General features: G+C 45.9%; 87 protein-coding genes and 2 pseudogenes. 39 read left to right on the top strand and 50 right to left on the bottom strand.

What is annotated here, in order from left to right; translation table 11 throughout:
• Positions 1-43 precede the first annotated feature (43 nt).
• From QUA10_RS08685 to QUA10_RS08655, 7 genes and pseudogenes are all read right to left on the bottom strand, one after another.
• Complete coding sequence (locus QUA10_RS08685) at positions 44-1444, bottom strand: reverse transcriptase domain-containing protein (RefSeq protein WP_333086221.1); 1401 nt, start codon at positions 1442-1444, stop codon at positions 44-46.
• 546 nt (positions 1445-1990) lie between these two features.
• Positions 1991-2383, bottom strand: a complete 393-nt coding sequence (locus QUA10_RS08680) for a tetratricopeptide repeat protein (protein ID WP_333081484.1) — start codon at positions 2381-2383, stop codon at positions 1991-1993.
• 210 nt (positions 2384-2593) lie between these two features.
• Positions 2594-2746 carry a hypothetical protein gene (locus QUA10_RS08675; RefSeq protein WP_333081485.1) on the bottom strand — a complete coding sequence of 51 codons (153 nt, stop codon included), beginning with the start codon at positions 2744-2746 and terminating at the stop codon, positions 2594-2596.
• A 115-nt stretch (positions 2747-2861) separates the two neighbouring features.
• Positions 2862-3638, bottom strand: a pseudogene (locus tag QUA10_RS08670) (Uma2 family endonuclease).
• A gap of 182 nt (positions 3639-3820) precedes the next feature.
• A complete protein-coding gene (locus tag QUA10_RS08665; protein ID WP_333081486.1) occupies positions 3821-5311 on the bottom strand; it encodes an MlaD family protein in 1491 nt (496 codons plus the stop codon).
• Between the two features lie 90 nt (positions 5312-5401).
• Positions 5402-5770, bottom strand: a pseudogene (locus tag QUA10_RS08660) (four helix bundle protein); the annotation flags it as partial.
• 133 nt (positions 5771-5903) lie between these two features.
• Positions 5904-6686: an ATP-binding cassette domain-containing protein gene (locus tag QUA10_RS08655; protein WP_333081487.1), complete on the bottom strand. Its 783-nt coding sequence runs from the start codon at positions 6684-6686 to the stop codon at positions 5904-5906.
• A 170-nt stretch (positions 6687-6856) separates the two neighbouring features.
• Here QUA10_RS08655 and QUA10_RS08650 point away from each other — a divergent pair, with 170 nt between their 5' ends.
• Entirely contained in the window at positions 6857-8257 is a 1401-nt protein-coding gene (locus QUA10_RS08650) for a gluconeogenesis factor YvcK family protein (protein ID WP_333081488.1), read from the top strand.
• Between the two features lie 120 nt (positions 8258-8377).
• Entirely contained in the window at positions 8378-8827 is a 450-nt protein-coding gene (tsaE, locus tag QUA10_RS08645) for a tRNA (adenosine(37)-N6)-threonylcarbamoyltransferase complex ATPase subunit type 1 TsaE (protein WP_333081489.1), read from the top strand.
• A 187-nt stretch (positions 8828-9014) separates the two neighbouring features.
• Here tsaE and QUA10_RS29080 read toward each other — a convergent pair whose 3' ends face one another.
• The 3 genes from QUA10_RS29080 to QUA10_RS08630 all read right to left on the bottom strand — a co-directional run bounded on the left by QUA10_RS29080 (position 9015) and on the right by QUA10_RS08630 (position 10908).
• Complete coding sequence (locus QUA10_RS29080; protein ID WP_445243557.1) at positions 9015-9179, bottom strand: DUF5615 family PIN-like protein; 165 nt, start codon at positions 9177-9179, stop codon at positions 9015-9017.
• Between the two features lie 3 nt (positions 9180-9182).
• On the bottom strand, positions 9183-9494 hold the full coding sequence (locus tag QUA10_RS08635; protein ID WP_333081567.1) for a DUF433 domain-containing protein: 312 nt from the start codon (positions 9492-9494) through the stop codon (positions 9183-9185).
• A gap of 91 nt (positions 9495-9585) precedes the next feature.
• Positions 9586-10908 carry a dihydroorotase gene (locus QUA10_RS08630; RefSeq protein WP_333081490.1) on the bottom strand — a complete coding sequence of 441 codons (1323 nt, stop codon included), beginning with the start codon at positions 10906-10908 and terminating at the stop codon, positions 9586-9588.
• A gap of 89 nt (positions 10909-10997) precedes the next feature.
• Here QUA10_RS08630 and lepB point away from each other — a divergent pair, with 89 nt between their 5' ends.
• A complete protein-coding gene (gene lepB, locus QUA10_RS08625; protein WP_333081491.1) occupies positions 10998-11606 on the top strand; it encodes a signal peptidase I in 609 nt (202 codons plus the stop codon).
• A gap of 186 nt (positions 11607-11792) precedes the next feature.
• Here lepB and QUA10_RS08620 read toward each other — a convergent pair whose 3' ends face one another.
• On the bottom strand, positions 11793-13328 hold the full coding sequence (locus QUA10_RS08620; protein ID WP_333081492.1) for a peptide ligase PGM1-related protein: 1536 nt from the start codon (positions 13326-13328) through the stop codon (positions 11793-11795).
• A gap of 451 nt (positions 13329-13779) precedes the next feature.
• Positions 13780-15396, bottom strand: coding sequence for a glycosyltransferase family 39 protein (locus tag QUA10_RS08615; RefSeq protein ID WP_333081493.1), 1617 nt, complete (start codon positions 15394-15396; stop codon positions 13780-13782).
• Positions 15397-15712: 316 nt separating this feature from the next.
• On the opposite strand from QUA10_RS08615, the gene recA reads away from it, so the two are divergent.
• The 3 genes from recA to QUA10_RS08600 all read left to right on the top strand — a co-directional run bounded on the left by recA (position 15713) and on the right by QUA10_RS08600 (position 17627).
• Positions 15713-16852, top strand: coding sequence for a recombinase RecA (gene recA, locus QUA10_RS08610; protein ID WP_333081494.1), 1140 nt, complete (start codon positions 15713-15715; stop codon positions 16850-16852).
• A 261-nt stretch (positions 16853-17113) separates the two neighbouring features.
• Entirely contained in the window at positions 17114-17368 is a 255-nt protein-coding gene (locus QUA10_RS08605) for a type II toxin-antitoxin system prevent-host-death family antitoxin (RefSeq protein WP_333081495.1), read from the top strand.
• Entirely contained in the window at positions 17361-17627 is a 267-nt protein-coding gene (locus QUA10_RS08600; protein WP_333081496.1) for a Txe/YoeB family addiction module toxin, read from the top strand. Before QUA10_RS08605 ends, QUA10_RS08600 begins: the two co-directional genes overlap by 8 nt.
• Before the next feature lie 546 nt (positions 17628-18173).
• On the opposite strand, the gene QUA10_RS08595 is transcribed toward QUA10_RS08600, so the two are convergent.
• On the bottom strand, positions 18174-18893 hold the full coding sequence (locus QUA10_RS08595; protein ID WP_333081497.1) for a hypothetical protein: 720 nt from the start codon (positions 18891-18893) through the stop codon (positions 18174-18176).
• Between the two features lie 568 nt (positions 18894-19461).
• On the opposite strand from QUA10_RS08595, the gene QUA10_RS08590 reads away from it, so the two are divergent.
• The 3 genes from QUA10_RS08590 to QUA10_RS08580 all read left to right on the top strand — a co-directional run bounded on the left by QUA10_RS08590 (position 19462) and on the right by QUA10_RS08580 (position 20189).
• Positions 19462-19671, top strand: a complete 210-nt coding sequence (locus QUA10_RS08590) for a hypothetical protein (RefSeq protein ID WP_333081498.1) — start codon at positions 19462-19464, stop codon at positions 19669-19671.
• Between the two features lie 96 nt (positions 19672-19767).
• Positions 19768-19935, top strand: a complete 168-nt coding sequence (locus QUA10_RS08585) for a hypothetical protein (RefSeq protein WP_333081499.1) — start codon at positions 19768-19770, stop codon at positions 19933-19935.
• A gap of 29 nt (positions 19936-19964) precedes the next feature.
• Positions 19965-20189 (top strand): helix-turn-helix transcriptional regulator, encoded by a 225-nt coding sequence (locus tag QUA10_RS08580; RefSeq protein ID WP_333036912.1) that lies wholly within the window; start codon positions 19965-19967, stop codon positions 20187-20189.
• Between the two features lie 149 nt (positions 20190-20338).
• Here the strand turns inward: QUA10_RS08580 and QUA10_RS08575 are convergent, their stop codons facing one another.
• The 3 genes from QUA10_RS08575 to QUA10_RS08565 all read right to left on the bottom strand — a co-directional run bounded on the left by QUA10_RS08575 (position 20339) and on the right by QUA10_RS08565 (position 23303).
• Complete coding sequence (locus tag QUA10_RS08575; RefSeq protein ID WP_333066601.1) at positions 20339-21235, bottom strand: alpha/beta hydrolase; 897 nt, start codon at positions 21233-21235, stop codon at positions 20339-20341.
• A 217-nt stretch (positions 21236-21452) separates the two neighbouring features.
• Positions 21453-22895: a D-alanyl-D-alanine carboxypeptidase/D-alanyl-D-alanine endopeptidase gene (gene dacB, locus QUA10_RS08570; protein WP_445243558.1), complete on the bottom strand. Its 1443-nt coding sequence runs from the start codon at positions 22893-22895 to the stop codon at positions 21453-21455.
• An 81-nt stretch (positions 22896-22976) separates the two neighbouring features.
• Positions 22977-23303 (bottom strand): (2Fe-2S) ferredoxin domain-containing protein, encoded by a 327-nt coding sequence (locus QUA10_RS08565; RefSeq protein ID WP_333081501.1) that lies wholly within the window; start codon positions 23301-23303, stop codon positions 22977-22979.
• A gap of 244 nt (positions 23304-23547) precedes the next feature.
• Here QUA10_RS08565 and QUA10_RS08560 point away from each other — a divergent pair, with 244 nt between their 5' ends.
• From QUA10_RS08560 to QUA10_RS08540, 5 genes are all read left to right on the top strand, one after another.
• Complete coding sequence (locus tag QUA10_RS08560) at positions 23548-24009, top strand: CBS domain-containing protein (RefSeq protein ID WP_333081502.1); 462 nt, start codon at positions 23548-23550, stop codon at positions 24007-24009.
• Between the two features lie 121 nt (positions 24010-24130).
• Positions 24131-24805, top strand: a complete 675-nt coding sequence (gene nblB, locus QUA10_RS08555) for a phycobilisome degradation protein NblB (protein ID WP_333081503.1) — start codon at positions 24131-24133, stop codon at positions 24803-24805.
• Between the two features lie 262 nt (positions 24806-25067).
• A complete protein-coding gene (locus QUA10_RS08550; RefSeq protein ID WP_333086220.1) occupies positions 25068-25259 on the top strand; it encodes a hypothetical protein in 192 nt (63 codons plus the stop codon).
• A gap of 53 nt (positions 25260-25312) precedes the next feature.
• The gene (locus tag QUA10_RS08545) at positions 25313-26608 is read left to right on the top strand and encodes a CAP domain-containing protein (RefSeq protein WP_333081504.1); all 1296 of its coding nucleotides are present in this window, start codon (positions 25313-25315) and stop codon (positions 26606-26608) included.
• A 171-nt stretch (positions 26609-26779) separates the two neighbouring features.
• Positions 26780-27310, top strand: a complete 531-nt coding sequence (locus QUA10_RS08540; protein WP_333081506.1) for an adenylate kinase — start codon at positions 26780-26782, stop codon at positions 27308-27310.
• Between the two features lie 63 nt (positions 27311-27373).
• Here the strand turns inward: QUA10_RS08540 and murQ are convergent, their stop codons facing one another.
• A complete protein-coding gene (murQ, locus tag QUA10_RS08535) occupies positions 27374-28306 on the bottom strand; it encodes an N-acetylmuramic acid 6-phosphate etherase (RefSeq protein WP_333081507.1) in 933 nt (310 codons plus the stop codon).
• A 189-nt stretch (positions 28307-28495) separates the two neighbouring features.
• The gene (locus QUA10_RS08530; RefSeq protein ID WP_333081508.1) at positions 28496-28870 is read right to left on the bottom strand and encodes a DUF3110 domain-containing protein; all 375 of its coding nucleotides are present in this window, start codon (positions 28868-28870) and stop codon (positions 28496-28498) included.
• Between the two features lie 458 nt (positions 28871-29328).
• Here QUA10_RS08530 and QUA10_RS08525 point away from each other — a divergent pair, with 458 nt between their 5' ends.
• The 4 genes from QUA10_RS08525 to QUA10_RS08510 all read left to right on the top strand — a co-directional run bounded on the left by QUA10_RS08525 (position 29329) and on the right by QUA10_RS08510 (position 38894).
• Positions 29329-36003 carry a translocation/assembly module TamB domain-containing protein gene (locus QUA10_RS08525; RefSeq protein WP_333081509.1) on the top strand — a complete coding sequence of 2225 codons (6675 nt, stop codon included), beginning with the start codon at positions 29329-29331 and terminating at the stop codon, positions 36001-36003.
• A 56-nt stretch (positions 36004-36059) separates the two neighbouring features.
• Positions 36060-37292 (top strand): clostripain-related cysteine peptidase, encoded by a 1233-nt coding sequence (locus QUA10_RS08520; protein WP_333081510.1) that lies wholly within the window; start codon positions 36060-36062, stop codon positions 37290-37292.
• Between the two features lie 165 nt (positions 37293-37457).
• Positions 37458-37820: a hypothetical protein gene (locus QUA10_RS08515; protein WP_333076565.1), complete on the top strand. Its 363-nt coding sequence runs from the start codon at positions 37458-37460 to the stop codon at positions 37818-37820.
• 111 nt (positions 37821-37931) lie between these two features.
• Positions 37932-38894 carry an Rpn family recombination-promoting nuclease/putative transposase gene (locus QUA10_RS08510; RefSeq protein ID WP_333081512.1) on the top strand — a complete coding sequence of 321 codons (963 nt, stop codon included), beginning with the start codon at positions 37932-37934 and terminating at the stop codon, positions 38892-38894.
• Positions 38895-39022: 128 nt separating this feature from the next.
• Here QUA10_RS08510 and QUA10_RS08505 read toward each other — a convergent pair whose 3' ends face one another.
• The 4 genes from QUA10_RS08505 to QUA10_RS08490 form a co-directional block, all read right to left on the bottom strand.
• On the bottom strand, positions 39023-39574 hold the full coding sequence (locus QUA10_RS08505) for a Uma2 family endonuclease (RefSeq protein WP_333081513.1): 552 nt from the start codon (positions 39572-39574) through the stop codon (positions 39023-39025).
• A gap of 241 nt (positions 39575-39815) precedes the next feature.
• The gene (locus tag QUA10_RS08500) at positions 39816-40040 is read right to left on the bottom strand and encodes a hypothetical protein (protein ID WP_333081514.1); all 225 of its coding nucleotides are present in this window, start codon (positions 40038-40040) and stop codon (positions 39816-39818) included.
• Positions 40041-40143: 103 nt separating this feature from the next.
• Complete coding sequence (locus tag QUA10_RS08495; protein WP_333081515.1) at positions 40144-40323, bottom strand: hypothetical protein; 180 nt, start codon at positions 40321-40323, stop codon at positions 40144-40146.
• Positions 40324-40339: 16 nt separating this feature from the next.
• Positions 40340-40582: a YgiT-type zinc finger protein gene (locus QUA10_RS08490; protein WP_333081516.1), complete on the bottom strand. Its 243-nt coding sequence runs from the start codon at positions 40580-40582 to the stop codon at positions 40340-40342.
• A 282-nt stretch (positions 40583-40864) separates the two neighbouring features.
• Between QUA10_RS08490 and QUA10_RS08485 the strand changes: the two genes are divergently transcribed.
• On the top strand, positions 40865-41095 hold the full coding sequence (locus tag QUA10_RS08485) for a prevent-host-death protein (protein ID WP_333081517.1): 231 nt from the start codon (positions 40865-40867) through the stop codon (positions 41093-41095).
• A complete protein-coding gene (locus QUA10_RS08480) occupies positions 41092-41484 on the top strand; it encodes a type II toxin-antitoxin system VapC family toxin (RefSeq protein ID WP_333081518.1) in 393 nt (130 codons plus the stop codon). The genes QUA10_RS08485 and QUA10_RS08480 overlap by 4 nt, the downstream gene beginning before the upstream one ends.
• Before the next feature lie 103 nt (positions 41485-41587).
• Here the strand turns inward: QUA10_RS08480 and QUA10_RS08475 are convergent, their stop codons facing one another.
• Positions 41588-42943: a serine/threonine-protein kinase gene (locus tag QUA10_RS08475; RefSeq protein ID WP_333081519.1), complete on the bottom strand. Its 1356-nt coding sequence runs from the start codon at positions 42941-42943 to the stop codon at positions 41588-41590.
• Positions 42944-43237: 294 nt separating this feature from the next.
• On the opposite strand from QUA10_RS08475, the gene ispG reads away from it, so the two are divergent.
• Together ispG and ctpC are read left to right on the top strand one after the other, a co-directional pair.
• On the top strand, positions 43238-44461 hold the full coding sequence (gene ispG, locus QUA10_RS08470; RefSeq protein WP_333081521.1) for a (E)-4-hydroxy-3-methylbut-2-enyl-diphosphate synthase: 1224 nt from the start codon (positions 43238-43240) through the stop codon (positions 44459-44461).
• 317 nt (positions 44462-44778) lie between these two features.
• Positions 44779-46134 (top strand): carboxyl-terminal processing protease CtpC, encoded by a 1356-nt coding sequence (ctpC, locus tag QUA10_RS08465; RefSeq protein WP_333081522.1) that lies wholly within the window; start codon positions 44779-44781, stop codon positions 46132-46134.
• A gap of 315 nt (positions 46135-46449) precedes the next feature.
• On the opposite strand, the gene QUA10_RS08460 is transcribed toward ctpC, so the two are convergent.
• On the bottom strand, positions 46450-46635 hold the full coding sequence (locus tag QUA10_RS08460; protein WP_333081523.1) for a DDE transposase family protein: 186 nt from the start codon (positions 46633-46635) through the stop codon (positions 46450-46452).
• Positions 46636-46936: 301 nt separating this feature from the next.
• Between QUA10_RS08460 and QUA10_RS08455 the strand changes: the two genes are divergently transcribed.
• On the top strand, positions 46937-49507 hold the full coding sequence (locus QUA10_RS08455; RefSeq protein WP_333081524.1) for a heavy metal translocating P-type ATPase: 2571 nt from the start codon (positions 46937-46939) through the stop codon (positions 49505-49507).
• 198 nt (positions 49508-49705) lie between these two features.
• Here the strand turns inward: QUA10_RS08455 and QUA10_RS08450 are convergent, their stop codons facing one another.
• A complete protein-coding gene (locus QUA10_RS08450; RefSeq protein ID WP_190659999.1) occupies positions 49706-50053 on the bottom strand; it encodes a hypothetical protein in 348 nt (115 codons plus the stop codon).
• A 105-nt stretch (positions 50054-50158) separates the two neighbouring features.
• Between QUA10_RS08450 and tmk the strand changes: the two genes are divergently transcribed.
• The 4 genes from tmk to QUA10_RS08430 all read left to right on the top strand — a co-directional run bounded on the left by tmk (position 50159) and on the right by QUA10_RS08430 (position 53962).
• On the top strand, positions 50159-50827 hold the full coding sequence (gene tmk / locus QUA10_RS08445; protein ID WP_333081525.1) for a dTMP kinase: 669 nt from the start codon (positions 50159-50161) through the stop codon (positions 50825-50827).
• Between the two features lie 267 nt (positions 50828-51094).
• On the top strand, positions 51095-52057 hold the full coding sequence (locus tag QUA10_RS08440; protein WP_333081526.1) for a DNA polymerase III subunit delta': 963 nt from the start codon (positions 51095-51097) through the stop codon (positions 52055-52057).
• 27 nt (positions 52058-52084) lie between these two features.
• Positions 52085-52570, top strand: coding sequence for a peptide-methionine (S)-S-oxide reductase MsrA (msrA, locus tag QUA10_RS08435; RefSeq protein ID WP_445304823.1), 486 nt, complete (start codon positions 52085-52087; stop codon positions 52568-52570).
• A 555-nt stretch (positions 52571-53125) separates the two neighbouring features.
• Positions 53126-53962 (top strand): metallophosphoesterase, encoded by an 837-nt coding sequence (locus tag QUA10_RS08430; RefSeq protein ID WP_333081528.1) that lies wholly within the window; start codon positions 53126-53128, stop codon positions 53960-53962.
• Positions 53963-54165: 203 nt separating this feature from the next.
• On the opposite strand, the gene rppA is transcribed toward QUA10_RS08430, so the two are convergent.
• From rppA to QUA10_RS08415, 3 genes are all read right to left on the bottom strand, one after another.
• Positions 54166-54852, bottom strand: coding sequence for a two-component system response regulator RppA (gene rppA, locus QUA10_RS08425; RefSeq protein WP_333081529.1), 687 nt, complete (start codon positions 54850-54852; stop codon positions 54166-54168).
• Positions 54853-54909: 57 nt separating this feature from the next.
• Entirely contained in the window at positions 54910-55560 is a 651-nt protein-coding gene (locus QUA10_RS08420) for a glutathione S-transferase family protein (protein WP_333081530.1), read from the bottom strand.
• A gap of 132 nt (positions 55561-55692) precedes the next feature.
• On the bottom strand, positions 55693-55962 hold the full coding sequence (locus tag QUA10_RS08415; RefSeq protein WP_333081531.1) for a hypothetical protein: 270 nt from the start codon (positions 55960-55962) through the stop codon (positions 55693-55695).
• A gap of 198 nt (positions 55963-56160) precedes the next feature.
• Here QUA10_RS08415 and hisG point away from each other — a divergent pair, with 198 nt between their 5' ends.
• Positions 56161-56805, top strand: coding sequence for an ATP phosphoribosyltransferase (gene hisG / locus QUA10_RS08410; RefSeq protein WP_333081532.1), 645 nt, complete (start codon positions 56161-56163; stop codon positions 56803-56805).
• Positions 56806-57292: 487 nt separating this feature from the next.
• Here hisG and QUA10_RS08405 read toward each other — a convergent pair whose 3' ends face one another.
• The 3 genes from QUA10_RS08405 to QUA10_RS08395 all read right to left on the bottom strand — a co-directional run bounded on the left by QUA10_RS08405 (position 57293) and on the right by QUA10_RS08395 (position 62755).
• Positions 57293-58759, bottom strand: a complete 1467-nt coding sequence (locus tag QUA10_RS08405; RefSeq protein ID WP_333081533.1) for a response regulator — start codon at positions 58757-58759, stop codon at positions 57293-57295.
• A 226-nt stretch (positions 58760-58985) separates the two neighbouring features.
• Entirely contained in the window at positions 58986-61199 is a 2214-nt protein-coding gene (locus QUA10_RS08400; protein ID WP_333081534.1) for an ATP-binding protein, read from the bottom strand.
• Between the two features lie 842 nt (positions 61200-62041).
• Positions 62042-62755: a DUF1997 domain-containing protein gene (locus QUA10_RS08395; protein WP_333081535.1), complete on the bottom strand. Its 714-nt coding sequence runs from the start codon at positions 62753-62755 to the stop codon at positions 62042-62044.
• Positions 62756-62876: 121 nt separating this feature from the next.
• Here QUA10_RS08395 and QUA10_RS08390 point away from each other — a divergent pair, with 121 nt between their 5' ends.
• Complete coding sequence (locus tag QUA10_RS08390) at positions 62877-63536, top strand: NAD(P)H-binding protein (protein WP_333081536.1); 660 nt, start codon at positions 62877-62879, stop codon at positions 63534-63536.
• Positions 63537-63969: 433 nt separating this feature from the next.
• Positions 63970-65262 (top strand): glycoside hydrolase family protein, encoded by a 1293-nt coding sequence (locus QUA10_RS08385; protein WP_333081537.1) that lies wholly within the window; start codon positions 63970-63972, stop codon positions 65260-65262.
• A 229-nt stretch (positions 65263-65491) separates the two neighbouring features.
• On the opposite strand, the gene QUA10_RS08380 is transcribed toward QUA10_RS08385, so the two are convergent.
• Entirely contained in the window at positions 65492-65884 is a 393-nt protein-coding gene (locus QUA10_RS08380) for a hypothetical protein (protein WP_333081538.1), read from the bottom strand.
• A gap of 265 nt (positions 65885-66149) precedes the next feature.
• On the opposite strand from QUA10_RS08380, the gene QUA10_RS08375 reads away from it, so the two are divergent.
• Complete coding sequence (locus QUA10_RS08375; protein ID WP_333081539.1) at positions 66150-66350, top strand: hypothetical protein; 201 nt, start codon at positions 66150-66152, stop codon at positions 66348-66350.
• A 254-nt stretch (positions 66351-66604) separates the two neighbouring features.
• On the opposite strand, the gene QUA10_RS08370 is transcribed toward QUA10_RS08375, so the two are convergent.
• Together QUA10_RS08370 and QUA10_RS08365 are read right to left on the bottom strand one after the other, a co-directional pair.
• Positions 66605-66853 carry a hypothetical protein gene (locus tag QUA10_RS08370; protein ID WP_333081540.1) on the bottom strand — a complete coding sequence of 83 codons (249 nt, stop codon included), beginning with the start codon at positions 66851-66853 and terminating at the stop codon, positions 66605-66607.
• 171 nt (positions 66854-67024) lie between these two features.
• Complete coding sequence (locus tag QUA10_RS08365) at positions 67025-67369, bottom strand: hypothetical protein (RefSeq protein WP_015174589.1); 345 nt, start codon at positions 67367-67369, stop codon at positions 67025-67027.
• A 208-nt stretch (positions 67370-67577) separates the two neighbouring features.
• Here QUA10_RS08365 and QUA10_RS08360 point away from each other — a divergent pair, with 208 nt between their 5' ends.
• Positions 67578-69083 (top strand): SGNH/GDSL hydrolase family protein, encoded by a 1506-nt coding sequence (locus QUA10_RS08360; protein ID WP_333081542.1) that lies wholly within the window; start codon positions 67578-67580, stop codon positions 69081-69083.
• A gap of 306 nt (positions 69084-69389) precedes the next feature.
• Here the strand turns inward: QUA10_RS08360 and QUA10_RS08355 are convergent, their stop codons facing one another.
• The 5 genes from QUA10_RS08355 to QUA10_RS08335 form a co-directional block, all read right to left on the bottom strand.
• Positions 69390-70202, bottom strand: a complete 813-nt coding sequence (locus QUA10_RS08355) for an MlaE family lipid ABC transporter permease subunit (protein WP_333081543.1) — start codon at positions 70200-70202, stop codon at positions 69390-69392.
• A gap of 219 nt (positions 70203-70421) precedes the next feature.
• Positions 70422-71462, bottom strand: coding sequence for a patatin-like phospholipase family protein (locus QUA10_RS08350; protein ID WP_333081544.1), 1041 nt, complete (start codon positions 71460-71462; stop codon positions 70422-70424).
• Between the two features lie 72 nt (positions 71463-71534).
• Positions 71535-72176 carry a methylthioribulose 1-phosphate dehydratase gene (gene mtnB, locus QUA10_RS08345; protein ID WP_333081545.1) on the bottom strand — a complete coding sequence of 214 codons (642 nt, stop codon included), beginning with the start codon at positions 72174-72176 and terminating at the stop codon, positions 71535-71537.
• A 248-nt stretch (positions 72177-72424) separates the two neighbouring features.
• Positions 72425-73093, bottom strand: coding sequence for an HAD-IB family phosphatase (locus QUA10_RS08340; RefSeq protein WP_333081546.1), 669 nt, complete (start codon positions 73091-73093; stop codon positions 72425-72427).
• Between the two features lie 124 nt (positions 73094-73217).
• Positions 73218-74057: a Crp/Fnr family transcriptional regulator gene (locus QUA10_RS08335; protein WP_445243556.1), complete on the bottom strand. Its 840-nt coding sequence runs from the start codon at positions 74055-74057 to the stop codon at positions 73218-73220.
• Positions 74058-74420: 363 nt separating this feature from the next.
• Here QUA10_RS08335 and QUA10_RS08330 point away from each other — a divergent pair, with 363 nt between their 5' ends.
• Complete coding sequence (locus QUA10_RS08330) at positions 74421-75401, top strand: DALR anticodon-binding domain-containing protein (protein WP_333081547.1); 981 nt, start codon at positions 74421-74423, stop codon at positions 75399-75401.
• 372 nt (positions 75402-75773) lie between these two features.
• Positions 75774-77303: an MFS transporter gene (locus QUA10_RS08325; protein WP_333081548.1), complete on the top strand. Its 1530-nt coding sequence runs from the start codon at positions 75774-75776 to the stop codon at positions 77301-77303.
• A gap of 405 nt (positions 77304-77708) precedes the next feature.
• On the opposite strand, the gene QUA10_RS08320 is transcribed toward QUA10_RS08325, so the two are convergent.
• The 3 genes from QUA10_RS08320 to QUA10_RS08310 form a co-directional block, all read right to left on the bottom strand.
• A complete protein-coding gene (locus QUA10_RS08320) occupies positions 77709-78869 on the bottom strand; it encodes an ATP-binding protein (protein WP_333081549.1) in 1161 nt (386 codons plus the stop codon).
• Positions 78866-79237: a response regulator gene (locus QUA10_RS08315; protein WP_333081550.1), complete on the bottom strand. Its 372-nt coding sequence runs from the start codon at positions 79235-79237 to the stop codon at positions 78866-78868. Before QUA10_RS08315 ends, QUA10_RS08320 begins: the two co-directional genes overlap by 4 nt.
• Before the next feature lie 428 nt (positions 79238-79665).
• Complete coding sequence (locus QUA10_RS08310) at positions 79666-81129, bottom strand: ATPase domain-containing protein (protein WP_333081552.1); 1464 nt, start codon at positions 81127-81129, stop codon at positions 79666-79668.
• 97 nt (positions 81130-81226) lie between these two features.
• On the opposite strand from QUA10_RS08310, the gene QUA10_RS08305 reads away from it, so the two are divergent.
• From QUA10_RS08305 to QUA10_RS08295, 3 genes are all read left to right on the top strand, one after another.
• Positions 81227-82663 carry an FAD-binding oxidoreductase gene (locus QUA10_RS08305; protein ID WP_333081553.1) on the top strand — a complete coding sequence of 479 codons (1437 nt, stop codon included), beginning with the start codon at positions 81227-81229 and terminating at the stop codon, positions 82661-82663.
• 334 nt (positions 82664-82997) lie between these two features.
• Complete coding sequence (locus tag QUA10_RS08300) at positions 82998-84407, top strand: heterodisulfide reductase-related iron-sulfur binding cluster (RefSeq protein ID WP_333081554.1); 1410 nt, start codon at positions 82998-83000, stop codon at positions 84405-84407.
• A 46-nt stretch (positions 84408-84453) separates the two neighbouring features.
• Positions 84454-84684, top strand: a complete 231-nt coding sequence (locus QUA10_RS08295; RefSeq protein WP_333081556.1) for a hypothetical protein — start codon at positions 84454-84456, stop codon at positions 84682-84684.
• An 85-nt stretch (positions 84685-84769) separates the two neighbouring features.
• Here the strand turns inward: QUA10_RS08295 and QUA10_RS08290 are convergent, their stop codons facing one another.
• The gene (locus tag QUA10_RS08290) at positions 84770-87010 is read right to left on the bottom strand and encodes a beta-propeller domain-containing protein (RefSeq protein ID WP_333081568.1); all 2241 of its coding nucleotides are present in this window, start codon (positions 87008-87010) and stop codon (positions 84770-84772) included.
• An 832-nt stretch (positions 87011-87842) separates the two neighbouring features.
• Here QUA10_RS08290 and QUA10_RS08285 point away from each other — a divergent pair.
• The gene (locus tag QUA10_RS08285) at positions 87843-88358 is read left to right on the top strand and encodes a phycobiliprotein lyase (RefSeq protein WP_333081569.1); all 516 of its coding nucleotides are present in this window, start codon (positions 87843-87845) and stop codon (positions 88356-88358) included.
• 171 nt (positions 88359-88529) lie between these two features.
• Here QUA10_RS08285 and QUA10_RS08280 read toward each other — a convergent pair whose 3' ends face one another.
• From QUA10_RS08280 to QUA10_RS08265, 4 genes are all read right to left on the bottom strand, one after another.
• Positions 88530-89201: a hypothetical protein gene (locus QUA10_RS08280; protein WP_333081557.1), complete on the bottom strand. Its 672-nt coding sequence runs from the start codon at positions 89199-89201 to the stop codon at positions 88530-88532.
• Between the two features lie 118 nt (positions 89202-89319).
• A complete protein-coding gene (locus QUA10_RS08275) occupies positions 89320-91851 on the bottom strand; it encodes a DUF3769 domain-containing protein (RefSeq protein WP_333081558.1) in 2532 nt (843 codons plus the stop codon).
• A gap of 292 nt (positions 91852-92143) precedes the next feature.
• The gene (locus tag QUA10_RS08270) at positions 92144-92260 is read right to left on the bottom strand and encodes a photosystem II reaction center protein I (RefSeq protein WP_106151135.1); all 117 of its coding nucleotides are present in this window, start codon (positions 92258-92260) and stop codon (positions 92144-92146) included.
• Between the two features lie 78 nt (positions 92261-92338).
• Entirely contained in the window at positions 92339-94303 is a 1965-nt protein-coding gene (locus QUA10_RS08265; protein ID WP_333081559.1) for a hypothetical protein, read from the bottom strand.
• A gap of 182 nt (positions 94304-94485) precedes the next feature.
• On the opposite strand from QUA10_RS08265, the gene QUA10_RS08260 reads away from it, so the two are divergent.
• Positions 94486-98163, top strand: a complete 3678-nt coding sequence (locus tag QUA10_RS08260; RefSeq protein WP_333081560.1) for an alpha-mannosidase — start codon at positions 94486-94488, stop codon at positions 98161-98163.
• 110 nt (positions 98164-98273) lie between these two features.
• Here the strand turns inward: QUA10_RS08260 and QUA10_RS08255 are convergent, their stop codons facing one another.
• From QUA10_RS08255 to QUA10_RS08245, 3 genes are all read right to left on the bottom strand, one after another.
• Positions 98274-99065: a phosphoribosyltransferase gene (locus QUA10_RS08255; RefSeq protein WP_333086219.1), complete on the bottom strand. Its 792-nt coding sequence runs from the start codon at positions 99063-99065 to the stop codon at positions 98274-98276.
• A 268-nt stretch (positions 99066-99333) separates the two neighbouring features.
• Positions 99334-100332, bottom strand: coding sequence for an anion transporter (locus QUA10_RS08250; protein ID WP_333081564.1), 999 nt, complete (start codon positions 100330-100332; stop codon positions 99334-99336).
• A complete protein-coding gene (locus QUA10_RS08245; RefSeq protein WP_333081565.1) occupies positions 100319-100525 on the bottom strand; it encodes a hypothetical protein in 207 nt (68 codons plus the stop codon). The genes QUA10_RS08250 and QUA10_RS08245 overlap by 14 nt, the downstream gene beginning before the upstream one ends.
• Positions 100526-100834: the final 309 nt, after the last annotated feature.

The following is a 100834-nucleotide window of genomic DNA, read 5'->3' as shown; positions in this document are numbered from 1 at the left end:
ACGGGACAATTCGGCATAGTTCACAAAAAACTTATCAAGGCTACTATCTTACCATCATTACTTCTTGGCCACTACCCCCATATTTATGGTTTTGCTGTTTTAGGGCTTTAGAGGTTTCGCCGTTATAGAGCTTGCTGTTACGTTCACTCCAATAGGCTATATCTCCGTCGTAAGGTGATTTATTCCCTTTGACATTGATGTGTTTATTTTCGGAGTAAGGAACTGATGGGAATGCTTTATCAAGCAGTGACTTGCTAGTGTAGCGAGTCTGTTTTGATTCCTTGCTAAATACCTTGTAGGCTCTTGACTTGATGAATTTCAGGGAATTATGTGACCCATTCATCTTGCAAAAGCGGTGGTAATTCCTCCAACCTCTAACTACAGGGGCTAATTTCTCAACTTTGACCGTAGCACCAAAATTCGAGTTTTTAACGATGTTTTTTACCTTCTGACGGAACGCTTTAAAATTGTCCACCGATGGAACGCATCTAAATTTCCCGTTGTTTTGCACTTTGAAATGCCAACCGAGGAAGTCAAATCCATCTGTCGTAGCTGTTAGCTTAGTTTTCTTTTCACTAACCTTCATGCCTCGTTCTGCCAGAAATTCGCTGACTTTATCAAATATTGTCTCCGCATCATCTTTAGGTTTCAGAATTATTACCATGTCATCCGCGTAACGGACTGATTGGTGTAGTTCCTCAATCCCATTGAGTACAATATTGGCTAGTAATGGACTTACCACGCCCCCTTGTGGGGTTCCTTGTTCGGGAAATTCTGGATTGACTCCTGATTTTAGACAGCGGAATATTCCAGTCTTGATGCCTTTTGGGGCGATGAGTCGTTCCATTATACTGGTGTGGCTTATCCTGTCGAAGCATTTTTCGAGGTCGAGTTCCATAACTCGTTTTTCTATTCCGTTCACATAGGAGCGTAGTTTGAGAAACAGAATCTTTTGTGCGTCGTGCGCCGACCTTCCTGTTCTAAATCCGTAACTCATAGCGTAGAAAGTTCCTTCATGTGCTGGCTGTAGCGCGTATTTTGCGAGGCATTGCCACACTCTATCGGCGATAGTCGGTATCATGAGGAGGCGGGTACTCCCATCCTTTTTAGGGATTGGTATTGAGCATAACTTCTGGTGTTTCCAGTTGCTACTTGTGGCTCTGAGTTCTTCACTCAGAGAGAACCTTTCTTCAAATGTGAGTAAGGCTTTTCCATCGATTCCCGCAGTCTTTTTGCCAGCATTTAGTTGAGTTACTTGACGTATCGCCAGCATTCTTGCAGCCCGAGATTTCAGAATTAGCTTTTGAAGGGACTTCGCTTTTGGCTTGTCTCCAACCTGAATCGCTTTAAACACTCGTTTTTGTAGGCGAAATAAGTCCCTGCAGAATTTCTTCCAAGGTAACGTCTTCCAAGATTCACTAACATTGCTGTTGTGTCCAATCATGCGCTGCTCTAACTTGTGTTTTCTGAACACCGAGCGACCAATTACGGTCTGTCCTACCCGAACTAAGGGGGTTCCGCTGCTCGTCTAGCCTACTCGGGGTTCGACTTCCCCTTGACCCTTAGTTCGTTTTTCTTCGTTCCCTCGGTTAGATTGATTGTTCCTTTAGGTGGAGCCAATTTAACTACTGGATTCCCTGGACTCTTGCCGATATTGAGACAGGTGATTCGGCGGGAATGAACTCCAGTGGAGTCGGGAGTTTTAGTCTGTGTCCCGCTCTAGAATATGTTACTTTTCTAGGCTCTGTTTCACCATTGGAACCCCCCATTAGCGCCAGTGTCGTCCCACATTGGATGTCTGATTGCGCCCTGTTCCCAGCTTCACTCTCCAAGAATCGAGCTTGGTCGGTGTGGGCAGATAGGGAGTCATACCTGAGTCTGGCAGAAGGGACTTGCACTTTTATCAGACCGAGAGTTCAGCCTGTGGCTGGAAACGCTATGTACGGGCTTTCACCGTGATTCACGTTTCAACGAATCGCACTGCCTCCTACTACTTCCCTTTCACCTGCCCCAACAATACCTTATAATCAGCCCGATCGGGATTTAGCTTCACTAACTTCTCCAAAGGCTCGATCGCCCCCACCTTATTATTCATCTGCAACCGCACATTTGCCAACCCCTCCAGAGCCGTCTGATTCTGCGGTTCCCGCTGCAAAACCCCCACGTATCCCCGTTCCTGCGCCGCCAGCAAAGACTCCTGAGAAACAGCCACAGGCGTCGGTTTTTGTTGGTGCTGGTTGCTCAAACCGCTGCTGAACAGACTGAAAATACCAAAAATTGCAGAACCACCAAACGAAACCATTGATACTAACGCAAAAATCTGCTTAGTTCGCTCGCCATTATTAACTTGACGAGGGCTAGATTTTTTCTGTGTGCTTTCCATTGCTAACTCTTGGCCTCGCTGTTTTCCAGGCACTCAAGAAGCGCCTATATCTAGATTGCCCAAGTTCGATCGCAAAACGATCGCCCTTTGCGATTTAAAATTTGGAACCAATTCTAGCCCTGCACAAAATCTCATATTTGTCAAGGACATTTAGGTGACAATAACACGCGGACGATCGAGATTGATGAAGCGCGATCGCACCCTTACTTTTTAGCCGTTACTCTCTGACATTTCGCCAAACCGAGATCGGTAACGCGGTAGCAAAGATGTGAGTTCAGGAGCACGCTGGCGTTCCGCTTCTAGTGCTGAGGCTAATTCCTCAGAAAGCCGATATAATTTTTCTTCTAATTTTGTTGCAGTCATGCCGATCGCTCCTTAATTATGGTTATTTTTAATCTAAAACGCCCTTGCTGACTGGATTGTGCAATCAAAATGGGATTGGATTAAGGGCCGAAAAGCCGATCGACCTTTCACACCTTCAAATGCCATCAGGATCGATGCCTTGGCTTCTCAAGTATGCCATTAGTCGATCGGCTCTCTGGCGTTCCTCTTCGGCCCTCTGGCGTTCATCTTCGGCGCGCTGGCGTTCCTGTTCCACCCGTTCCGCACCCCACAGCAGCAAATTGCCATTTTCATCCCACCAGCGCAACCAATAACCCCTTCTCTGAGATTTTTCACCTTCCCAAACCCCCAGAAATAAACCCATTGATTCTATCCAGAATCGCTGATTAGCATCTGGTTATTGCAATTCGTATTCTCCCGAATTCGAGAGTCTGTACACTTCCAACACTCCCGATTTTTGTTCAAAAATTACATAAATCGGTACTTGCAAAATTCGCTCATAAAACCGCCATTTTCCGTAAGGATATGTCGGTTTATTTGAATATTCACTGCCGTCAGTATCTGATAAAAACTCCATCACTACAGCAGGTACTTCTCCCTCAGCATTGCGCGTATAACTGCGGCGAACTTCTCCTGGTTCTGCTGGCAATACCGAGGGAACGTACACCCAATCCGGGGCTTTTACTACTGTTTTGTCGTTAACTTTGGCACACAGTCCAAAATTGGAAGATATTAGCATTGAAGCTAGGATAAATCCTGCGAGATCCAAGGCTTCTCGGAGGGCGGCGGCTAAAAGTGGTTGGTCGATGTTTTCCACAGGCTCGTCGGGTAATTTAAAGTCGTCTGGCAATTTTTCCCAAGTCACAATATACTGAATTCTGGTTGCGTTCGGTTTCGATAAAGTTTGCGTCATTGGTTTTCCTTGTTTCGAGTGAAAGAGTTTTTTGTTAATAGGATTTGAACAATAATTTTAATGCTTGGTGCGAAAGGCGCACCTTATTAACTAGCTGTAATCTGGGTGCGTATTGCGCTGGTTATTAACTAGAGTAGCTCGCGCATCTTGCAATAATTGCAGTTATTCAATGATACCCTGTTTTAAGGATTATTTTCTGGAGCCAATGGTTCTGCTGACCTTGCAGTTTGAGAAGGTATAACAGGCAATTTGGGCTGTTTTTGCAAGCTGGGAAATCCAGGCTCTACTGATTGATTTCTGGCAGGCGTACTCGCATTTACTTTCTCAGAAAGGGGAGCTAATGTTTGAGTGACTTTAACTTGCTGTCGCAGTTGTTCTGTCGAGCCTAACAAGCCTCCTAATCCGTTGAACAACCTGCGAATATTGTTGCGGAAAGCCGGATCTCCCGTCAAATCATCCACGTCGGAAGTAATTTTTTGCACGTTCTGAAATGTAGCTCGTGCAGAATCTAGAGTTTGCTGCAATAATAGCAAAGTGGCGGGATTGTTTACCTGGCTGGATAAATCTCGCAAATTACCAGAAGCTTGGGCAGCATTCGCTGATAAAACTTCTAAATTGTTCAGCAATTGTCCTTGGTTGATGCGATTAATTGTCGGACTCAAACTGCTAACAGCTACGCGCAGTTCCTGACTGCTTTGATTGATGTTATTCAGAGTTGAGACTAAACTGGCGCGGTTGGTTGTTACTAAAGCATTGAGTTGGTTGGCTGTTAATGTAACTTGATTGGCTGCTTGACTTACTGAATTAGCAGAATTTATCGCAGCGGCAGATACGGCTTTTGTGGAAGTGTCCGCCGTAGCTGCTACTTTAGACACATCAGCGGCGACTGCTGATATTTCTGTCTTGAGCGATTGATTTAAGGTGTTTGCTTCTCCCTTTAATGATTGATTTAAGGTGCTTGCTTCTCCCTTTAATGATTGATTTAAACTTGCTATTTCGGTTTTAACAGATTGATTTAAGCTCCCAATATCTCCCCTTACTGATTGATTTAAAGTTTTTATTTCCGCTTGGGCAGTTTTAGTTAAAGTCGATAAATCTTGAGTAAGTTTAGCTGCACCTTTAGCTGTGTTGGCTGTATTCTCGGCCAGAGATTTAATATTGTTGAACAGCGCGGGGTCGGTGTAGAAATTAGCTAGGCGGACTGTGGATTTAATTAGTTCGTCGATAGTGACTCCAGCTTGACCTTTTAAGCGCGAATTTTGGCAGATAATCTCCGAGGGACAGTCGGCACTAACGGGATTGGCGGTAAGTAATGATTCTGGCAAAATCGAGTTGGGGGTAATGTCGATCGACGATTCGCCAATTAAACCCGATTTATTCGCTTCGATCGTAACATCCCTGGGAATCACTAAAGTACCGGGGGAAATCTCCAGCGTCACGTCTACGCCGTTGGAACCCGGTTTGAGGGCGGTAATTTTACCGACTGCCACCCCGCGATACCTGATGGGCGTGCCGATTTGCATTCCTTGGGCGCTGCCAAATTCTACGGCGAATTTGTAGCTGCGGTTCCCTACCTGCACGCCCCGCAGCCAGAGTACTAAGCCACCAAATAAACCGATTCCTACTAAAATTAAGAACCCGACAGAACCTTCTCTTACAGTTCGCGATCGCATATTACCTCCTTTGGCAGTTGTTAGTTGGCAGTTGTTAGTTGGCAGTTGTTAGTTGGCAGTTGTTAGTTGGCAGTTGGCAGTTGGCAGTTGTTAGTTGGCAGTTGGCAGTTGGCAGTTGGCAGTTGTTAATTGGCAGTTGTTAGTTTTTTCTGATGTGTTGCCTATAGATTTCAGATAGGCGTTTAGCCTTGGCGACAGTTCATCAATAATTAGCTTGAGTGATTCTACTTGTGCACTTGTTAGTAGTTGCCTAGTATAAGCTCGTCTCAACCAGTGCTTTGTTTCATATAAAGAACCTCTGGCAATCTTGATGAAGCGTCGATTATCCTGATAGCTACCTCGACCATCTCCTTCAGCAATATTAGCACCAATACTATCAGCAGAGCGAATAATTTGCTTACCCACCGTATCTTTTGCTAGTGCGTCCCATTTTATAACAATATGCCAAATTTCATCAGCTAATTTTTCTGCTCATTTATAAACATCTAACCTCTGAAAATTTGTTTGTGACATATCCCATCTGCCAATAATACAAACAATTAATCACGACCAACTGCCAACTGCCCACTGACAACTGACCACTGACAATTGACTATCCAAGCGCTTGAATTGGCCCAGTAACACTGCCACTAAAAAATTGTCTGATCAGCAAATTATCTGTCGCTGCAATGTCATTGACAGTTCCCTCCCATTGCACTTTGCCTCGATAGAGAAACACGATGCGATCGGCGGTGCGGCGGATGGTACTGTCTTGGTGAGTGACTATCGCATAAGTGCTGCAAACACCTTGGGCCGCCTGCAAGTCCCTGATTAAATCTTCAATTACCGTCGAAGCGATCGGATCTAAACCCGCCGTCGGTTCGTCGTACAGCAAAACCTCTGGATTATCCCTGTCATTATCAGGATTCGCCATGATCGCGCGGGCAAAACTTACCCGTTTCCTCATTCCCCCAGACAACTGCGCTGGATAGCGTTCGCCAATTCGCGGCAAACCCACCATCTCCAACTTTTCCTCCACCAATTCCCGAATGCGGCGGCGCGGCAGCTTAGAATGCTGGTAAAGTAAAAAACCGACATTCTCCTCCACCGTCAGCGAATCAAACAAAGCCGCTTGCTGAAACACCATCCCAATTCCGATCGGATCTGCCACGTCGTCCACCCATCCGACCCTGCGCTGTCCCTGAACAAAAACCTCACCGGCATCCGGGGCCAACAAACCCGCAATTATCCGCAGAATCGTAGATTTCCCCGTCCCGGAAGGGCCAATAATTGCCAGGGCCTCTCCCCGATAAATCCTCAGATCGACTCGATCGAGGATCGGGTTCTGGCCGAAGGACTTACTTACCCCCTTGAGTTCGATTAGTGGCTCAGCCATAAAATGTTATCAATAAGTTATCAGTCCTCAGTCCTCAGTCTACCTAATGACTAATGACTCCTGACTAATGATTAATGACTAATAACTAAAATTGACTGGCAAATCAAAACTCTCTTGTATTGTAAATTTGTCAGATCGAGCTGTTCCAATACCATTAAGACTAATTAACCATGTCAATTAGTTCACTTCCTAAAGCTCTCCGTGTCTTGGCTAAAGCCAAGCAGGTTTTTGCCCAATCCAGAAATCCTTACCCCCCTTCTTTGCGGAACGGCCGAGTTCACCAGTGGTTTAAGTGGTTAGCCCCCGGGCTGTTAGTGAAACGGTGGCTGCTGATCAGTGCCAGCGGCGTGGTACTTGCCACTTTGGGTTTAGCAATTTGGACTGGGATGACTCCCATTTTCTTCTTATTGCAATTGTTGAGAAATTTTTTGGCGTGGATTGCGGAAGTTATTCCCAATTACGTGTCGGGGCCGATCATCATTGCTGGCGGGATTTTGTTAATTCTGTGGGGGCAAACTCGCAGTTTGAACTCTATTACTCAAGTGCTGATGCCCGAAGGGAATGAGGAATTGGTCGATCGACTTCTCAACCACCGCCGCTTGCACCGCGGCCCGAAAATTGTGGCAATTGGGGGCGGTACGGGCCTTTCTAATTTGCTCAGGGGATTGAAGGATTACAGTGCCAAAATCACTGCTATTGTCACGGTGGCGGATGATGGGGGGTCTTCCGGGCGGCTGCGGCGGGAAATAGGGGTATTGCCGCCCGGAGACATTCGCAATTGTTTGGCGGCTTTGGCAGATGAGGAAAAGTTATTGACTGAGTTATTTCAATATCGCTTTCAGGCCGGTGACGGTTTGATGGGTCACAGTTTTGGGAATTTGTTTTTGACGGCGATGAGCGATATTGCTGGAGATTTGGAACAGGCGATCGCTGCGAGTTCTAAAGTTTTAGCAGTGAGGGGAGAGGTGCTGCCGGCTACTCTGAGCGACGTTTCTTTGTGGGCAGAACTGGCTGACGGCCGCAGGATTGAGGGGGAGTCCAGCATTACAAAAGCTAACGGAAAAATCCTCAGAATAGGCTGCACTCCTGCTAATCCTCCGGCGTTACCGAAGGTGGCCCAAGCACTTCGGGAAGCGGACTTTATCATTATTGGGCCGGGGAGTCTTTATACGAGTGTTATTCCGAATTTGTTGGTGCCGGAAATTGCTGATGCGATCGCCAACAGCGAAGTTCCGCGCATTTATGTGTGCAATATTATGACTCAGCCGGGGGAAACCGACGGATACAGTGTTGCAGACCACATTCGGGCGATCGATCGCGCTTGCGGCCGGCCCCTGTTCGATGCTGTAGTAGTTCAAGGCAAAGTCCCTTCTGCAAAGGCTTTGATCCGCTATTCTCAGGAGAATTCTTATCCGGTTGTGCTCGATCGAGAAGCCGTAACGCAATTGGGGCGGCGAATTGTCATCGCAAATGTGATGGATGAAGATAAAAATACGGGTTTAATTCGCCACAATTCTCAAAGGTTGGCGGGTATGTTGCTGCGTTGGTACGGCCGCGCACACAACATTTAAGCTGCTGACTGTTGACTGTTGACTAATATTATTGGTTATTGGTTATTGGCAGCCGCCAGCGAGTAACAAATAACAAATAACACATAACAAATAATAAATGACTAATGACTAACTATTGAAATGAAAACTTTGCTTCCCGATTCTGAGGCTACGCGCAAGTTTGGTGTTGCGTTAGGTCGATCGCTCCCCGCCGGCACTCTAATCTTATTACAAGGAGATTTAGGTGCGGGCAAAACTACTTTGGTTCAAGGCATTGCTGAAGGTTTAGGAATATCAGACTCGGTTGAGAGTCCTACTTTTACGCTGATTAACGAGTATTTTGAAGGGCGAGTTCCGCTCTATCATCTAGATTTATATCGACTAGAACCCGCAGAAGTGGAGGCTTTGCACTTAGAAAGTTATTGGGACGGGTTAGAAATGGATTTGGGAATTGTGGCGATCGAATGGGCGGAAAGATTGCAGTACAAGCCAGAAAATTATTTGCAAATTTCTTTGAGTTATCTAGATAACTGGCGGCAAGCTGAAGTAATTGGTAATGGCGACTTATTGGATTGGCAATTGGAAGTTTGAGAAAAGGCGATCGAACTTACTGCGTCGGACGGTTGACTCGAATCAATTTCCCCCTCAAAGTTTCCTCACCAGCAATAGCATCATTGATGCCTGTTGCCAACCTTTCTAGATTTTTATCGTGTGTACACACGATAATAGCAGCATGATTTGGTTCTTGAGTATGCAAGGGAATGAAATGCCGACGATTTTACGTCATAACCGCCCGATCGTTATTCACAGCAAAGGCTAATACTTCGGGGTCATCATCTCCTGCATTTCCTGCCTCTTGAATAGTCAGGGCATCGTGACCAAAATTTCGCAGCAATGCCACAACAGGAAACGGGAACTGTTCATCTGCATAGAAACGTGCTATAAATTATACTTCCTGCATCATTGCTGCTGCTTCTTCTCGGAGTGCTGTTTCAATTTCTTCTGAGTTAGCCTCAGCATAAGTCCAGACATTTACTAAGTTTGCAGCATTCAACTGGGGATAAAATTCTAGAAGTTCAGCATCGCTTGAACCTTGACGACGTAAACTCACGAACAGCCAAACGGGAAGTCTAGTTTTGGCAATGCAAGCATCGCCACCACACACGTCGGGAGTTTTGGTAATTCCAGGCCAGCTATTGTTTAAACTTTGAGTTAAAAGCCGGATGGCTTCAGCTTTCTCAGTCGGAGTTAAGGCCAGGAGTTGTGTTTTTAGTTATTGGAGAAGCATGACTAAAATCGCCTTTGCGATGCAGGAATACCCAATTATAACACTTGAGTTAAATCCATGCTTAATCAGCGTCAAATGTCAAGGCTTCTCCCCTCACATTTGTATCCAATTTACCATTCTCAAACACAACTTTTCCTCCCACAACAGTCACAACGGGCCATCCAGTCAAACTCCAACCTTCAAAGGAACTCCAGCCACACTTGCTCGCCATCTCTGCTCCGATCACCGGGCGGTAGTTCTCCAAATCAACTAAGACTAAATCGGCGTCAAAACCCGGAGCAATCGCCCCTTTGTTCGGAATCTTATAAGCCTTAGCAACAGCCGCCGACATCCAATTAGCAACTTGAGCAACTGTACATCTTCCCTCTACTGCTTGCGTCAGCATCAAAGGCAAAGAAGTTTCGACTCCGGGCATTCCCGACGGCGTATTTGGATATTCTTGAGCTTTTTCTGCTAATGTATGCGGCGCGTGGTCGGTGGCGATAAAATCAATTACCCCGTCGAGTAAAGCTTGCCAAAGTATTTCGTTATCGCGGGGCTCGCGCAAAGGCGGATTCATCTGAGCTAAACTGCCAATTTTTTGATAGGCGCTGGTATTTAACAACAAATGCTGGGGCGTAACTTCGGCTGTCACCCAACTCGGTTTTTCCTGGCGTAAAAACTCAGCTTCATCCCCCGTTGAAAGGTGCAGAATGTGCAGTCGCCGCTGATATTTATTAGAAAGTTTTACTGCTAGTTGAGTTGCCAATAAAGCTGCTTGATTGTCTTGAATTTGCGAGTGCACGGCAACATCGGAAATCCCGGCAAATTCCTGACGCCTCTGGTTGATTCTAGCTTGGTCTTCTGCGTGTACCGCAATTAGTCGATCGCCTGCAGCAAAAATCGCCTCTAAAGTTGCTTCTCCATCGACCAAAAGCTGACCGTGCATCGAACCCATAAACACCTTAATTCCGGGAGTTGGATTCGCAGTCAACAAATCCGGCAAATTCTCTGGCGTTGCACCAATAAAAAAGCCGTAATTCACCAAACACTTCTCGGCAGCGCGACTTAGTTTATCATCTAAGGCAGCTTGGGTGGTGGTCAGCGGTCGCGTATTCGGCATTTCCAGAAACGATGTCACGCCGCCTTTAGCGCAAGCACAGCTAGCGGTAAATAAGTCTTCCTTGTGTTCTAAACCCGGTTCGCGGAAGTGTACCTGGGGATCAATTACTCCGGGTAACAGAGTTAAGCCTTTCGCATCTATTTCTCGATCGCCAGATTCGACAATTTCCGCAGCAACCTTGACAATTTTGCGATCGCAGATTTGCACATCTCCTACCAAAAACTCACCGTTGGGCAAAAGAATGCGAGCGCGACGGATTAACAAACTTGATTCGGGAGTCATAAGATATCATTAATTGAGTAAACAGCGTGCTAGCATGGAAGCATTATTAAGTTTATAATTCGTATCCAGCTCAGTCACTACAATACACTATGACTCGTCTAGACAAGTCAGCCGACGAAAAACCTCCGCAAGACACCGAAAATCCTTGGATCGAAGGAATTAAGACGATCGGCTTAGCAGCATTTTTAGCCTTTGGTATCCGCACCCTGGTTGCCGAAGCACGCTACATTCCCACCGGCTCGATGCTCCCAACCTTACAAATTAACGATCGATTAATTATAGATAAGGTGAGCTATCGATTCCAAGAGCCCCAGCGAGGAGATATTATTGTATTTATGCCTCCCGATCCGGCTAGTTTGTGCACGGGACAGCCGCCACCGATCAAAGATGCCTATATCAAGCGAGTGATCGGACTGCCGGGGGACAGTGTGGAAGTCAGAGAAGGAAAAGTTTTTATTAACAAGCAGCCGCTACAGGAAAAATATATTGAAGAAATTCCGCAGTATCCCTACGGGCCTGTAGTTGTAGCTCCAAATTCTTACTTGGTACTCGGGGACAACCGCAACGCAAGCTGTGACAGTCATTATTGGGGCTTTGTACCCAAGCAAAATATCATCGGTAGGGCAATTGTGCGTTTTTGGCCACTCAACCGCACAGGTTCGATCGACCCCACGCCCCTTTATCCCGCTAAAAATTAGCTCTAACGGAAGGAAGAAGGAAGAAGCAAAAAAGCCCATTCAATAATAGCAATGATTTGGGTGATTAAGAACATCCTAATCGTCTTATCGTTTGCTATACAAAACGCTAAGGATATTAGAGCCCCGACTTCTTGAAGAAGTCGGGGCTCTAAGCTGACTGGCTGGATCAATTCTAAAATCTAAAATCTAATATTTAAAATCGCCTGGCGTTTCGCGATCGAGAACTTTCACAACTTTGTTATACATCTCCTCAGCTTGTTGCGGCGAATTGCCTATACTCGTCACTCCCAATTTGCCAAACTCCGACAAACAACCCATTAAATGAAACACACTGCCCGTCTCTGTACCGCTGTCAAAGTGCAGTTGATTGTCAGCAATAATATCCATCAAATCGTTCGGTAATAATCCCCGATAGCGCTCTTTTTTCAAATTGTCCGAAGCGACATAATATTTCGGACGGCCCTGCTGGCTGTAAAATAATCCGGTAGTACGCTCGTAACGACCGTTTGTTAACAGCTTCAAAGCCATAAACGGATGAGTTGTGCCTCCTTTACGTAAGTTAATTTCTATTGCTTGAAGATCCCATTTCCCGTCGGATTGCTTTACAGCGAGAAAATCTACTCCAAATCTTTCTAAAGCGCCTTTTTTAGCTAAGTTTTGCCCGACTTTCCATCCCAATTCTTGCAACGCCAGCCGGTAAGATTCGTCCGCCGGAAATCGGCAACCCAAGAAAATTTGGCCGTCTGGGCCTCCTAAAATCTGGTCGTGAGTGGAGAGGATTTCTACTTCGCTGCTGGGAATAATTCTGCCTTGAACGCTGGGGGAGAACTTTTCTTCTCCTTCGATAAATGCTTCGGCAATTGCCCCTAATTCGGGAATGCGGCTGCTAAAGTTGTCCCAGGTTTCGCCTTTGGATTGAAAGCGTAAATTATGGAAGTGCTCGCCAATTGCCTTTGCTCTTTCTGTAGGCGCTTTACCTGCGAGGGACTTCAGGTCTAAAATTGCATTCCCTTCCCCCGAAAAACCTTCATTTAACTTAATTACGATCCGCTGCAAATGTGGCTGCCGTTCCCACAATTGAGCGGCAGCTTCTGCTAAATCTTCCGCATTCCAAACCAACTCGGAACCGTCAGGATAAGGCACGCCACATTCTTGGAAAATTTGCCTGCTACCGCTTTTTGTTCCCCAGTATAACAGATCGGGATCGCTGGCCCACAAAGGAATCCCCAATTGAACAGATAACTCGCGTTCTAAGGGCGTCGAGTTATAACAAACCATATAAGATTTTTTCGGCCGTACTGCTTGACGAATGCGCTCCATCAAGCGGGGGCGCTCTAAAATTTTCTGGGTGAGGGATTTGGCAGAAGCATCGTAAGCACTGAACAGCAAAAGCCGATCGCGCGCGTGAGAAAACGGAATTCCCGGCAGCAATTGCAGGTAATAATCCACAATCATCGGGTGCAATGGCTCCGAGGTAATGTAAATTAAGCGCGTGTGGGGATTTCGCAGGCGAATCAATGAAAATAAATGTCGCTCTTCGTAGTGGTAAGCACCCTCAATTTTCCGCATTTCTTGCTGATCTAAGCTGACAGAAGGAATGATAATAATGTCACAATCTCCGCTGTCGAATTCTTCTATCGCTCGCCAACGCTCGCGTAATTCTGTCTGAAGATTGCGAAACTTCTGCGCGGATTCGGAAGATGATTTATTTAACTCTTGCATTGCTTTTTATCCTAAGTATTCAAATAATTATTGCTGATGATGATGTCGGGTGTGTCAGCCCCAATACTTGAGACAACTGACAGAGTTTTTTTGTCTGACTACAATTCTAAATCTTATACCAATTATTAAAACGAACAGTAGGGACTTAGGCCTTGCCATGTCCCGAATCCCGGCGCCGGAGACGGCAATGCCCATAGGTGTCAACTTAAGCTTGAAAGCCTTGATAAATCTCGTTTTTACCTGAGTCCAGATCCCCCTAAATCCCCCTTAAGAAGGGGGACTTAAAGAGGCTTCCTCTCCCCCCTTCGTAGGGGCGGTGCCCCCGTGCCCGCCCGCTCGCTAGGGGGGATCTGGCCTTAATAGTCAAACAGCCGTCTCTAACTAGGTTTGACGTTAAGTTGACACGCCTTGGGCTCTTGGAGTGTCCCTACAGCTACTTTTCAGAATTGCTCTAAGAAGCTCGCCACGCTCGAAAAAGTCGGGCATACTGCAATATTGGCTCTAAGCGGCGTTGATTTTGCTTGAGAGCCGATCGCAATTTTTCCGAAGGGCGGAACACTAGGGGAGCCGAATATTTGTTCAGCATCTCCATATCTGGCGACTGGCTCAGCAGCATCAGCCGCACGTCTTTGTCGAGCAAATAACTTAGAGACAGCAAATCTCCCATGTTAGTAAAATCGTTGCCACGATCACTAATTACAATTGTATCTTTAATCGATCGATTAGCTATCGCCTCTTTGTTAATAATTTTCGCAACTTCAGCATTAAAATAGCTCAAGTCTTTGCTCCACCAAGTATCAGAAAAAGCGCTAACTGTACAAGAGGCTATACTTGCTGTAAATACCAAGCCTAAAATGACTTGCCAAAACCGCTGCTGAGTTTTCACGTTACTGGCGAGCAAGTAAGCAACTGCTAGCTGCACTGCCGGAAAGCACGAAATCAGATAACGGCTGACTGCCGAACGTTTGCCACCTAGGATCAGATCCGGTAAAGCCAGGAGCAAAAAAGGTACAAAAATTGATGTTACAATAAACACCCAAGTTGAACTGCTAGTGCGGCGGCAGATTGTGTAAAGGGCTGCCGCAAATAACAGCAAAAATGGCAATCTCAGCAGATAAGTCCAAATATTATCAAACCCGAAGTCGAAGTCAAAAAATAAAGCTGTAAAGCTGAGTGTCCACAATTTGACAAGATACAGCCAACCCGGAGATACTCGCGTCCAATCTGTCGTAGCTGATGCTCGTCCCAGGTTGGTCGCCAGCACGTAAATCCAGGGGATATACAATATTAAAGCTGCTGTTACTGCTAAGAAAAATTGGGAATTAGTTACGTGACCGGGCAATTTTGTTTTTTTGACAAACAACCAGTAAGAAATTATAAAAACTCCGTGTCCAATGAGTGTTAAACTGAAGAAAGGATGAGTGTAGAAACCAAGGGCGATCGCCAGCGAGTAAAATACCCAATTTTGCCAATCCCGCAACCGCACTGCTCTCAGCAGCAGCCAACTGCTCCCAATCACTGTGGCTGTCAGCAAACTGTACTGCCTTGCGGTCTGAGCAAACAAGATGTCAAAGGGAGATAAAGCCAAAAGTGCTGTTGCTAATAACGCAGCCAAATTCGAGGCGAAAAGTTCCTGAGCTAAAGCGTACATCAAAGGCAGCGACAGCAAACTTAATAGTGCTGGCAAACTGCGAGATGCTGTTAGAGAACTGCCAAATTGCTGCATCCACCAACGAGCCATGAGAAAGTATAAAGGCGGATGCTGCGGGTCTTCTAGTGCCAAAGAACGAATGGTGTCTACTTCTGTACTTCCCGGTTTAATCCGCTGATATTTTTGCAATTCTGGTGCGGGAAAAATCCGGTTTTGGAATAGTTCGTCGTCAATTTCTTGGCGGGTGAAACCAGCGGCGCGGATTGATGTGTAAGCTTCGTCGTGCCAGTACAGTTTGCGATCGATCTCAAAAAACCGAAATCCGATACCAAGTAAAATGCCGATCGCCAATAAGTTAATCAACCAGCGGGAATTTTTACTATTGACAGATATGTCTTGATGTGTTGTAGATGCCATGCTTGTCCTAATTGTGGCGATTACTTGTTACCAGGCTCTGCCTGGTAACACAGATCCGAAGGCTCTGCCTCCAATTTTAATGTAAGCTTTTCGAGGCAGAGCCTCGCTTACATCGGTTCCCAGACAGAGTCTGGGAACCAGTTAAATATCTTCTACATCTTGGGCATTCTGAAGGCGGGAGCAGGCTGAACCACCCCAAAATCAAGAATCTTCAACCAAATGCTCCCAGAACCTCCAGACCCCAAAAATAACTGCTAACATACGTGTTGTACAGTTAATCAACAAGCTCCGCAAGGGGTCTACCCGCGTACCGCAAATGGCAAAAAAAGAAGCGTCTATAAAAACTTCCACTGAAAACTCAGAAAAGCAAAAAGCTCTAACTTCCGTACTCTCCCAAATCGAGCGCAGCTTTGGCAAAGGGGCGATCGTCCGATTGGGAGACTCCACTCGCATGAGGGTAGAAACCATTCCCACCGGAGCCCTGACACTAGACATTGCTTTGGGCGGCGGTTTGCCAAAAGGTCGAGTTATTGAAATTTACGGCCCGGAAAGTTCCGGTAAAACCACTCTAGCTCTCCACGCCATCGCCGAAGTCCAAAAATCCGGCGGTATCGCAGCCTTCGTCGATGCCGAACACGCCCTCGATCCCACCTACGCCTCAGCTTTAGGCGTCGATATTGAAAATCTCTTAGTTTCCCAGCCGGATACCGGCGAAATGGCCCTAGAAATAGTCGATCAACTCGTCCGTTCCGTCGCCGTCGATATCGTAGTAATTGACTCCGTAGCCGCCCTCGTCCCCCGCGCCGAAATCGAAGGCGACATGGGCGACTCCCACATGGGTTTGCAAGCGCGCTTGATGAGTCAAGCTTTGCGGAAAATCACCGGCAATATCGGCAAATCCGGCTGTACCGTCATCTTTCTCAACCAATTGCGGCAGAAAATCGGCATAACTTACGGCAACCCGGAAACCACAACCGGCGGTAACGCACTCAAATTCTACGCCAGCGTGCGGCTCGACATTCGCCGCATTCAAAGCTTGAAAAAAGGTACCGAAGAATACGGCAACCGCACGAAAGTTAAAGTTGCTAAAAATAAAGTTGCTCCGCCTTTCCGCATTGCCGAATTTGACATTGTATTTGGCAAAGGCATTTCTACTTTAGGCTGTCTGACTGACTTGGCCGACGAAATGGGAGTAATTCTGAAAAAAGGTTCTTGGTATAGCTACAACGGAGAGAACATAGCTCAAGGACGAGACAAAGTGATCCAGCACATGGAGAAAAACATCGATTTCAAAAATGAAATTGAGGAGCTAGTTAAAAAGAAACTTGAGACAGGTGCTCTGGTTTCTGCTAATTCTGTCGCTCCTATTGAGGTAGATGATGTAGATGATGTAGATGATGTAGATGATGTAAATGATGAGGTAGATGATGTAGATGGTTTGGACGAAGAAATCTAAGTTTTTTAGTCCTCAATTATTACTCGTTTACTGGTTGTTTACTGATTGTTTACTCGTTACCAGGCTGGAGCGAAAGTAACACTCCACAGCTACCTAGAGCCTCGAATTTAATTTTCGCTCGCGAGGCTCTTCCTCTAGGTATCGGTTCCCAGGCTCCAGCCATAGAACCAGTAAATTGACCGGACATGATATGAGATCGGGATTGCCGAATATATTGCGGATTGCTATACTTGTACAGTAAGTAGTACAAGTGTCAAGTACATGAATATTGTTTCTTTTAGCGAAGCGAGAAATAACCTCAAGGCTGTTTTAGACAGAGTAGTGGAAGATACGGACTATACCATCATCACTAGACGAGATGCGGAGGATGCCGTGGTGATGTCGCTAGAGTTCTTTAATAGCTTGCTGGAAACAGTTCATTTACTCAAATCCCCCACCAATGCTGCCCATTTGGAGCGTTCTATCGCTCACTTTAAGCAGGGGAAAGTGGTAGAGCAAAATTTGTTGGATGACTAGAAAGTTAGCATGGACGGATGAGGCTTGGGGCGATTATTTATATTGGAAAGGGCAAGATAAGAAAACCTTAAAACGAATTAACAAGCTAATTGAGGCAACAATCCGATTGCCGTTTGAGGGGATCGGAAAGCCCGAACTACTGAGGGAGAATCTGGCTGGTTTTTGGTCGCGGCGAATTGATGATACGAATCGATTAGTTTATGTTGTGGATGACGAGTATCTAACGATTATCTCTTGTCGATACCACTATTATGATTGACATCCTCCTTGGTCTGCTTAGCTATGGTGCGGCGTTTGTGTTTAACAGGAAAGTCGGCGTTTTTTTGATCAGTTTAATTTTAATTTTATGACGATAGCGAGTTTCTATTTAACCGGCGAGCGTAACTTTTGTCACGCTATGTAACTTTTGCAGGATAAACAGGGATGAGGGGGTACTCCTTTACATGGCAATTGTTATGCAGTGATCGATGGTTTAGTAGTGAAGCCACAAAATAACGCGGACTTTTTATTTAAATTGCATATTCGAGGCGGGCGGGACGCCCACCCCACTCATTGTTTTATTGTTTTTTGACATACAATTTAAATCCACAACAGCTTATCCCAACAGAATTGTTTTCAAAATACTCCTTCTAAACTGGATTCATGTCTTTTGGTCAGCCGCGTGGCTCTGACAGCGGAACTGGGAGCCTCTCATATTTGTAAAAATACTTCTTCTGGCTCCTGCCTTCTGCCTTCTGCCTCTGGCCTCAAAACTCCAATTTTGGGCTTGGCTGCTTTCATTGAGATGGTCCCTACTTACGATCACTTATTCAGGCATAGAAACTGGCTGAATGTATTGAGAATTAGCGCGCACATAACAGCCTTGTCTTGTGAGCAACCAGGGTTGACCGTTCGCCATCGTAATAGCATTTGCTCCCCTGAGTTCAGCAGCAACTGTATCTTTATCCGCGCGGTAAACTTGTTGAATTGCTCCGTTTGCGGTCTTGCGACAGTTGAGTTGTCCATCTCGCGAGGTGACTCGCCAAGCAGGCCAAGTTACAAAACCATTTGTTGGACTCGACCAAGTATTAGCATTGCTAGAAGTATAGTCGCCACTTGCATTAGGACGCGGTAAAGCTTCGACTAAATTTACTTTAAATGTCTGGCCAATAGAAGGACAATTTTCTCCTGCTTTCACCTTCCAAGTAACTTCGGCTCCCAATTGGCTGCTTCTTCCAACTTGACGCCTGACAATGGCAATATCTCCAGAACAAACAATTTTTCGGCCAGGGCCTGTCGCACTGTCTTTGAAAGTCCCATTGTAATAGTAAGAGCCTGCTGCTCCTTCGGAACGGGTAATTTGAATATTGCCCAAAAATTCCCGATTGCCTACTTTGGTCAAGTAAAAACCGCTGCGATTGTTTCCTTTTTCTGACAAGTTTAAAGTAGTTTTACCGTTAGGATTAACATAAGTGGTAGCGCTAGCAGCAGCACACCAAATTAATGACACAACTCCTGTGGATAACAAAATGGAAAGTTTTTTCACAGCAACACCTTGTATGATATGAATCTCTACTTTATTTATAGCTGTTGGTGAAAATACTTGACCAGTCGCTCAAATGAGTGACACTCATTTGAGCGACAGCGCACTCGTTTTACCCTGCGTGCGGACTATCCCCGGCATCAACTCTGCATAACTTCACCTTGCTTCAGCTCCCTTCCACTCTCTTCACTTGTATGCACTTGCATCACGATGCCTACAAGCTTCCACTTCTGACTCATTGCAAGTTCCAATAATTAGCAGCAGAATAAATTTATATACGTAAGTAAGGGAGTTCCAATCACCGCTAAATACTGTGGATTTTACGGCTACTCCCCGGTGGGTCAAGTTGCGATTACAAACACTAGGGCGATTTTTACAGGTAGCAGATTTCCAATCTAAGAATGCTTGTAAAGAAATGTAAAAGCTCCTGATCGCCGATTGGTTTGACAGAAAGTACGATTTTTAAGCGGAGTCGGTAAAAAAAGTAGTCTTGATTCAGCGCAAAAATGAACTTGACCAACACAAATTAATTTGCTCGAAACTTAAATCATTGTTGAATGGATAATAAATTATGGCTGACGGTCAATTAGGAGTTATATTAAAGATGGCTCAAACCATTAATCCTCAAATTGAGAGCGCTCGACACTTTGAATTAGACTTGGCAAAATTGCGCCAACTGCCAGCAGGAACATTAGGGTGCGAAGTGGCGCGATTTCTAGACGAACAAGGCTTTGAGCCGATCGCATCGGGAGACTGGATTCAGCGAAACCACGACGTTTAACGGGTTCTGACTGGTCTTTCAGCTTCAACAGAAGATGAATTTATACTTCAAGCGTTTACTCGTGATCAAGTATTTCTTCCTTCTTGTGCGATTTTAGTGTTAGTTGGACTGATCAGCGGCAAATGCGCGATCGGACAAATTATCAAAGGCTTAAAACACGGAAAATTAGCCACTCGGTTAATTAATTGGGACGTTGCATCTGATTGGGAAACTCCTTTATCTGAAGTTCGAGAAAAACTCGGAATTCAACCCTTAATTGATTAGATTTTAACTCGTTACCTCACTGCAAAAGTATGCAAAGCAAAAGTTACAAACCGGAAATTAGCCTGAGTCCACGGGAAAGAGCGATCGCACAATTAGTAGCCCAAGGGCTGCCCAACAAATGTATTGCCAAAAATTTAAATATCAGTCACTGGACGGTTGCTACTTACGTGAGGCGGATTTTTATCAAACTCGGTGTTTGTTCCAGAACTGCGATGATTGCACTGCTGATCCAAGAAAATTTGCTCTGGGACTAATAAATAAGTAGGGTGCGTCAGCTAGCTTGAATTCTCTGGTAATCCAGAAACTCTAGGCACGACGCACCCTAAAAAACACCTATCCCTAGACAGATGAAAACCCGGTTTAGCTGTAAAACCGGGTTTTCATTTGCAATGTTTAAAACCCTCTATGCCAAAGCCACAGAACGAGAAGAATTTCTCAGAAAACTCAGCAATTCTCGATTCACAGTTTGCGGCGCTTCCTGCTGAATCCAGTGACCACAGTGAGGAACTAATTTCAACTTAAACGGAGCAGTAATTAATCTGTCTAAACCTTCTACAAGTTTGTGGCTCAAAAACGCATCTTCTTCTCCCCAAAGCACCAAAGTAGGTACTGTCACAGGTTCTAATTTCTCCGCCAAATTCCAAAGCCTCTGCGGGTGAAACATCTGGCGGTAATAATTGATAGCGGCGGCTAATACTCCCGGCTTTTCTAAAGCAGTCTGATAAATCTTAGTTTCCTCAGCGCTAAAAGATCCTTTGCGAACAGCTTGTCCTTGGAAAACATTGTGAACAAAATCTTTCAAGTTTTGCCGGATCAACCATTCGGGAATGCCGGGAACCTGAAACGCCAAAACGTACCAACTGCGGCGAATTTGATCTAAATTGCTCGCCATTTCCTGCACGAATCGCTGCGGGTGCGGAGCGTTTAAAATTGCCAAGCGGTTGAGTTGTTCGGGGAATTTTTGAGCTAAGTGCCACGCAATCGCCCCTCCCCAATCATGACCTACAACGTGAGCTTTTGTATAACCGAGGCTCGCAATCAAACCGCGAATATCGGCGCTCAGCGTATCTAAATCATAGCCGCTTTCCGGCTTGTCGGAATCGTTGTAGCCCCGCAAATCCGGCACTACTACCTTGAAATGACGCGCTAAAGCAGGGATTTGATGACGCCAAGAGTACCAAAACTCTGGAAACCCATGCAGGAGAAGAACAAGCTCGCCTTCTCCTTGAGAAACGCAGTGCAGGCGGATGTTATTGGTTTCGACAAAGATGTGTTGCTGTTCGGAATCGAAAGAATTCATAGTTGGAAAGTTAGACTTATTTTCGGGAAGTACAGAACCCGCCGACTGGTAGCAGGCTAAAACGTCCCAATGGTGTTAATTTTTCTACTTTTATTGTAGCTGCTTTTCGATCCCCGCCGCTGCAATCTAATGAAACTTAAAACTTGTAGGGTTGTTGGGTGTCCGGTTTTTTAGGCGTAACTACTGAACCCACGTTTTTTACCTTAAATGTATTGTTTTAACAGCGACGCAGGCGATTCAATAATAGCACAATTTCGTCCGTTGCCGATCGCATTTTTGCAGTCGATAGGTCAGATTGATTGACGATAATGCTAAACACCAGCGGCTCGTAATTCGGAACTTCGATATATCCCGACAGCGCCGAAACTCCGCTCATAGTTCCTGTTTTTCCTTGCAAAATTACGCGATTTGGTGTATTATTAAAGCGATTTTTCAAAGTCCCGCTCTCGCCAGCGATCGACAGTGACTGGCGGTAAATCGATGCAGCAGGTGAATTAGCCATCAATCTCAAAGTTTCCACCAAGGCTTCTGGAGTAATTAAATTGTGCCGAGACAAGCCGGAACCGTCGGCTAATATGTAGCTGTTTGGATTTACTCCTAATTGAGTTAAAACTGTTTTTAACTCTTTCAAACCGCTTTCACCTGTATCCTCTTGCGGCAGAGGCATCTTGTCTGTAACTTTTCCCAGCAATCTCAATAAAACTTCTGCATAAAGATTGTTGCTTTCGCGATTAGTTTCTCTCACCAATTGGGCCAGCGGCGGCGATTCAACGGTCGCTAATTCTTGATTTAAATTGCGAGAAGCCGATGCAACTAAACTCTGTTTAACAGGAATTCCCTCAGCCACCAGGGCTTGTTGAAAATACTGCAAAAAATTATTAGCGGGGTTGACAACGGCGACATAAGCTGATTCAGGTTCGGCACCCACTTTCAACTGTCCGCCCACTCGAATTATAGGTCGATCGAACTCCCGGCCAACTTCAATAAACTCAGATTCGTTTTGAGCTACGGTAACAGTATTGTTCTGAAGTTGCCACTGATTTGCCAGCTTTGGTTCGGCAAAAGTAACTTTCAGAGGTTGCCCCAGAGCCTGCGGGGACAAGAGAAGGTCGATCGCGTTTTGATTGAAAATTAAACTGTTAATTGGCGCTCCGTAGCCAGCTTGCGCGTCTTCCCATTCCCAATTCGGATTAACTGCACTGCCTTGAAAATAGCTGTCATCGCCAATCAACTGGTTAACTTGACTGATTCCCCGCTGCTTCAACTGCTGCGCCAAAGATTTCAACTGAGCCTCAGCAATGCTCGGATCTCCCCTGCCAGCAACGTACAAACTTCCATTTTCGCCGCTGTAAACCGATGTCTTAATCCGAAAATCTGCACCGAGTTTCTGCAAAGCAGCGGCTGTAGTTAGCAGCTTTGCATTTGATGCTGGAATAAAAAATTTTTGGGCGTCGCGGCTGTAGAGAGTAGTAGTAGAAGATAGAGGTTGAATCAAAATGCCCCAGCGCGATCGACTAAATTCGGGACGATTGGCGATCGCATCTACTTGCGCCCCCAATTCCCCAGGACAAATATCCCCAGCAACCGCCGATGTTTGAGCAGCAACCGCCGACGCACGCCCCAGAATTAGGACTAACAAACTAAGCGCAATTCCTTGGATTTTCAAAGTGCCAGTTCCTTAACAATAACTATTAAAATTAGATGCGCCCGATATTGGAAGTTTCACCGAATCAAGTCAATATTAATAATAATAACGCGCATGAATTCTCGGATTGAACAGCGCCTCTACAGGTTTTCCCCCTTTGAGGTGATCTTCCACAATTAACAGTACATCACTCGGTTTAACTCGACAATACCAAATTTCGTCTGGGGTAACTCGTACAGTCGGGCCAGTGGTACACTGTCCCTGACAACTACAGGCCTCCACTTTCACCCCGGCAACTTGTTGAGCTTCAAAAGCAGCTAGCACTGCTGCTGAACCATTTTTCAGGCAAGATTGATACTGGCAAACCAATACACAGCGCGCTTCTGGTTGGGAGTCTGGTTCTCGGGCTGGAGATTCTGGCATTGGTAAGGATTTATCCGCTCTTTAAGATATCTTAACAATCTTGTCAGACCGATCGCCCGCTGGAGTCCGGCAAACGGCAGAATTTTATAGTGCGATCGAAAAAACAGCAAAATTCTGGCATTCAAACTTTTTCCTTCTTTACTACCTTCAAACCAATCCTTTCAGCAGAGCTGCCTTTCTTCAGTCTGTGTCACGCTTTGCCTATATGATCGATAAGGAGAGATAACTCAATCAACCGCTAATCATGCCAAAAACAGTAGCCGATGTAATGAGCCGCGAGCCGATTTTGGCGCGACCCGAAATGCCCTTGAACGAAGCGATTAAAATTTTAGCCGATCGACGCATTAGCGGTCTTCCCGTCGTAGATGAGAATGACTTGTTGGTAGGAGTCATCTCCGAAACCGACTTGATGTGGCGGGAAACCGGCGTAACTCCGCCCGCTTATATCATGGTGCTCGACAGCGTAATTTATTTGGAAAATCCCTCTCGTTACGAGCGAGAACTCCACAAAGCTTTAGGACAAACAGTAGGAGAAGCGATGAGTACAGACCCAGTTACCATCGGGCCCGACAAATCTGTCCAAGAAGCTGCCAAACTGATGCATGATCGCAGCATCCATCGATTGCCAGTGCTTGATACTGCAGGCAAAGTAATCGGCATCCTCACTAGGGGAGATATTATCCGAGCGATGGCTGCCGAATCTTAAATTAACTGTTGCAGTTCCAGGACTGTATCAGAAAATGAGTCGATCGCTCCTTAAATCTCGCTCGCTTTTGGCAATTACCAATTACCAAATCTCAAATCTCAAATCTAAAATCTAAAATCCGATGAGCATTACCCCTGAGTCTGTCGAACAATTGCTGAATTCCGAGGATTTTGGCGAAAGACTGCGAGCAGTCAACCAACTGCGGCAACTAGAACCCGCGATCGCCTATAAACTGATTCAAATTGCGATCGGCGACAAAAACGTCCGGGTTCGCTACGCAGCAGTCAGCCAATTATCAACCCTCGGCACGCAGAATCTGGCGAACGCTTTAGAGGTACTGCGAAACAGCTTGAATAACGACCCCGAACCCGACGTGCAAGCAGCAGCAGCCGATGCTTTGGGCGCATTGAAATTAACCGATGCTTTAGATGATTTGCAGCAAGTTTATAGCAGTACCTCTGAATGGCTGGTGCAACTGAGCATCGTCGCGGCTTTGGGAGAAATGGGAGATCCGAAAGCCTTTCCGATGTTAGAAAATGCCCTGAATTCTGAAAACGAATTGATCCAAACCATTGCCATCAGCGCATTAGGTGAATTGGGAGATAAACGGGCGCTGCCGCTGCTGCTTCCCTACGCTTCCAATGCAGATTGGCAGATCCGTTACAGAGTCGCCCAAGCTTTGGGGCGGTTGGGCGGTGCAGAAGCACAGACAGCTTTGGAAATTCTCGCCAAAGATGAGGTTGAACAAGTTGCTCAGGAGGCTAAAGCCGGACAAGAAAATAGTTTGAAATCTTGAGATTGCTTTGGCGATCGCGAACAACCCTGCACGCTTGTGAATTTTGAATTAATTTAGAATTTTTTGTGAAGATTCTACTAAAAACTCTGTTCGCGATCGCACACATATTTCAGAAACCCGGTTTCTTCCTATATTTCTTGTTCCTATCTGCAAAACTCGTAGAAACCGGGTTTCTAGCCAGCCAGCGGGCTGGTTGCGTAGCGTAAACCTTACTAATCAGGAAAAATCTAAAATCTAAAATCTAAAATCTAAAATTGTATTGATGCCACGGGCGATCGCACATTCCTTTGAAACTCTCCTTAAATTCGAGCGTACTCTTCCCTTTCCCAACCAGAGTCGGCATCTTGACATCCACACTTTGACAACAGCTATAATCAAAATAGATACAGCAGCGGCAGGGATTAACACAATTATTGAATTGTGTCAAGCTAGCGATCGGGGAAACTATCGTTAAGACGGTAAGCCATCTACCAGCAAAACCAAGTCTTAAAACTGTTGATCATCCCCATGCTTGAACAACTACCAAATTCAGCTTCTCAGTCCTCGGACATTTTAACAGGAGAGCGATCTGCCTCTCAACTCGCCCCAACTTCAACCACCAATCAAAACTTTATTTATAGAGTTTTAGAACTTACCAACATCGAACGCGGCCAATTGAGTTTATCACCGCTAACCTTAAATACTCAGTTACTAAATGCGGCGGAAAATCACAGCCAAAACATGGCACTGCAAGACTTCTTTTCGCATACCGGAAAAGATGGTTCGTCATTCACCAGTCGCATTACTACAACGGGCTATCAATTCTCAGCGGCAGCAGAAAATATTGCTGCGGGTTCTTCTACACCCGAACAAGTTGTATCATCTTGGATGAACAGCAGCGGCCACCGGGCTAACATTCTTAACCCCAATCTCAAAGAAATTGGCATCGGTTACTATTTCTTAGCCGACGATACTGGCACAGAAAATTTCAATCACTATTGGACGCAAGTTTTTGCGACTTCTCTTGACGGTAGTGTCAATCCCGCACCGACACCGACACCTACTCCCACGCCTACTCCCACACCTACTCCCAACACATTGGTATCGATTACTTCGCCAATACCCAATGCTATAGGGGACGGCAGCCCGACTACAGCACCCAAAAATACAGCCAGCGGCGGCAATTATTTCCTCTCAGATAGTGCCGATAGTCAAATACCGACAAATGCTGCGGGATTGCCAATTTTTGCCCTTTCCGGCAAAGACAATATCACGGGGGGAGAAGCTGCTGATAGCATTAATGGAATGCAAGGTGCGGATACAATTAATGGCGCAGGCGGCAATGACAGCTTATCGGGTGGCAAAGAATCGGATTCAATTGATGGCGGTGTTGGCAATGATTTTATCAGCGGCAACAACGATAACGATCGACTAATCGGATCTGACGGTAACGATACTATTCGCGGTGGCAAAGAAGATGATATCTTAATTGGCGGTAACGGCGACGATTTGTTAGCGGGCGATCGCGGTCAAGATATGCTGACCGGCGGTGCTGGAAATGATACGTTTATCTTGGCCGGAGGTTTGTCTGCGGCGGCTACTTTAATAAGTGCAGATGTAATCGTCGATTTTGGGGCTGGGGATAACATTGGTTTGACGGACGGTATCGGGTTTGCCAACTTGACTTTTGAAGCTGTGAGTTTGCAGTTGGATGGAGGTGCAAGTGTCGCTTCTACGGCGATTAAGTCTGGCAGTAATTATTTGGGCATCGTGCAGGGTGTAAGTCAAAGTCAGCTTACATCGAGCGTTTTTGTGAATGGGTAACGGGGAATCGGTAGTGTAAAATTTCACTTAGGCAGCTTGTAAGGTGCGTCAGTTCGTAGGGATTGGATGGGTAGCCCAGATTGTCGAAGCTGACGCACCCTACTACTTCAGTTGTTATAGCAATTCTCCACAGTGTTGTTACAATTTGCATCATTACTAAGAGGGGTAACTATGAAAAAAGTAGCCGTGTTTGGCAACGCTGGAGGCGGTAAATCAACTCTCAGCAAGAGATTATCAGAAATCACTGGTTTGCCACTTTACCCTTTGGATAAGATTAAATATCAATCTGGGGGCGCTGAGGTTCCCAATGAAGAATATAAGCAGATCCATGAGAAAATTTTGGCTACTAACCGATGGATTATAGACGGTTTTGGTTGTATGGAAACCGTCTGGCTTCGACTCAACGAGGCAGATAGTCTGGTTTTTGTTGATCTGCCCTTATACGTGCATTTCTGGTGGGTGACTAAACGGCTGATTACAGGTAAGTTTATACCGCCAGAAGGCTGGCCGGAAAAGAGTCCTATCTTGAAGGGTTCAATTAATAGTTACCGCGTTCTTTGGTTGTGTCACAAGTACTTGACTCCCAGATATCGCGAGTATGTCGATCGCGCTCAAAATACCAAAAGTGTTTATCACATCAGATCCACTGAAGAGATTTCACAATTTTTTGAATCCATAGTGCAAATGGCTAATGACTGTTGACTGTTGACTGATGACTGTTGACTGATGACTGTTGACTGATGACTGATGACTGATGACTGATGACTAATGACTGATGACTGATGACTGACTAATTGATGCCACAGCCGATCGCAAATTGCCTTGAAACTTGCCCAAAATTCGATCGCACTCTTCCTTTTCCAAATTAGTCCAGTGCATCATCAAAGCTAATTTAACCGACTTGCCACTTTTTTCGAGCAAAAAACCCGCCTCATCCCGGTTTAAATTAGTCAAATCCTGCAACATCCGCACAGCCCGATCGCGCAATTTCTTATTAGTCACCGCCACATCAACCATTCGATTGCCGTAAACCTTGCCCAGCTTCACCATTACCCCAGTCGAAATGATATTTAAAGCCATTTTTGTGACTGTACCGGCTTTCAAGCGCGTCGAACCCGCCACTACCTCCGGGCCAACCAACAACCGAATATCAACATCAGCCTCAAAATTCACTTGTTCGACGGGTACGCAGGCCATAAACACAGTCTTCGCCCCCCGCTGGCGAGCAGCCTGCAAAGCGCCCGCCACAAACGGCGTCGTACCTCCAGCCGTAATCCCGACAACTACATCTAAATTGGTAATTTGACGGTGGGCGATCGCCTCGGCCCCATCCTCAGCCCGATCCTCCAAATCCTCCGAACTCCGCACCAAAGCCCCCGCACCCCCGGCAATTATGCCCTGTACGAGTTCTGGTGGCGTGCAGAAGGTGGGGGGACACTCGGCCGCATCGAGCACCCCCAAACGCCCGGAAGTACCCGCACCGACGTAAAACAGGCGACCTCCTTGACGCAGAGACTCGGCTGCAATGTCGATCGCTTGGGCTAACTGTTCGCGGGCGTGGGCGATCGCGCTTAAGGTTTGGGCGTCTTCCCGGTTGAACAAGTCCACTAATTCGATCGAACTGAGTTGGTCTAAATTCTCGCTGTTGGCATTCACCTGTTCAGTCAGCAGATGGCCCCGTTCTTCCAAATTCTTCATTTTTTGTTAGTTGTTAATTGTCAGTTGTCGGCTAGTCGGTGGAGGGGGTAGGCACGGGGACACTACCCCTACAAAACGATGATTTCCCTGAGAATGAAACCGCCCTGCCTTGTTCCCTTTTCCGTCTTCACCTCGAATCTCAATATCCATCCGTTAAATCCCGTACACTACTCGTTGCCGAACTTCCTATTACAAAAGTCCTTCGAGTCGGCGGCGAATAGAATCCAGTTCGTTTTGGGAAACATCAGAATCAGGTGCGGGTTCGGGCTCTGACTCCGGCTGCCACTGAGTCTGTGTTACATTGTCTTCTGGCGGAATAGCCAGCGCGCCCGCGGGCACAAGTTCCCAATCATAATCAACACTGTCACAGAACTCCTTAATTTCCTCCTCGTCGATCGCCTCGACAGTGGGCTCGGGGAAATCCTGAGCTTCCAACATCACGCCAAAGCGGGTGGCGTCGTCTTCTGACTCAAACATCAGAACTTTATTGCGATCGCCGAGTTGAATGGTATGAATTCCCTCATTCTCGGTGCGGGCATTGAAGAGTAAGACGAACACTCGCATAAGTTTTAAAGACCTTCTTAACCACCGTTTTTTTATCTTAGAAGCGATCGGGCAACCGATTTTAAATTTTATATTTTAGATTTTAGATTGACCACCGATCCTGCACCGGCGGGATCGAAAGGAGTTGGGGCATTTGGACTACTTGGTTTGATATTTTAGATTTTAGCTTGACCACCGATCCTGCACTGCGGGGGGAATCTAGAGGATTTCGAGGAGTTGGAGGACTTGGTTTTAGGTGGTGTTGCGTGTTTTGATTAAGTTCGGTAAAGGTTTCTGGAGTCTACTCTGGAGTGGGGGCATGCCTTTTGCCTGCGATCGATCCCGGGATCGGCACTTCCGACCTCACTTTTGAGTCTACCAAAGGCAGAAGGCACCCTGGCGAATCACAGAGATTATACCTGTCTAAAATCGGCTGATTTCCTATAATTCCTGAATTCTCTGATTTTTGAGAAACACCCATGACTAACTCGGACGATAACAAAAATCAACTCGCACCCCGCCCCCACCGCCGCTGGTGGCGTCTGCTGCTGCTTAGCGGTACGGGATTAAGTATTCTCGCCTTGGTGGGGGCGGCGGTAGGATACCAGTGGGTGCGGGAAAAGTTAGCTCCTTTGGTGGAAACGGAAGTCAGTCAGTTGCTGAAGCGACCTGTGCAACTCGGACGTTTGGAGGGATTTTCTCTGACAGGTTTGCGGTTTGGCCGATCGACTTTACCTGCAACTCCTACCGATCCCGATTACGCTTCTACAGAAGCAGTGGAAGTGCAATTTTCAATCTGGCCACTGCTGTTCAACCGCACTCTTAAATTAGATATTACCTTAGTTAAACCCAACGCTTATATCGAACAGGATGCTCAGGGCCGCTGGGTTAATATTCCAACTAGGGAGCAAAAATCTCCGGGTTTATTTAAAACTGAAGTTGAGGCAATTCGAGCTGAAAATGCCGCCGCAGTTTTGGTGCCTAATCCTGCTGTCGGGCAGAAAACTTCTGCTCCGATTTCTGTAAATTTGAAAAATGGCAGTGCTCTGTTTCGCGATCAAAATCAGCGCGTTCTCTACGAACTCAACGGTCAGTTTACTAACAGCGATAATTTTATACTTAAAGCTGATTCTATTTTACCTGCCGCTCAAACTAACGTGCAGTTGCAAGGTCAAAATTTGCCTTTGCCCGACCTCGCTCGCTTGCTAAAACTTCCCGGCATTTATTTACAAAAAGGTCTAGCTCATGGCAACTTGACTGTGCAATTGCGAGACAATAAAGTATCGGGAATTACCGGAGTGGCTAGTTTTGGGGGAGTGCAAGCGAGCATTTCCCCGCTGAAACAAATCATACAAAATAGCAGCGGTCAGTTGCGGTTTCAAGGAACTAATGTGATTGTCGATAGTCTGGCGGCTAATTACGGTTTAATTCCGCTTAGAATAGCAGGAACAGTTGCCACTGGAACCAATTTTAATTTGGAGAACGCTAGCTTCAATCTGACAACGAACGTGCAACCAGTCGCTTTGGCAAGTGTTGTCAGTGCGGTGGAGACAGAGTTAGGGAAGAAAGTAGTATTACCCGTGGCTGTGGCGGGGGAAGTGAAGGCGGATGCCAAGCTGACTGGAACAGTTGCAATGCCGGTGCTGACAGGTGCGATCGCCTCGACAAAACCTACTACGGTCGATCGACTGCAATTAAACAATATTAGCACTAATTTCAAATTGGAACGCGGGAGAATGGCTCAAACCCCAACTCCCAATTCTCAATCTTCTATTCCCCCGTTTTCCTCTTTAGCTTTGACTGTGAGCGATATTTTGGTAGTGCCAGCGGCGGGTGGTAAAATTGGCGGAAAAGGTGAAGTCGATCTAGCTTTATCAAAGGAGAATTCGCGATCGGGTTTAGTGTTTGACTTCCAAGCTGAAAATGTACCCGGAGACGCGATCGCCCAAATTTACGCTCTCCCAATTCCTGCTACTGTTACAATTGGCAATGTCTCCGCCAAAGCTCAAATTTTCGGCCCGTTAGACAACATTCAAACGAGAGTTCAATGGCAAGCACCGCAAGGGACTTTCCCCGCAGCGGGCGAAATTCGAGCCGGAGGAAATTCGGCGGATTTGCAAAATACGGTTGTGAAAATTGGCGACGCTTCTGTTAACGTGGATGCTACGCTAAAAGACCGTCAGTGGCAAGCTTTGATCGAGGGCAATGGTGTGGATCTCAACAGTTTGCAGCAAGTCCTGCCGGGGCTTAATTGGCCTCCTGAACTAGCAGGTTTGTTCAGCGGAACCGCCGAAGCTGCTGGAACTCTGGACAATTTGAGTTTAAATGCGATCGCTGCGACGGGCAAAGGAACACTGAATATTGCTGACAGTATTGTTGATGTTAATGGCGAACTAGAATCGGGTAACTGGCAAGTTATTGGCAACACTGATAAAGTAGCTGTTAATCAATTAATTGATATTGGATTGCCGTTTTTAACAACAGGAGAAACGATCGCAAATGTAGACAATCTAAAATCCAAAATCCAAAATCTCAAATCGATTGGCGGGCAGGTAGCAGGTGAATTTCGAGTGGGGGGCAATGTTGATAATTTGACTGCTAGCGGAATCAATGTTAGTGGCAACGGTAGGCTCAATTTTGCCGACAGCAACGTGAATTTAAACGGAGAATTGGTAGCGGGAAACTGGCAAGTAACAGCACAAACAGATCGCACTTCCATCGACCGCTTAGTAGATTTGACACTGCCGATTTTAGATGTGGCTTCAGAATTCAATCCCGAAAATCAGCAATCTGCCAATCTCAACAATCTAAAATCCAAAATCCAAAATCTCAAATCGATTGACGGACTGCTATCGAGTCAATTTACAGCATCGGGAAGTCTTGACAATTTGACGGCTAGCAGTATCAATGCCAGCGGCAACGGCAGACTCAATCTTGCCGGCAGTGATGTTAATTTTAAAGGAGAATTGGTAGCCGGAAACTGGCAGGGAACCGCAGAAACCGATCGCACTTCCATCAGCCGTCTGGTAAATTTAGGATTGCCCCTGTTAGATGTTGGCTTAGCTTTCACTGCTGACAATCCCCAAACAGTCGCCAATATCAACAATCTAAAATCCAAAATCCAAAATCTCCAATCGCTTGACGGACAAATATCCAATCAAATTCAAGCCAGCGGTAGTCTTGATAATTCAACCGCCGCCGACATAGGCGTCAGCAGCAGCGGGAAACTCAATATAGGGGACGGTACTCTTGCTTTTAGAGGTAAATTAGAAGACAGACGCTGGCAAGCTTTCGCCGATGCCGATCGAGTTATTCTCAGTCGCTTAGAACAAACTGTTCGCAATCTCCAACTGTTTCCGCTGACGGCGACTTTGCCTAAAGGGTTTGACGGCCGAGTTAACGGCGAATTCCAAGCAGCGGGCAGTTTGGATAACTTGACAGCCAAGGGAATTAGTGGTAGCGGAGAAGGACGGATTTTGGTCGATCGACTCGGGGCGATCGATACTACGGCAAAATTGGAAAACGGCAACTTGCAAGCATTGCTGGAAACGAACGGAATTGCCGTCAGTAATTTAGAACAAACCCTCAAACAAACAGGTTTGCTGACAGCGGATTTACCGCCAGAAATTAACGGAACCCTCGACGGCCAAGTCCGCATTCTGGGAACAGTAGATAATCTAACCGCCAACAACATCACCGCCAACGGCGACGGACAAATTCGACTCGCCAACGGCGGAGGAATTGTCAATGCTAAAGGCAGCGCAGAATCCGGGAATTGGCGCGCGTCAATCGAGGGCGAGCAAATTGCTCTAAGTCTCTTCCAGCAAGCTTTTGAGTCGCAGCAACAAAGCTTGCAAGCCAAAGGTTTAGTCTCTGATGCCCCAAATCTCCCCCAGCTTGTAGGACTGTTTAACGGCAATATCAATTTATCCGGCCCGATTGGGGCGGGCACGGGGGTACCGCCCCTACAAAATGTTCGCGCCGGCGGCAGTTTCCGCATCTCGGAATTGCCGTTTTTGAAACAACCTTTTGAGGCAGTATTTAATTGGGACGGCAAACGGGTGGAAATTGAGAACGCCACAACTCCGGGTTTGACAGCAAACGGCTTTGTTAACGTCGAACTCGAAGGTAAAGGAGGGCCCTCAATTTCCAACTTAGATTTGGATGTCAAACTCGCCAACTTTAACCTGGCAGCCTTACCAGCAGAACAACTAGGATTTTTGTCACCAATTGGTGACAAAAATCCTTCAGAGAAAAACCAGCCCCTGCGCGGCAATGTCGATTTTACCGGCAGCCTCACCGGAACCCCCGCCGAACTCAGCTTAGTTGGCGACGTGGAAGTACGAAATTTAGCAGTAAATCAAATCGCTTTTGACCCGGTACTGGCGGGGAGTGTGAATGCGGATGCTGGGAAAAGTGTAGATTTGCGTTTGGCCGGCGCCAGCGACAAAATTGAAGTAGCTTTAAATCAATCTTTTCTGCCGACATCTTTCTTAATTCAACGCGGGGAATCCGTGGCTAGGGGCCAAACCGAGGGAGAAACTTTGCGAGTTAATTTAAGCGATTTTCCCCTCGCTGCTTTGAATCTATCACCCGGTAAAGAGGCGGGTTTGGGGCCGATAACCGGTACGGTTTCGGGACAAGTAAATGTGCCCGGTTGGAAGATGCCGTTAAATCCGGCGACTTTGCAAGCAAGGGGACAAATTGCGATCGCCCAACCGGCGATCGGCTACATTAAAGGTGACAGTTTCCAAGCCGAATTTAGCTACGCTAACGGCAGCGCCACTCTCACAAATGGCATATTCCGCCAAGGCAGCGGTCAATACTTAATTTCCGGTAATGTTCAAACAGGCGAAAACCCGCAATTTGCCGGGAAAGTTAGCGTCCAGCAAGGCAATTTGCAGCAGGTTTTAGCCGCTTTGCAATATTTCAATTTAGGCGACTTGGCGAGAGGCCTAAAACCTCCCGTTTACGGTGACAGTGGCGACGTGCAAACTGTAGCAGTCGGAGAACCAGAAGCCCCGCTAATCGAACAGTTGCGCCGTTTGGCAGAAATTGAAATACTTTTGCAGCAGCAGCAAGCAGTGGAAACATCACAAAAATTGCCTCCCTTATCCCAATTGCAAGGCACTTTTGGCGCGGAAATTGCTGTCGCCGGTTCTTTGCAAACGGGTGTGGAAGCTCAATTTAATGTGAAAGGTGATAACTGGCAGTGGGGAGAATATGTCGCTGAAACGTTCAGCCTTGAAGGCAGCTTTCAGGACGGGATCTTAACTGTTTTGCCTTTGGAAATTAGATCCGGCAAAAGTGCGATCGGCTTTTCGGGACAACTTGGGCAAAAAGCTCAATCCGGGCAGTTGCGGGTAGAAAATGTGCCCGTGGAAGAGTTGGCAAAACTGGTGGAATTGCCTTTTGTGGATGTCACGGGAAATTTGAATTTGCGGGCGAATTTGGCCGGCAGTTTGCAAAACCCGCAAGCCACCGGAGAATTGAGTTTGGTTGACGGTACGTTAAACGGAGAACCGATTAAACAAGCCGACGGCAGTTTCAGTTACAGCAATGCCCGCCTGAATTTTGGCGGCAGCGCTTTGGTAACTCAAACCGAACCGATTGAAGTCGCCGGAAGTTTGCCTTTTGAGTTGCCGTTTGCAGCCGTGAAAGCTGATAGCAATCAAATCGATTTGAGGGCGAATTTGCAAAATGAAGGTTTGGCAATTATTAATGTATTGACTCCGCAAGTTGCGTGGGTCAGCGGCAAGGGACAGGTGCAAATTCGCGTGGGAGGAACCCTGCAAGACCCTGTAGCGCAAGGAATTGCGAATTTTGAAAATGCAACCGTCCGCGCGCAAGCCTTCCCAGAACCGCTGACAGGGCTAACTGGGACGGTGCGCTTTGAGGGCGATCGTATTCGGGTAGAGGGAATTCGGGGACAGTTGAGTCAGGGACAAGTTGTGGCCGCTGGTGTGATTCCGCTGTCTGTGCCCTTTGCTGAGGGCGATGTCGATGCGGATAATCCCCTCGCTGTGAATCTCGACAAGTTGGCAGTTAACCTCAAAGGATTGTACAGCGGCGGCGTGGTTGGTCAAGTGCAGGCAAGGGGCACGGCTAGACGCCCGCAGTTGAGCGGTAATATTGAACTCTACGACGGTGAAGTATTTCTCCGGAGTCCCGGCAGTGGCACAACTCAGTTAGCTTCTTCCTCTTCTGCTTCTGATTCTGATTCTCCTTCCGCTGCGACTGATGTTTCTGCTTCCCCTACAACTGAGGTTTCTCCTTCCCCTGCGACTCCGACTTCCCCTTCCTTTGAAGTTGGATTGAACGATTTGCGACTGAATTTGGGCCGGGGAATTCGGGTAACGAGTGCGCCGATATTGAGTTTTCAGGCGACTGGGGGCTTGACGGTGAATGGAACTTTAGATGACCTTCGCCCGGAGGGTACGATTCGGTTGACTTCCGGGTCGGTGAATTTGTTTACGACGCAGTTTAGACTCGATCGAGGATACCCGCAGACTGCTACCTTTGTACCAACACAAGGACTCGATCCGACGCTGGATGTGAGATTAGCAACTTCGGTGCAGGAAGTAACGCGGTTCCGCACTCCCGGCACATCTGTAGCCTCTGAAATAGCAGACGAACCGACAAGTTTCGGCAGCGTGCGGAGTGTCCGAGTTCAAGCGTTAGTGCAGGGAAGGGCTTCTCAGTTGGGGGAAAATCTGGAGTTAAGGAGTTCTCCGAGTCGATCGGAAATAGAGATTGTAGCGCTGTTAGGCGGCAGTTTCGTGGAGACTTTGGGACAGGGAGACAGTACACTGGCGATCGCAAATTTAGCCGGTGCGGGTTTATTAAACAACCTTCAATCTGCGGTTACAAACGCGACAGGATTGAGCGAATTTCGCTTATTTCCCACTCGGATTAGAGGCAACGAAGCACAAAGTGCTAGTTCCAGTTCAGGTGCGGGTTCTCTCGGTTTAGGTTTAGAAGTTGGGTTTGACATCACGCGCAATATTTCAGCATCAATCATTCGAGTTTTGTCAGCAAATCAACCGACTGAATTTACTGTGCGCTATCGATTGAGCGATAAACTTTTACTCAGAAGTTCCAGTAATTTTCAAGGAGACAACCGCGTCACTGCTGAATATGAATTGAGGTTTTAGTTAGCAAAAAATACAGTATACAGAAAGCTGATTATCCTCAACCCGGAGCCAATAATGTGAAAAGAAGACAAGCAATCAAATTCATAACAGTAAGTATTAGTTCTTCTTTAATAGAGACAATATATTACTCGGGAGACAAATATATGCTTGGAAGTACGGTCAAAAATCATTATGACTGGATATTACTATACTGGATGCCCTATGACAATAATCTCTCAAGATTCGGGCAACCAATTATTCAAATGCTAAGTAAATGTGTAAAAAATGACAAGGTTTTGGTAGTCGTACAATCAGATTGTAGTGGAGCAGCACAAGTTTCTAGAAGCATCATTAGCCAAGGTAAAGTTGATACGCAATACTTAGAAACAGCAGATAGTAGTAGTCCAGAAGTCTTGAGTGAGTATCTGACTTGGGCAAAATCTCAATTTCAAGCCAGACGCTGGGCTATTGTGTTTTTAGGTCATAGTGGAACGCTTATGGAAATCAGCCCCGACGAACATCCCACGTCCCCTTTAATTTCTGAAATTAGATGGATAAATCTTCAAAAAATCAAACAACTTATATTTAATTTTAACCAATCGGTAAATGGAAATCTCGAATTATTATTTTTTCAAAATTGTAATAAAGGAAATATTGAAGTACACCATACCTTCCAGAATACTGCTAAGTATACGCTTTCATCTCAACTCCAACTTGGAGCGCCCAATTACTATTATGAGCAATCGTTAAGTTATTTGAGCGATTATCCAGACATTGATGGTTCTCAGCTAGCTAAAAAAATTATGGATTGTGAACAGCCTGATATGTACCATAGCTTGACATTAACTAACAATCATTATTTCCGCTACTTTGCCGAAAAAGTTAATGTTGTGATTGATTCTATTGTGCAAGCAGATATTGCGCCAGTGAAAGTTTTTATATTCTCAATTTTAGGGCCTGAAGTCAATTTTTCCAATAACACTACTGTAGTAGTTTATCGTAGCTTTGGAGAAACCTTTGTTGATTTCGCAAATTTTTTACAAAAACTTACCCAATTATCAGGTGCAAATCCGTCAGCTTGTAACGATTTATTGTTATTTTTAAATAATTTTCTCATTCAGAGAGTGCAACAGAATGGTGAATTACTGGACTCAATAATTAGACCTAAGTATAAAAGGTTATCAGGCTTAGGTTTATTCTTGCCTAGAAATCGGCAGCAACTGGAAAAGTATTTGTATTTATCGGTTTATTCAGAGTTAAAGCTTGTAGAGCTTTTTGAGGCAGTTGTATTCGAGACAAAAAATAACTAAAGGTATTGGGGATATTTTACTTTCCCGACTTGACAGAAGCAGTCTGGGAGGTAAAAAAACAGCGAGCATTCGCTCCCAATTCCCACTTCCCAATGCTATAATATAAATAGCAGAATTAAAGCCCTGCTGCCAACCCCGCACACAAGGTTATAGGAGTTAAGTCAAATGGCAAACAAACTCCAAGTAAAAACAGAGTCGATCGGCTACAGCGACTTTTACTGGAACCGCTTTAGTCCGAGAGTGGCGACTATCAGCAGCGTCCGCAATGCCAATCACTGGGACGGCGGATTTATCACCTATATTGCATTTCCCACAAAAGTAGAAGCTACAGCAGCAATGAAATATTTGCTCTTGCATCAAAAAGTTGCTGATGTCGATATGCGGAAAGCCAAACGAATGAAAGCAAAAGGCATTCGGTGGGAACTCAAAATTCGGGGTTTAGCTTTTAATGAAGTGCTGAAGCTTGCGACGATGGATATAACTGGAAAGCTAGTTATGTCGCCTGCTACTACTCAAGCCACAGGCTGATAATTGAAAAACTTCGTAGTTGCGCTAAGGGTGGTAAAGCGCAACTACCAACCTAAAAATCCCTAAAATATTGCATTGTCCTTCTTCCTTCTTCCCTCTTCCTTCTATAATATGCGTTTCATCAGCCCCAAAACAGACTTTGCATTCAAAAAAATATTCGCTTCTTCCGAACATCCAGAAATTCTCATCAGCTTCCTAAATGCAATGCTGTATAACGGAGAACCAACAATCCAAGAATTAGAAATAATTGACCATTATTCAGCAGGAAGCGTTACAGGATTGAAAGACACTTACCTGGATGTCAAAGCCAAGATTACTGGTAACAAAACCGTGATTGTGGAAATGCAGGTACTCAACGTCGCCGCCTTTGAAAAACGCGTAGTATATAATGCAGCCAAAACCTATTCTACTCAACTCAAAGCCGGAGAAGGTTATTTAAAGTTAAATCCAGTGATTGCTTTAACCATCACCGACTTTATCTTGTTTGAAAACACCGAAAAATTAATCTCAAAGTTTGAATTCACAGAAACAGAAGAGAAATTCGTCTATCCCAACTGCGAGTTAAAATTAGTGTTTGTAGAGTTACCGAAATTCAAAAAAGAATTGAATGAACTCGAAACTCTGCCGGAAAAATGGATTTACTTTATGAAAAACGCGCCCTCTTTGGAAGCAGTACCAGAGACATTAGGGTCTATTGAAGAGATTAATACCGCGCTGGGAATTGCCAACCGAGCAAATTTGACCCTAGACGAATTGAACGATGTAGACAAGCGAGAAATGTTTATCCAAGACCAAATCGGGTCTGTGATGAAAGGGATAGAAATTGGTCTACAACAGGGGATTGAACAGGGAATACAACAGGGAATCCAACAAGGAATTGAAAGGGGTAAAATTGAGGGGAAAATAGGATTAATTATGCGTCAGATAGTGCGGCGGGTGGGTGAGGTTACACAGGAAGTTCAAACTCGCATCCAGGGGTTATCTGGGGAACAGTTAGATGATTTAGGAGAGGCTTTGTTGGATTTTAGGAGTCAAGAGGATTTGATGGCATGGTTGGAGTCTGCGGCGGGATGAATTCTCGGAGGGGCGAGTTTTACAAACAATCTGTGCCTTTGACCCATAATCTCATAAACCCGCTCCCACCCAACGGCAAATCTCGCTCTACCTCTATCAAACCTGCCTTAAATCATAGGAGAATTGCCTTAATTGCTGACGATCGCACTTACGGATATAATTACATCGGGAAATGCGATCGGGTTAACTGTTCCACCTGTTAGGGTGAATTTGGAAGCGTAATCTCCGTCTTGGGGGTCTCGAAATACGACCAACTGTCTGTTTTTGAGGTTAACTACCCAGTATTCGGGGATTCCGACTTCAGCATAGATTTTCGTTTTCGTCTCCAAGTCTTTGATGAGAGTGGAATCAGAGTATTCAATCAGCCAAAAAATATTTTCTGGATAGGGGTGATGTTCGAGGTATGTGCGGCCCAAAGGCTGTACGATCGCAATATCTGGTTCTGGTTCCGAGTTGTTAGGAAGGGTAATTGGTTTTGCCGATCGGATTGTAGCGCGATCGCCTAACAGCCGGATCAGATATGCTCCTGCTTCGCTGCTAAAATAGGCGTGGGGTTCTCCTTCCGGCGACATTTCTACAATTTCTCCTTTTAGCAACTCTACGCGCCGATGTTCCAAGATGCCCGCAGATATCATTTGGTGGTATTGGGCGATCGTCCATTTGGCTGCAATTACGCTCATGGCGATGTTTTTTGATTGCTTTTTAATTTTTTATTGTAGCTGATTTTTGATTTTAGGCGATCGGCGATTGAAATCGTTTCTTGTCAAACGAAGTCCTAGCAGAGGGGGACTGAAGAATCAACCCGATACTAAAGCAGGATTTGCTATGATATCGAATGTGGCTTAAATTCCTCCTCAATTTCGCTTGTCTGCGGAGGCAGACTTTGTTTGTGCACGATTGGTTTCAACCGCCGGGTGAAATCTATGCAAATACGGCTGCCACGGCTTTCGGCAATTCAATCGGCACGAAATATGCGACTGGATACAAATAATCTTCACCTGATTCATCAATAACTCGGATAAATTGATGTTCCGCAGCGCGATTATCCGGTATTACCTGATAGATTTTTCGCACTTCCAATGATGCTTGATAGTCTTGATTGTTAATGCAAACTACAAATTGTGTTTCTAAGTTAAACTTCAACATATTTGCATAAAGTAGTCAGTTCAGAAGCAGTTGCTTCTGTCAACAAAATCGTCCCCTCCTTTGTCAATTCCCATCTGTCGCGAGGCGAATTAGTTTCTACATATCATTTAACCAAGCCATCAGCCGCGAGTTTTTTTAAGACAACCATCATGTCAGGTTCTCGCGGTACATCTCGACGGGAAAGTGCATTCGCGAGTTCGGACCAACTCCACTTTCCTTGACCTTTAGCTACTAATTCCAGCAGCACTAATTCAAGCTGGGTTAATTGAGTTAGGTTTTTCATTGGTTTTATCGTATAACTATTTAACTCGAAAAGATTGCCCTATGGCTTGAAATTCTTGAGTCTCTTCTCGCTGTAATTGCTGTCTAATTTTGGCAAATTTCCTAACTGTTTCCACAGAATACAAACGTTCTCCACAGCTTAGGCAAACTTCAGCGGATACTTTTAAGATAGCAGTATGCTTGCCCCCCCGTAAAAGTTTATCGACTTCTTTGATAACTATTTCACCGCCGCAAATTGGGCATTTTTCTACAGATAGCATTGTTAATTTCTCCTTTGTATCCAATTAATCCATCGATTCGCATCTGGCAGATAAATCGCCTCTAAAGCTTTCACCATAGATTAAGTATAGCTTTGCTCATAAAGATGAGGTACGATTGGGTAAAAGTTAATCAGGAAAAAAAGAATTGCTCGCCCCGCACCTCCTTTAACTCAAAAGCCTCATAGTCCCTGCGATTGCTTTCCCGTAGCGCAATGACAGGCTTAGCTAAGTGAACCGTATTGAGATATAATGTAGTTTGAACACAACACCAATCATTGTCCTATGAAAACCATAGACAAAAGTCAATTAGCAGCTCAATTACTAGAATTTTTGCGACTTGTCGAGCTTGAAGGTGAAGAAATTTTAGTGATGGATGGGACTAAACCAGTTGTGATAATTTCTCAGTATGAAAAGTCTCTTTCAACTGAAGAATTATTTAAGGATATGCGGGGGAAAGTAAAATATTTTGAAGATTTAACTACGCCAACAACTGAAGAATGGCAGGAAGTATGACAGTTGTCCTTGATACCTGCGCTCTCATCTGGTGGAGTTTAGATCCAGAGAAACTTTCTCAATCGGCAAAAGATGCTTGTCAGCAGATGGAACAAGAAAGAAATGGTTTAGTTCCATCAACGGCAATCTGGGAAATAGCTATCAAGATCAAAAATCATAAGTTAGATTTAGGAGTAAGTATTGATGACTATATCGCTACTTTAAAAAAGTCTAATGTTATTCGGATCGTTCCAATTGATGAGGACATTTGGCTAGAAAGTGTCAAATTAGAATGGGAACACCGAGATCCAGCAGATAGAGTGGTTGTAGCAGTTGCCAAAAGAAGTCAAGCTGCTATTATTACAGCCGATCAAAAAATAGCTAGTTTCTACTCTTTAGTAATTTGGTAAATCGAATGTGCCAGGTATCGGAAACGTAGAACTGGCGTGGTTTCGTGGTTTTTGCCTTTGTAATAAATTTTTATGAAAACCTGAAACGCTTAGATGTTACAGTCTACAAGTCTCGACGCGAGAGAAGAGAACGCCCCACAACAAGCCCCCCACCAACCACCCCCTCAGTTAACTTTCCCTTCACACACGGGAGGTGTCCTATAGGTGCTTTGGTGTTGAATTTTAGATCATTATAGTGCAACCATTTACTACTATTCACACGCCAACCTACCCGCTCGCCAAAAGCTGCCCAAATTTTCCGATCATATTCTCTGCTTCCCCCCAGACTTTCATAGATGCGTTTCTGCACCGAAAAGCCGAAACGTCCGTTACTGTATTTTACCCAAAGTTGGTCAATAGTTCGTAAGTCTTCACAGGGGAATCGATCGATATCTTCACCCCTCAGCCAGCCATCCTTTGTTCTCCCCGCTACTTCCAGCATTTTTATTGCCGTTTCCCCATCCGCCTCTTGCCATTTTCCGCTAGCCAACAGCCGATCGAGTTGACGATAATCAACTCCTTTTGCTGAAATCAATTTTACAGGTTGTGGCGGTGGCTGCGGGCTAGGAATCGTTGGTGAAACACCCCCTCTTTGCCCCCGATTGCCGGGGGATTGGGGAAGCATAGCCAACCATTTTTGAACCGACTGAGGGCGCTTTGTCGCATCCATTTCCATCCCTTTCATAATTGCCTGATGCACCGCATCGCTAATATTAGGATTAATCTGAAACGGCGGCTTTAAAGGATGATTTAAAGCCCTCATAAATGCAGCAGTTGGTGGTGTTATCGTTAGCAGATAGTATAGCGTGGCCGCCAGAGCATAAACATCTGTGTACTCAGCAAATCTGCCAATTTCCCCGTACTGTTCGGGAGGCGCAAAACCATGTGTAAATCCAAAAGTCATTTGCTGAGTGCGATCTGGAATAAAACCCCGCGCCAAACCAAAATCAATCAAAACTGCATCTTGATTGTCACGCACCATAATGTTTTGTGGCTTGATATCCCGATGTAGTAAACCTTTTTCGTGAACTACTATTACGGCTTCTCCTGCTTTACGGATGTAGTTCAAAGCTTCAGTTTCTGACAAAATACCGCGCCTTTCCACCCATTTCCACAAATCTTCTCCTGCCACATACTCCATCGCAATGCAAGGCAAATTACCGTGAGTGAAGTAGTTGTCTATTTGCACAATATTGGGATGCCTGCACAAAGATAGCAGTAGCGCCTCATCCCGGAATTTGTCCCGAAACCAGGCAAAATTTGGATCTCTCAATAAGTCGTCTTTCAGCGTTTTGATGACAACCCGCTGCCTGTTTTGCGCCTTCTGCGCTAGGTAGGTGATGCCAAAGCCGCCCTCACCTAACTTGCGTTCAATAATATACCGATCGCCATTTAACCGCTGCCCCGGTGTCCAAACCATTATCCTCACCGCCAACCAATATTAATTTTTATCTCGGCCTCGCCTGTATTTTAACTGTATTTTTTAGGTTGGGTTTAGTTCCACGGGCCCAACTTCAGTTCGCCTTCCCGGTGATGGTTGGCTTTTAGTTCGATCGCCCTTTTGCGACATAATTCGATCGACAAATTTGCAGCAATCTCATTAAGAATCCTAAATCGCAAAACCTCATTGTCCAAACAGACCCTTTCTATGGCAACCTGAAAAATAGGAAACAGAATTTTATAGAGCTTGGTAACAGAACACTAGCAATCACTTATGCAAACTCTACCAAATCCAACTAAAAGCGCATCTAGCCAACCGATTTTCGACACCACCATCAAACGCCGCAAAACCCGTCCCGTCAAAGTCGGTAGCGTCACCATCGGCGGCGGCAACCCCGTCGTCGTACAGTCGATGATTAACGAAGACACCCTCGACATCGACGGTTCAGTCGCCGGAATTCGGCGCTTGCACGAGATAGGCTGCGAAATCGTCCGCGTCACCGTGCCCAGCATGGCCCACGCCAAAGCTTTAGCCGAAATCAAGCAAAAACTGCACGCCACCTACCAACCAGTGCCCCTAGTGGCTGATGTCCACCACAACGGCATGAAAATTGCCCTGGAAGTGGCCAAACACGTAGACAAAGTGAGAATCAATCCCGGACTTTACGTGTTCGAGAAGCCGAAAGCCGACAGAAGCGAATACACCGACAGCGAATTCGCCGAAATTGGCGAAAAAATCCGCGAAACCCTGGAACCTCTGGTGATTTCCCTGCGCGACCAAGGCAAAGCTTTGCGAATCGGCGTCAATCACGGTTCTCTCGCCGAACGGATGCTGTTTACCTACGGCGACACGCCCGAAGGCATGGTAGAATCCGCCCTGGAATTCATCAAAATTTGCGAATCCCTCGACTTCCGAAATATCGTAATTTCCCTCAAAGCCTCCCGCGCGCCGGTGATGGTTGCTGCTTACCGCTTGATGGTCCACCGGATGGACGAACTCGGCATGGATTACCCGCTGCATTTGGGCGTCACCGAAGCAGGAGACGGCGAATACGGCCGCATCAAATCTACCGCAGGCCTCGCACCTTTGTTAGCTGACGGTATCGGTGACACCATCCGCGTCTCGCTGACAGAGGCCCCGGAAAAGGAGATTCCCGTCTGCTACAGCATTCTGCAAGCCTTGGGACTGCGGAAAACGATGGTTGAGTATGTCGCTTGTCCTTCCTGCGGTCGCACTTTGTTTAATTTAGAAGAAGTGTTACACAAAGTGAGAGAGGCGACGAAACATCTCACGGGTTTGGATATAGCAGTAATGGGCTGTATTGTCAATGGGCCAGGAGAAATGGCTGATGCTGATTACGGCTACGTCGGGAAGCAACCGGGTTATATCTCGCTGTACCGGGGCCGGGAAGAAATTAAGAAGGTGCCGGAAGACCGAGGAGTGGCAGAATTGATAGACTTGATTAAATCGGACGATCGCTGGGTCGAACCAGAGTAGGCTTTGCTGGATTTAGTTTTGAAGTTTGGGGGCGGGCAAGATGCCCACCCCACAAGAGTTATTTGTGGCACAGGCATCTTGCCTGTGGCGCTGGGTCAAACCAGAGTAGGCTTTGCTGGATTTAGTTTTGAAGTTTGGGGGCGGGCAAGATGCCCACCCCACAAGAGTTTTTTGTGGCACAGGCATCTTGCCTGTGGCGAAAGGGAACAAAACTCGGCAAAGTGGAATAATATATGTACGCCAAACGCGAGCCGGTCTTGCCTGTGTTAGATTGAGCGTAATTATTCTGAACTCTTTTCCTCCCGCGCGTCACACAAATGGTTATAACAAAACGAGGGCTTGTTCTAAGTGCAGCAGCGGTGGTACTCACTGCCGTAACTCTTGCAAACACTGGTTGCAGTTCTAAATCTCTGGCTTCTTTTAGGGGAAGCCCTAAAGAGTTGGTTGATGAAGTTTGGCAAATTATTGACAAAAGTTATGTTGATGGCACTTTTAACCAGGTTGACTGGAAAGCGGTGCGGAATGATTATTTGAACCGGACTTATACCAGCGACGACGAAGCTTACAAAGCAATTCGGGAAATGCTGAAGAAGCTTGACGATCCTTATACGCGGTTTATGGACCCTCAAGAGTTCAGAAATATGCAGGTTGAAACTTCTGGGGAACTGACAGGAGTTGGGATTCAGTTGACTCAAGATGAGGAAACCAAAAAGTTGGTGGTGATTTCGCCGATCGAAGATACCCCTGCTTTTACTGCTGGTATTCTGGCAAAAGATATCATTACTAAGATTGACGGCAAGAGCACAGAAGGCATGGATACGAATCAAGCAGTAAGTTTGATTCGCGGCCAGGTGAATACTGAAGTGACCCTGACTATTTTGCGGGGAAGCAAGGAATTAGAATTTAAGCTGAAGCGCGCTAAAATTGAAATTCATCCTGTGCGGAAGTCGGTGCAGAAAACTCCCATCGGAGAAGTCGGCTATATTCGCTTAAATCAGTTCAGTGCGAATGCTGCATCGGAAATGCGATCGGCAATTAAGGATTTGGAACAGAAAAAGGTAACGGGCTATATTTTAGACTTGCGTTCCAATCCCGGCGGGTTGCTGTACGGAAGTATTGAAATTGCTCGGATGTGGCTCAAAGAAGGTACGATCGTCTCCACGGTCGATCGAGTCGGTGAGGCCGATAAACAAACGGCAAATAAGGGAGAGCTCACAGACAAACCGTTAGTTGTACTGGTAGACGGCGGTTCAGCAAGTGCTAGCGAGATTCTATCCGGTGCTTTGCAAGACAACAAGCGCGCGGTTTTAGTGGGAACAAAGACGTTTGGTAAAGGTTTAGTTCAGTCAGTACGCGGCGTGGGAAATGGTGCAGGTTTGGCGGTGACAATTGCCAAGTATTTTACTCCCAACGGCACTGATATCAACCACGCCGGGATTGAACCGGATTTTAAGGTTGAACTGACCGACGCTCAAAAACAGGAATTGAGGCGCGATCGCGATAAAATTGCTACGACGGCAGATCCGCAGTACGCCAAAGCTATGGAAGTTTTGACAAAGCAAGTTACTGGTAAAACAGGGAACAATAAGGCGGAGTCGAAACCGAATGCAGCGCCCCCTAAACCGACTGCGGCGCAAGCAAAACCGAGTGCGGCACCTTCTAAATCTAGGTAGAAAACCTGTGTAGGGTTTCAGTTAAAAAAAGCATTCGGGGCAAGATTTACGGCTAAAAGCCCAGATTTTAAACTCGAATGCTTCGCTATTTTTTGCAAGGCGTCCGGTGCAACCGAAATTGCTCTAATTCATCTGCGTTAATCTGTGTTTATCTGCCCTCATCGGCGGTTAAAAGAAGAGAATGTAAACCGCAGATGACAATGGATTAACGCTGATTCACGCAGATTAAGAGAAGAGAGATATGAATAATTCCGATGCTAACAGATTTGAGATCGCGTTAGCTTTCTCGATGGGGAGGAAAGTAATAGTAATTCGTCATTGCGGCTGGCATTTGCCGGCGCGAATTAATCCGATGCGGCGGGCAATGGCATCTTCGGCAGAATCGTAAGGCCCCCACTTTTCAATAATAGTGGGATTTTGTTCTTCAAGTTCCGCCAACGGCAAAATTTCGCAATTACCCGCAGGACGTTTGACAATATAAAATTTTGGTGTTTCTGTCATAGCTAAATTCGTCAAATAAAAGCTGGATACTAACTAGGCAATTGGCTAATTATATCAAATAGGGAAACGGCACTGCCGTGTCCCAAGCGTGACTTAGCATTAAACTCACATTCCATTAGTGGCTGAAACCCCTGCCGGACTAAGGATTTAACCGCCGGCAACTAATAAGAATTAAAAAAAACTAACACTTTTGGAAGATGCCACAAAATTTATCTATGATAAAAATATAGACATTTGTCTAAACAGTGCATTAAATCCTTTCAGAACTACCCAAATATTCTAATCAATACCAACCAAAACCATGCAATTTTTGCCCAAAACAATTCCCGAAATTCAACCAGAAATCCTACCAGTTAAAGAATCACCGCCTGAACTTGTTACTTTCGATGTCGGCGGTATGAAATGTGCCGGCTGCGCTAAAGCTGTGGAACGCCAACTCATGCAGTATTCAGGCGTAATTTCAGCTTGCGTTAACTTGGCCGTAGAAGTCGCGACGGTTGAGTGTCAACCGGGGACTGTTGATGCAGAAGCTTTAGCGAAAAAGTTGACTGATAATGGATTTCCCTCTCAGTCTCGTTCTGGTGAAAATCAGCGGGAAGCAGAAGCGGCAACTATTGAACGACGGCGACAAGAAATTCGACAGCAAATCAAGCAATTGACGATCGCCCTGATCCTAATTATTCTATCCGGTTTAGGTCACGTACTCGGCACAAAAGCCCCAATTCTCAGCAATATTTGGTTTCACTGGGGACTCGCCACCCTAGCTTTGCTGCTACCGGGCCGCCCGATTATCGTTGACGGGTGCCGCAGTTTGTGGCGAAATGCACCGAACATGAATACTTTGGTAGCTTTAGGCGCTGTCACAGCTTACACCGCTAGCAACGCGGCGCTGCTGTTTCCACGCATGGGATGGGAGTGCTTTTTTGATGAACCGGTGATGCTGCTGGGCTTTATTTTGTTGGGCAAAACTCTCGAACAGCAAGCCAGACACCGCGCTGCATCAGCTTTGCAAGCTTTAATCGCATTGCAACCGGCGAAAGCCCGCTTAGTTGATTTTAAACTTTCAAGTTTAGATTTGCGATCGGAAGAATTGCCTTTAAACTCGACATCAGAGGTCTACGATCCACAATACATTGAAATTCCCGCCGATCGCGTCCGAGTCGGAGAATGGCTGCAAGTTTTGCCAGGGGAAAAAATTCCGGTAGACGGTGAAATTAGCGAAGGCAAAACAACGATAGATGAGTCGATGCTGACTGGCGAATCGATGCCGGTTTTGAAGCAACCAGGAGATACAGTTGCCGCCGGAACTATCAATAAATCCGGGGCAGTTGTGATGCGGGCAACTCGCACCGGTAAGGAAACAACTGTAGCTCAAATGGTGGCTTTGGTACAGGCAGCCCAAACTCGCAAAGCGCCGATTCAAAATTTAGCTGATACTGTGGCGGGATATTTTGTATATGGGGTGATGGCGATATCGGTTTTAACTTTCCTATTTTGGTATTTTGCCGGGACTCATATTTGGCCTTCTGTGCTTTTAGGACACGGGGCAATGGATATGGGACACGGGGCAATGAATATGGGAAATGAATTGCCTATTATTCATTATCAATCGCCTTTGCTCTTAAGTTTGAAATTGGCGATCGCAGTTTTAGTCATTGCTTGTCCTTGCGCTTTGGGACTGGCTACCCCAACTGCAATTTTAGTCGGTTCTGGCATCGGGGCGGAGCGCGGGCTTTTAATTCGCGGTGGTGATGTTTTAGAACGGGTGCATCAATTAGATACGGTGGTTTTTGACAAGACTGGCACTCTGACAACCGGAAATCTCACACTCACAGATTATTTGCCGGTTTTCCAGAATTCGGAGTGGGATTTGAACTCAGATATTAATGTTGGAAACAGGCAAGATGCCTGTTCCACAATTGATGGGGTTTCTGGTAACAGGCAAGATGCCTGTTCCACAATTGATGGGGTTTCTGGTAACAGGCAAGATGCCTGTTCCACAATTGACTCAAAACTACTGCAAATTGCGGCGGCGGTGGAAAGGGGCGCTTGTCATCCCATCGCTGCAGCGATTTTGCAGGAAGCTCAACAGCAAGGTTTGCCGCTGCTAGCTGCTGAGGATTTCTGCACGGAACCGGGCTTGGGGGTTTCGGCTTTGGTGGAGGGCCGGCGGGTGTTCGCCGGAAATGCTGAGTGGATGAAAGAGCAGGGGGTCGCTGTGGCGACGGAATTGTCGGAGTCTTTGCAAGGCAAAACGGCGGTTTACGTGGCTTCTGGGGGCGTTTTGCTGGGGGTAATCGGGCTAAAAGATACTCTGAGGCCGGATGCTAAGGCTGCGGTGGAACGTTTGCGGGGCATGGGATTGCGGGTGATGATGCTGACGGGGGATACGGCGTCTGCGGCGGCGGTGACGGCGCAGGAGCTAGGTTTGGCGGCGGCTGATGTTTTGGCCGAGGTGCGGCCGGAGGGGAAGGCGAGGGCGATCGCAAGTTTGCAAGCCCAAGGCTGTAAAGTGGCTGTGGTGGGCGATGGCATCAATGACGCGCCGGCTTTGGCTCAAGCTGATGTCGGTATTGGTTTGCACTGCGGTACGGATGTCGCAGTTGAGACTGCTCAAATTGTGTTGATGCGAAATGCTTTGATGGATGTTGTTGAGTCGATCGAACTGGGGCGCGCTACTTTTAATAAGATTCGCCAAAATTTATTTTGGGCTTTTGGTTACAATACTCTGGGAATTCCGGTTGCAGCGGGTCTTTTGCTGCCTGCAACCGGCATTCTACTCAGTCCTGCGGCGGCGGGAGCATTTATGGCGTTTAGTTCTGTTAGCGTTGTGACAAATTCTTTGTTTTTGCGTCGGGGATTTCGAGCTTAAATTTAGGGATGACAGATATAATGTCGGAGGTCATCGGTCATTAGTTAGAAATTAATGACTGATGACCTCATACCAAGAGGGAAGCAAACCCCTCACACCAGGAGTCGAGAGCCAAGAAGTTTCCACGTTAGTTAGAACCCCCTGATTCATCTGTAGAGTCAAGCGAAAATCTCACACCTCAAATTGACTGACTGATGGCTAGAGTGCCATACTTTCCAAAAGTCGCCAGTTATTGTTGTTCATAATTGAACGACTCACTAGCTCGAACATTTGACGGCAGTGGTTGTTGGTTTGTAGGGGCAGTTCCTCGTTTTTAATCACGAAGTTCATGCGAACCTCTGAGTCGCTAGCCGTGTTTTTCTCAATTAGGACTTCTGCGGTGACAAGTTTGGCAATCGAAACTTGACCGGGAAGTTCGCGAGCCATGACGGAATCTCCTGTATTGTAGATAATATCAAGATTGCATGACTCTAAAATTTCAATCAGGGATTGACGGAGACGGTCGATCGGAACGGCAACGATAAAAAAACCAGTATAGCGAGCCATAGACAACTCCAGCCGTGAGGCATTTAGACTTTATTATCATACCGAACCTAGAACAGATGAACAGAACAATATGGATTTATTTTATTCAGGTGGAAATTTAGGGCAATGAAGGGCAAACTTATCGTGTTTGAGGGGGTTGAAGGTGCGGGTAAAACTACGCAAATGCAGCGCTTGATACAGTTCCTGCAAGCAAGTTGCTGTCTGAGAGTCCGGTTGGTGGCTACTCGCGAACCGGGGGGTACTGAGTTGGGAAGGGGACTGCGACATTTGCTGCTGAAACAAGATGGGGGCGAATCTGTATCTGATCGAGCAGAATTACTCATGTATGCTGCCGATCGCGCTCAACACGTCGAAACTTTTCTCAAACCCGAGTTATCCAAGGGAACGATTGTTTTATGCGATCGCTTTACTGACTCTACGATTGCTTATCAGGGCTACGGCCGCGGTCTTAACTTAAATTTAATTAAGCAGTTGAATGACATTGCCACCGGCGGCTTGGAAAGCGATCTGACTTTGTGGCTGGATATTAATGTGGAAGCGGGTTTAGCGAGGGTAAGGGCCCGGGGAGGGTGCGATCGGATCGAGCAAGCTGATTTGAAGTTTCACCGCCTTGTGCAGCAAGGTTTTGCGGAGTTAGCCGAGGCAAATAAATCTCCAATTGTCCGGATAAATGCCGATCGGCCTGAATATGAAGTCGCTCAGGAAATTCAAACTATTGTAACTCGCAGATTAGAAGCTTGGGGATATTTAAATAATATCAATTCTGAAAAGTAAGCTTACATAGATAGCCAGAAACCGGGTTTTTTACGAAATATTTGCTAAAAATCCTCAAGTTCGAGGAAAAACCCGGTTTCTTCGTTGTAAGTAACTCACCATAGGGTAGCATGGCAAAATTCTTGAATAGGTAGTCATTACATCCAGCGCCCCTGACGCACCCTACAATAACTTCCTTCTGTCAACTGAATACTCTCAACTGTCAACCCTTCGACTGCGCTCTTCTGGCAAGCTGTCAACTGTCAACTGTCAACTGTCAACTGTCACATGAATTATTTCACACCATTAATCGGACAAGAGCGACCAGTAGAATTGCTAATACAAGCAGTCGAGCGAAACCGAATTGCTCCTGGTTATTTATTTGTCGGCTCTAACGGCATCGGCAAAAGTTTAGCTGCTCAGTGTTTCATCGAGCTTTTATTGTCAGCCAATCTTCCCGAAACCAAACTTATAGCCTCGGTACAAAATCGCGTGCAGCAGCGAAATCATCCAGACTTACTTTGGGTAGAACCAACTTACATGAACCAAGGCAAACGGCTTACACAAAAGGAAGCAGAGGAAGCCGGTTTAAAGCGGAAAGCACCACCACAAATTCGTTTAGAACAAGTGCGAGAAATCGGTGATTTCCTCAGCCGGCCGCCGCTAGAAGCTGCGCGTTCTGTCGTAGTTTTGGAACAAGCAGAAACAATGGGCGAGGGAGCCGCTAACGGCTTGTTAAAGACATTGGAAGAACCGGGAAAAGCAGCGCTAATCTTAATTGCTCCGACAGTGGAAGCTTTGCTGCCAACTTTGATTTCCCGTTGTCAAAAAATCCAATTTTCTCGGCTGAATCCCCAAGCAATGGCACAAGTTTTGCAGCAAGCGGGATTCGCGGAGATTTTAGATCATCCCGAGGTACTGGGGATGGCTCAGGGTAGTCCTGGGGAGGCAATTGCTATTTGGCAGCAACTGCAATCAATACCCGATGATTTGCTGCAAAAAGCGAAGCAGTTGCCTCAAAATCTGCGGTCTGCTTTGGAATTAGCCAAGGAAATTGATAAAACTTTAGATACTGAATCTCAGTTGTGGCTAATCGATTATTTACAACACTGTTACTGGCAGCAATTTTTGGCAGGGGGAATTAGTCGATCGCCCTTAGAACCCTTGGAGAAAGCACGACAATATTTGCTAAACTACGTACAGCCGCGATTAGTTTGGGAATGCACACTGATAGGAATATGTCAAGCATAATTTATTGCCAAGTTTGAACCCAATACGATGAGTAACACGATGGAAAAAGCCACATTTGCCGCCGGTTGTTTTTGGGGAGTTGAACACAAGTTTCGCGCTGTTGCGGGTGTCATCTCAACGGCTGCGGGCTATACAGGAGGTCACTGGCCCAATCCTTGCTACCTCGATGTTTGCGCCAGAGTGACTGGTCACGCTGAATCTGTGCTGATAGAGTACGATCGATCGCAGGTGAGTTACGAAGCACTGCTAGATGTATTCTGGAACTGTCACGATCCTACCCAAATCAATCGCCAAGGCCCCGACAGAGGCGAACAGTACAGGTCTGTGATTTTTTATCACAATTCCGAACAAGAAAAAGCAGCTCGCCTCTCCAAACAAAAATTGCAAAGTTCCGGTAAATACGACAAAGATATTGCCACAGAAATCAAACCTGCTAGTGAATTTTATATGGCAGAGGATTACCAGCAGCAATATATTGAGAAGAAGCGGCTTTCGTCAGAAGTTATTAGTTAACAAGTAGGCAGACGCGACAAAAAAATAAAATATCTTAGGGGCGGGTAAGGCAATAATATATACTAGCCACAGTTTATTATTAATGCAAAACCCGGCTTCCCCCACGCCATGTTTATTTCCACCTACTCAATAATAAATCATTAGTAATGAGATAGTGTTTGGTAGGATCAATCCTCCTGTGGTAAGCCGATGCGATGGGGATCGGCACCAATCTCAGCTTTGACAATTGCTAAAAGAATATAGATGCGGGGCGGGGAATGCCAGTCTGAAGAGAATTAAGCGCGTTTTAAACAGCTTGTTACGGAAGTCATAATTTTATAATAAAAATGCTGTATTAGTAGGGCGGGTAATACCGAAACAATTTTGCAAGAAAGCCTAACTAAAAATTTGGCATTTCTGTTTGAATTCTCTTGAGGAAATTCCACTTTTTGCGTCCCGGACTGTAGTCATTAGTCAGAGGATATAAGGAAAAGGGAAGAATATCTAGTTTTGCAGTCTTGCCTGTTTATTTGCTAAGCTAGAGGTGGCGCTCTGTAACCAATAAACCTTAGATTTATGCACAGGTTATTAACTGGAAAACTGCGAGTAGAGTATTTAACAATACCCATCGCCAATCTTCCAGCAAATCTATCCGGTACTAAAATTGTACAGCTTACAGACTTTCACTATGACTGGGTGCGACTGTCGGAATGGTTGCTAGAAGAGGCGATTGCAGCAGCCAATGAAGCCGAACCAGACCTGATTTTTTTAACTGGTGACTTTATTAGCTATGACCCCGCACCTATTTACGGCTTAGTGCAGCGATTGAAAAACTTGCAAAGTCGGGTGGGAATTTACGCGGTTTTGGGCAATCATGACCACTATTGGCCGGAGGCAAAAAGAGAGGTTACTAAGGCTTTAAATAGCGTCGGAATTCGGGTTTTGTACAACGAAGCAATCTATCCTTTGGGCTCTGAATTGGCTTTAGTTGGGTTAGCAGATTTTTGGTCGGGCGATTTTGCGCCTAAACCTGTAATGACATCGATAAATCCCGCGATTCCTCGGATTGTTTTGTCTCACAATCCTGATACTGCTGAAAATCTGCAAAATTGGCGGATTGATTTGCAGTTTTCTGGGCACACTCACGGTGGTCAAATTGTTATTCCTGGTATCGGCCCTTTGTACGCTTGGGTCAGAAAAATTGGCTATTTTATTCCTAAACGAATCCGAAAGTTCATTCCTTTTGTGTCGGCTTGGGATCGAGTAGTTACTCACTGGGAATGGGCTAGCGGTTTGCATCGGGTTGGGAGTAATTTGCTGTACGTGAATCGCGGTTTGGGGACTTATGCGCCGGGAAGGCTATTTTGTCCGCCGGAGGTGACAGTAATTACTTTGGTTTGTCAAGATACGTAAAGGCTGGTGTAGGGTGCATACTTTCCCGATAATAAACAGGAAGAAGGAAGTTCGGCAACAGATTGTGTAACTGATGTAACGGAGGTAATTGATGTCAGGAAGAGGGAAGTTCGGCAACGGATTCTGTAACGGATGTAACAGAGGTAATTGATGTCAGGAAGAGGGAAGAGGGAAGAGGAATTTTTGTACAATTTCTATGATTTTTAATTGGCTTCTCCAAAGCGATAGCCTCTGCCGTAGACTGTGTGAATTAGCACCGATTCGCCCGGGGCTTCTATTTTGCGGCGCAGCAGGCGAATTTGAGCGGCTAATACATTGCTGCTGGGTTTTTCTGTTTCACTCCACAAATACTGGTGGATTTGTTCGTGTGTTAGCAATTGACCGGTATGGCGCATTAAGTATTCTAATAACTGACATTCTTTTTCTGATAAGTCAATTGTACGATCGCCCCGATAAGCTAATTGATTGTCGTAGTCTAGCTGTAAATCTGCAACTTGCAGCCGCCCGACAGCAACCTCGGCATCAAAAGTAGGAGGCCGCCGCAACAAGGCGCGGACTCTGGCTAGCAGTTCTCGCAGTTCAAAAGGTTTGACTAAATAGTCGTCTGCACCGGCGTCGAGTCCTTGTACGCGATCGTCTACGGTATCTTTGGCGGTGAGAAAGAGCACTGGTGTATTCCGTCCTTGCGATCGCAACTTCTGGCAAATTGCCAGTCCAGTTTGTCTCGGCAGCATCCAATCCAAAATTAGCAAATCGTAATTGCCCTGCATTGCTAAATTGCTGCCACTTGCTCCGTCAAATGCCACATCAACTGTATAACCTTCGCGGCTTAAGACTCGACTCAAAGGGTCAGTTAACTCAACTTCATCATCAACTAAAAGAATCCGCATCCTGATTTCAAATTTTAGATTTTAGATTAGATTTTAGGTTAAGTAAACTGATTTTTCCTAGATTTTAATGTGTGGAATACTTTCCGTTTCGCTACAAGCTGCTGCTACCCATTCCTGGATAGCAGGCAAAGCCAAAATTGCATCCGCATAAGCTTTTGCTACTGAATCTAATTTGACTCCGTAGGTGATAAAACGCATCACAACTGGGGCAAACATAGCGTCAACTACTGTGAATTTTCCGAACAGCATATTGCCACCTATTCCGAATTTTTGGCGGCATTCGCGCCAAATGGTAAAGATGCGATCGATCTCTGCTTCTACACCGGCAGTCATCCCTTCTCCCGGATAGCGGTTGCGGCAGTCCATCGGCATATTGTCGCGCAAATTTTGGAACCCCGCGTGCATTTCGGCAGCAATGGAACGGGCGATCGCCCGTTCCGCTACATCTGTCGGCCACAAATCATTTGCAAAGCGATCGGCAACGTATTCGCAAATTGCTAAAGATTCCCACACTTTCAAGTCGCCGTCGATTAAAACTGGCACTTTTCCCGATGGAGAATAGCGCCGAATTTCTTCATTGGTTGTCGGCCAGTCTAAGGGGATTCTCACCTCGGCAAATTCCAGTCCAGCTTGTTTCATCGCCAGCCAAGCGCGCAGCGACCACGAAGAATAATTTTTGTTGCCGATTACCAGAGTCAATTTGGTCATAATGTAGCTGTTAGCTATTTGCAATCGCCAGTTAAATTTTAAGTTTTAGAGTTGAATACACAAAGGCATGATACACAATGACGAGCGCGCGAGCGGCCCGTTTTCTGCACCAGCCTCTGCAAGCATTTTACATTAACAGCCTCCCAGCGTTCCGCGTTTTTCTGCAAACTTCGCTCGGGGGGCGCGATCGAACACGCTTGATTGCACATGAGATGAGAAGCCTCTGTCCCTGGGAACGCTAGCCTGGTTAGCGCTAGGTACAGCTACTGTATAGTCCATTTCCTCTCTCTCTACACCACTGCCTGAGAGGATTTCATCTACTGTAATCTTTTTCAGGGAATCCGGGTCTACACTGTGAAAATTTTCGTGAAAATTTTCGTCAAATTCTTGATGGTTTTCCATACCGACCGCAGTTAAAAAAATTGACTCAATAAAAAATTACTAAATATAATATATCCTCAAACAAAGGATCAAGCAATACCCGAAATTTATTTTTCGCTATGAACTCTATGTGTTATTCTGATTTTGGTAAAAGCTGTTTCTGCTTAGGCCGCGATCGCCCCCTTCCCAAATTAAGAAATTTACACTCTAAAAATTGACATGATTACTGTTGCACTTCCCAAAGGCGGACTGTTAGGAGATAGCATTCGGCTGTTTAAATCGGTTGGATTAGACTTCAGTGCTTTTCTCGATTCCTCTAACCGACAACTTCAAATTTATGACCCGACAGGCACTGCCAAAGCTTTGCTAGTAAGGACGCATGACGTACCGGTTTATGTGGAATACGGTCAAGCAGATTTGGGGATTGCTGGCTATGATGTTTTGCGGGAAAAAAAGCCGAAAGTTGCCAATTTAATTGATTTAAAATTTGGCAAGTGTCGGCTGTCGGTGGCTGTCAAGGAATCTAGTTCTTATCGACGAACTGTGGATTTGCCTCCTCACGGTAGAGTGGCTTCTAAGTTCGTCCACTGTGCAAGAGAATATTTTCACAATTTGAATTTGCCGGTGGAAATTGTGCCGCTTTACGGTTCTGTGGAGTTAGGGCCGATTACGGGTATGTCGGAGGCAATTGTGGATTTGGTTTCGACTGGCAAAACTTTGCGAGAAAATGGTTTGGTGGAAATTGATGTTTTGTTTGAAAGTTCAGCTTATTTAATCGGTCATCCTCTGAGTTACCGTTTGAATGCGGGGGGGGTGAATGAGTTGATCTGGAAGTTGAGAGAGCAAGTTTTGACTACTGTTTGATGGTCTAAAATTAGAGTGCTTTGATGGGTTCGTAGATAAGTAGGGAAACGGCATTGCCCATTGGCGTCAACTTAAGCTGTCAGTCCGCTCAGTCCTTCCGTCCGCCCGTCAGTCCGCCAGAGAATGAATTCCACGGCGCTTATAGCTAAAGTCCTCTCCAAGAGGACTGAAGAACTCATTAGTCCTATGCAAGAGGACTTTAGCTTTGAGGCAGGGGTTTCAACAAGAGCCGGACTATTAGTTGTACGTTAAGTTGAGACTAAACGGCAATGTCGTGTCCTACTCCCTGCGCCGGACACGGCATTGCCGTGCCCCTAAAGATGCTAGCCTACTTTTCAGAATTGGTATAGGTTCGTAGCCAGGAATTTAGTCCTTATTTGCGCTAAAAAAGAGGACTGAAGTCCTCACTAGGAACGGGATTATTTTATCTTAGCTGGTATTTGCGGTAAGAAAGAGGACTGAAATTCTCTGTACGAACTGGTTCTATTTAGTTGATTTCTGAGCGGTTACTTACAGGTATAAAACCTAGTTTTTCCTGGCAGCGATTTATATAAAAATGGACGACTGTATCAGCAGGGTTTTGTTCGATTAGTTGCTGAAAATATCCCAAGGCTGCGACAAATCTTTCGGATTGCCATCCTTGAATTCCTTTGTCAAATAAACCCTGGGTAAGCTGCTTTGCCTCCGAGTCGGGACAGGAAGCTGCCCAGATTTCGTAGATTTCAATAGCTTGCTGTTTGCCACGCGGGGTTACTCGATCGATCCAGCGATAGTAATAATTGTTGCTGGGCAAATGGCTGTCAGCAGCAGTCGCCCCAGAAGTAGAAATAATACTCTCCTGTGTTTCCACTTCTAAGTCGCATTTTAATAATAGACTTTCTTTTGAGTGGGAGTTGGAACTTATGCCATTTAGAAATTCTCTCGCATGAACGATCGCATTTTCGCTAACAATAATTTGGCAACCGTATATTTTAGTTAAATTTTCTAACCGAGAAGCTGTATTTACCACATCGCCGATGACTGTAGAGTCCATGCGGCGATCGGAACCTAAAGTGCCGATCATGCCGATACCTGTGTTAATTCCCGTACCAATATTGACGGGAGATTCTAAATTGTATTTATGGCGACTGGCATTAAATTCTTGCAAAGTTTCTTGCATTGCTACTGCAGCTTCGATCGCATCCATAGCGTGAGAATTCGGCTTGTCAAATACTGCCATGATTGCATCGCCTAGGTATTTGTCAATAAACCCGCCGTGAGACGTTATGCACTCGTTCATTTTAGTAAAAAAAGCGTTCAACCATTCAAAAGTCTCGCGAGCTGGTTGAGATTCGGCGATCGTAGTAAACCCGCGAATGTCGCAAAATAAAACAGTCAGCTCTTCTTCTGTGACATTGCCCAACTGAATAGATTCTATTCCTTGCGGCGCAATTCGTCCGAGAAGTTGCTCTGGCACAAATAGCTGAAATTTTTCTGAAAGATATTCGTTGGCTTCCCAAGCTGCGGCGATTTGGCGTTTGCTTTGCTCTCTGACTTGCTGGTTGAATTGGGAAGATACAGCTTGCGATCGCATTTGACTCAACTGCAAAATATTTTCAACTTTTGCCAGCAACAAACGACTGTTAAAAGGTTTTGTCAAATAATCATCGGCCATCATTTCTAACCCTTTGATGCGAGACATATCGTCATCGAGGGCAGTTAAAAAAATCACCGGTACAGTTTGCAATGCCGTATCCTTACGCAGGCTCTCGCACACATCAAAACCGTTCATCTCCGGCATCATAATATCTAATAAAATTAAATCGGGTCGAGATGCCCGGGCAAGGGAGAGGGCTTCATGGCCAGATAGGGCTGATACTGTAGCGTATCCTTTCAGGTGCAATAACTCTTCCAGTAAAGTCAGATTAGCTGGCTCGTCATCAACCAACATGATGCAGGGCGACTTGTTTGACATGGAATATGATCTAATATATTGAATTTAGCTCGGGAGTTGCGCGTGGGGAAGCTCGAAAACTGGTTGATGCGTATATTTCTCGTTACTAAACTCGATATTTTTCGTAGGAACCGGCTTTCGGAGGCAAGTGCGGGCAAGTCATATACATATTTATCTACTCTTGAGTTTAACCTTTGTTGTTATCAATTATCCTAAATGGCAGTGCTGGAACTGCAAATAATTATTGTTAGCCCAGAAAAGAACGGACTGTAGCGATCGTCAAATTTAAATCCAGTGGCTTGCTCAAATAAGCAGAAGCGCCAGCTTCCAAACATCTCTCACTGTCACCGGGCATCGCCATCGCCGTCACCGCAATCATCGGTACCGAGTCCCAGACAGGATCTGCTTTAACTCGGCGCATCAACTCAAAGCCGTCAACATCCGGCAACTGAATGTCCATCAAAATCAAATCCGGCAGTAACTCCGGGGCAGCAGAGGCGGCGAGAATACGATCGGCCATCGCCTTCCCATCCGCGAGTATCTCTACCCCGTACCCCTCCAATTCCATCACCTCAGAAATTAACATTTGGTTAAAAGGCTGGTCTTCGACAACCAAAATCCGCTTCCTGGCAATTGGTAAAGCAATCGCAGAAGCAGGAACTAACTTGGTATCCAAAGCACAAGAAGCAAAGTTTCCCAACTGTTGACGCATCTCCGTCAACGGCAGCCAAACGCGGAAAAGACTTCCCCGATCGCAAACAGATTGAAAAGAAACAGTTCCCCCGTGCAATTCTGCCAGACGCTTAGTCAAAGCCAAACCCAAACCTGTACCTTCGTGCCTCCGAGTCAAGGAAGAATCGACCTGTTGAAAAGGTCGAAATAGCAAGTGCCAGCGGTCTTGAGGAATGCCGATGCCGGAGTCTTCCACCTCAAAACAAAAATAAGGAGTGCTGGCATTTACAGGAGAACAATCCGGCCGGTAGTCGCCGTCTATTTCACTGCCGTAGACCAGACGCCCGCTGAGTTTAACTTGTCCCTGTTCGGGGGTAAATTTGATGGCATTGGAAAGTAAATTAATCACAATTTGTCGCACTCGCCGTTCGTCGAGCAAAACGTTAGTAATGCGGTAGTCGAGTTCTAAAGACAAACTGATCCGCTTTTTGTCTGCCCGTGGCTGCATCATTTTCATACAGTCTGTCGCAAGTTCTTGAACGCGAACAGGCTGTAAGTTTAGTTCTACTTTCCCGGCTTCAATTTTAGAAAGATCGAGAATATCGTTGATTAGCTGCAACAAGTGCTGGCCACTTTTTTCGATCAGTTCTACATAGTTGATTTGTCGATCGCTCAACTGTCCGGCCGTTTGCCGCAGCAGCAAGTCAGAAAAGCCGAGAATGCTGTTGAGAGGCGTCCGCAATTCGTGGGACATTGAGGCTAAAAACTCGGATTTCAACTGAGAAGAATACTCTAATTCTTCGTTAACTTGGCGCAGGTTCTCTTGTGTCTGAGCTCGCTCGATCGCGGCGCCCAGAGTCCGGCAAGCAGCCTCCAGCACTTCTTGGTTGAGGGCGGTTTGCAGTTTTTTGACGTTGCGGGACTCCAGCGTCAGTACGCCGATAATTGTACCGTCGGTGGCTGCGATCGGAAAAATGCCCAGTTGTCCGATTCCCGGATGCCGAAATTCCGGCACGGCATTGGGATGTTGGGCATAATCCTCGACAAACACAGGTTTACCAGTTTTCACCACTTCCCACAGCAAACCGATGCCGTAGGGAATGCCTTGGTCGAGCAATTCTTGCATTCCTGCGACTACGGGTTCCCCGTAAGTAGCCAAAAATTGACTAGAAACTTGGTTGGAAATCGCCGACGCTTGGCGATCGCTTCCCTTGCCGTTAATCACCTTAACATCTCCGAAAGCTGCATTCATTGCCTCTACTAGATAGGTGAGGGCAAACTGACCTATTTCTTGCAAACTGTCAGACTTTTGCAGGCGTTCGGTTAAACCCAAAAGAAATCTCAGCCGTCTGACTTCTGCGTTCAAACTAGCTTGGGAGTTTTGATATACCGTAACGTCTCGAAAGGTAAACAGCCGTCCGCCGCTGTTGGTAATCGTGGCGCACACCTCCAAACAAACCGCATTGGATTGCTCGAAATAAAATGATAAACTTTCATGCTGAGATTTTTCGAGTGCTTGCTGAAAGTCTTGCCACTGTTGAAAAGATAAGTAACCCCGATCGACAATTTCCGCAAACAGCAAGTGACACTTCGGCTTTGTTTCCAGCCATTCGGGGGACAGTTCCCACATTGCGGCCAATTTTTTGTTAAACAAAACTAAGCAGTCAGACGAGTCGAACAGAGCGATCGCATTGTCTACTTGGTTGAGAATCAGTTCTTGGTCTGCCCTCAACTGGTGCAAGTCTCTCTCCATTTTCTCTGTGTGTGTAGCTCTTAGTTTCGTTGTCATAACTTTCTAGGGATATGGCAAGAGTTATTTTATAACCCCTTACTTAAGGTGACATAATTTTAGGTTTTTGGGCAGTGAGGGCGATCGATCTGCCTTGTGATCTGAGACACTTGCTGGTTTCGGAGGGCGATCGGAACCCGCTTTGAACTGCGTCGGCTACATTGCTTAATCATGAGGCAATAAGGAGGGAAAGCATTATGACAGAAGCAGAATCTTTTAATAACAATGCTCTCGAACTTGATGGCATCTGACTTGAAACTATTGTGTCTAACTCTGTGCTAAATTGACCTATAATAAAAACTAATTCCGGTGATAATAAATCAGCATATAGCAATTGTAAATCCTTTGTGAGTTTCTTACGGACTCCCAGCGGGTTCGGGGAGGGTTGGAGTGGGTAAAAAAATTACGACTCCTGCAAGGATTGCTATATGTCAAATGCAATCATGACCTTACCCTTAAATTTTATTAGCAATAGCTTGATGATAGGGATTAACTGTTCAAGCAAGTATTGGATTCAAAAACATAGGCATAAGGCGCCTCCTAACCACCCGGAGACAGTGATATCAGTTTCAAAAAAGCAACTGTAGACTCGTGATCCCAACCCATACACAATCAGTTATTCCCAATAATTTAATCTACAATTGTGCGAGTGAACGTTCACGCCGAAGTCTAACTTATGAGTAATGTGTGCAGTGCAGACCCTACAAATGTGAGTTAAGCTAATCCGCATTTAAATTGCAGAGTAAAATAAATCTTTACTCTTGTGGGGAGTAGGGGTTGGGCAGGATATCCCGCACTTAACATACAATTTAAATGCAGTACAGCTTAGAGCGTAAGTCTCGTTAAGGTTTCTTAGGATTTTTCGGAAAAGGAATGCCCAAACTTTCGTGAAAAACAACCTGAGTTTTATAAGTCAAGCGCCGGTTAACTTGTTTGATGATTTTTTCCAAAAGCGCATCGCCGGTTTTTTCTATTAAAGGTTGAGACATCGATCGAATAAACTTAGGAAAGCAAACTCCCACAGCCAAATCAAGCTTCCACGTAGTAATGGTAATCGCAGGCGGCAGCTTAGCACGTTCCGAGCTCGGCCAATCGGCGGCAAATTCCTGAGACGGTATCTCCACTAGCTTCATTGCCGATCGAAAATCCACTTCATACCCAGGCGAGGTATAATCCGGAACCGGAATAGTCTTAATCAAATAGCAGCCTTCAGCATCCGGCGGCAGCAACTCTAAACCAATTCTCGCTTCCACACGGTAGCCGAAAGCCCCAAAACGCCCGATTAATAAATCATAGCCGTTTTCTCCGAGCGGCTCGGCCTTCATCGGCGAAGCGCACTGGCAAAACCAAGTCTTGTGGTTGTTCAAATGCTGCGCCACCGTCTCCGCATCGGCGTACATCTCCATGCTGTCTTCAAAATGCGTGTGAAACCAAATCGGCTCAACTTCCTCTGCTGCATCCGCGTTTCCACTTTCCGACTGTTGGAAACTCCCATCTGGGTAGTAATTTTCGTCAGAAGCTTCAACAGTTTGATATTCAGCGGAATCCTGCTTCATCGTATGCTCTCCTGTTATACACGCCAATCAATCTGGTTGGGGATGTGTTAAGGAAGTTTCCTCCCTACAATTGAGAAATTGATAGTAACAAAACTTACCCTAGTTCAGCATAACTCGACTTATGAAAGCATTTGTAGCAGGAGCCACAGGTCAGACTGGCCGCCGTATCGTCGCAGAATTGGTCAAGCGAGGTATTCCCGTGCGCGCCTTAGTCCGAAATCTAGACACAGCGAGACAAATTTTACCACCGGAGGCTGAGTTAGTTACGGGGGATGTATTAAATGCGACTTCCCTGGGCGATGCCATCGGCGATAGTACGGTATTGCTGTGCGCGACAGGGGCGGCCCCTGGTTTTGACCCGACAGCGCCTTACAAGGTGGATTTTGAAGGTACTAAAAATTTGGTGGATGCAGCTAAGGCTAAGGGCATTGAGCATTTTGTGCTTGTGACTTCTCTGTGCGTCTCTCAGTTTTTTCACCCACTGAATTTGTTCTGGCTGATTTTGGTTTGGAAAAAGCAAGCCGAGGAATATTTGCAAACAAGTGGCCTAACTTATACGATCGTCCGTCCGGGCGGTCTCAAAAATGAGGATAATTCAGATGCGATCGTCATGACTGGTGCCGACAAAATGTTTGAGAGCAGCATTCCCCGCACCAAGGTAGCCCAAGTGTGCGTGGAGGCGCTGTTTCAGCCCACTTCTCGCAACAAAGTTGTGGAAATTGTGGCGAAGTCGGAGGCTCCGCAAAAGAGTTTTGAGGAGTTGTTTGCCAGTGTGGTTTGATTGAATTAGCCTCGCTTGGGTTCGGTGCGTCAATCGATTTTAGATTTTAGATTTTAGATTTTAGATTGAAGCATTGACCCCACCGATAAATTCGGGGGGCAAGTTTCATCTGATACAGGTTTTTTATTTCTGGGTCCTGAGTCTGCTTTCGGAATGAATCCGGGGGCTTGTATCCTGGATGCTTTCGGTCAGACAAAAAACCAACAGATGTTGCACAATTGTCAAGAACAGGCAAGATGCCTGTTCCACAAAAAGTGCATTTTCTTGTGGGGTGGGCATTCTGCCCGCCCAAAAAAGGCTTATCGAGAATGGTGCAAGATGTGATTTGGGTCAAAGATTTGGGCTGACGCACCCTACAACAATTTTCCGATCGCCAAATCTGGCAAAATCTTAATAGTTTTACGATTCGCCGTTAAAATTTCCCTCTCTCAGCATGAAAACTCTCAAGTGGCCAGCTTGGTTCCCCTATCCGATTTCGTGGTTAAGGGCATTTGCTCTCGCTCAGAGTTTTAGTTTTGTCCTTCGCCGGGGCATTCCTTTTGTCAGCGACGATATCGGCTTTCTGACTCTACTGCTGGCGGCGTGGCTGATTCAGTTGCCTGTGTTTTTTGTGTTTCACTTGTTCGCCGTCAAAATCTTAAATCCCTTACTAATTATGCTGCCGGGGCGCTTTCGCGTGGCGCGCAAGTTCAAGCGCAGGCATACGAGTATTCGATCGCACTTGCAAGAAGGCTTGAATGCTGTTGTAGTGATTTTTTTTGCCTTTAATCTGTCGCTGTTGGTGCAACTTGCGATTTTTTACTGGCCAGCGCGATCGATCGATCCGGCCCAGTTGCTAACAGGAATATCTACTCTAACAAATGTTGCGGTAGCGGGTGAATTAGATTTCTGGTTGAGCAAATTGGCGGGGGTTTTATCGAGTCTAACGCTGGTAGCCGCGCCGCTATATCAATACGATTTTCGGGTGCGCCGGATGCGGGCGGCGCGAAAATGGGTCGAAATTTCGGAAATGGAAATGACTGGGCTAGAAGCTGAGAAATTCGGCCGTCGAAAAATAGGTTTGCTGAGGCGATCGGAGATTCAAATCCTCGGATTTATACTTTTAATCGGCGCTGTGATTGGCGGCGGTGTTTTTTTGGTTGACAGTTTGCGGGGAAATCAGCAGTTATCGCAGTCGGTAAGCGGGGTGGGAAAATTTCCGCCGCTGGCTATAAAAACCGGAGATCCTTACATTCGAGCTCTGATGCGTACTATTTCTGCTAGCGAGTCGAATGTTGCTCGACCTTATCACGTTGTTTACGGTGGCAAATATATATTAGATTTGAGCCGCCATCCTGACTGGTGCGTGAAGATTGTTAATGGCCCGAATCGAGGCAAGTGTACTACCGCTGCAGGCAGGTATCAATTTCTGACTACGACTTGGAAGGAGAAGGCGAAGCGTTATCAGGCACGTCGTGCTAATTTTTTATTCTGGGAAGATTACAGTTTTGAACCAGAAGATCAGGATGCTGTGGTTTATGCTTGGTTGAGCGATCGCAAGTTTTGGAAAGCTGATATTCCTGAGATGTTGCGCCAGGAAAGATTAACTGATGTATTGCGGATGCTTTCGGGAACTTGGACGAGTTTGGGATATGGAATTGAGAACAATTCTATGAGTTCTCGTTTGCCGAAAGTCTACCGGGAAATGCTGCGGGAAGAATTGGAAAATGCTGGTTCTGGTTCTTAGGGAGTTAAATGTTGGCTGTTGACGGTTAATTGTTAACTGTTAACGAATGTTATTGATTATTAACAAGCCAAAGCGATTAAGAAATAACCACTAACAAGTAACGAATAACATAGTTTCCGGTTGCATCGGGATTATAAAATCGAGTCAACAGTTAACACTAAAATATTCAGTTTTTCGACACATCCTTCAACAGTCAACAGTCATTCCGGTGTAACCGGAATTGATATAACTAATCCTTCAATTTTGGTAAAAATGCGGTCAAACATTTGTACAAGTCTAATCCCGGCCCTGCTTGCAGGGGATAAAGCCTGTCGAAATTAATGGGGTTTCCCGGTGCTAATTTCCACTCGGTTTCCTGTGCTGTTTTTGGGGAAATTTCGATCGCTACCGTGATGTTAATAATGTTGTTGTGCTGGGGGATGCCCCGGAAGCAGTAACTTTTGCCCGTGCGTTTGTCGGAATCGCTGCCGGTGATGTATCTGTCTTGTTTGCGAAATTGGATTTCTCGAAAAGGTTGATCGATCGCAAAAGAGTCTCGGTAGCGGTAGTCTCCGTCGCGCAAGCTTTCGACAGTCGGCCTGATTTGAGCTATCACTGTTGCTGGACTAAGAGTTAGCATCATTGATCCGCGTTCCTCCTGTAAAATCGGTGATTTGGATTGCTGGTGTATGTGTCGTCGCGGGCGATCGGCTTAAACAAACCAGCCGTGTAACAAATTAATAAAAGCCGTTAAGCAGTTTAAGTTTATCCCTAGCTATCGTGAATAATTATTTCATGGTTTCATCTCTGTTACCTATCTGAGTAATAATAGAAACATACAGCAAGCCGTGAGAAATTTTACGGGCGCATATTTAGGGATTTATTGACGATACTGCGAGGATACTGCTATGTTGTGCGTGACGCGAGAAACAAGAAATTTAGGGCGGCTGGAAACCGAAAATTCCCAACGGCGAGGCTCTTTCACCTCTGCGTCTAAAAGTACCCGTATTCTGCGATCGCGAGTTTACAAAGATGAGGCTCTGGTGTCGGCTGCGCTAGCGGGACTGCCAGCTCTTTTGGCATCCCTCGAAAGCTTTCGCGAGGAGTAGAACCTGGCATTTTCTATTGCTATATATTGCGCGTGGATGCTTGTGATAGCGGCTGCCAACCGAGCAAGGGCTGTTTTGATTGCACCTAAAATCCTCCTCGATTTGAGTAGAGTTTTGCTGTGCTGAACTATTGCAAGACTCAGAAACCTGGTTGTTTATACAAAAACATTTTTACATCCCTTTGTTATGGTATGAAAAATGGTATAAAAACCAGGTTTATTGGTATGTGTCCGTAAGTCTTGTGTTAACAAAATTTATTTGTCAGTGTTATCGGGTGCGATCGATGCCTCTACCTCTTGGGAGGAACGGCTTAACATAGAGTCGTGCAGGTGTTCGTTGTGCTGCCTTTCTTGAGCCATTAATTCTCTGGCTTTTTCTTCAGCAATTCCCTCGCCATGTGTTTCTAGCTCGTGGGAGGAACGGTTGAGCATAGAGTCGTGCAAGTGTTCGCTATGCTGCCTTTCTCGTGCAATTAGTTGTCTAGCTTTTTCTTCGGCGTTCATGGTAGTCTCTCCAAGTGTTTGTGAGAACTGATTCTTATATTAAGATGCCACAATTAGAGGGTAAATGTAGCAAGATTAACATAAATTTTTACAAAAAATTGTAGAAAAAAATGTAGAAAAAAAATTGAGTTTGCTGGCGGTGGGTATTGGGATCGGTGGTTGCTGAGCTAATTATTGCCAGACGCCGGAAAATATATTCTTGACTGCGATCGCAATTCGATTTAAGTCTTCCTTCAGCAGCGGCGGCCAAGAAACTCCTCTGCGGAGTCCAGCTTCAAATTGCTGCAAACCTTCTACTGAGAGTAAATGCAGTGCCGAGATTAATTGTCGATCGAGCATTGGAGACTCTTGCAGCCCTTCAAACAATATTTTTAAAGCTAATAAAATCGATGTCACCTGTCCCGGTACGGGCGGTTGACCTTGTTTGAGACGCATCAGGAAGGCGTCGGGATTTTTCTTGGTTTCCAGGGCGGTTCCTTGGTCGATCAGAAAACTGCGGGCTGTTTTGTAATCCATTTGACGTGCGATCGATCGGAGTGCAATTAATTAGCAGGCATTATATCACTTTTTGTCGCGCTCAATTTGGTAACATATTTCCATACAGCCTACACTACAGCTACTCGTGAGGTGCGCCCATAAGCACCCTAAAGCTACTGATTAGAGGCGTAGCATTCATCCCACAGTCGCCTTGAGCGAAGTGCAACGGACAGGGAAAAATAAAACAATGGCAAAACAAGAAAATAGCAGAAAATCCAAAATTTATCGCTACTTGTGGCTGCTTTTTTTGTGTCTGAGCTTTCTGTTAGTTCCGCTCATTAAAAAAATAGCTGCCGATACGCCATTCCCCCCACCCGCTCCTATTCCAAATAATGCTACTTTTGGAGCGAGGATTCAAAGGACGATGGGGCTACTTGCAGCTAGCACTCCAACAGACCGCCGCCAAGTGCGTATCCTATTCTACGGTCAATCCATCACAGAACAAGATTGGTGGAAAGATGTAGTAAAGGATTTGAGACAGCGATTTCCCAATGCAGATTTAATTGTGGAAAATCGGGCAATCGGAGGATTTCCCGCCCCGATTTTAATCCGTCCCAGCGAACACGATTTGTATCCTTTTTATCCAGACTTGCTCATTTTTCACGTCTACGGAGGCGGTGAAGATTACGAAGCCATAATTGCTAATGTCCGCAACCGCACTGCTAGCGAAATACTCTTGCATTCAGACCACATCGACTGGATGCCGACAGGCAACAGCGACGATCCAAATTCAGTCAGCAGATACGAATGGCACAACACTCATTCTACTCAATGGCTGCCGGAGTTGGCCGATAAATACGGCTGCGAAATCGCGGAAATTCGCGAACCTTGGCGCAGGTATTTGAAAGATAATCGCTTGCAGCCCAAACAGCTATTGAGCGACAGCATTCACCTCAATGATTGGGGAAACTTTCTCCTAGCTGCTCTGATAAAACCCCATCTGCGATACAAGCCAAATTCTCCTCAACCGCCGCAGGATTTAGTGAAAACCTATACAGTTGGCAGGGATGTTAAGTGGCAAGATGGCAAGTTGCTTTTAGAATTTGAAGGGAATAGAATAGATGCGATCGCCGATAAAACCTTCAACGGCAAGGCAATTTCTGCTAGAATTGCGATCGACAGCAAAAAACCCTCAGAATTTCCTGAACTTTACACCATCACCAGACCTAGCCTTAGCCTTGGCGTCTCTTGGCCGGCAATCATCCAAGTATCCAGCCAAAAACCGCTAATTGTCGAAGATTGGAAAGCCATAATTACTGAGATTAACAGCGACGCTAGCAAGTTTAAATTTGACGTTGTAGGTTCTAAAACAGGTTACGACGGCAGCGGTACAAACGACGAAATGTTTGTCTCAAACTCTGGCCGCGTCGTGATTGAGCCGAGAAACTGGTGGCTGAAAAATTCTTATGAAGAGTCTAAAAAACCGACGCCTAAAGGCTTTGAAATTTCCTGGCAGGTGCGACCAATGTTTGTTGATTCATACGTTCCTCCACAAATTACAGATTCAAGCCGCGAGTATTATACAACATTGGCTCAGAATTTGAGCAACTCCAAACACACCCTCGAAATCGTTACCGAAACAGATGGGAAAGTGCCTATTCAGGCAATTCGAGTGTATCGCCCTCCTTTCTCCAATCTGCCATCGGAAGTTGAGAGTTTTCAACCGCAGATATCAGCGGATGAACACGGATGAACGCTGATAAAATTGCATCAGCGTTTATTTGCCTTCATCTGTGGTTTAAAAAATCTTCATGTTGATTTTATAGCAATGGCCTTGGCGGCGTAGGGCGTTGATGATTGTTCAAATCATTAATATTTAAGCATCTTGACCAAGAATTTCTTGATAGTACTCGCCACGTGATTTATCCATGGAATCAATCCAAAATCTAAAATCTAAAATCCTCAAGTCCCCGCATTTATCCGTGGGGTCAATCCAAAATCTAAAATCTAAAATCTAAAATCGAATGACTTCTGACTCCGGCTATAATCGCCCAGATTATCAACTTCTCGGCATCCCGAACTCGTGAAACATCAACAGCGATAAAAACAAATCCGCGACAAAAATCAACACCCAAGAAGTTACCACCGCCGCCGTTGCAGCTTGGCCTACTCCTTTTCCTCCGCCCATCGTCGTCAATCCCCAACCGCAACCGACAAGGGCAATTATCAACCCAAAAATAAAACTTTTAATCACCACAGTTACTAAATCCCCAGGCCCCAAAAAAGTCCGCACCGATTCCAAAAATACCGACGGTTCCAAATTATAAAAATTAACCGCCACAAACAGCCCGCCCAAAATCCCCACCGCTACCGAAAAAATTGTTAAAATCGGCAGCATGATGCAGCAAGCTATCACCCTCGGCACTACTAAATAATCAACCGGATTTGTTCTTAACATATACAGGGCGTCTATTTGTTCCGTCACCTGCATTTCTCCTATCTCCGCCGCAAAGGCCGAACCTACTTGTCCCGCCACCACACCCGCCGTTAAAAGTGGTGCTAATTCGCCGCAAAATGCTACAGCAAAAGGACCTCCCACCGCCCCAACTGCCCCAAAGCGAACCAATTCTCGGGCGGATTGAAAGGTAAAAATCATGCCACCAAAAAAGGCTATTAGCAGCACGGATCGCAAAGAATCCAGGCCTACTGTTACTAAATGTTCCATGATTTTGCGGCGGTCAATTTTGCCTTGGACTATGCGTAGCAGCACTTGGCCACCCAGGAACAACGTCACAAAAAACCGCTGAAACCACCTGTTATTGAAGGTTTCATCTAAATGTCGATCGTACTTTTCTTGGTCTTTTTTAACCAATGACGGAGGGCTCGCGATTAATTGCAAACAGGGCGAGGCACTGCCACATAGAGATTTTCGGCAATCCTACAGCAATTATTGCACGATTTGTCAACATATATTTTCAGTCTGCCTGCGCTGCGGTTGGTTTACTCTACCTTTTTAGATTTTTGATTGGCAGTGATTGATTCTGTGGTAATCATCACTCATTTCCCAATCTAAAATCTAAAATCTAAAACCCTAGGACAACTCCGCAAGTAATAAGTCGATAAACTTATCCAACTGTTCATTATTCTTGTCAGCTTGCTCTTTGCCAATTCTCAGCAGGTCTGATATTTTCTCTTCCGAGGCATCATCAATCTGCAGCGGTTGTTCATGGCTCAAATCGGGAGTAATTCTCAAATATTGATTCGGTCTTTCAACCGCATCATAAATTTGGATGAGTTGATAATTTACAGTTTCTGCAACTCCCGTCATCATGATATTAATTAAAGGCTCAACCCACTCAACTTGACCCCAATTTTTAACTTTTTCGTAGGGAAACTTTTTCTGAGCTTCTCCAGTTCCCAAGGATAAAATTACCATATCTTTTGCTGTCGGGCTTTTTTCGGGGCTATCGTCAGGAATTCTGAATTTATTTCTAACTTCTGCATAGGCACAAAGTGCCGGATTGTTTGCGAATACTCCCCCGTCAATTAAAGCATAGCATTTATTGCTAAACGAGTAGATTTTAGAAACCTCAAAATAAGAGGGAGCGGCAGATGTGGCTCTGGCGATATCTCTAATAAAATAGTCTTCTGCTGGACATTTTTGACCATCTATTTGATCGAAGAAGTGAGCTTTTCTCCTTTCGATGTCGTAACTGGAAATTAAACAAGGTTTTAGCAGTTCGCTGAGTTTGCAATCTCTAAAATGTTGCCAAAATAATTTTTCTAAGGGATCGCTGGGATATTTCTCATCTCTCAAACCATCTAGAGATCTGACTTTTTGCCACAATGAAGTCTGAAAAACGTCGCGACCACTCTTAATCGAAAAATTAACAGCGTCTTGGGCCGCCCACCGAGGTCTGCTGGGATTTTCGGCATCGGGACACAAATAGATGCAAGTTAAAATTCCTCCCGCACTCGTGCCGGCGATTAAATCAAAATAGTCAGCTATTCTCGCATCTGGGTTGCCACTTTTTTGTTGCAGCTTTAACTCAACGCTAACTAAAACTTGCGCGGGAATAATTCCTCTGATTCCGCCTCCATCTATCGATAAAATCCTGGTATATTTAGCCATAAATGTTGTCTATTTTGGACGTTTGCTCGTTTCCTAATTTCAAATTCCTAAGCCTCGGAATTCATGCACAGCTCAATCTCTACTCTCAAATCTCAAATCTAAATTTAATTGGCGGGCTGCGATCGTATAGCGAAAAATGTATTCTACAATTTCTACGTAATTGTAGGCAGCGGCTGGCGAGTCTGCCCAGACTGTGATGCCGTGATCGCGAATTAATAAAGCGGGTACAGAGGGCGCACAAATGGCAAAAAATTCGCAAATTTCCTTGGCTATCTTAGGGACTTCTAAATAATTTGTAAAGAGGGGTATCGACACTTGCGGGTTTTCCTCCCACACCCCCAAACCTTTCAGCATTTCGATCGCGGGTAAAGGCACTGCATCTCCTACAGTCAGCCGAGAAACTAAATTTGCCTCGATGGAGTGGACGTGATAGCAAGCTTTAGCGTCTGGAAAACAATTGTAAACGGCTAAATGAATGCTGGTTTCGGCCGAAGGGCGGCTGTCGGCAACAGGTTGCTCGACAATTGCGCCGTCTGAGCTCATTCTGATAAAATCTTGTTCAGTTAACTGCCCTTTCGCACGGCCGCTAGCAGTAATCCAAAAACTGCCATCGGGTAAGCGGGCTGAAAGATTACCAGCAGTCCCAACCATCCAACCGCGATCGTAAAAATGTTTGGCTGCTGCAATTAAATCTGATCTTAAATCGCCACTCATTCTTTACAAATCCTCAGTTTTTAATCTACTTTTTGCGTTAATAGGAATTGTGCTGGCCTATCTAAACGTAGGGTAATCCGTACACACGTTATATCAAATTCGGTAGCATCGGACTTATCTGCACGGGGGCGGGTTTATTATATTGTTTATTATGGGCAATTATTGTTGGTGAACCCTCCCCTACAAAATTTAACATCATACAATACCGATGCAAACGGAATTTATATTACCTGAGAAAGGCGATAGTTTCAATTCCATTTTTGGGACAAATTTTCCAAAATGTCAAAAAAATTATCCCATTTAGTATAAGGCTTTTGTTGTTCGTCTAGATACTCGGCAAGCCGATCGCGCGCAAACACCGACGAAGCCTGCAAAGCCATATTAAAATCCGTCAGCGAATCTCCAATCGCCACCTGTTCCTGGGCCGGGTGCTGGCCCATCACCCGCACCTTAGACACCAATTCCTCATCTCCTTCAAACTTAGAATTGACTTGCAAGCGAGGGCCACTAGCGTCCACATCCACAGCGTAAATAACGCTCGCCCGCTTTACCAAATCGCCCATTACCGTCTCTACCATAATCCGAAGACCGCCGGAAACGATCGCAAAATCTACCTTTTTCTCGTCCAAAAAATCCAGCAATTCCACCAATCCCGGCCGCATCAGCTTTGCCCTAGAAAATTCCACAATTTCCCCGTAACGTTCCGAGGGAATAGACTCTAGTAACTGCCGCACTCCCGATCGCAAAGTTAGCCTTCTAGCGTATATTTCAGGCATCAGTTGAGACGACAGTTCCGGTGCGAAATGCTTGAGCATTGCCACAAAAGTTTCTTCAACAGTTATCGTGCCGTCAAAGTCGCAGAATACCACCCGTTGCTGATTGTTCGGGATTGAAGATTTTTGCTTGTCATCGGTCATTGTCAGTCGCACCTTTCGAGAACGGGAAAATTTTACACAATTCATCCTACACTGTCGAGTGATCGAGCGCGACTGCCCAAAACTAATCGTGACGCGCTGTTTGTTAGCAATTTCCCGCCGGATTTTATGCAGATTCTTCGAGAGAATCTTCATCATCTAGGGAATCATCCAGGGAATCTTCATCATCCAGGGAATCTTCATCTTCCAGGGAATCTTCCAAGGAATCTTCTACGTCCTGCTTTTGGTTTTTTGTCTTTTGGGGGTTAGACTTAGCCGGCAAACAGATTAAATTATCATCCTCAGTATTAATCAAACCTTTCGATCGCAACTTACCCATCAGCCGCGTCACCGTCACCCGCGTTGAGCCGATTGCGCTGCCAATTTGAGCGTGCGTCAAAGTCCAAGGCAGCCGGTAGCCCCGAACCACCTCTGGTTCGCCGTCACCTACGTAAGGTTCGCCGAACTCCTCGATCAACAAAGTGAGAAACCCCAACAGTCGGTCGATCGTCCGGCGCTGTCCCAAAGTGCTCAGCCAGAGAAGTTTCCGCTGGTGTTGGTAACGAAACGCATCCAAAATTTCTCTACGAAAGTGAGGCCAATTATCCAAGTCGTGCCAATACATCCACACTACGTGAGTTTGATCGGCATGAGCGTAAGCTTGGAGAGTAAACGGAGACTGAGCAACCAGTTCAAAGGGCTGACCGGCACCGACGAAGCCCAAAAAAGCTTCTTCTGTAGTTTTGTCAGCGGATTTTGACTTTGCCGCTGCGGCGCTAACTTGAGCGCTGCCTACGAGCCGCACAGAACCTTTCTGGACTAAATAGAGCAGTCCGGGTCTTGCCGGAATCCGCTCGTCTTTGCTAAAAGTCCGGCAGCGGTAGTGTTCCTGGGCCCAGTCGATAATTCGCTGCCAAGTGATAAAAGGTCGATCGATAGTCTCTAGATGTGTGGAAGTTGATTGCATAAGTGAGGCTCTGGGATATATTTAATAGTGTAATAGTGAGAAAAACAGCTTTTGCCAGCAGTGCGATACCAAGTGAGACAACCAACCCCCGATCAAGCTTGCACGCTTCTTAACTATGCTGACTTTTCTTAGTTTTACCGAAAAATTCAATGTAGCAAAAAATACATCAAAATGGTAGAGTTCAGCAAAAAATTTGTCGTAAATTATTGTATTTTTAGCAAAAAAATCGCTAGAAAACGTATTAATTCGATTTAGCGCCGATCGGGGGAGCCGATCGACTATCTCTGACATCAGCAGTTTAACGTACAAGAACAGTGGAAGTGGTAACAGTCGATCGTTGCTCTTACGGTAGGATGAGCCGATATGGATACAGCAAGTATGGAGCAGTGCCCGGAAGTTACAGTGAAGTGTTTCTTGCTTTCCAGGTTCCAAAGCGCGATCGCCCAGCAAGAGGCACTAGGGAAAATTCCATTAAATCTCATAGGTGACATCATTCTCAAGAACGGGCAAGATGCCCATTCCACAAGAGATGAATTTTCTTGTGGAACAGGCAACATGCCTCTTGCTAAAAAAGTAATTGAGAATGGTGCAATATTTCCGTTAAATCGGAGTAAAGATAGCGCGCGGGTGCTGTACGTGTCTGCGATCGCCCTGAAATTGGCTAAAACTTGGCAGCAGACACCGCAGACCATTGCGACCGAGTTGGCCGAAACTCTCGAACCGCTGTGCTACCCAGATTTCGCCGTTAAAGTCGCGCCGGCGGGAATTATTGAGCTGGAGTTGACTGATGCAGGTTTAGCCGTCTGGTTGCAACGTTTAGCTCAAACGAACCTCCCAATTCCCGAATCTAGAATATTATCTCCTGTTATGTGTGCCGATCAACTGTTTCCCATTCAGTACAGCCACGCGCGCTGCTGTTCCCTGCTGCGAATGGCCCACCGCGATCGCATAATTGTGATCGCCCAGCCAGATGTCACTACAGCGCCACAAATTTGGTCGCTGGCGAGTCCAAATCCTATCCCTTGGATTGACGAGGGCGATCGACTGCGATTAGTGCATCCAGCCGAACGCAGTTTAATATCGCAACTGTTAACAGTGCTAGACAATATATATCCTATTTTTGAGGTAAAAAACCCCGAAAAACCTGTCAATCATTTCAAATTAGCCAGTAGTTTGAGCGAAGCATTTCAGACTTTTTACACCCACTGCCGAATTTGGGGAGAAGTCAAAATAATACAGCCAAAACTCGCCCAAGCCCGATTAGGTTTAATATTAGCAACTCAATCTTTGTTGCGATTTATCCTAGAAGAGTTATTGAGCGCCCTTGCTCCTTTAGAACTTTGATTTAATACTCATTATTTTTAGCAACATTTTTTCCTACTCAGAGGTGGCTTTCCGCAAGTTCCCTTGACTTCTTCCATCGGAAAATTTCTCTATTTTATCTGGATCGCGAGGAACCATGCAGTAAGCTAATGTCGCAGAGAAAATTTATAATAAATTAGCTATTTCTTGACAATTTTCCCTCACTGTTTAATAAAATTAATTTCTTTTATCTAAGTTGGGTCGTCTTATTTTATTTGATTTTTTGAAGTAATCTTTATTTGGGATTTTTAGACTGAGGATTTTTACCTGACTTCTATGGCTGTGCTCCTTAAAATACTTAATCTTATATTATACAATTAAGCTGCTACACAGCTTATCTATTGGCTATCCAGTATGCTCGAAAAACAAGAAGAATACAGCTTAGTAGGAACGAATCCTCTCCCTCTTCAGGAAGAAATCCAAGAGGATATAGCCTTACCAGAGACGGTACTTCTGACCAATCGACCTCTAAAACTTTCCAAACCGGAAACTCGGTCAAGCCTCAGAGCGCTAACTTTGGACGGTGTATTTGCTACGCTTTTTTACAGCATCATCGGCGGCGCGTTGCTCAGTAATTTCTTGCTCGATGTGGGGGCTGGTCCAGTGGAAATTGGTATGCTCGCCTCCATTCCTCAACTGGTAAATTTGCTCCAACCGTTCGGAGCTTATATAGCAGACCGAACACAGAGCCGCCACTGGTATTCCTTCTGGATTTTCGGAATGTCGCGACTGCTGTGGCTGATTCTCGTGCCAGCTCTTTGGTGGGGAGGCTCATTTCATCTGGCCCAACATCAGCTAGTGCAGTTGACATTGGCAATCATCTGGGTAACTCAAGTCTTAGAATCTTTAGGTCGTGCTTCCTTCTTGAGCTGGTTGGCAGCGTTAGTACCTCAGCGGTTGCGCGGGCGGTATTTTGGCTTTCGCAATAGTGCTGTCAGCTTGACGAATCTCATTGGTGTGCCGTTGCTGGCTCTAGTGGTATCGAACTGGCCCGGTGGGAAGATCGAAGGTTACAGTGCCATCTTGGTTTTAGGAATTGTACTTGGCCTCATCAGTCTAGGTTGTCAGTTCTTTATGACCGATGTGAACCCAAAGCTTGTACACGTCCATTTAGATACAGGCGAAAAATCATCCACAGGGACAATTTTTAGCTTTCTCAAGGAAGCCAATTTTTTAAAGTTTTTGCTTTACTCTGGTCTATGGAGCTTTGCCGTTAACGTCAGCGCGCCCTTCTTTAATCTTTACTTGCTGGATGACCTAAATATAGATGTCAGCGTGGTAACGCTCTATAGCAGTTTAGGTGCTGGTGCTAACTTGCTGATGCTGGTTTTTTGGGGGAAGCTGGCTGACCGGGTTGGGAATCGCCCGATTATGCTAGTAGTGGGAGTTTTGGTGGCTCTGACCCCTCTACTCTGGCTAGAAGGTGGAACGGCTCCAATTTTCCTATGGGTCTGGTTCCCGCTGTTGCACATAATCGGTGGTGGGACGTGGGCGGCGATCGACCTGTGCAGTGGTAATCTGATGATGTCGGTGGCACCACTGTTGAATCAGTCGATATACTTTGCGATCGCGGCGGCGGTTCCTGGTGTCACTGGGGCAATGGGAATCACCGTTGGTGGCTTTCTCGCCACTTTGACCAATCTCGGTGGCTTGCCAGGGGTGTTTGCGCTCTCAGCCGTTTTACGACTGGTGGCTCTCCTGACCTTGGTTTTTGTTCACGAGCAGCGTTCTGTGTCTTTGGGTAAGTTTTGGCTGCTCTTGTTGCCAGCTTGGTGGAGAAGAGTGGCAATTGAACCTGGAGACATCAGGTTTCAACCATTAATAGTTGAACAGTTGGACTCTCCACCTGAAAGCTCATGCGATCGCTCTTCAACTCTTGATTGATTGTAGTCCGACAATAATTCATAAAAGAGTTGATTAACCATTTTTAAAGTGTTAAAATACTCATCAGATCCTCTAAGATGTGACGGTTGTTGGGTCGCTTTTTTTCAGAAATATAAAGTCTGGCACCTGGGGATAAGTTTTGTATAGTATCTCATTATTTTTGGGTGCGTTCAACATTTATTACGATGCCGATCGAGCTTTGACGAACAATCGCCAATTCTCCCGCTCGTCGATCGGCAGTTATCCCGCTCGTTGATCACTTCTGGAACGACGCTGATCAATTTCATCACTTGACAATCGGCTGTTATCAGTTTTTTGAGGATACATCTCATGGTCACACTACCACCTATAGCCTCACCCAGGCGTCAAATTCATCGATGACTATCCCAAATGCCTGCATTTAGTTTAAACCGTTGCAGGCGAGATTTGGTTTTTTCCAGGTTTTGCGCTCGGCAGCGTTACTGTAAATGTACTGCCAACCCCTTCTTCACTGGTCAAAGTAATTTCGCCACCGTGCAAGTCCACGCATTTTTTAACAATGCTCAGCCCCAGTCCAGTACCGGGAATTCGACCGACATTTTTAGCCCGGTAAAATGAATCAAACAACCGTTCTTGGTCGGCGACAGGTATGCCAATTCCTGCATCCTGTACTGAAAAAATAGCCTCAGTTTCAGTAAGTTTTAATTCAAAAATTACTTCGGTATTTGGGGGAGAATACTTAATAGCATTGGACAGCAAATTGCCCAGAATGCGCCGGAGCAAGCTTACCTCCAAACACGCCATCGCGGATGGATTGTTATTTACAAAAATCAGCGTCACCCGGTCATTTTCAGGTTTCAACTTCAGACTGTTCTGAAATTCCCCTACCAACTCATTACAAAACTTTGCTAAATCTATCGGTAGCAAGGAAAACCCGGTTTTTCCAGACTCAACACGCCCCAGCAACAGCACATCATCTAATAACAAATCTATGCCTTTTGCGGCGGCTTGAGTTTTGTCTAGAAGTTCTTGGGTTTTCTCCTGTGTTAATGTCAACTTGTACTTGCTAAGAAGTTGTGTAGTGCCGATGATGAAATTCAAAGGATTGCGAACGTCGTGGGCAATCATGTACAGCAAAGAAGTTTTCATCTCGTTGAGTTCTTGGGCTGTTTGCAGAGTGCGATCGAGTTGGTCGTGAGACAATTTGAGAGTTAAAGACAACTGGCGCGAACGCAGCAAAATCTCCACCCGTGCTTGCAATTCGATCTTCTCGATCGGAGCGATAATCAAATCGTCAATGCTTTGCCAAATAAATTGCGTTGCCATTCCTACATCCGAGCGAGATGTAATCAAAAGAAAAGGCAAGCATACCGGTTGTTCTGCCTGTTTTTGGGCGGCTACCCATTCCCAGTGGCGTTTCAGGGAAATACCGTCAATTATCGCCAGGTCAAAAGATTGATTAAATGGTAAAAACTCCTCACTATTTTCTGTTGAGTTTGGCAGCAATACCTCATAGTAAACAGCTAACCATTCTAATAACAAGCGGCGATTTTCTTTCTGTTCGACAAGCAATAAAATTTGACTCACGCAGATTCTCCTAGCAATGTGTGCACAATTCCCAGCAAATCTCTAACGATCAAAGGTTTTACCAACATATTCCGAGCACCGTGGCAGAGGCTTTCGTGCTGAATGGCAGCGCTTTGTTTGGGCGAGAGTATCAGAAAAGGGATTTGGTGATTTCGCAGTTGTTCGCAGCACTCCCAAATCCGGCGATCGAAACCAGAAATATCTACTAAAGCCATCCCGATCCTAGCAGGCTGACTGATAGCTTGTGCAACATCTTCAAAGTTATAAGCCGCGATCATCTGGTATCCTTCTTTATTCAGAAATTGTGCTAATAGTTCCAAGTTTCGATGATTGCGGTCTACGGCTAAAATTATTGAGTTTTCATTCATCTATCAGCTTCCTTTGAATACGGGTTATACCATTTTAGATTTTAGATTTTAGATTTTAGAATGGGTAGTGACTGATTATATATGGGTTGGGATGTGGCCTAAAGTTGGATTCTTTTTTTATCTGGTATTAGCTTACTTTTCGGCGAGGGATTACATTGGTTTTCAGTTGAGTGAAGTACAGATGATCTGACACAGGACACGGCTCCGCGCCCTGTGCCCTACTCTATTTCATACAAGTGAAAACTGCTATAAAAGTCGAAAAATACACAAATTTACCAATATATTTAAGTTTTCCAGAACTTAGGCTAGTGGTGAGGTGCGCGGTGCGCCCCCTACAGGTAGTGGTGAGCTGCGCGCCCTACTCATTAGTAGATTCACGACTCCAAAATTAGCTGCACTTGCCCCAAAACAGCAGGACAAACCCCGATTCAATCTTGATCAGCTTCCCCCTCAATCCACACCGGCGCCGAACTCAAAATGCCCCGCAGCCCCGCTATCGGTTTGCTGACTTTGATGCCGTAGCGAGTAATCTCGAGTTCTCGCAGAGTTCTCTCGAAATTGCTGACTCGTTTTTTAATTACTCCGATCGCCTTGCGGATTTCTGTCCTATTATGCAGTTGGCGTTCCAGATAGCGTATAAACAGAAGATTATCCGCTAAATAGCTAATCCCGATCTCGGTCAGCCGAAAATCTCCGCTAATGGCTTCTACCTCATTAATCAAGATAACGGTGACTCCCATATTCTTCAGATACTTGCACAAAGCGTGCAAATTGTTCACCAAATCTTGCCCCTGCATCGAAAGCTGATAGCCAGAAATACTGTCAATCATCACAATCTGCGTCTTTTCCTGCTCCACCTCCTGGCGAACCATACAGGCAAACTGATCTGGCGAGTAGAGCAAAGGTTCCACAGGTATCACCGAAAGACTTCCTTGCCCCATCATCGCCCCAACCGGGATGTTAACTGATTCACAGCGCTTCAGCAGAGTAGAACTTGACTCCTCAAAAATGTAAACTACCGATCGTTCCCCCCTTCCTGCGGCTTCCTTCATAAACTGAACCCCCACCGTCGTTTTACCCACGCCGCTAGGCCCGCTAATCACCGTCACAGTCCCCCGTTCCAGTCCCCCGTGCAGTAGTTCGTCGATTTCTGGAACCCCAGAAGAAATCGCTTCCGCAACAAAATCCTGCTGATAATTGTCTGGCAGCAATCGCGGAAATACCTCCATACCAGCCTGAGTCAGGCGCAGCGAATGGCGGCCGCTGCGGAAGTTAGAGCCTCGCAGCTTGGTGACAGACACAGCGCGTCCTTCAGGGCGCAGTTCTAAATAAATTACTCCGTCGCTGATGAATTGCAAATCGTCGTCTGGAACACTTGATGTGCCTTCGGAGGTGAATACCACCGTCGCCCCCCCTTCCACCAAAAAGCGCAGAAAAGACAGAACTTGCTTGCGAAACTGAAACTCATCCGCAGCTAAGTAGCGAAATTGAGTTATCGCGTCCAAAAACACCCGATCAGGTTTGAGCGCCCGTACCTGTTCGATAATCTTTTGTGTAGTCGGTTCTCGCTCAACCTCGGAGGGGGAGAAAATGTCATAAGTCTGAACTTCTGTAAAGAATTCTGACGATGGGCTCAAATCGAGGAACGCCATCGCTTCCATATCAAAACCGAGACTTGTGGCATTGGCCCGCAATTGCGCTTCCGGTTCTCCTAAAGTAATAAACAGGGGCGTTTCTCCCAGAGCCACACCTGCTGCCAAAAAGTGAAAGCCCAGTGTAGTCTTGCCAGTACCGGGGCCCCCGCGCACTAAATAAGAGCGTTGAGGAATTAGGCCGCCGCCAATCACTTCGTTGAGACCGGTAATTCCCACAGAAAGTCGGTTTTGAGACATTTGTTTTTTCATGTTTTGAATATCGGGCCCGTATTAATATTTAATGGTTTTAGGCAGTGTTTTGATAATTTTTTTTACCGGGCGTCTCATAACCTTGATGAAATCTTTTTCTACCGAAAATTACGTAAGCATACAAGAATTAGAAAGTATTGTCGGGACTGCTGGCATCTGTCGCTGGCAAGATACAGAGCCATTTTGGCAAGAACGAGTAGAAAAAGCAGTTGCCCCCGACACGAAAATAGATTGTACCGTTTACCCGAATACTCAGGAAGAACTGGCGGCTGTCATTGCTTGGGCTGGGCAAAATCGCTGTGCCGTCTTGCCCTGTGGCAGTGGCAGCAAACTTGATTGGGGCGGTTTAGTTAAATTCGACTCCGATCCCCCCCAGCCCAGGGCGGGCACGGGGGCACCGCCCCTACCAAGGGGGGAGCAAGATGTTGTCAAAGTGGGTATTTTGAAGGGGAATTTAGGGGTATCTCCTGATGCAGCGGGGCTTGTGGCTGTCAGCACTTCGCGCCTCAATCGACTTGTACAGCACGCTGTGGGCGATTTAACCGTGACTGCGGAAGCGGGGATGAAGTTTGGGGATTTGCAACAAATTTTAGCTGCAGCAGGTCAATTTTTGCCGATCGATCCAGCATATCCGCAAGAGGCAACTTTGGGCGGCATTGTCGCTACTGCTGATGCGGGTTCCTTGCGGCATCGCTATCGGGGGGTGAGAGATTTGCTATTGGGAATTACCTTTGTGCGATCGGACGGTAAAATTGCCGTAGCCGGAGGTCGAGTTGTTAAAAATGTCGCTGGCTACGACTTGATGAAACTGTTTACTGGTGCTTACGGCACATTGGGCGTCATAAGTCAAGTAACTTTCCGAGTTTATCCGCTGCCTGAATCGTCGGGAACCGTAGTGCTGACAGGGGAAGTTAATGCTTTGTCCCAAACGGCTCAAATCTTATTATCCTCTGCTTTGACACCAACAGCCGTTGATTTGCTGTCACCTGAATTAGTCGCAAAATTAGGCTTAGGAAAGGGCACGGGATTAATCGTCAGATTTCAAAGTATCGCAGAAAGTGTTAAACAACAATCAGCCCGCTTGCTGGAAGTTGGCGAAAAGTTGGGTTTGCAAGGCACTAGCTGCTGCGAAAATGATGAGCATTATTTCTGGCAAAGATTGCCAGAAATAATGTGGGATTCTGGCACAAAGTCGGCAATTATTTGCAAAATAGGAATCAGACCGTCCGAAGCTGTAACGGCCATTAACGAATTGCCGGTACAGGACGCTTGGATTCATGCAGGCAGCGGTTTGGGGGTTTTGCGGTTTGAGAATGCGACGGCGGACAGGTTGTTGCAGGTACGCAGAGGGTGCGAAGCTAAAGGCGGTTTTCTGACTGTTTTAGCAGCGCCGACCGACATCAAGCAACAGTTAGATGTTTGGGGCTATAATGGAAGTGCGATCGATTTAATGCGCCGGATTAAACAGCAGTTTGACCCGGAAAATCTCTTGAGTCCCCATCGTTTTATAAGCGGTATTTAGTTTAAACTTTGTAGTCAGGACTTCAGTTTTTTTTAATTCCTAGTCTGAATTATTGGTGTACCAGATTTTTTTTTAACGAACCCCGAAGGCGCGTTAGCGAAGCGGCGCGTTAGCGCTAGACCGCGAAGGAAGAGAAAAGAAGAGAAGTTTTTGTTGGGACGTTTAGGACGTTCTTAATTGCACTTTATCCATACGGTCGATTGCTTCTGAATTCTCTCCTAGATAACTAATTTTTTTTCTTCTTCCTTCTTCCTTCTTCCTGACATCTGTTACATCCGTTACATCCGTTACAGAATCCGTTGCCGAACTTCCTTGTTCCTTCTTTCTGCCATATATGCAAACTTCAGAAAAATCTCAAGTTCCCAGCGACGATTTAAGACCTGCCAAAGAAAGCAATTTTCTAGCAAAAAATCCCCACTTAGAAACCCTCGAAATCCCAGGTTTCGATGCCAACAATCCGCCTGACCCAAAATTAATCGATACTTGCGTACACTGCGGATTTTGCTTGTCAACTTGTCCGAGTTATCGCGTACTCGGCAAAGAAATGGATTCGCCCAGAGGCCGTATTTATTTAATGGATGCAATTAACGAAGGCGACGCACCTTTAAATGAAGCAACCTCACAGCATTTCGATACTTGTTTGGGCTGTTTGGCCTGCGTTACCACTTGCCCTTCTGGAGTTCAATACGACAAATTAATTTCCGCAACTCGCCACCAAGTTACTAGAAATCAGGAACGCACTTTTTCCGACAACGTAATTCGCACTCTGATTTTTAATCTTTTCCCTTATCCTCACAGATTGCGACCTTTGCTTGTACCACTGTTTATTTATCAAAAATTAGGACTGCCAAAACTTGTCCGCAAAACAGGTTTGCTGAAAAAAGTATTTCCTCGCTTGGCGGCGATGGAATCAATTTTGCCGAAAGTTACTGTCGATTCTTTCCGGGATAATTTACCAGAGGTAATTCCGGCACAAGGGGAGAAACGCTATCGAGTCGGCGTGATTTTAGGCTGCGTGCAGCGGCTGTTATTTTCGCCGGTTAATGAGGCTACTGTGCGAGTTTTAACGGCTAACGGTTGCGAGGTTGTGGTTCCTAAAAGTCAGGGATGCTGTGCTGCTTTGCCGGAACACCAAGGCCAAGCAGAACAGGCGAAAGCTTTGGCGAGACAAATGATTGATAGCTTTGAAAATACTGGTGTTGATTTTGTGATTATCAACGCTGCTGGGTGCGGCCATACTTTGAAAGAATACGGTCACATTTTAGCAGATGACCCGCAATATCGGGAGAAAGCTGAGAAATTTGCTGCTAATGTTAAGGACGTGCAAGAGTTTTTGGCAAGTGCGGGAATTACGGCGAAACTCAATCCTTTGATTGAGGGAGATTTGACAATTGTGTATCAGGATGCTTGTCATTTGTTGCACGGGCAAAAGATTAGTTTGCAGCCGCGTCAGTTACTGCAACAAATTCCGGGGGTGAAGTTAAAAGAACCTGTGGATGCGGCTTTGTGCTGCGGGAGTGCGGGGGTTTACAATATGCTTCAGCCGGAGATTGCTGATGAATTGGGAGTGCAAAAGGTGGAGAATTTGCTGAATACTGGGGCGGAGTTGATTGCTTCTTCTAATCCGGGTTGTTCTTTGCAAATTAAGAAGCATTTGGAGTTGCAGGGAAAGAAAGTTACTTTGATGCACCCAATTGAGCTTTTGGATTATTCGATTCGCGGGGTGAAGTTGCTGAGGAAGTAGTTTTGTAGGGCGGGCGGTGTCTGCCCTATTTTCGATGTGCTTTTTTGTGAATGAGATTTTTTACCGCAGAGGGCGCAGAGGAGCGTCGGGTGAAGAGTGGCAAATTTATCGCCCTGATGGCGAACCGTTTACAAGTTATGAGGAGGTTTCTCGCAGCTTGGAACAAGACCAACAGCGGGCAGAACAAGAACGACTACGGGCAGAACAAGCCGAACAGCGGGCTGCTTTACTGGCAGAAAGACTGCGAGCGATGGGAATTGACCCGGAACAATTGTAAACTAGATGGGGGAAAAGACCGATCGCACTTTTAAATTTTAGCAAAAGTGCGATCGGCATAATAACTAATAACTAATGACTGATGACTATTTCCCCTCTTCTAACCTCAAAAAATGCACCTGTCCCGAAGCTTCCGCCACTACGATTGTCACCCCATCTGGTGCAATAGCGCAAGCTTTCAAAGCACTATCTCCCCTGAAACTAGCAATTACTTCTCGACTTAACAAATCCCAAACTTTGAGAGTATTATCGTCCGAAACAGAAATTGCCTTTGTTCCCATAGTCGCCACAGATGTTACCGCATCAGCATGACCTACCAAAGTAAAAACTTCTTTTCTACTTGACAAATCCCAAACTTTCAAATTGTGTTCCCGCCCGCCAGAAATCGCCCATTTGCCATCCGCCGTAACTGCCACAGCATTCACGAAACTCTCATGACCTTTGAGAGTGAAAAGTAAATTTTTGACGGCTAAATTCCATAAATTTGCCAAAATATTCTTTTCTTTTCCCAAACTCCAAATTTTCAGAGTTTGGTCGCCGGAAGCCGAAATAACCCGCTTGCTGTCGGGAGTAACTGCCACAGCTTTTATCCCGTCCTCATGACCTGAAAAAGTAAAAAGTTCCTCTCCTGTTTCTAAACTCCAAACTTTAATAGTTTTGTCTCCCGAACCGGAAATCGCCATCGTTCCGTCCGCAGTCACTGCCACAGAATTTACCCAGTCTGTATGACCAGTGAAAGTAAAGATTTCTTTTCCGGTTTCTAGATTCCAAACTTTCACAGTTTTGTCGCCGGAACCCGAAACTACTCGCTTGCTATCCGGTGTAGTTGAGATCGCTTTTACCCAATCTTTATGTCCCGAAATAGTTAAAATTTCCTGTCCGTTTTTGAGATTCCAGACTTTAATGCTGTTGTCTCCTGAACCGGAAATCGCTTTCGTACCGTCCGCCGTCACTGCTACAGCATTTACCCAGTCATCATGACCTGCAAATGATAAATTTTCTTTGCCTCTTTCTAAGTGCCAAACTTTGAGAGTTTTGTCAGAGGAACCAGAAACTATCCGCTTGCCGTCGGGGGTAACAGCCACAGCATTCACTGGGGCGATGTGATTGGTAAAAGTGAAAAGTTCTTCTTTTGTTTCCAGATTCCAAACTTTCAGCGTTTTGTCGCCGGAAGCCGAAATTACCTGTTTGCCGTCGGGACTGACTGCCACAGCTTGAACGAAACTGCTGTGTTTTCCTAAAGTGAAAAGTTGCTTTCTTTCTGACAAACTCCAGACTTGAACAGTTCCGTCGTAACTGCCGGAAATTATGAGTTCGCCGTCGGGAGTAACTGCTACACTTTTTACCCAGTCTTCATGACCCGTGAGAGTAAAAACTTCTTTTCCAGTTTCTAGGTTCCAGACTTTCATGCTGTTGTCTCCCGACCCGGAAATCAACCGTTTGCTATCAGGAGTTACGGCTACGGACTGGACAAAACTGCTGTGACCTTTGAAGTTAAAAATTACTTCTCTGCTTGTCAAATCCCAAACTTTAATACTACCATCCCAAGAACCTGAAATTACTCGCTTGCCGTCGGGAGTTACTGCTACAGCTTCTACGGCAAAAGTATCGCCTGCAAAGGTAAATATTTCTGTCCCTGTTTCTAAATCCCAAATTTTAATCGTATTGTCCCAAGAACCGGAAATTACTTTAGTGCCGTCCGGGGTGACAGCTACAGCATTGACGTAGGTAAGATGACCTTTGAGGGTGGCAAGTTCTTCTCCTGTTTCTAAGTGCCAAATTTTGAGATTGTGGTCGGAGGAGGCAGAAATTGCCCGCTTGCCGTCGGCGGTGATTGCTACAGCTTGTACCCAGTCTGTATGTCCGGTGAGGGTACGCAACAATCTCCCGCCAGGAGGGGTAAAGCTGGGCGTTAGCGGTCGCAGCCAGGGGGTTGTTTGGTGTTGTGCCTGTGCTAGCATTGCTTGAATTTCTGGACCTTCAAAGCACATCAAGCGGGCTATTAGTTGGGTGGCTAGTTGGCTTTTATCTGTGGCTAGAATGTGGGCAGACAGCCGAATTGCTTCTTGGATTAATTTGAGTTGGTCGGCTTTTTTGTCTGAGATAATATCGGGACTTGTTGCTAAATCGTAATCTTCTATTAGGGCCTGTACTCCCGATGCTGACAGCTTGGCTTTAATAAATTTGTAATCTGTTAGTAAGCTGTATAATTTTTCTGAGTCTGAATTCGCTGCTAGCTGACTGGGCAAGATTCCCAGGTAGTGCGTCTGTTCTGCGGGCTCCATTTTATCCAGCCCTTGTTTAAACTCGGTCATAAATTTACGGATGTGTTTTTTAAATGTATACGATCGCTAGCTGCACCCTACCGAAAAGCCGATCGAGAATCTTGTCTCTTAAATTTAGCATGACATATTTGAATGCTATGTGCTACGGGCTTGCTGTCCTCGGTTTGGTGATGGTTCGATGAATTGCTTGTTTTTTAGTCGGAGTCTGCTTTGAGAATTTTCAAGCAGTGCGATTACAATAAATCGTCGCTAATATAATTAAACTCAGCAACGCCCAATTTACCGATCAATTGACAAAAGCTCACATATATCGTTGCTTTTCTTAACATAGCTGGTGTTTGGGCGATGATCGATCAGCACTGTCAATCGATTTTAGATTTTAGATTTTAGATTTTAGATTGAAGCCTTGACCCCACGGATAAATTCGGGGGGCAAGTTTCTCGGAGACAAGTTTTTTATTTCTGGACGGATGAATCCGGGGGCTTATATCCTGGATGCTTTCGGTCAAAGCTAAAAAATTTCAGGTATCGTAATCCTATTTAATGTGCGAAAAAGACTTTTTATAACGAAAATATGATGGCGGATGCTCTAATTTGCTGTCAAGTCGGCCGCATCAGCGAGGCAGATGTCCCCCCTGGTTGGGTTTCGTACCAGGGCGGCATCTGCAATCTGTTTCACCCAAAGCTCTCAGAAAGCTTTGCAGGTGCGTCCCCTTCCTCTAAAATATAGAAAAGGACTTGCACTCTTAAACCGGGTTTCTAGACAAAATCATTGGTTTGACCGCTAGGTACGTAGGAAGAAACCGGGTTTCTGACTCCATAGCGCGCAAGTCACGATCGCAAATAAAGCAGTATTGACTTTAGAGACAAATTTCATGGATGTTATCGAGTTTTTCGAGTTAAGTGCAGGCAAATGGTTTTCTCAGCGTACCGTACACAATCTCAATTCTGGGGAATTGCAGGCCGGTAAATCCGACCTCAAAATAGAACTACTGACAGCTAGCGATGCAGCAGTCGTCAAACTTTGCCAACAACACTCGATTAACCCGGCTTCAACTGGGCTAAAGGGCGTTCGGATTAGTTGGGACGGTATTCCCGATCGCGACAAAGCTAAACAAATCGGTTCTACAATACTAGCGATCGTGCCAAATCCCGACAATCCAAGCGAAGGCAAAGTGTTGCAAGACAAGGGTAATAGTCGCTACGTGATGGGCGACGACGTGCTGACATTGATTACAGAATCAGACACCCTCCATGCCGAAGAAAGGCTGTGGTATCTCATGCCCAATTTGCGGCTGCGGACTAGCTTTGTTAAGCAAGCTAACGGTACTGAACAAGCTTCTTTTTGTTCGGAAATTCGGATGGGAGTAAGTGCCCCAAGTGAAAAGTGAAAAATAACTATCTATAGCGGTTCTTAAGCGTTGTGAGGTATGGGGGCGAGTCCTATGCCCAATGCCCTGTTTGGCCAATGCCCTGTTTGGCCAATGCCCAATGCTCTATGCCCTATGCCCTATGCCCTATGACCACCTCATGTTACAGAGAAAGGCTATAGTTCCCAAAGTTTACACTCTATTTCTGCTTTCTCCCTTCTTTCTTCGGCCTTCTCTGGCAATCGCTTTTAACTTGGTATGAAAATCAGTGTGTTTGACAACTGGGAATGATTTTGCCACAGGTTTGTCCGCTAATTTTTGCTCGGCTTCGGCTCGATCGGCGAGGGCGGTAACAGCCACATCTTCATATACAACAAATTCTGTATTTTCTTTTGTGCTATCGTCGGCTGCGGGCAATTTTCCTGTTTCCTCTGCCTCTGTGTTTGGGACTTCTGCATGAAATGCCACATCAAGCTGCGCCTCTGACGGCCCATCAAAATCTAAATCTGCGGCAGTTACTTCCGATTCCTGGTTTGATAAAAGTATATCTTCCTGTGGTAGTTGAGCAGCATTTTCCCCGGTTAAATTTTGAGGAAAATTATTGCATACCAAGCGTTCAAACTCGCGATTGAAATGATAGAGAGGTTGACCTATCCTATGCCACATACTCAATAGCTGTCCCACAGAAACAGCCTTGTAGCGGCCTTGATAAAGCGCTTCAACCACTGCTAAACGCAGCCAATAGCCGGGATACTTGGTCAGCCATTCACCCGCCAATTTCTCGGCTTTTTTGCCACCTAGGTCAAAACCGTAGTGAACCAGCAGAGCCGCTGCTTGTGCAGATATTGCGGTCACTTCTGTCATTTGTTGTCTATTGACTGTTGACTGTTATCTGTTGACTGTTGACTGTTGACTGTTATCTGTTGACTGTTGACTGTTGGTTCCAAATTCCCAATGACCAATGCCCAATTAGCAAATTGAATTAATCGGATAAACGCACCCCTCCTTCTACAGTTCGCGCGTCCCCGGAAAAAGGTTCGGGAGTCCCATTCCAGTTGAAGTCGCTAACTCTAAAAGTCAGGCTGCCGACTTGACGCTCAGGATTAAAACGCAAAATGATTGCGTAGCTGCGGCGACTGTATTCTAAAGTGTAATTCGTACTGATTGTTTCCCCGCTTTCTAAATTAATAGCACTTTGAAATCCAACTCGAAAGCCTCCGTAAACTTGCTGGACAAGTCCAAAAGACAGGACTCTCAAATCTACTAAGCGATCGAATAAAAACGGCGATATACCGTCCCGTCCCACCTGGGTATAAGTCACGTTAAACCCAGTGTAATCGAGGAAAGGGCGGGAGAAATGGCCGAACTGCCCTTGAATGCCGACGCTGCCGGCGAGCGAATTTTGTCTGTCGCCACTGCTGTAATAAGTGCCAACTCCCCGGAGTCCCAAGGCCAGTTGCAAAAAAGGAACCACCGGCGTCCGCGTATACCTCAAACCCTGGGTGGGAGTGCGAGGCAGCGGTTCGCCCTCCCACAGGTTGAAGCCGCGACTCAAGGCAAAGCTGAGCTGGGAACGCCCCAGATCGACGCGGTTGTTTTCCCGCACTGGTTCGAGCAAGTCTGCTTGATCGGTGTCAGCATTGATAAATTGATACCCAGCTTGGTAGCTGAGATTGATGCCCGTGCCTCCGAGTGGGATGACTGGGGAAGTCAGGACTGCCCCCAGGCTGCTCTGCACGGTTTGATAGCCCAGAGAACCGTTAAACAGTCGATCGCGATAACTGTATTCTGCTGCCAGAGTGTGAGTGCCGATCAACTGTCGCAGGCGCAAATTGCCCCTAAAGCTGTCTTCCGGCAAGTTCGGGAAATTTTCAAAACTCAGAAATATTGCCGATCCGTCCAGGCTGGTGCGCGGGCCGAGACTAGCGCCCAACCTCGCTTTCAGCCCGTAGCTATCGGGAGACAACGGATTGCCACCGTTCTCTGCCACGATCCGCTGCAGGTAAATTTGGGGTGTCAGAGTCAGCCGCACCGGCCCGTTTTGCAACACCTCAAAACCGCACTCGGCATACAAACCGCCGCGGTCCCCTCCGTCGTAGCCAAAGGTCAAACACGGGCCGTTTTGCTGCCGGCTGTCAAACACTTGCCTGCGGGGATACACGGGTATTTTCACCCGGTTGTCGAACACCAAGCGGGGTTTAGTTGTGACCAATTCCTCTGCCGTGGGCGAAATCCTTCTAATGGTCGCCGTCCGGGCCCTGTATTCAAATTCCGGCGGGGAAAACGGATCGTTAGTAAGCCGAATGTTGGTTGCTACCCTCGCGCCGTCTGGTAGCAGTTCGATGCGTTCTGCTTCAAAGCGGATGCGGTTGACGGCACCAGTAACTTGGGGGGCTGCTAGCTGTCCACCGCCACCGAGAGTCACTGTAGCAGCGCCGGGGGATTTGACTCCGCGCAGGGGCTGCTGGCTGGTAATTCGATCGCTCAGGGGCTGTTCAAGAATCGTCCCGGCACTGATATCTGTCGGCAGTGTGGGAGTCAATTCGCTACCTGCTGCGGGCAGGAATATTTCGCCCCTGGCTTGTTCGACTGCGCCGCTGTTGAGGCCAAGATTGAACTCCATCCGCTGACCGCGCACTACTTGTTGGCCGCGGGTATAGGCGACATTGCCGGATGCTACCACTTGGCGGGTGACTAAGTTGACGATCGCTCGATCGGCATCAATCACAGTTTGCCGGAACCGCACAACGACATTACCAACCGCCGTGACAATTTGCTGCTTGTCGTCGAATTCTTGGCTGTCAGCCTTAACTTCGATAGTATCAGCCGGGCTCACCGGAAAAGGCACCGTCCGCTGAGAAGGGGCGGTGCGGACTCCCGGCGGCGTGGCTGGTTTAGGTTTCGGTGTCGGGGCAGCGGGGGTTCTGGGTGCGGGGGCAGTTCCTGGTGTGGGAATGTCGAACTGCTGTTGCCCGCTGGGTGCTGTTTCTAGCGCGGGTTCTGGAATGGGAATCTCCGCAGGTTCGGGAGAGTTATCTTCTAACTGCCGGCCTTGGGCCTGATACCAACTTTCCTGCTTTCGGACAACATTCCCATCCTGTTGTTTCTGCGCCTCTGCGCTTCGTTTTCGATTGCGAATGGCAATGGCATTTTCTACCGAACCCAATGGGTAAGCCGTAAACGAGGAATCTTTCGGAGTTTCCGCAGTTTCGGGTTCTCTCACAGGGGCCTGACGCTGAAATCCCACCACTGCCTCGCCGCTTTCCACAGCAGCTAAGGGGTCGGCGATTTCTGGAAGCTGGTCGGTGGCTGGGGTGGTGCCCCGGAGTGTGGCTGCGGGTTCTTCTGGGGCCGGCGTGGGTTCTGGCTGAACGATATCTGGGCTTGGTTCCGGTATTTCTGCGGGGTTGCGGAGGGTGTCTCCATCGCCGGCCGCGACAGTGAGGGCGACTTTTTTTGGCTTTGCGATGTAGATGATGCCAGGGGGTTCTGGCGGCGGTACCGGATAGGGCATAGTTACAACAGGTAAGTCATCCGATTTTAGATTTTAGATTTTAGATTTTATAGGGTGCAAATTATTGAAAATTTTGCATCGAGAAGGCAACTGTTTAAACATTAATCTGATATCTAAAATTCCCCGTGGCTTTGGCGCGCGGGAATAGGGCTGCTTTCAGAAGTTGCTTTCGCCATAAGATAACCTCGCTGGCGGTGCGAGGTCAAGTTTTGTCCGACTAATTTTTGCGGGTTTGTCGGCTGTTGCAGGGGCTGCGGTGGCGCGCCCCTACTCTGCGGGCGAGATAACTTGTTTATTCCATGTCTCTGCGGTTGGGGTTCCGGGCTGGGTCATTGGACAAAAATCCAAATACAAACAGGGAAACAAAAAATAGGACAACTACATTAACTACGATTTTGAGGGTTAGCACTGTGGGAGTCTCCAAAGATGGCATAATACTGAGCTGATTTGCTGCTGTTGCCGCAACTTTTTTATCATAAGCTAAAGATTAGTCAATTTTATCTTTGCTTTTGAGGATTTTGGGCAAGTTGATTTTTGCCCAATTCCAGAGTTGCTCGGCGATGTTTTCTAGCCGCAGCATAACTCGATCGAGCCATTCGAGCACTTGTTCTAGGGGGTGCTTAATGTATCCCATCGATTCTGCTTTTGTTTCTAAGTAGTCGTCTTCTGCTGGGACGCCTGCGCTGGGATTTTTGGCTTCTGCTGTGGCGGGGGTTGCGGCGGTGTATCTGCTAGTTTGGGCGGTGATTGCTGGAGAGTGGTTGTTTTGTCGGGTGTTCGGGTTTGTGTTTTTTGGCACTTCGGTTTCCTGTGCGCGCCCTGGGGTTGATTCTGCTGCGAGTGCAGAGCTATTTTTTTGAGTAACTGCTAAATCAGATAAATCAGATGCTGTTTGGGGTTGACTTGTTGGGCTTTTTGTCAGCAAGCTCTGTTTTAGCTGCCCCAGCAGGCGGTGAAGTGCTTCGGGGTACGGGGATATTGAGACTGCGGTCGATCGACCTTCTGACAATTCTCCTAATTCTGCAATTTCTTGCTTGACTTTTAGACTGCTTTGTGATATTAAGGGCGCGGAACTTTCCTCTATTAAATGCTGCGGTGCTGGTTCCCCAAATAAGTCTTGCCAATTCAGCCACGGTTGATCGACCTCTGGGCTTATTTGCGTGTTTTCTTGTTCTTGTCGCTGTTTCAAATAATACTGAATAGCGACGGATTTCTCCGTATTATCACTTGCTGCCGTTTCTTTGCCCAGGAGGTGATCTACTGACGACCAAATAACTTGTTCGATGTTTCGAGCGTATTTTTCGAGGATGTCGCGGGCGGACAAATCTAAATTGGTTTCGGTGCCGGATGTGTCAATTTTGACTCCGGGGTTTTCTGTGGGTGCGGGGGTTGTTTTTACCGAGGGGGGGAGGGTAAATTCTTCGAGGTTGACGGCGGCGCGATCGAGTAATGTAACAAAGGAGAGAGGACTAGCGGGTCGATCAAACTTGCTGTTAAAATTAGTTTCTAGTTTTGGGGTATTGTGGTCGATCGAATTTGATGCCGCAATTGACTGCTGTGCGGTTTTTGCTTCGATCTGCGCGCGGGCTTTTTGGACTAGGATGGCATTGCGGTCGATCGATTTTTTAACTGCGAGGATTGATTCTCCAAACTGATTTCTTTTGAGAGCAACCGGACTCGTCTGAAGCCATGCCATCAATTCCCAAAAACGACGCATCGGTGGCAACTGCGCTTTTTTGGCAGCCGACTCCAAACCAAGATTAAATTTTAATTCTTTTTGGGTAATTTCCCGCCGTTCGGGCCCACAGTTTGCTACTTCCCAAGTTATGCGACCTTCGAGCAGTTCTTGCTGTTCGGGTGTCAAAATATCTAATATCTGATTTTCTTTTCCGACTAATACTAAAGTGCGGGCTGGGATAAAACTGGCGATTCCCTCAACTTTTGGTTGCGGTTTTAATTCAGTTTTAGCAAGCGGATGTTCTAAGACGGAAGTGGTTTGATGCTTTGTGATTTGTCCCTTAAAAGTGATTGCAGGAGGTAAATCGCTAGCAGGATTTCCCTGATTAATTAACAGCGGGAAGCTGGCTAAAGTTTTCGCGGTTTGCGACGAGGTTAGTAAATTTTCGGCTAGGTGCAAAATTTCCGCGATCGAACTTTCGTCGGAAACTTCCCCCTGATACCAATTTTGTGGCAAATCGGGGTTTTCATCGCCGCCAAATTCTTGCAGTTCCGGTAAATCTACTTTTTGACTTGATTCCCGCAACTGTCGGCCCAGCATTCGAGAACTTTGCACAAGCAAATAAGCTGGATAAAGCAGAATTTGGGTAGCCGTGAGAGTTGTTTCTTTAATTTGACGCCAAGTTCGGTCGCAATTGTCAGCGATTTGGCGGGACTGTTTCGATATAAAATTTAATAGTCGGCTTTGGTAGGGGCCGTAGTAACCGTTGGACATAAGTTTTATTCTTGAATTCAGATTTTTGATTCGCGCCGGAATTGCTGAATATTGCTGTAAAATCAAAGCGAGATCTTAATCGCAGCTTCAAACCCTCTGAAACCTTTATTTCTTCGCGTCCTTTGCGTCGGGGCGGTTCAATCCGATTTTTGATTAATACACAATTCCTAGTTTAGCTAAATATGAGCGCTTCTGTGTCACCTACTAGCAACAATATTTCTGCCACTGTCGAAAAGTTGCGCCGCCTCAGCCAAGTGGAGGTTCAGTCTGGTTGGAGGTACTGCGATTCTGACTCTGCTGTCTCTTCAGTAAATATTTGTAACAAGCCGATTGCCGAACTTAACGGCAAAGGACATATTGCTTGGCCGTCGGGGAAGCAAGTTTTGTATTTGGGTCAGCAATTTGTAATTCCTGACAATTTGCACGGCTATCCTGTCGTTGGTTTGCGGTTGCTACTGGGCTTGACTTGGTGGGCGGAAGATGCTCAAATTTTTGTCAACGGCGAGTTAGTCGGACAGGGAGATTTATTTGATTTTGCCGATCGAGTTTTGTTGAGTTCGTCGGCCAATCCCGGAGATGAATTTTTAGTTATTTTGCGGTTGGTAAGTCCGGGTCACGATAAAGGTGCTTTAGTGCGATCGATTTGTTTGTACGAAGCTACTGACTCTTCTTGTTTCGATCCGGGTTTTGTGGCTGCCGAATTAGAGATTTTGCAGAATTCGCTAAGTCGAAATTTAGAAAATGTAAATTCCCAATACCTTTCCACTGAGACAATAGCAAATCGCCCCGGGTTTGTCAAGGGGGAAACGCTGAAATCTGAGATTGATTTGGCGATGGATTTGATTGATTGGTCGGCGGTGGGCGATCGCGAAAAGTTCGATCGCTCGTTGTCTGTTTTGCGGCACAATTTACTGGGATATCTGCGGGCTTTTTCTGGGGATTTAGATGAGGGAACCGCAGAGGGCGCAGAGGGCGCAGAGGGAGGAAGAAGAGAGGAAGTTTCGGAGGTTGGAGAAAAGGGCAATGCTACATCTATATATATAGGAGAAATTGGCGAGCTGACATCTATATATACAGGTAAAATCTATTTGGTCGGTCATGCTCATTTAGACTTAGCTTGGCTGTGGCCTGTCCCGGAAACTTGGCAAGCGGCCCAGCGAACTTTTGAGTCGGTATTGAAATTGCAATCGGAGTTTCCCGATTTGATTTTCTGCCATTCAACTCCGGCGCTTTATGCTTGGATGGAAGAACATCGCCCGGACTTATTTGTTGCGATTAAAAAACAGGTGGCGGCGGGTTGTTGGGAAGTTGTCGGCGGGATGTGGGTAGAACCGGATTTAAACTTGATTTCCGCTGAATCAATGGTGCGACAAGTTTTTTACGGACAGCGTTACGCAAAAGAAAAATTTGGGGAATTGATGCGGGTGGCTTGGCTACCGGATACTTTCGGTTTTGGTTGGCAATTACCTCAGATTTTGCGGCAAGGTGGAGTTGATTATTTTGTGACGCAAAAGTTGCGTTGGAACGATACAACGGAATTTCCCCACGGTACATTTTGGTGGGAAGGATTGGACGGTACGAAAATATTTAGCATGATGTCTGCTCCCATTGGCGAAAGTATAGAATCTGTGAAAATGGCAAGTTATGCTTTTGACTGGCAAGTTAAGACTGGTTTGCAAGATGCTCTTTGGTTGCCTGGGGTTGGCGACCACGGCGGTGGCCCGACTCGTGATATGTTGGAGGTGGTGAAACGCTGGAAAATGTCGCCTTTTTTCCCAAGGTTGGAGTTTGCAAAAGCGGTTGATTATTTGTCTTTGATTGAGAGTCAGTTTTTGCCTGAAGTTACGGAAAGTTCGCAGGAAAGCGATGTTGCAAAACTGGATAATCAGGAGATTTTGGGGGCGCGAGAATTGTCAAACTGGTCGGCAATTGCCGCAACTAAGTCCGAAAGCGATGTTTCAGAATCGGACAATCAGGAAAATTTGCTCGTTGTCGAAACAGTCGGGAATTTGGGGGCGCGAGAATTGTCAAACTTATCGCCAATTTCGGATGCAAATCATTCCATCTCACAACTCAAAACTCTTCCCATTTGGAAAGACGAACTTTACTTAGAATTCCACCGGGGTTGCTACACGACTCACGCCGACCAAAAACGCCAAAACCGCCGCTGCGAAGAATTGCTCTACCAAGCGGAGTTGCTGTCTTCGCTGGCAACGATTTGTACTGGTGCGGTTTATCCGAAATCAGAATTAGAATCTGCTGGGAAACAAATTTTGTTTAACCAGTTTCACGATATTTTGCCCGGTTCTGCGATCGCCCAAGTCTACGCGGATGCTAATATAGCCTTTGCTGAGGTCGATCGCACTTGTCGCGAAATCCTGTTAAAATCTTTGGATGCAATCTCGGCTCAAATTTCTCTGCCGCATCCTCCGCAGCCCGATGCTCAACCGATTTTAATTTTCAATACTCTCAATTGGTCGCGCTCTGAGGTTGTCGCCGTACCGCTTCCCGATGCCGCTGATTCAGCTTGGCAAATTTACGACTTGTCCCGACAGCGACTGGCTTCGCAGATTGTCAGGGGCGATCGACTCGAATCGCAATCTAAACTATTATTCTGGGCAAATAATCTCCCTGCCGTTGGCTACCAGGTGTTTTGGCTGTGTCGCGAAGACGCTCAAACTGTGGATAATGCGTCCGCGAGTCCAGAAACCGAAAAAAAGACAGAGTTATCAAAACTTACATACTGTATAGCACAAAAAAACACAGTTAGTCAAGAAACGCCTTTTGCAGCCGCACAAATGGTTTTAGAAAATGAATTTATTCGGGCAACAGTAGACGGCAAAACTGGGGATTTATCCAGCATTTGGGATAAAGTAAATAACCGAGAAGTCCTGAATGCAGCAGGTGGCAATCAACTGCAAGCATTTCAAGACAGCGGCCAATATTGGGATGCTTGGAACATAGACCCAAATTATGAAAAACATCAGTTACCCGCGCCGACACTTAAAGAGATTGCTTGGGTAGAGCAGGGAGAAATACGGCAGAGTTTGCGCGTAGTCCGACAAATTGGCAAATCGGAGTTTTGCCAAGATTATATAGTAGAAATAGGTTCGCCGCTGCTGAAAATCAAGACAGTTGCAGATTGGCAAGAAACTCACGTTTTAGTAAAAGCAGCCTTTGGGTTAAATGTAGAAGCAGATTTTGCAACTTGCGAAATTCCCGGTGGTGCGATCGCACGCACAACCAAGCCGCAAACACCCGCCGAAAAAGCCAAATGGGAAGTGCCGATTTTGCGCTGGACTGATATCAGCAATGACGGTTTTGGAGTCAGTTTGCTCAATGATTGCAAATACGGTTGCGACCTTCAACCGAATCGCATTCGGCTGACTTTGCTTCGGGGTTCGACTTGGCCGGATGAACACGCAGATGTAGGAGTTTCCGAATTTACTTGTGCAGTCTATACCCACGGTGGAAATTGGCAACAGGCCGGCACAGTTAGGCGCGGCTACGAGTTGAATTTACCACTGCTAGTAAAGGTGTTCCCACAGTTGGGAGAAAATCGAAACAAGAATTTACCCCCAATTGGCAAGTTTTTGGATTTGTCGGCGGACAATTTAGTTTTGATGGCTTTCAAACAGTCGGAAGACGATTCTAATGTGTGGATTTTGCGGTGTTGCGAATCCGAGGGGAAAGAGGCTGTGTTAAAATTCAATAGTGATTTGGGATTAGAGATTGTAGAGCCAGTAGATTTGTTAGAACGACCTGCCAATTTGTCTGAAAAGCTGCCCGAAGGAGGAGGATTTAAGATAGAACCCTGGAAAATCGCGAGTTTTGCAGTTGTGCGCCAAACAGAGACCTAAAGACTTTATACCAAATCCGGGTTTCTTACCCCCTTTATCTCTTAGTCTGCCTTACTGCCGACTTTGTTCGTGTGGACGCGGTTTCAACCGCCGAGTCATAACAGGGATATCTAACCCCGGATTGGTATAAAACATAATTCGAGGTGACTATAATGCGCGCCTCTTTGTATTTGATCGCCAGCATACTCTACCTCATCTTTTATTTGTTTTCGTAGGTCTTCAGCTTCTTCACAAATACAAAAGTGAGACTGTTCTGCATCCCTGCAAATTTTTTCGTGTTCATCAATTTCCCAGTTGTCTATAGCATAGAAACAGCCACTAGCATCCCTACCCATTTTTTCGTAAACTGAATCATCAAAATCATAATATGTGACTGTTTTTCCGAGAGCTACACATTTCACTTTACTAGCACCTGCTTTCAGAAGTAACTCTTTGCCTGCGCGTAAAGAATTACCAGTCGTTGATACATCATCGAGCAAAAGAACATTTTTATTTTGAATCAATTCTAAATTGATTACTTTCATTGATTGAAAATGAATGTCGAGTTCCCGATTGCCTCCTGTAGATAATCGATCGATGTTTTTAACTCGTATTAAGCAAAGAGTTGCGTCAGTGATTTTTTCTGGGAGAGATTTAGCTAATTTTTGGGCTACTAGATGGATACCCGATACTTGATTACCTGACGAATGTGAAGGAACTACAGCAATGGCAAAGCTCTCATCCATCTTTAAATGCTTTTTTAGCTCCTCAAACCAGAAATCAATACTTGTTTTTTCTTTGTTTTTCAATTCAAGTATTTTTTCACTAAAGTAATCAAAACAATCATTCTCTTCGCCTTGCCACTTAAGAGGATGATAGTTCCTTAAATAATAGATATCTTTAGAATCGCTGAAGATTATCATATCTCATGACTTGGTGATATTGTTTTTGCACATTATAGCATACGGAATCGGAGGATAAAGGGGTTTTATTTCCCGGATTTTGTATTATACCGAAATCTGCGATAGGCTATAAACCTACATCTTTTTCTCTCATTTATTCTCTTCTCATCTCCCCTCTGCGCCCTCTGCGCTCTCTGCGGTTCATGGAAAACAAATCCAGTTTGCACAGCTAAAAGCCCAAAACTAAAATTTAATTGTACGAGCCTGATAGGGCAATGATTATCCTCTTTTAGTACAGCCAAAAATAAGCTATTGCCAAAGTAACGAAAGTCAGGGGCATCCCGAACCGCAAATGTTCTTTAAAAGTCAGCCGATCGCCTGATTTCCGTGCAGCAACTTCAGCTACAATCAAATTAGCCACAGAACCCAACAAAGTTAAATTCCCCGCCAGAGTAGAACCCGCCGCCAACAACAGCCAAGCTTGGGTATCTGTTTTGACAATTACCGATTGCAGAACTAACACCGCCGGTACGTTAGAAATTAAGTTAGAAAGAATTACGGTAACTCCCAACAAACTCAGCGGTGTATTAGTCAAATTAGTTAAATTGTCCAACAAACCCAGTTGTTGAGTGGCTTTAGTCACCACAAACAATCCTGCAAACATTACTAGCAAATTCCAATCGACGCCTTGCAAAATGCGATCGGACTTGACGCGCCTAGTAATTAACAATATACTGGCAGCTATCCAGGCAGATTCTGCTAAAGGTGCACCCGCTAAAAAAGCTACCAAAAGTCCTGCTGTCACCCACAAACTTTTTGCCAGTAAAGGCTTGAACAATCGATAGCGGACTTGGGGAACCTCCGGCAAAGATTTGCAAGAACGCACTTCTGGATAAAGCAACCACAGCCAAGCTACTTGAACAAGCAAACAAATTAAAGCTACTGGTGCGAGAGACCGGGCAAATTCCAAATAACTAATTCCCGAAAAAGAACCGACGAGAATATTTTGCGGGTTGCCACTCACAGTCGCCACTGAACCTAAATTAGTACCTCCGGCTAAAGCTAAAAGATAAGGGATAGGATTGAGAGACAAAGAGCGAGTTAGACTCAGCGTTAAAGGGGCCAGCAAAATAGCAGTAGTGTCGTTGAGAAAAAATGCCGATAGAATGCCGCTGCCAAAAGTAACTGCCACCATAATGCCGAAAGGAGAACGAGTAAAGCGAGTTAAAAACTCCAAAGCGAGTTGAAAAAAACCCGATGCTCCCAAAGCCGAATTAACGACCATCATTCCCAGCAAAAAAAACGATCGTATTTGGGTCGATCGCCTCCCAAGCAGTTTTGAGGTTAAGTATTCCCAAAGCTACCGCAAAACCTGACCCGACAATTGCAACCGCCGCCCGGTTCATCCGCAGCCCCGGCAAATATCCCAAACCGAATCCCAAGTAGGTCAGTCCCAATACTAGGTATTTGAGTGTTATCATATATACTTAAAATCCTTGATTGCCGCTTTTTTCCATTGTCTGGGATGCTAAAAGTACAGACCGGGTAATTGCAGCTAAATCTGCTGGCATTGCAACTAGCGCTAAATATCGCCCTGGAAAATAGCCAGTTTTGCAGTAAATTTATCAATACCAATTGAGATACAGCGTTTCCCGCTGTTATGAGGTACAGTAGCAGCAATTAGCAAACCAATTTCTTAAATGTTTAGGGTTGATTAACTTGAGGGCAACTGCAATAATTTTATCAACCATTGATGTGGTAGTTGGAACAAAACTTCGTAAAAAAGATTT

The organism is Microcoleus sp. Pol8_D6 (genome assembly GCF_036700965.1).
In the GTDB taxonomy this organism is placed as follows: Bacteria; Cyanobacteriota; Cyanobacteriia; order Cyanobacteriales; family Microcoleaceae; genus Microcoleus.
The sequence above is the reverse complement of the archived record's forward strand: the minus strand, read 5'-3'. Positions and strand labels throughout refer to the sequence as shown.

Coding starts and splice junctions, on each gene's coding strand:
- QUA10_RS08285 (WP_333081569.1), top strand. CDS start 87,843: ATGGATGTTATCGAGTTTTTCGAGTTAAGTGCAGGCAAATGGTTTTCT.
- QUA10_RS08490 (WP_333081516.1), bottom strand. CDS start 40,582: ATGCTATCTGTAGAAAAATGCCCAATTTGCGGCGGTGAAATAGTTATC.
- QUA10_RS08580 (WP_333036912.1), top strand. CDS start 19,965: ATGCAAAGCAAAAGTTACAAACCGGAAATTAGCCTGAGTCCACGGGAA.
- QUA10_RS08250 (WP_333081564.1), bottom strand. CDS start 100,332: ATGATGGTCGTTAATTCGGCTTTGGGAGCATCGGGTTTTTTTCAACTC.
- QUA10_RS08455 (WP_333081524.1), top strand. CDS start 46,937: ATGCAATTTTTGCCCAAAACAATTCCCGAAATTCAACCAGAAATCCTA.
- QUA10_RS08420 (WP_333081530.1), bottom strand. CDS start 55,560: ATGACCAAATTGACTCTGGTAATCGGCAACAAAAATTATTCTTCGTGG.
- QUA10_RS08450 (WP_190659999.1), bottom strand. CDS start 50,053: ATGGCTCGCTATACTGGTTTTTTTATCGTTGCCGTTCCGATCGACCGT.
- QUA10_RS08375 (WP_333081539.1), top strand. CDS start 66,150: ATGTTGTGCGTGACGCGAGAAACAAGAAATTTAGGGCGGCTGGAAACC.
- QUA10_RS08390 (WP_333081536.1), top strand. CDS start 62,877: ATGAAAGCATTTGTAGCAGGAGCCACAGGTCAGACTGGCCGCCGTATC.
- QUA10_RS08430 (WP_333081528.1), top strand. CDS start 53,126: ATGCACAGGTTATTAACTGGAAAACTGCGAGTAGAGTATTTAACAATA.
- QUA10_RS08395 (WP_333081535.1), bottom strand. CDS start 62,755: ATGAAGCAGGATTCCGCTGAATATCAAACTGTTGAAGCTTCTGACGAA.
- QUA10_RS08655 (WP_333081487.1), bottom strand. CDS start 6,686: ATGGCTGAGCCACTAATCGAACTCAAGGGGGTAAGTAAGTCCTTCGGC.
- murQ (WP_333081507.1), bottom strand. CDS start 28,306: ATGAAGAATTTGGAAGAACGGGGCCATCTGCTGACTGAACAGGTGAAT.
- QUA10_RS08440 (WP_333081526.1), top strand. CDS start 51,095: ATGAATTATTTCACACCATTAATCGGACAAGAGCGACCAGTAGAATTG.
- QUA10_RS08620 (WP_333081492.1), bottom strand. CDS start 13,328: ATGCAAGAGTTAAATAAATCATCTTCCGAATCCGCGCAGAAGTTTCGC.
- QUA10_RS08385 (WP_333081537.1), top strand. CDS start 63,970: ATGAAAACTCTCAAGTGGCCAGCTTGGTTCCCCTATCCGATTTCGTGG.
- QUA10_RS08415 (WP_333081531.1), bottom strand. CDS start 55,962: ATGGAAAACCATCAAGAATTTGACGAAAATTTTCACGAAAATTTTCAC.
- QUA10_RS08550 (WP_333086220.1), top strand. CDS start 25,068: ATGCCACGGGCGATCGCACATTCCTTTGAAACTCTCCTTAAATTCGAG.
- QUA10_RS08275 (WP_333081558.1), bottom strand. CDS start 91,851: ATGCCCTATCCGGTACCGCCGCCAGAACCCCCTGGCATCATCTACATC.
- QUA10_RS08400 (WP_333081534.1), bottom strand. CDS start 61,199: ATGACAACGAAACTAAGAGCTACACACACAGAGAAAATGGAGAGAGAC.
- msrA (WP_445304823.1), top strand. CDS start 52,085: ATGAGTAACACGATGGAAAAAGCCACATTTGCCGCCGGTTGTTTTTGG.
- mtnB (WP_333081545.1), bottom strand. CDS start 72,176: ATGAGTGGCGATTTAAGATCAGATTTAATTGCAGCAGCCAAACATTTT.
- QUA10_RS08675 (WP_333081485.1), bottom strand. CDS start 2,746: ATGACTGCAACAAAATTAGAAGAAAAATTATATCGGCTTTCTGAGGAA.
- QUA10_RS08605 (WP_333081495.1), top strand. CDS start 17,114: ATGAATATTGTTTCTTTTAGCGAAGCGAGAAATAACCTCAAGGCTGTT.
- QUA10_RS08360 (WP_333081542.1), top strand. CDS start 67,578: ATGGCAAAACAAGAAAATAGCAGAAAATCCAAAATTTATCGCTACTTG.
- QUA10_RS08480 (WP_333081518.1), top strand. CDS start 41,092: ATGACAGTTGTCCTTGATACCTGCGCTCTCATCTGGTGGAGTTTAGAT.
- hisG (WP_333081532.1), top strand. CDS start 56,161: ATGATTACTGTTGCACTTCCCAAAGGCGGACTGTTAGGAGATAGCATT.
- QUA10_RS08575 (WP_333066601.1), bottom strand. CDS start 21,235: ATGAATTCTTTCGATTCCGAACAGCAACACATCTTTGTCGAAACCAAT.
- QUA10_RS08485 (WP_333081517.1), top strand. CDS start 40,865: ATGAAAACCATAGACAAAAGTCAATTAGCAGCTCAATTACTAGAATTT.
- QUA10_RS08560 (WP_333081502.1), top strand. CDS start 23,548: ATGCCAAAAACAGTAGCCGATGTAATGAGCCGCGAGCCGATTTTGGCG.
- QUA10_RS08325 (WP_333081548.1), top strand. CDS start 75,774: ATGCTCGAAAAACAAGAAGAATACAGCTTAGTAGGAACGAATCCTCTC.
- tsaE (WP_333081489.1), top strand. CDS start 8,378: ATGAAAACTTTGCTTCCCGATTCTGAGGCTACGCGCAAGTTTGGTGTT.
- QUA10_RS08310 (WP_333081552.1), bottom strand. CDS start 81,129: ATGTCTCAAAACCGACTTTCTGTGGGAATTACCGGTCTCAACGAAGTG.
- QUA10_RS08590 (WP_333081498.1), top strand. CDS start 19,462: ATGGCTGACGGTCAATTAGGAGTTATATTAAAGATGGCTCAAACCATT.
- QUA10_RS08280 (WP_333081557.1), bottom strand. CDS start 89,201: ATGACAGAAGTGACCGCAATATCTGCACAAGCAGCGGCTCTGCTGGTT.
- ispG (WP_333081521.1), top strand. CDS start 43,238: ATGCAAACTCTACCAAATCCAACTAAAAGCGCATCTAGCCAACCGATT.
- QUA10_RS08545 (WP_333081504.1), top strand. CDS start 25,313: ATGCTTGAACAACTACCAAATTCAGCTTCTCAGTCCTCGGACATTTTA.
- QUA10_RS08405 (WP_333081533.1), bottom strand. CDS start 58,759: ATGTCAAACAAGTCGCCCTGCATCATGTTGGTTGATGACGAGCCAGCT.
- QUA10_RS08365 (WP_015174589.1), bottom strand. CDS start 67,369: ATGGATTACAAAACAGCCCGCAGTTTTCTGATCGACCAAGGAACCGCC.
- QUA10_RS08615 (WP_333081493.1), bottom strand. CDS start 15,396: ATGGCATCTACAACACATCAAGACATATCTGTCAATAGTAAAAATTCC.
- QUA10_RS08335 (WP_445243556.1), bottom strand. CDS start 74,057: ATGCAATCAACTTCCACACATCTAGAGACTATCGATCGACCTTTTATC.
- QUA10_RS08680 (WP_333081484.1), bottom strand. CDS start 2,383: ATGGAAAGCACACAGAAAAAATCTAGCCCTCGTCAAGTTAATAATGGC.
- recA (WP_333081494.1), top strand. CDS start 15,713: ATGGCAAAAAAAGAAGCGTCTATAAAAACTTCCACTGAAAACTCAGAA.
- QUA10_RS08500 (WP_333081514.1), bottom strand. CDS start 40,040: ATGTTGAAGTTTAACTTAGAAACACAATTTGTAGTTTGCATTAACAAT.
- QUA10_RS08460 (WP_333081523.1), bottom strand. CDS start 46,635: ATGACAGAAACACCAAAATTTTATATTGTCAAACGTCCTGCGGGTAAT.
- QUA10_RS08380 (WP_333081538.1), bottom strand. CDS start 65,884: ATGATGCTAACTCTTAGTCCAGCAACAGTGATAGCTCAAATCAGGCCG.
- QUA10_RS08245 (WP_333081565.1), bottom strand. CDS start 100,525: ATGATAACACTCAAATACCTAGTATTGGGACTGACCTACTTGGGATTC.
- lepB (WP_333081491.1), top strand. CDS start 10,998: ATGACTCGTCTAGACAAGTCAGCCGACGAAAAACCTCCGCAAGACACC.
- QUA10_RS08265 (WP_333081559.1), bottom strand. CDS start 94,303: ATGTCCAACGGTTACTACGGCCCCTACCAAAGCCGACTATTAAATTTT.
- QUA10_RS08300 (WP_333081554.1), top strand. CDS start 82,998: ATGCAAACTTCAGAAAAATCTCAAGTTCCCAGCGACGATTTAAGACCT.
- QUA10_RS08685 (WP_333086221.1), bottom strand. CDS start 1,444: ATGATTGGACACAACAGCAATGTTAGTGAATCTTGGAAGACGTTACCT.
- QUA10_RS08630 (WP_333081490.1), bottom strand. CDS start 10,908: ATGACTCCCGAATCAAGTTTGTTAATCCGTCGCGCTCGCATTCTTTTG.
- QUA10_RS08525 (WP_333081509.1), top strand. CDS start 29,329: ATGACTAACTCGGACGATAACAAAAATCAACTCGCACCCCGCCCCCAC.
- QUA10_RS08330 (WP_333081547.1), top strand. CDS start 74,421: ATGGATACAGCAAGTATGGAGCAGTGCCCGGAAGTTACAGTGAAGTGT.
- QUA10_RS08495 (WP_333081515.1), bottom strand. CDS start 40,323: ATGAAAAACCTAACTCAATTAACCCAGCTTGAATTAGTGCTGCTGGAA.
- QUA10_RS08475 (WP_333081519.1), bottom strand. CDS start 42,943: ATGGTTTGGACACCGGGGCAGCGGTTAAATGGCGATCGGTATATTATT.
- QUA10_RS08315 (WP_333081550.1), bottom strand. CDS start 79,237: ATGAATGAAAACTCAATAATTTTAGCCGTAGACCGCAATCATCGAAAC.
- QUA10_RS08340 (WP_333081546.1), bottom strand. CDS start 73,093: ATGACCGATGACAAGCAAAAATCTTCAATCCCGAACAATCAGCAACGG.
- QUA10_RS08515 (WP_333076565.1), top strand. CDS start 37,458: ATGGCAAACAAACTCCAAGTAAAAACAGAGTCGATCGGCTACAGCGAC.
- QUA10_RS08530 (WP_333081508.1), bottom strand. CDS start 28,870: ATGCGAGTGTTCGTCTTACTCTTCAATGCCCGCACCGAGAATGAGGGA.
- QUA10_RS08565 (WP_333081501.1), bottom strand. CDS start 23,303: ATGCCAGAATCTCCAGCCCGAGAACCAGACTCCCAACCAGAAGCGCGC.
- QUA10_RS08665 (WP_333081486.1), bottom strand. CDS start 5,311: ATGCGATCGCGAACTGTAAGAGAAGGTTCTGTCGGGTTCTTAATTTTA.
- nblB (WP_333081503.1), top strand. CDS start 24,131: ATGAGCATTACCCCTGAGTCTGTCGAACAATTGCTGAATTCCGAGGAT.
- QUA10_RS08510 (WP_333081512.1), top strand. CDS start 37,932: ATGCGTTTCATCAGCCCCAAAACAGACTTTGCATTCAAAAAAATATTC.
- QUA10_RS08370 (WP_333081540.1), bottom strand. CDS start 66,853: ATGAACGCCGAAGAAAAAGCTAGACAACTAATTGCACGAGAAAGGCAG.
- QUA10_RS08305 (WP_333081553.1), top strand. CDS start 81,227: ATGAAATCTTTTTCTACCGAAAATTACGTAAGCATACAAGAATTAGAA.
- QUA10_RS08255 (WP_333086219.1), bottom strand. CDS start 99,065: ATGATAATCTTCAGCGATTCTAAAGATATCTATTATTTAAGGAACTAT.
- rppA (WP_333081529.1), bottom strand. CDS start 54,852: ATGCGGATTCTTTTAGTTGATGATGAAGTTGAGTTAACTGACCCTTTG.
- QUA10_RS08540 (WP_333081506.1), top strand. CDS start 26,780: ATGAAAAAAGTAGCCGTGTTTGGCAACGCTGGAGGCGGTAAATCAACT.
- ctpC (WP_333081522.1), top strand. CDS start 44,779: ATGGTTATAACAAAACGAGGGCTTGTTCTAAGTGCAGCAGCGGTGGTA.
- QUA10_RS08260 (WP_333081560.1), top strand. CDS start 94,486: ATGAGCGCTTCTGTGTCACCTACTAGCAACAATATTTCTGCCACTGTC.
- QUA10_RS08600 (WP_333081496.1), top strand. CDS start 17,361: ATGACTAGAAAGTTAGCATGGACGGATGAGGCTTGGGGCGATTATTTA.
- QUA10_RS08650 (WP_333081488.1), top strand. CDS start 6,857: ATGTCAATTAGTTCACTTCCTAAAGCTCTCCGTGTCTTGGCTAAAGCC.
- QUA10_RS08350 (WP_333081544.1), bottom strand. CDS start 71,462: ATGGCTAAATATACCAGGATTTTATCGATAGATGGAGGCGGAATCAGA.
- tmk (WP_333081525.1), top strand. CDS start 50,159: ATGAAGGGCAAACTTATCGTGTTTGAGGGGGTTGAAGGTGCGGGTAAA.
- QUA10_RS08505 (WP_333081513.1), bottom strand. CDS start 39,574: ATGAGCGTAATTGCAGCCAAATGGACGATCGCCCAATACCACCAAATG.